This window comes from Flavobacterium johnsoniae (assembly GCF_030388325.1).
GTDB classification, from domain to species: Bacteria; Bacteroidota; Bacteroidia; order Flavobacteriales; family Flavobacteriaceae; genus Flavobacterium; species Flavobacterium johnsoniae_C.
The window spans coordinates 1,960,834-2,076,176 of record NZ_CP103794.1; the positions used below are offsets into that span (position 1 = coordinate 1,960,834).

At 32.5% G+C, this 115,343-nt stretch carries 93 protein-coding genes, 3 tRNA genes and 1 pseudogene (2 of these 97 only partly in view); 46 read left to right on the top strand and 51 right to left on the bottom strand.

What is annotated here, in order from left to right:
* Both NYQ10_RS08675 and NYQ10_RS08680 read left to right on the top strand, forming a co-directional pair.
* Positions 1 to 215 carry the end of a helix-turn-helix domain-containing protein gene (locus NYQ10_RS08675; protein WP_289880022.1) on the top strand. 694 nt of this gene lie to the left of the window's left edge, so 215 of the gene's 909 nt are visible here — the last part of the coding sequence; its start codon lies off the left edge, out of view; the stop codon is at positions 213 to 215.
* 92 nt (positions 216 to 307) lie between these two features.
* A complete protein-coding gene (locus NYQ10_RS08680; protein ID WP_289880025.1) occupies positions 308 to 1,147 on the top strand; it encodes an oxidoreductase in 840 nt (279 codons plus the stop codon).
* A 181-nt stretch (positions 1,148 to 1,328) separates the two neighbouring features.
* On the opposite strand, the gene NYQ10_RS08685 is transcribed toward NYQ10_RS08680, so the two are convergent.
* The 10 genes from NYQ10_RS08685 to miaB form a co-directional block, all read right to left on the bottom strand.
* A complete protein-coding gene (locus NYQ10_RS08685; protein WP_289880026.1) occupies positions 1,329 to 2,531 on the bottom strand; it encodes an ectonucleotide pyrophosphatase/phosphodiesterase in 1,203 nt (400 codons plus the stop codon).
* A gap of 121 nt (positions 2,532 to 2,652) precedes the next feature.
* The gene (gene groL / locus NYQ10_RS08690) at positions 2,653 to 4,284 is read right to left on the bottom strand and encodes a chaperonin GroEL (protein ID WP_177210785.1); all 1,632 of its coding nucleotides are present in this window, start codon (positions 4,282 to 4,284) and stop codon (positions 2,653 to 2,655) included.
* 73 nt (positions 4,285 to 4,357) lie between these two features.
* The gene (locus tag NYQ10_RS08695; RefSeq protein ID WP_289880029.1) at positions 4,358 to 4,714 is read right to left on the bottom strand and encodes a four helix bundle protein; all 357 of its coding nucleotides are present in this window, start codon (positions 4,712 to 4,714) and stop codon (positions 4,358 to 4,360) included.
* Positions 4,715 to 4,796: 82 nt separating this feature from the next.
* Positions 4,797 to 5,072 (bottom strand): co-chaperone GroES, encoded by a 276-nt coding sequence (locus NYQ10_RS08700; RefSeq protein WP_012023920.1) that lies wholly within the window; start codon positions 5,070 to 5,072, stop codon positions 4,797 to 4,799.
* Positions 5,073 to 5,217: 145 nt separating this feature from the next.
* Positions 5,218 to 5,559, bottom strand: coding sequence for a preprotein translocase subunit SecG (gene secG, locus NYQ10_RS08705; protein ID WP_229354331.1), 342 nt, complete (start codon positions 5,557 to 5,559; stop codon positions 5,218 to 5,220).
* Positions 5,560 to 5,562: 3 nt separating this feature from the next.
* On the bottom strand, positions 5,563 to 7,206 hold the full coding sequence (locus NYQ10_RS08710; protein WP_289880031.1) for a tetratricopeptide repeat protein: 1,644 nt from the start codon (positions 7,204 to 7,206) through the stop codon (positions 5,563 to 5,565).
* 94 nt (positions 7,207 to 7,300) lie between these two features.
* Positions 7,301 to 7,819: an LptE family protein gene (locus NYQ10_RS08715; RefSeq protein WP_276175058.1), complete on the bottom strand. Its 519-nt coding sequence runs from the start codon at positions 7,817 to 7,819 to the stop codon at positions 7,301 to 7,303.
* Positions 7,820 to 7,914: 95 nt separating this feature from the next.
* Positions 7,915 to 9,171 (bottom strand): sigma-54 interaction domain-containing protein, encoded by a 1,257-nt coding sequence (locus NYQ10_RS08720; protein ID WP_289880033.1) that lies wholly within the window; start codon positions 9,169 to 9,171, stop codon positions 7,915 to 7,917.
* Positions 9,172 to 9,363: 192 nt separating this feature from the next.
* The gene (locus NYQ10_RS08725; RefSeq protein ID WP_289880036.1) at positions 9,364 to 9,753 is read right to left on the bottom strand and encodes a GxxExxY protein; all 390 of its coding nucleotides are present in this window, start codon (positions 9,751 to 9,753) and stop codon (positions 9,364 to 9,366) included.
* A 43-nt stretch (positions 9,754 to 9,796) separates the two neighbouring features.
* A complete protein-coding gene (gene miaB / locus NYQ10_RS08730) occupies positions 9,797 to 11,242 on the bottom strand; it encodes a tRNA (N6-isopentenyl adenosine(37)-C2)-methylthiotransferase MiaB (RefSeq protein ID WP_289880039.1) in 1,446 nt (481 codons plus the stop codon).
* A 358-nt stretch (positions 11,243 to 11,600) separates the two neighbouring features.
* On the opposite strand from miaB, the pseudogene topA reads away from it, so the two are divergent.
* The 8 genes and pseudogenes from topA to NYQ10_RS08770 all read left to right on the top strand — a co-directional run bounded on the left by topA (position 11,601) and on the right by NYQ10_RS08770 (position 22,593).
* Positions 11,601 to 14,112 (top strand): annotated as a pseudogene (topA, locus tag NYQ10_RS08735) (type I DNA topoisomerase).
* A 5-nt stretch (positions 14,113 to 14,117) separates the two neighbouring features.
* Complete coding sequence (locus NYQ10_RS08740) at positions 14,118 to 15,269, top strand: formimidoylglutamase (RefSeq protein ID WP_289880041.1); 1,152 nt, start codon at positions 14,118 to 14,120, stop codon at positions 15,267 to 15,269.
* Between the two features lie 262 nt (positions 15,270 to 15,531).
* Positions 15,532 to 16,938 carry a gliding motility lipoprotein GldK gene (gldK, locus tag NYQ10_RS08745; RefSeq protein WP_289880042.1) on the top strand — a complete coding sequence of 469 codons (1,407 nt, stop codon included), beginning with the start codon at positions 15,532 to 15,534 and terminating at the stop codon, positions 16,936 to 16,938.
* A 55-nt stretch (positions 16,939 to 16,993) separates the two neighbouring features.
* Positions 16,994 to 17,641 (top strand): gliding motility protein GldL, encoded by a 648-nt coding sequence (gene gldL, locus NYQ10_RS08750; protein WP_289880046.1) that lies wholly within the window; start codon positions 16,994 to 16,996, stop codon positions 17,639 to 17,641.
* 51 nt (positions 17,642 to 17,692) lie between these two features.
* Positions 17,693 to 19,234 carry a gliding motility protein GldM gene (gene gldM, locus NYQ10_RS08755; protein WP_289880048.1) on the top strand — a complete coding sequence of 514 codons (1,542 nt, stop codon included), beginning with the start codon at positions 17,693 to 17,695 and terminating at the stop codon, positions 19,232 to 19,234.
* Positions 19,235 to 19,278: 44 nt separating this feature from the next.
* Entirely contained in the window at positions 19,279 to 20,268 is a 990-nt protein-coding gene (gene gldN, locus NYQ10_RS08760) for a gliding motility protein GldN (protein ID WP_276175049.1), read from the top strand.
* A 184-nt stretch (positions 20,269 to 20,452) separates the two neighbouring features.
* Positions 20,453 to 21,442, top strand: coding sequence for a gliding motility protein GldN (gldN, locus tag NYQ10_RS08765; protein ID WP_289881017.1), 990 nt, complete (start codon positions 20,453 to 20,455; stop codon positions 21,440 to 21,442).
* A gap of 77 nt (positions 21,443 to 21,519) precedes the next feature.
* Positions 21,520 to 22,593, top strand: coding sequence for an NAD(P)/FAD-dependent oxidoreductase (locus NYQ10_RS08770; RefSeq protein WP_289880049.1), 1,074 nt, complete (start codon positions 21,520 to 21,522; stop codon positions 22,591 to 22,593).
* Here the strand turns inward: NYQ10_RS08770 and NYQ10_RS08775 are convergent.
* Positions 22,574 to 22,957, bottom strand: a complete 384-nt coding sequence (locus NYQ10_RS08775) for a DUF983 domain-containing protein (protein WP_289880051.1) — start codon at positions 22,955 to 22,957, stop codon at positions 22,574 to 22,576. The genes NYQ10_RS08770 and NYQ10_RS08775 overlap by 20 nt on opposite strands.
* 64 nt (positions 22,958 to 23,021) lie before the next feature.
* On the opposite strand from NYQ10_RS08775, the gene NYQ10_RS08780 reads away from it, so the two are divergent.
* Positions 23,022 to 24,935, top strand: coding sequence for an ABC-F family ATP-binding cassette domain-containing protein (locus NYQ10_RS08780; RefSeq protein WP_289880054.1), 1,914 nt, complete (start codon positions 23,022 to 23,024; stop codon positions 24,933 to 24,935).
* Positions 24,936 to 25,180: 245 nt separating this feature from the next.
* Here NYQ10_RS08780 and NYQ10_RS08785 read toward each other — a convergent pair whose 3' ends face one another.
* Positions 25,181 to 26,143, bottom strand: a complete 963-nt coding sequence (locus NYQ10_RS08785) for an App1 family protein (RefSeq protein ID WP_289880056.1) — start codon at positions 26,141 to 26,143, stop codon at positions 25,181 to 25,183.
* A gap of 60 nt (positions 26,144 to 26,203) precedes the next feature.
* Here NYQ10_RS08785 and NYQ10_RS08790 point away from each other — a divergent pair, with 60 nt between their 5' ends.
* A complete protein-coding gene (locus tag NYQ10_RS08790; protein ID WP_289880058.1) occupies positions 26,204 to 27,073 on the top strand; it encodes a diacylglycerol/lipid kinase family protein in 870 nt (289 codons plus the stop codon).
* A 196-nt stretch (positions 27,074 to 27,269) separates the two neighbouring features.
* Here NYQ10_RS08790 and NYQ10_RS08795 read toward each other — a convergent pair whose 3' ends face one another.
* Together NYQ10_RS08795 and NYQ10_RS08800 are read right to left on the bottom strand one after the other, a co-directional pair.
* A complete protein-coding gene (locus tag NYQ10_RS08795; RefSeq protein ID WP_289880059.1) occupies positions 27,270 to 28,415 on the bottom strand; it encodes a GNAT family N-acetyltransferase in 1,146 nt (381 codons plus the stop codon).
* Positions 28,416 to 28,530: 115 nt separating this feature from the next.
* Positions 28,531 to 29,019: a DUF1761 domain-containing protein gene (locus tag NYQ10_RS08800; RefSeq protein ID WP_289880062.1), complete on the bottom strand. Its 489-nt coding sequence runs from the start codon at positions 29,017 to 29,019 to the stop codon at positions 28,531 to 28,533.
* A gap of 525 nt (positions 29,020 to 29,544) precedes the next feature.
* Between NYQ10_RS08800 and NYQ10_RS08805 the strand changes: the two genes are divergently transcribed.
* Positions 29,545 to 29,850 (top strand): hypothetical protein, encoded by a 306-nt coding sequence (locus NYQ10_RS08805; RefSeq protein ID WP_276175041.1) that lies wholly within the window; start codon positions 29,545 to 29,547, stop codon positions 29,848 to 29,850.
* Between the two features lie 106 nt (positions 29,851 to 29,956).
* Here NYQ10_RS08805 and NYQ10_RS08810 read toward each other — a convergent pair whose 3' ends face one another.
* Positions 29,957 to 31,144 (bottom strand): Ppx/GppA phosphatase family protein, encoded by a 1,188-nt coding sequence (locus NYQ10_RS08810; RefSeq protein ID WP_289880064.1) that lies wholly within the window; start codon positions 31,142 to 31,144, stop codon positions 29,957 to 29,959.
* Positions 31,145 to 31,372: 228 nt separating this feature from the next.
* Here NYQ10_RS08810 and NYQ10_RS08815 point away from each other — a divergent pair, with 228 nt between their 5' ends.
* Both NYQ10_RS08815 and NYQ10_RS08820 read left to right on the top strand, forming a co-directional pair.
* Positions 31,373 to 32,002, top strand: coding sequence for a hypothetical protein (locus NYQ10_RS08815; RefSeq protein ID WP_289880066.1), 630 nt, complete (start codon positions 31,373 to 31,375; stop codon positions 32,000 to 32,002).
* Positions 32,003 to 32,140: 138 nt separating this feature from the next.
* A complete protein-coding gene (locus tag NYQ10_RS08820; RefSeq protein WP_289880068.1) occupies positions 32,141 to 32,530 on the top strand; it encodes a hypothetical protein in 390 nt (129 codons plus the stop codon).
* Between the two features lie 409 nt (positions 32,531 to 32,939).
* On the opposite strand, the gene NYQ10_RS08825 is transcribed toward NYQ10_RS08820, so the two are convergent.
* From NYQ10_RS08825 to NYQ10_RS08840, 4 genes are all read right to left on the bottom strand, one after another.
* A tRNA-Met gene (locus tag NYQ10_RS08825) sits at positions 32,940 to 33,012 on the bottom strand.
* A gap of 91 nt (positions 33,013 to 33,103) precedes the next feature.
* Positions 33,104 to 33,628 (bottom strand): DUF4269 domain-containing protein, encoded by a 525-nt coding sequence (locus NYQ10_RS08830; RefSeq protein WP_289880069.1) that lies wholly within the window; start codon positions 33,626 to 33,628, stop codon positions 33,104 to 33,106.
* A gap of 3 nt (positions 33,629 to 33,631) precedes the next feature.
* Positions 33,632 to 35,158 carry a glycosyltransferase family 39 protein gene (locus NYQ10_RS08835; protein ID WP_289880071.1) on the bottom strand — a complete coding sequence of 509 codons (1,527 nt, stop codon included), beginning with the start codon at positions 35,156 to 35,158 and terminating at the stop codon, positions 33,632 to 33,634.
* A 143-nt stretch (positions 35,159 to 35,301) separates the two neighbouring features.
* Positions 35,302 to 35,850, bottom strand: a complete 549-nt coding sequence (locus NYQ10_RS08840; RefSeq protein WP_289880073.1) for a DUF4494 domain-containing protein — start codon at positions 35,848 to 35,850, stop codon at positions 35,302 to 35,304.
* Between the two features lie 405 nt (positions 35,851 to 36,255).
* Here NYQ10_RS08840 and NYQ10_RS08845 point away from each other — a divergent pair, with 405 nt between their 5' ends.
* Positions 36,256 to 36,501 (top strand): hypothetical protein, encoded by a 246-nt coding sequence (locus NYQ10_RS08845; protein ID WP_289880074.1) that lies wholly within the window; start codon positions 36,256 to 36,258, stop codon positions 36,499 to 36,501.
* 28 nt (positions 36,502 to 36,529) lie between these two features.
* On the opposite strand, the gene NYQ10_RS08850 is transcribed toward NYQ10_RS08845, so the two are convergent.
* Together NYQ10_RS08850 and NYQ10_RS08855 are read right to left on the bottom strand one after the other, a co-directional pair.
* Positions 36,530 to 37,468, bottom strand: a complete 939-nt coding sequence (locus NYQ10_RS08850; protein ID WP_289880076.1) for a hypothetical protein — start codon at positions 37,466 to 37,468, stop codon at positions 36,530 to 36,532.
* Between the two features lie 88 nt (positions 37,469 to 37,556).
* Positions 37,557 to 38,096: a helix-turn-helix domain-containing protein gene (locus NYQ10_RS08855; protein ID WP_289880078.1), complete on the bottom strand. Its 540-nt coding sequence runs from the start codon at positions 38,094 to 38,096 to the stop codon at positions 37,557 to 37,559.
* Positions 38,097 to 38,285: 189 nt separating this feature from the next.
* Between NYQ10_RS08855 and NYQ10_RS08860 the strand changes: the two genes are divergently transcribed.
* Positions 38,286 to 39,758, top strand: a complete 1,473-nt coding sequence (locus NYQ10_RS08860) for a glycoside hydrolase family 130 protein (protein WP_289880080.1) — start codon at positions 38,286 to 38,288, stop codon at positions 39,756 to 39,758.
* Between the two features lie 4 nt (positions 39,759 to 39,762).
* Here the strand turns inward: NYQ10_RS08860 and NYQ10_RS08865 are convergent, their stop codons facing one another.
* Both NYQ10_RS08865 and NYQ10_RS08870 read right to left on the bottom strand, forming a co-directional pair.
* Positions 39,763 to 40,539 (bottom strand): TIGR03915 family putative DNA repair protein, encoded by a 777-nt coding sequence (locus NYQ10_RS08865; protein ID WP_289880082.1) that lies wholly within the window; start codon positions 40,537 to 40,539, stop codon positions 39,763 to 39,765.
* The gene (locus tag NYQ10_RS08870; protein WP_289880085.1) at positions 40,539 to 41,804 is read right to left on the bottom strand and encodes a putative DNA modification/repair radical SAM protein; all 1,266 of its coding nucleotides are present in this window, start codon (positions 41,802 to 41,804) and stop codon (positions 40,539 to 40,541) included. Before NYQ10_RS08870 ends, NYQ10_RS08865 begins: the two co-directional genes overlap by 1 nt.
* A 295-nt stretch (positions 41,805 to 42,099) precedes the next feature.
* Here NYQ10_RS08870 and NYQ10_RS08875 point away from each other — a divergent pair, with 295 nt between their 5' ends.
* On the top strand, positions 42,100 to 42,345 hold the full coding sequence (locus tag NYQ10_RS08875) for a hypothetical protein (RefSeq protein ID WP_289880086.1): 246 nt from the start codon (positions 42,100 to 42,102) through the stop codon (positions 42,343 to 42,345).
* Positions 42,346 to 42,654: 309 nt separating this feature from the next.
* Here the strand turns inward: NYQ10_RS08875 and NYQ10_RS08880 are convergent, their stop codons facing one another.
* The 3 genes from NYQ10_RS08880 to NYQ10_RS08890 all read right to left on the bottom strand — a co-directional run bounded on the left by NYQ10_RS08880 (position 42,655) and on the right by NYQ10_RS08890 (position 45,841).
* Positions 42,655 to 43,854, bottom strand: a complete 1,200-nt coding sequence (locus NYQ10_RS08880; RefSeq protein ID WP_289880089.1) for a PQQ-binding-like beta-propeller repeat protein — start codon at positions 43,852 to 43,854, stop codon at positions 42,655 to 42,657.
* 115 nt (positions 43,855 to 43,969) lie between these two features.
* A tRNA-Glu gene (locus tag NYQ10_RS08885) sits at positions 43,970 to 44,041 on the bottom strand.
* 279 nt (positions 44,042 to 44,320) lie between these two features.
* On the bottom strand, positions 44,321 to 45,841 hold the full coding sequence (locus tag NYQ10_RS08890) for a hypothetical protein (protein ID WP_289880090.1): 1,521 nt from the start codon (positions 45,839 to 45,841) through the stop codon (positions 44,321 to 44,323).
* A 127-nt stretch (positions 45,842 to 45,968) separates the two neighbouring features.
* On the opposite strand from NYQ10_RS08890, the gene yiaA reads away from it, so the two are divergent.
* Positions 45,969 to 46,442 carry an inner membrane protein YiaA gene (gene yiaA, locus NYQ10_RS08895; protein ID WP_289880092.1) on the top strand — a complete coding sequence of 158 codons (474 nt, stop codon included), beginning with the start codon at positions 45,969 to 45,971 and terminating at the stop codon, positions 46,440 to 46,442.
* Between the two features lie 164 nt (positions 46,443 to 46,606).
* Entirely contained in the window at positions 46,607 to 47,065 is a 459-nt protein-coding gene (locus NYQ10_RS08900; protein ID WP_289880093.1) for an SRPBCC domain-containing protein, read from the top strand.
* Positions 47,066 to 47,125: 60 nt separating this feature from the next.
* Here NYQ10_RS08900 and NYQ10_RS08905 read toward each other — a convergent pair whose 3' ends face one another.
* Together NYQ10_RS08905 and NYQ10_RS08910 are read right to left on the bottom strand one after the other, a co-directional pair.
* Positions 47,126 to 47,662, bottom strand: a complete 537-nt coding sequence (locus NYQ10_RS08905) for a porin family protein (RefSeq protein WP_289880094.1) — start codon at positions 47,660 to 47,662, stop codon at positions 47,126 to 47,128.
* An 88-nt stretch (positions 47,663 to 47,750) separates the two neighbouring features.
* On the bottom strand, positions 47,751 to 48,887 hold the full coding sequence (locus NYQ10_RS08910; protein WP_289880096.1) for a helix-turn-helix domain-containing protein: 1,137 nt from the start codon (positions 48,885 to 48,887) through the stop codon (positions 47,751 to 47,753).
* 266 nt (positions 48,888 to 49,153) lie between these two features.
* Between NYQ10_RS08910 and NYQ10_RS08915 the strand changes: the two genes are divergently transcribed.
* On the top strand, positions 49,154 to 51,166 hold the full coding sequence (locus NYQ10_RS08915; protein WP_289880098.1) for a M13 family metallopeptidase: 2,013 nt from the start codon (positions 49,154 to 49,156) through the stop codon (positions 51,164 to 51,166).
* A gap of 116 nt (positions 51,167 to 51,282) precedes the next feature.
* Here the strand turns inward: NYQ10_RS08915 and NYQ10_RS08920 are convergent, their stop codons facing one another.
* Positions 51,283 to 52,578: a nucleoside hydrolase-like domain-containing protein gene (locus tag NYQ10_RS08920; RefSeq protein ID WP_289880100.1), complete on the bottom strand. Its 1,296-nt coding sequence runs from the start codon at positions 52,576 to 52,578 to the stop codon at positions 51,283 to 51,285.
* A 192-nt stretch (positions 52,579 to 52,770) separates the two neighbouring features.
* On the opposite strand from NYQ10_RS08920, the gene NYQ10_RS08925 reads away from it, so the two are divergent.
* Positions 52,771 to 53,322, top strand: a complete 552-nt coding sequence (locus NYQ10_RS08925; RefSeq protein ID WP_289880102.1) for a hypothetical protein — start codon at positions 52,771 to 52,773, stop codon at positions 53,320 to 53,322.
* 153 nt (positions 53,323 to 53,475) lie between these two features.
* Here NYQ10_RS08925 and NYQ10_RS08930 read toward each other — a convergent pair whose 3' ends face one another.
* Both NYQ10_RS08930 and NYQ10_RS08935 read right to left on the bottom strand, forming a co-directional pair.
* Positions 53,476 to 55,029 carry a S41 family peptidase gene (locus NYQ10_RS08930; protein WP_289880103.1) on the bottom strand — a complete coding sequence of 518 codons (1,554 nt, stop codon included), beginning with the start codon at positions 55,027 to 55,029 and terminating at the stop codon, positions 53,476 to 53,478.
* A gap of 453 nt (positions 55,030 to 55,482) precedes the next feature.
* Positions 55,483 to 55,555 (bottom strand) — tRNA-Met (locus NYQ10_RS08935).
* Positions 55,556 to 55,672: 117 nt separating this feature from the next.
* Between NYQ10_RS08935 and era the strand changes: the two genes are divergently transcribed.
* The 3 genes from era to NYQ10_RS08950 all read left to right on the top strand — a co-directional run bounded on the left by era (position 55,673) and on the right by NYQ10_RS08950 (position 61,023).
* A complete protein-coding gene (era, locus tag NYQ10_RS08940; protein WP_289880105.1) occupies positions 55,673 to 56,554 on the top strand; it encodes a GTPase Era in 882 nt (293 codons plus the stop codon).
* Between the two features lie 242 nt (positions 56,555 to 56,796).
* Complete coding sequence (gene der / locus NYQ10_RS08945) at positions 56,797 to 58,107, top strand: ribosome biogenesis GTPase Der (protein ID WP_289880107.1); 1,311 nt, start codon at positions 56,797 to 56,799, stop codon at positions 58,105 to 58,107.
* Positions 58,108 to 58,275: 168 nt separating this feature from the next.
* Positions 58,276 to 61,023 (top strand): outer membrane beta-barrel protein, encoded by a 2,748-nt coding sequence (locus NYQ10_RS08950; RefSeq protein WP_289880109.1) that lies wholly within the window; start codon positions 58,276 to 58,278, stop codon positions 61,021 to 61,023.
* Between the two features lie 119 nt (positions 61,024 to 61,142).
* On the opposite strand, the gene NYQ10_RS08955 is transcribed toward NYQ10_RS08950, so the two are convergent.
* From NYQ10_RS08955 to NYQ10_RS08990, 8 genes are all read right to left on the bottom strand, one after another.
* Positions 61,143 to 61,883, bottom strand: coding sequence for a DUF2490 domain-containing protein (locus NYQ10_RS08955; protein ID WP_289880111.1), 741 nt, complete (start codon positions 61,881 to 61,883; stop codon positions 61,143 to 61,145).
* Between the two features lie 149 nt (positions 61,884 to 62,032).
* Complete coding sequence (locus NYQ10_RS08960) at positions 62,033 to 64,579, bottom strand: TonB-dependent receptor (protein WP_289880113.1); 2,547 nt, start codon at positions 64,577 to 64,579, stop codon at positions 62,033 to 62,035.
* A 258-nt stretch (positions 64,580 to 64,837) separates the two neighbouring features.
* Complete coding sequence (locus NYQ10_RS08965; RefSeq protein ID WP_276174991.1) at positions 64,838 to 65,251, bottom strand: RrF2 family transcriptional regulator; 414 nt, start codon at positions 65,249 to 65,251, stop codon at positions 64,838 to 64,840.
* Between the two features lie 95 nt (positions 65,252 to 65,346).
* Positions 65,347 to 66,183, bottom strand: a complete 837-nt coding sequence (locus NYQ10_RS08970) for a TPM domain-containing protein (protein ID WP_289880115.1) — start codon at positions 66,181 to 66,183, stop codon at positions 65,347 to 65,349.
* 3 nt (positions 66,184 to 66,186) lie between these two features.
* Positions 66,187 to 66,624 carry a TPM domain-containing protein gene (locus NYQ10_RS08975; protein ID WP_289880116.1) on the bottom strand — a complete coding sequence of 146 codons (438 nt, stop codon included), beginning with the start codon at positions 66,622 to 66,624 and terminating at the stop codon, positions 66,187 to 66,189.
* 31 nt (positions 66,625 to 66,655) lie between these two features.
* Entirely contained in the window at positions 66,656 to 67,243 is a 588-nt protein-coding gene (locus NYQ10_RS08980; RefSeq protein ID WP_289880118.1) for a LemA family protein, read from the bottom strand.
* 32 nt (positions 67,244 to 67,275) lie between these two features.
* Positions 67,276 to 67,608 carry a MerR family transcriptional regulator gene (locus NYQ10_RS08985; RefSeq protein WP_125722513.1) on the bottom strand — a complete coding sequence of 111 codons (333 nt, stop codon included), beginning with the start codon at positions 67,606 to 67,608 and terminating at the stop codon, positions 67,276 to 67,278.
* 48 nt (positions 67,609 to 67,656) lie between these two features.
* Complete coding sequence (locus NYQ10_RS08990; protein WP_289880121.1) at positions 67,657 to 68,634, bottom strand: M23 family metallopeptidase; 978 nt, start codon at positions 68,632 to 68,634, stop codon at positions 67,657 to 67,659.
* Positions 68,635 to 68,910: 276 nt separating this feature from the next.
* On the opposite strand from NYQ10_RS08990, the gene alaS reads away from it, so the two are divergent.
* Positions 68,911 to 71,550 (top strand): alanine--tRNA ligase, encoded by a 2,640-nt coding sequence (gene alaS, locus NYQ10_RS08995; protein ID WP_289880122.1) that lies wholly within the window; start codon positions 68,911 to 68,913, stop codon positions 71,548 to 71,550.
* A 193-nt stretch (positions 71,551 to 71,743) separates the two neighbouring features.
* Entirely contained in the window at positions 71,744 to 72,121 is a 378-nt protein-coding gene (locus tag NYQ10_RS09000; protein ID WP_289880123.1) for a GxxExxY protein, read from the top strand.
* Between the two features lie 95 nt (positions 72,122 to 72,216).
* On the opposite strand, the gene NYQ10_RS09005 is transcribed toward NYQ10_RS09000, so the two are convergent.
* On the bottom strand, positions 72,217 to 73,962 hold the full coding sequence (locus tag NYQ10_RS09005) for an ABC transporter ATP-binding protein (RefSeq protein ID WP_289880125.1): 1,746 nt from the start codon (positions 73,960 to 73,962) through the stop codon (positions 72,217 to 72,219).
* Between the two features lie 218 nt (positions 73,963 to 74,180).
* Positions 74,181 to 75,311, bottom strand: coding sequence for a matrixin family metalloprotease (locus NYQ10_RS09010; protein WP_289880127.1), 1,131 nt, complete (start codon positions 75,309 to 75,311; stop codon positions 74,181 to 74,183).
* Between the two features lie 248 nt (positions 75,312 to 75,559).
* Between NYQ10_RS09010 and NYQ10_RS09015 the strand changes: the two genes are divergently transcribed.
* The 5 genes from NYQ10_RS09015 to NYQ10_RS09035 all read left to right on the top strand — a co-directional run bounded on the left by NYQ10_RS09015 (position 75,560) and on the right by NYQ10_RS09035 (position 85,842).
* Positions 75,560 to 76,339, top strand: a complete 780-nt coding sequence (locus NYQ10_RS09015; protein WP_289880129.1) for a hypothetical protein — start codon at positions 75,560 to 75,562, stop codon at positions 76,337 to 76,339.
* 87 nt (positions 76,340 to 76,426) lie between these two features.
* On the top strand, positions 76,427 to 77,386 hold the full coding sequence (locus NYQ10_RS09020; RefSeq protein ID WP_289880130.1) for a GSCFA domain-containing protein: 960 nt from the start codon (positions 76,427 to 76,429) through the stop codon (positions 77,384 to 77,386).
* Between the two features lie 264 nt (positions 77,387 to 77,650).
* Positions 77,651 to 82,762 (top strand): translocation/assembly module TamB domain-containing protein, encoded by a 5,112-nt coding sequence (locus tag NYQ10_RS09025; RefSeq protein WP_289880134.1) that lies wholly within the window; start codon positions 77,651 to 77,653, stop codon positions 82,760 to 82,762.
* A complete protein-coding gene (locus tag NYQ10_RS09030) occupies positions 82,746 to 85,064 on the top strand; it encodes a BamA/TamA family outer membrane protein (RefSeq protein ID WP_289880136.1) in 2,319 nt (772 codons plus the stop codon). The genes NYQ10_RS09025 and NYQ10_RS09030 overlap by 17 nt, the downstream gene beginning before the upstream one ends.
* Positions 85,065 to 85,212: 148 nt before the next feature.
* Positions 85,213 to 85,842, top strand: coding sequence for a DUF4230 domain-containing protein (locus NYQ10_RS09035; RefSeq protein ID WP_289880137.1), 630 nt, complete (start codon positions 85,213 to 85,215; stop codon positions 85,840 to 85,842).
* Between the two features lie 117 nt (positions 85,843 to 85,959).
* Here NYQ10_RS09035 and NYQ10_RS09040 read toward each other — a convergent pair whose 3' ends face one another.
* Together NYQ10_RS09040 and NYQ10_RS09045 are read right to left on the bottom strand one after the other, a co-directional pair.
* Positions 85,960 to 87,723, bottom strand: coding sequence for an aromatic amino acid hydroxylase (locus tag NYQ10_RS09040; RefSeq protein ID WP_289880140.1), 1,764 nt, complete (start codon positions 87,721 to 87,723; stop codon positions 85,960 to 85,962).
* 119 nt (positions 87,724 to 87,842) lie between these two features.
* Positions 87,843 to 88,253 (bottom strand): group III truncated hemoglobin, encoded by a 411-nt coding sequence (locus tag NYQ10_RS09045; RefSeq protein ID WP_289880142.1) that lies wholly within the window; start codon positions 88,251 to 88,253, stop codon positions 87,843 to 87,845.
* Positions 88,254 to 88,631: 378 nt separating this feature from the next.
* Between NYQ10_RS09045 and NYQ10_RS09050 the strand changes: the two genes are divergently transcribed.
* Entirely contained in the window at positions 88,632 to 91,049 is a 2,418-nt protein-coding gene (locus NYQ10_RS09050) for an RICIN domain-containing protein (RefSeq protein WP_289880144.1), read from the top strand.
* A gap of 87 nt (positions 91,050 to 91,136) precedes the next feature.
* On the opposite strand, the gene ilvA is transcribed toward NYQ10_RS09050, so the two are convergent.
* From ilvA to NYQ10_RS09075, 5 genes are all read right to left on the bottom strand, one after another.
* Positions 91,137 to 92,381: a threonine ammonia-lyase IlvA gene (gene ilvA / locus NYQ10_RS09055; protein ID WP_289880146.1), complete on the bottom strand. Its 1,245-nt coding sequence runs from the start codon at positions 92,379 to 92,381 to the stop codon at positions 91,137 to 91,139.
* Between the two features lie 334 nt (positions 92,382 to 92,715).
* A complete protein-coding gene (locus NYQ10_RS09060) occupies positions 92,716 to 93,255 on the bottom strand; it encodes a DUF4136 domain-containing protein (RefSeq protein WP_289880149.1) in 540 nt (179 codons plus the stop codon).
* A gap of 23 nt (positions 93,256 to 93,278) precedes the next feature.
* Entirely contained in the window at positions 93,279 to 95,258 is a 1,980-nt protein-coding gene (locus NYQ10_RS09065; protein ID WP_289880151.1) for a urocanate hydratase, read from the bottom strand.
* Between the two features lie 530 nt (positions 95,259 to 95,788).
* Positions 95,789 to 96,766, bottom strand: a complete 978-nt coding sequence (locus tag NYQ10_RS09070) for a 2-hydroxyacid dehydrogenase (RefSeq protein ID WP_289880153.1) — start codon at positions 96,764 to 96,766, stop codon at positions 95,789 to 95,791.
* Positions 96,767 to 96,776: 10 nt separating this feature from the next.
* Positions 96,777 to 96,956, bottom strand: a complete 180-nt coding sequence (locus tag NYQ10_RS09075) for a DUF5522 domain-containing protein (RefSeq protein WP_289880155.1) — start codon at positions 96,954 to 96,956, stop codon at positions 96,777 to 96,779.
* Positions 96,957 to 97,071: 115 nt separating this feature from the next.
* Between NYQ10_RS09075 and NYQ10_RS09080 the strand changes: the two genes are divergently transcribed.
* The 5 genes from NYQ10_RS09080 to NYQ10_RS09100 all read left to right on the top strand — a co-directional run bounded on the left by NYQ10_RS09080 (position 97,072) and on the right by NYQ10_RS09100 (position 103,176).
* A complete protein-coding gene (locus NYQ10_RS09080) occupies positions 97,072 to 97,407 on the top strand; it encodes a hypothetical protein (RefSeq protein WP_289880157.1) in 336 nt (111 codons plus the stop codon).
* Positions 97,404 to 98,312 carry a 1-aminocyclopropane-1-carboxylate deaminase/D-cysteine desulfhydrase gene (locus NYQ10_RS09085; RefSeq protein WP_289880159.1) on the top strand — a complete coding sequence of 303 codons (909 nt, stop codon included), beginning with the start codon at positions 97,404 to 97,406 and terminating at the stop codon, positions 98,310 to 98,312. The genes NYQ10_RS09080 and NYQ10_RS09085 overlap by 4 nt, the downstream gene beginning before the upstream one ends.
* Positions 98,305 to 99,204, top strand: a complete 900-nt coding sequence (locus NYQ10_RS09090; protein WP_289880161.1) for a glucosaminidase domain-containing protein — start codon at positions 98,305 to 98,307, stop codon at positions 99,202 to 99,204. The genes NYQ10_RS09085 and NYQ10_RS09090 overlap by 8 nt, the downstream gene beginning before the upstream one ends.
* A 52-nt stretch (positions 99,205 to 99,256) precedes the next feature.
* A complete protein-coding gene (gene hemL, locus NYQ10_RS09095; RefSeq protein ID WP_289880164.1) occupies positions 99,257 to 100,543 on the top strand; it encodes a glutamate-1-semialdehyde 2,1-aminomutase in 1,287 nt (428 codons plus the stop codon).
* Between the two features lie 161 nt (positions 100,544 to 100,704).
* Complete coding sequence (locus NYQ10_RS09100; protein WP_289880165.1) at positions 100,705 to 103,176, top strand: zinc-dependent metalloprotease; 2,472 nt, start codon at positions 100,705 to 100,707, stop codon at positions 103,174 to 103,176.
* A gap of 48 nt (positions 103,177 to 103,224) precedes the next feature.
* On the opposite strand, the gene NYQ10_RS09105 is transcribed toward NYQ10_RS09100, so the two are convergent.
* Positions 103,225 to 103,665, bottom strand: coding sequence for a hypothetical protein (locus NYQ10_RS09105; RefSeq protein ID WP_289880167.1), 441 nt, complete (start codon positions 103,663 to 103,665; stop codon positions 103,225 to 103,227).
* 228 nt (positions 103,666 to 103,893) lie between these two features.
* Between NYQ10_RS09105 and NYQ10_RS09110 the strand changes: the two genes are divergently transcribed.
* Entirely contained in the window at positions 103,894 to 104,907 is a 1,014-nt protein-coding gene (locus NYQ10_RS09110; protein ID WP_289880170.1) for a 2-hydroxyacid dehydrogenase, read from the top strand.
* Between the two features lie 31 nt (positions 104,908 to 104,938).
* Complete coding sequence (locus NYQ10_RS09115) at positions 104,939 to 105,529, top strand: hypothetical protein (RefSeq protein WP_289880172.1); 591 nt, start codon at positions 104,939 to 104,941, stop codon at positions 105,527 to 105,529.
* Positions 105,530 to 105,737: 208 nt separating this feature from the next.
* Here the strand turns inward: NYQ10_RS09115 and lysS are convergent, their stop codons facing one another.
* The gene (gene lysS, locus NYQ10_RS09120) at positions 105,738 to 107,441 is read right to left on the bottom strand and encodes a lysine--tRNA ligase (RefSeq protein WP_289880175.1); all 1,704 of its coding nucleotides are present in this window, start codon (positions 107,439 to 107,441) and stop codon (positions 105,738 to 105,740) included.
* A 273-nt stretch (positions 107,442 to 107,714) separates the two neighbouring features.
* Between lysS and NYQ10_RS09125 the strand changes: the two genes are divergently transcribed.
* The 5 genes from NYQ10_RS09125 (at position 107,715) to NYQ10_RS09145 (ending at position 111,978) form a co-directional block, all read left to right on the top strand.
* Positions 107,715 to 108,440 (top strand): hypothetical protein, encoded by a 726-nt coding sequence (locus NYQ10_RS09125; protein ID WP_289880176.1) that lies wholly within the window; start codon positions 107,715 to 107,717, stop codon positions 108,438 to 108,440.
* A gap of 57 nt (positions 108,441 to 108,497) precedes the next feature.
* Entirely contained in the window at positions 108,498 to 109,301 is an 804-nt protein-coding gene (locus NYQ10_RS09130; protein WP_289880177.1) for a hypothetical protein, read from the top strand.
* Positions 109,302 to 109,369: 68 nt separating this feature from the next.
* Positions 109,370 to 110,122 (top strand): hypothetical protein, encoded by a 753-nt coding sequence (locus tag NYQ10_RS09135; RefSeq protein ID WP_289880180.1) that lies wholly within the window; start codon positions 109,370 to 109,372, stop codon positions 110,120 to 110,122.
* Between the two features lie 5 nt (positions 110,123 to 110,127).
* Positions 110,128 to 110,826 carry a lipoyl(octanoyl) transferase LipB gene (gene lipB, locus NYQ10_RS09140; protein WP_289880182.1) on the top strand — a complete coding sequence of 233 codons (699 nt, stop codon included), beginning with the start codon at positions 110,128 to 110,130 and terminating at the stop codon, positions 110,824 to 110,826.
* A 300-nt stretch (positions 110,827 to 111,126) separates the two neighbouring features.
* Positions 111,127 to 111,978 (top strand): nuclear transport factor 2 family protein, encoded by an 852-nt coding sequence (locus NYQ10_RS09145; RefSeq protein WP_289880184.1) that lies wholly within the window; start codon positions 111,127 to 111,129, stop codon positions 111,976 to 111,978.
* A gap of 61 nt (positions 111,979 to 112,039) precedes the next feature.
* Here NYQ10_RS09145 and NYQ10_RS09150 read toward each other — a convergent pair whose 3' ends face one another.
* The gene (locus NYQ10_RS09150) at positions 112,040 to 112,705 is read right to left on the bottom strand and encodes a ribonuclease HII (protein ID WP_289880186.1); all 666 of its coding nucleotides are present in this window, start codon (positions 112,703 to 112,705) and stop codon (positions 112,040 to 112,042) included.
* Between the two features lie 574 nt (positions 112,706 to 113,279).
* On the opposite strand from NYQ10_RS09150, the gene NYQ10_RS09155 reads away from it, so the two are divergent.
* Positions 113,280 to 115,343: the 5' portion of a SusC/RagA family TonB-linked outer membrane protein gene (locus NYQ10_RS09155; protein WP_289880188.1), read on the top strand. It continues 1,074 nt past the right edge of the window; only the first 2,064 of its 3,138 coding nucleotides appear in the window; the start codon lies at positions 113,280 to 113,282; its stop codon lies off the right edge, out of view.

Sequence of the window (115,343 nt, forward strand, 5' to 3'; positions counted from 1 at the left end):
ATAAGGCTTTGAAAGAAACAACTGGAAAGACAACTTCTCAGATTATTTCAGAAAGAATTATTCAAGAAGCCATGATTCTGCTGAAACAAACCAATTGGAATATTAATGAAATTGCGTGGTGTTTAGGCTTCGAAGAATTATCTCATTTTATCAATTTCTTTAAAAAAAATGTTCAGGTTTCACCAAAAAACTATCGTTTAGCAGAAATTGTTTGATTTTTGTAACTTCTTGCTTGATTGCTTTAATATTTGAGAAGCACTTCACTAATACCTTTGTCCTGTAATTATAATGTAAAAAAATTAAAATCATGGACAATAAAAAAGTTTGGTTTATCACAGGTGCTTCAAAAGGACTTGGATTAGAATTGGCTAAAAAATTATTAGCAGAAGGGGTTAAAGTGGCTGCAACATCAAGAAGTGAAGAAGCATTAGTAAAAGTTTTAGGAAATTCCTCAGAAAGTTTTCTTCCTTTAGAAATGGATTTAGTTGATGAAAAAAGCGTTAAAAATGCAATCGACAAGACTATCAATCATTTTAAAACAATTGATGTTTTGGTAAATAATGCAGGTTACGGCTTATTAGGAGCATTAGAAGAATTAACCGATGCAGAATCTAGAAAAAACTACGAAGTAAATGTTTTCGGATTATTAAATGTAATCAGAAATACAATGCCAATTCTGCGCGCCAATAAAACGGGACATATTTTTAATATTTCTTCTGTTGGAGGATATTATGGAGAATTTCCGGGTTGGGGTATTTACTGTTCTACAAAATTTGCCGTAGCAGGTTTGACAGAATCTCTGGCAGCAGAAGTTAAAACGTTTGGAGTTCATGCAACAATCGTTTATCCAGGTTATTTCAGAACCGATTTCTTAAAAGACAGTTCGTTGTTATTGCCTGAAAATCCGATTGCAGATTATAAAGAGGTAAGACAATCTGAAAGCACTCACAAGGACGACATTAATGAAAATCAGCCAGGAGATCCTGTGAAATTAGCTGAAGCTTTAATTCAAGTTAGTGAAGATCAGAATCCGCCATTGCATTTGTTTTTAGGAGAAGATGCCTATAATATGGCAAATCAAAAAATAGCAAGTGTACAGAATGAATTAGGGCAATGGAAAGAAGTTTCTATTTCGACAGCATTTTAATTAGATAATGTTTGATTTGATTTTTCTAACTTGAATTGCCTCCAGATTTATCTGGAGGAGGTGATGATGAGATTAATGAGAAAAAGCTTTAGCCAAACTTTATAGTTCGGCTAAAGCCTTTTTAATGTTTTAATAAGAGATCTCCAGATTTATCTGGAAGCAATTCAAGTTCATAAACTTTCTAATTGTTCAGTATTGATTTTACATCGCACAATTTTCCATCAATTTCGCCTATTTGCAATCCTAAAATATTTGCAATTAAAGGATAAACCGAAATATTAGGGAAAGTTTTAACTTCTTTATTTACTTTAAAAGCTGGTCCTTTTGCATAAAAAATAGCATGCATATCTTTGTTTTCATTATCATAACCGTGAGTTCCGCCTTTTATGTGAGTACTTTCTTTACTTACTAAACTCCATCCTTTTTCTGCTTCAATCACAAAATCATGCGCACGAGGATTGGTTCCGTAATGAAGTCTTTCGGGAACTTCAGTAGCTTTCCAGAATTTGATATGTGGTACTTTTTTTAAAGCATTTGCAATAGAATCCTGAAAACCAGCTTTAGCTAGTAAACTCATAATTGGATTTACAACATCTTTGTATCCGAGCCATTCTGGTTTTAGGTAATCTAAAACGGCTACTTTTTTATCATTGCTGATATTAGCCATTCCATGATCGGAAACAATTATTAAATTGATTTGTTTTCCGATTGGTAATTGATCTAATTTTCGAGATATTTCTCCAATAATAGAATCCATTTTAGTTGCTGCTTTTTTAGTTTGCGGCGAAAGCGGACCAAAATTATGTCCTGAATGATCTGGCTCGTCAAAATACAAAGTCACCAAATGCGGGCGTTGTTTTTCTGGAAGCTGAAGCCATTTCATAACCGTGTCAATTCTAGCTTCGTAAGGAATTTTATTGTCGTAGTTTTTAAAATAAGTTGGATTTCTTTTGTCGATATCAGAACCTGGCCAGAAGAAAGAAGCGGTTTTTACACCTTGCTGTTCTGCTAGATTCCAAATCGGATTTCCGCCGTAAAATCTAGAGTCATTTTTTGCTTTCGATGATAATGAAAAAGATTCGTTTAAATCAGCATCATAAAAAACATTATTGATAATTCCGTGATGATCAGGATAAAGACCAGTTACAATAGTGTAATGATTTGGAAAAGTTTTTGTCGGATAAGAAGGTTTCATTGATTTGGCGTGAACACCTTCTTTCGAAATTTGTTTAAGATTAGGAAGATTGAATTGTTTTTGATAATCCCATCGAAATCCATCCATCGAAACTAAAACTACATAGTTGTCTTTAGTATTTTGGGCTTGTAAGACGAATGAAAGTGAAAGAAAAAATAAGGATAGAAGTGAGGTAAAATGCTTTTTCATTTTTTGAATTTATTATGACTGCAAATGTATTGATAACAGATTTTTTAAAGAAAAAGAGAATGTTAAATAAAAAAAGCGCCAGATAAAATCCGACGCTTTTAAGTTTTAAGAAGAGAATGAATTACATCATTCCTGGCATTCCGCCTCCCATTGGCATTCCGCCTCCAGCATTTTCTTCTTTAATATCAATTAATGCACATTCTGTAGTTAAAATCATTCCAGAAACAGATGCAGCATTTTCTAATGCAACACGAGTTACTTTTTTAGGATCGATAATTCCAGCAGTAAGCATATCTACATATTCGTCAGTTTTTGCATTGTATCCAAAATCACCTGAACCTTCAGAAACTTTCGCTACAACAACAGAACCTTCAAGACCAGCGTTTTCAACAATAGTTCTTAATGGAGATTCAACAGCGCGAGAAACAATTTGAATTCCAGTTGCTTCGTCAGCATTATCCGCTTTTAAGTCAGCTAAAGCAAGTTTAGCTCTTAATAAAGCAACTCCACCACCAGCAACAATTCCTTCTTCAACAGCTGCACGAGTTGCGTGTAAAGCATCGTCAACTCTGTCTTTTTTCTCTTTCATTTCAACTTCAGAAGCAGCACCAACATAAAGAACCGCAACACCACCAGCTAATTTAGCCAAGCGCTCTTGCAATTTTTCTTTATCGTAATCAGATGTAGTAGTTTCCATCTGACCTTTAATTTGGTTTACTCTGTTTTTGATGATATCAGCTTCACCAGCACCGCTTACGATAGTTGTATTGTCTTTATCGATAGAAACTCTTTTTGCGTTTCCTAACATTTCGATAGTTGTATTTTCTAGAGTATAACCTCTTTCTTCAGAAATTACAGTTCCGCCAGTTAAGATTGCGATATCTTCTAACATTGCCTTTCTTCTGTCTCCAAAACCTGGAGCTTTTACAGCAGCAATTTTAAGAGCACCTCTTAATTTGTTTACTACTAATGTAGAAAGAGCTTCACCGTCAACATCTTCAGCGATAATCAATAATGGTTTTCCTGATTGCGCAACTGGCTCTAAAACTGGAAGTAATTCTTTTAAAGAAGATACTTTTTTGTCGTATAATAAGATGTATGGAGAGTCTAATTCAACTTCCATTTTCTCTGGATTTGTTACGAAGTAAGGAGAAAGATATCCTCTGTCAAACTGCATTCCTTCAACAACATCCACGAAAGTGTCAGTTCCTTTAGCTTCTTCAACAGTGATAACACCTTCTTTTCCAACTTTAGCGAAAGCGGTAGCGATTAACTCACCAATAACTTCGTCATTGTTTGCAGAGATAGAAGCAATTTGTTTGATTTTGTCAGAATCACTTCCAACAACTTTAGCTTGTTTTGCTAAGTCAGCAACGATAGTTTCAACAGCTTTGTCGATACCACGTTTCAAATCCATTGGATTTGCACCCGCAGCAACGTTTTTTAATCCTTCTTTTACGATAGCTTGAGCTAAAACTGTAGCAGTTGTAGTTCCGTCTCCAGCTAAATCATTAGTTTTAGAAGCAACTTCTTTAACCATTTGCGCACCCATATTTTCTAGTGCGTCTTTTAATTCGATTTCTTTTGCAACAGAAACACCATCTTTAGTAACTGTTGGTCCACCAAATGATTTTCCGATAATTACGTTACGACCTTTTGGTCCAAGAGTTACTTTTACAGCATTTGCTAATGCATCAACACCACGTTTTAATCCGTCACGTGCTTCAATATCAAATTTTATATCTTTTGCCATTCTATTTTTGCTTTAGGCAGTAGGCTTTAAGCTTTAAGCTTTTTCTACTGCTGTTAATAATTTTTTTATTTGCTTACAGCTTTACAAGTACTTGTTTTAGTTTGTAAATTTTGCTTTTTATGCTATTGATTTTTTCTATCTGTTTTTCTGCAATTTCATTGTTTAAATATTGCAAATCTTTAGCTAAAATCAATAAATATTCTGTCTCATTTGCAGAACCCAAAGCAATGTTGAGAAATTGATTAAACTCTTTGTCACTACTTCTTCCGCATCCTTCACTAATATTGGTTGGAATTGAGGAAGATGCTCTTCTAATTTGACTTGTTAATCCATATAATTCTTCTTTTGGAAATAAAGAAGTCATTTTATAAATTTCTAAAGTTAAAGAGTGGCTAAGTTGCCAAATGTCATATTTTTTAAAATCTCTCATTTTTGTTCTTGCTTTAGGCTTTACGCAATATGCTTTAAGCCTTTAAAAAAGCCTATAGCTTACTGCTTAAAGCTTACAGCAATTAAATAATTGCTAAGATGTCATCTTCGCGCATGATTAGGTAATCAGTGCCTTCTAATTTTAATTCTGTTCCAGCATATTTACCGTACAAAACAGTATCACCAACTTTTACAGTCATTGTATGATCTTTAGATCCGTTTCCTACTGCAACTACAGTTCCTTTTTGTGGTTTTTCTTTGGCAGTATCTGGAATAAAAATACCTGAAGCAGTTTTAGTTTCAGCTGCAACAGGCTCAATTAGTACGCGGTCTGAAAGCGGTTTAATGTTTAAAGCCATGATTTTTATATTATTATAAGTTATACATTTTTTTATGTTCTATAAACTTTCAGAAATTGTGCCATGCTGGTAAAACTGACATTATTTCTTAAAAAAAATGCCAGCTTTGACAGGCTGGCATTAGAATTTTTATATTGAACTAAGATTATTTAGTTGCTGGTGCTGCTGGAGCAGGAGTAGTTCCTTGTGCTGGAGCTGCAGGTGTATTTACAGGAGCTTCTGTTTTGTCAATAAGTTTAGAATCTGTGTCGCTTAAAGCTCCAGAAAAACTTAAGCTTGAAAGTAAAATTAGCACAATTAAAACAGTAGCTAAAGTCCAAGTACTTTTATCTAAAAAGTCAGTTGTTTTTTGTACTCCACCTAACATTTGTGTTCCACTAATAGTAGAAGACAATCCGCCTCCTTTAGGGTTTTGTACCATGATAACGATGATCAATAGAAAACAAACTATTGTAATTAAAACTAAAAAAATTGAAAATGTGCTCATTACTTAATTATTGTTATTGTTATTTTGTTGTAAAATCTTTATATCCGATATGCGGTCTGCAAAGAAAGTAATTTTTTCTGGATATTTCAAAATTAATATTTCATAAGCTTGAATTGCTTTTGTATATTTCTTTTGTTCCAGATAAACTCTGGCCAAAGTCTCTGTCATCAGATAAGAATTGTCCTCAATATTGCTGTCAATTTGGACTACTGGAGCAATTGTTCCAGGTTTTATTGGAGAGATTTTTGGATTGGTTTCGATAAATTTATCTATAATTTCAGCCTTTTTTTGTCTTTCTTCTTCTTTTGCAGCTTCAATTTTAGCTTGTTCCTCTGGAGAAATTTCGTTCGAGCGGTCAATTGGTTCTGTTCGAGATAATTGAAGCCATTCTTGGAATGAATGTTTTTCGCTAAGAGAAAAATCTAATGGTTTTCCAATTTCTAAATGTTCTGCCGCTGTTTTTGCAGGTTCATTAGATTCTTCTTCCTCGATTATTTCTTCAATTAGGTCTTCATTTTCCTCCTTGATTTCTTCTTCATCCTTCTCTTCAGTTTTTACAACTTCTTGAATTACTTCTTTTGGTGCTTCAAGTGTTTTTGTTTCGGCTTCTTTAATTGAAGAAAGAATAGATCGCTCAACAGGATTCATTTTAAATTCTGGAATAATCATTTCCTCGATAACACTGCCATCGTCTTCGTCTTCATCCGAATTTTGAGAAGGTTCTTCTATAATAGGTTCAATTTTTACTTCTTCAATTTTTGCAGATTGTTCTGCATTTGCAGATTCTGCTTCTTTGATTGAGCTTAAAATCGAATTTTCAACACGATCAAATTTTTGTTCTTCTGTTGCAATTATAGCTTCAGATTCTTTTACAGAAGGTGTCTCAGAAACTTTAATCGAACTTAAAATAGAGTTTTCAATACGATCAATTGTAGGTTGTTCCGTTTTTGTTGTTTCTGTAAATGATGCATTTTCAGTTTCTTTTGTGGATTCTAAAATAGACTCTTCAGCAACAATTGTGTTATTTTTTTCTTCAACAACAGGTTTTTCATATGTTACCGATTGAGTCTGTTTAATTGTGTCAAAGATAGATTCGTCAATTACAGGAAGTATTTTTGGTTCTTCTGTTTTTATTGGTTTCTCAAAAGTTATAGATTGAGCTTCTTTAATGGCAAGAAAAATTGATGGATCTATTTCTGGAACCTTTTTAACTTCTTCCGTTTTAGCAGGATTTACAATATTAGGAGTTTCAGTTACTTTTATGGTTTCTGAAATAGGCTGTTCTTCAACTTCTGTTTTTACTTCAATTGCTTTTCTAATTTGTTCAGGTGAAATTATTTCACTTTCAAAAACAGTAATTTCAAGAAGATCTCTTAGTTTTTGTTCGTAAAAATCGTTCTGAATAGAAGTAAAAATTTCCGATGTAATAAAATCAAACAAAACGGAACGATCAGATGTATGAGCGGCCGTAACTTTTAAAGCATAATTATACTTAAAGCTATTTTGATTGAAAAGTCCTTTTAATCGTAAAGCACGAGCACTTTGAAAATACGGAAACTCATTCAAAACACTTCCTAATGCGTCCGCCTGCTTTTCTGTAATAGCATCGGGTTTGTTCATTAAGTAGGTATAATCGGTAACGTTCATTTTTTTTGTTTAATCGGTTATTTGTTTAATTGCTGGTTCTGTGTTTTCATTTTATCGATTTAACGAATAAAAAAATTAACACTTAAACCAAAAATTACCATTTTGCCAAAGATTCATTAAAGATGTCTTGGGTAATTCTTTCGAAAATAGTTTTTATAGCGTCGTTTAGAACTGTTCCTGTTGGAAGCTGCTGTCCTGAAAAGTCATAATAGAATTCGAAAGATTTTTCAAAATCATCTTTTTCTTTCTTTTTATTGGTAAAACGTACATTAACGCGAATAGTCAAACGGTTTTGTGCGGCACCAACCTCACCATTTGCCCCAACAGCTGTTGCGGTCATTGGAGTAGTTCTGTAATCGGTAATTTCTCCTTCGTAAACTAAGTCACCTCCATTTGGAACCAAGTTTAAGTTGGTTTGATTCATAATCAAGTCCTGCAAAGCCAATGTAAAAGTTCTATCAATTCCAGGCTCAATCAAATCTGCATTGTTATGGAAGAAATTAACTTGAAATGTTTTGCCATCAATTGTACCCGTTCCGGTAAAATTATAAACCGAACAGCCACTCAACATAAAAAGGCTCAAAAATGCAAAAAGAGAATATATTTTTTTCATAATGTTTATTGGGAGAATTCCAATGTTTTAAATTTCAATTGTGTTCAAATATAGATAATTGGAATTTGGAATTTGCTTTTTAGAATTTATTTGTATTATAAATCGAATTGTTTGATTTTGCGGTATAAAGTTCTTTCTGAAATACCTAATTCATCTGCGGCTGCTTTACGTTTTCCTTTGTTTTTTTCTAATGATTTTTTGATCATTTCGATTTCTTTCTGTTCCAAACGTAAAATTTCCTCTTCTTCTATTGTTTCAGCAAATAAATAGTTATCGTCTGGAATTTGATAGTTTTCTTCGCGAACAGTTGGTGTCATAACCGCAGTTCTTGGTTCTTCTTCAAAATCAATTTCGCTATCGTTTTGCTGATTACCGTATATTTTCTGAATTAAATTCGGATTAATGTCTTGAACTTTAGAAGCTCCATTTTTCATTAATTCCAGAGTCAGTTTTTTCAAGTCATTTAAGTCACTTTTCATGTCAAAAAGGACCTTATATAATATGTCTCTTTCTGTGCTGAAATCGCTTTCTTTCTTACTGTCGTTGATTACAGAAGGCAAGTTGCTTCCTTCAGCAGGCAAATAAGATTGTAAAGTTGCCAATGTAATATCGCGATTGGTTTCTAAAACAGAAATCTGTTCTGCCACATTTCGAAGCTGACGAATATTTCCGCTCCATCTAAATTTCTGTAAAAGCTGAACAGCGTCGTCGTCTAGTTTTAAAGGTGGCATTTTGTATTTGTGAGCAAAATCGGCTACAAATTTTCTGAACAATAAATGTATATCGTCGTTTCTTTCTCTTAAAGGAGGTAAGGTGATTTCGACTGTACTTAAACGATAATACAAATCTTCACGGAATTTTCCTTTTTCGATTGCATTAAATAAGTTCACGTTTGTTGCAGCAACAATTCTCACATTGGTTTTTTGAACCTGCGAAGAACCCACTTTTATAAACTCACCATTTTCTAAAACACGAAGTAATCTTACCTGAGTTGTTAAGGGTAATTCACCAACTTCATCTAAAAATATTGTTCCGCCGTCGGCAACTTCAAAATAGCCTTCACGTGTGCTTGTTGCGCCTGTAAAAGCACCTTTTTCGTGTCCAAAAAGTTCACTGTCAATAGTTCCTTCTGGAATTGCACCGCAGTTTACTGCAATATATTTTCCGTGCTTTCTGTGCGAAAGCGAATGTATAATTCTAGGAATATTTTCTTTACCAACACCACTTTCCCCAGTTACCATAACCGAAATATCAGTTGGAGCAACCTGAATGGCTTTTTCGATAGCACGATTTAATTTCGGATCATTTCCAATAATCTCAAATCGTTGTTTTATTGCTTGAACTGTTTCCATATAGTTTTGTTTCAAGTTTTTTGTTTGTTTCAGGTTTCAGGTTGTTACTCTGACCTTTAACTTTTAAACTTTTGGCTTATAATTTTTATCTTTTGCCACAGATTAAAATGATTAACCAGATTTTTTAAAAATCCGTTAGAAATGTTTATTATTACATTAACCACAAATTACACAAATTAGCGCAAATTCTGTTTATGAATTTATCAATCTTTTGTGTACTAATGATTTGTTTTGAAAGTTTGCAATTATTCCAACTGGAGTATCTGCAAGTTTCATGTAATTTAATGTTTGAGCAAGATGATCGTTACTGATTTCTCTCACTGATTTTACTTCTAATATTATATCTTCATGAACTATAAAATCTGCATAAAATTTATGAGGTAAAATAACTCCTTTATATTCTATTGAAAATTCTTTTTCTCTATGATAAGGAATGTTATTATTCTTAAATTCAATTTCTAACGCATCTTTGTACACAATTTCAAGTAATCCAGGTCCCAATAATCTGTGTACTTCCATACATAAGCCTACAATTTGATAATTTTGATCTTTCTTGTAGTAATATTCGTTTATGTCAATCATGAAAAATAATTTGTGAGAATTTGCGTAATTTGCGGTAAAAAAACTAATTCATCTCAGAATATCCAACCGCTTCACCTTTTAAAGTTCCAGAAGTACAACTTATAATTTTTACGTTTACGAAATCTCCAATTTTATAATTCTCTTTTGGAAAAACCACCGTTATACTTTGAGAATTTCTTCCCGAAAACTCTTCTTTTGATTTTTTAGAAACTTTTTCTACTAAAACTTCAACGGTCTTTCCAACAAATTCTTCACTTCTAAACCAAGCGTGTTTTTGCTGTAAATCAACAATTTCTTGTAATCTTCTGGCTTTCGTTTCTTCTTCAACGTCATCTTTCATTTTTCTTCCGGCCAAAGTTCCAGGACGTTCAGAATACGAATACATATAACCAAAATTATATTTCACATATTCCATTAAACTCATTGTATCTTGGTGATCTTGTTCCGTTTCAGTTGGGAAACCAGCAATCATATCTTGAGAAATCGATGCATCTGGAACAATTGCTCTAATCTTATCAATCAAAGCCATATATTCTTCACGAGAATGCAGACGATTCATTTCTTTTAGAATTCTATTACTTCCAGACTGAACCGGCAAGTGAATATGTTTACAGATATTCGGATATTTCGCAATAACATGTAAAATGCTTTCGTGCATATCCTGCGGATTTGAAGTCGAAAATCGAATACGCATTTTAGGAAAACCAACCGCAACCATTTCTAATAATTGATCAAAATCGACAGCAGTTGCTTTTTGCATTTCAGAAGCGTTTACAAAATCTTTTTTCAAACCGCCGCCGTACCAAAGGTAACTGTCAACGTTTTGACCAAGAAGTGTAATTTCTTTAAAACCTTTATTCCACAAATCCTGAATTTCAGCCATAATACTTTGAGGCTCACGGCTGCGCTCACGTCCGCGTGTAAAAGGCACAACGCAGAATGTACACATATTATCGCATCCACGAGTGATCGAAACCAAAGCAGTAATTCCGTTACTCATTAAACGAACAGGCGAAATATCTCCGTAAGTCTCTTCTTTTGATAAAATTACATTAATGGCGTCGCGTCCTTCTTCAACTTCAGCCAATAAATTTGGAAGATCTTTATAAGCATCAGGACCAACGACAAGATCTACTATTTTTTCTTCTTCCAAAAACTGACTTTTCAAACGTTCAGCCATACAGCCTAAAACGCCTACTTTCATTTTCGGATTCGTGCGTTTTACCGCATTATATTTTTCAAGACGTTTACGAATGGTTTGTTCAGCCTTGTCTCTAATAGAGCAAGTGTTTACTAAAACCAAATCGGCTTCTTCTAAAACAGAAGTTGTGTTATAACCTCCGTCAGACAAAATGGAAGCTACGACTTCACTGTCCGAAAAATTCATCGCACAGCCGTAACTTTCTATAAAGAGTTTTTTAGTATTCTCAGGTTTATTTTCTAAAACAAGACTTTCGCCCTGTTTGCTTTCTTCAATAATCTTTTCCATTGTAAAATTTCAAAGTGCAAAGATAGCGTAATTGAAATGAATATGACAAGATGTCAGATAAAGAATTAACAATGTTTTAAAAATTATAGATTTTAGATTTACGCCTTATGAAAACCTAAAACTTTTTTTCTTCGTAAGTAGTTAATCTAAAAAAGAGTTGGAAGTTTTAATATCAAAACTTAAAATAAAGTGATTTCTCCGTGATAAATCATTTAAAAGTTATACCTATATATATTATGGAGAATAATACAGATAAATCTGCAATTTTAAGTTTCATAATATCAAAATACTTCAAAAATTCATTCGTAAGGTTAATATTTAAAAAAAATAAATACTTTTGTTGCAGAAAAATAGAGCAATGGCAAAGAATTTAGTAATAGTGGAGTCACCTGCAAAGGCGAAAACGATCGAGAAATTTCTTGGGAGTGATTTTCAGGTGGAGTCAAGTTATGGTCACATAGCAGACTTACCATCAAAGGAAATAGGGGTAGATGTAGAGAATGGTTTTAAACCTAAATATGAAGTTTCTCCGGATAAAAAAGCTTTGGTAACGAAACTAAAATCACTTTCTAAGAATGCCGAAACGGTTTGGTTAGCATCCGATGAGGACCGCGAGGGAGAGGCTATTTCATGGCACTTGGCGGAAGAATTGAAACTGGATACAAAAAAAACGAAAAGAATTGTTTTTCATGAGATTACAAAATCTGCGATTCTTAAAGCAATTGATAATCCAAGAGAAATTGATTATAATTTAGTAAATGCACAACAAGCTAGACGTGTTTTAGACCGTTTAGTGGGGTATGAATTATCTCCAGTTTTATGGAGAAAAATCAAAGGCGGACTATCTGCAGGTCGTGTACAATCTGTTTCTGTACGTTTAATTGTAGAGAGAGAACGCGAAATTCAAGGTTTTAACGCAGTTGCAACTTATTCAATTGTTGCAGAATTTGTAAATGAAGCTGGGAAAGCTTTCAAAGCAAAACTGCCAAAAAACTTCAATACTAAAAAAGAAGCCGAAGATTTCTTAAATCAAAACATCGGTTCTAAATATAAGGTAGTAGATTTAGAAACTAAACCTACCAAAAAATCTCCAACAGCACCTTTTACAACTTCTACACTTCAACAAGAAGCTGCAAGAAAATTGTATTTGCCAGTTGGAATTACCATGCAATTAGCACAGCGTTTATACGAAGCGGGACTTATTACTTATATGAGAACGGATTCTGTGAATCTTTCTAAAGAGGCGATGGATGCTGCTGAAGCTGAAATTATCAAGTCTTACGGGAAAGAATTCTCTAAACCGAGAGTTTTTGCTAATAAAAATAAAGGAGCACAAGAAGCGCACGAAGCAATTCGTCCGACTGATATGTCACGTCACACAGTAAATATCGACCGTGACCAAGCTCGTTTGTACGATTTGATCTGGAAAAGAACTTTGGCTTCGCAAATGAGTGATGCACAATTGGAAAGAACAAACGTAAAAATCGAAGCGGATAATCATGATGAAATTTTTACTGCTTCTGGTGAAGTTTTGCTTTTTGAAGGTTTCTTAAAAGTTTATTTAGAAGGTCACGATGACGATGAAGAAGAACAAGAAGGAATGCTTCCAGCTTTAAAAGTAAATGAAAAACTAGCGAATAATTATATTACAGCTACAGAAAGATATTCAAGACCACCGGCACGTTATACTGAGGCATCTCTAGTTAAAAAATTAGAGGAACTTGGAATCGGACGTCCGTCAACTTATGCACCAACAATTTCAACAATTATCAATAGAAATTATGTTGAAAAAGGAACTCTCGAAGGTCAAGAACGTAATTATACTCAATTGACTTTGCAAAATAGTAAAGTAGGAGAGAAGTTATTAAAGGAAAATACAGGTTCTGATAAAGGGAAATTAGTTCCAACAGATATCGGAACAATTGTAACTGATTTCTTGGTGAAGAATTTCGGAAACATTTTAGATTACAATTTTACTGCGAAAGTAGAACAAGATTTTGACGAAATTGCAGAAGGAAATATCGACTGGGCAAAAATGATGCAAGATTTCTACAATCAGTTTCACCCAAATGTAAAAGAAGTTGAAGCAAATGCGGAACGCGAAAGTGGAGAAAGGATTTTAGGAAAAGATGCAGACGGAAGACAAGTTTCTGTTCGTTTAGGAAAATTTGGTCCAATGGCTCAAATTGGCGAGGCAGACGACGAGGATAAAAAGTTTGCTAGCTTAATGGCAGATCAGAATATTGGAAATATTACACTTGAAGAAGCTTTGAATTTATTCTTGCTTCCAAAAAGTTTAGGAGAATATAAAGGAGAAGAAGTAGAAGTGAATAACGGTCGTTACGGTCCTTATGTACGTCATGGAAGTGTATTTATTTCTTTGCCAAGAGGCGAAGATCCTTTAGGTGTTTCTAAAGAAAGAGCTCAAGAATTGATTGACGAAAAAGCACTTGCTGATGCGCCAATTGCTGTTTATAAAGGAGAAGCTGTTCAAAAGGGAGTGGGGCGTTTTGGTCCATTCATCAAATGGAATGGACTTTTTGTTAATGTGAGCAAGAAATATAATTTTGATAATTTATCGCAATCAGATGTAGAAGAGCTTATTGAAGACAAGCTTCAGAAAAACATCGATAAAGTTCTTCATAATTGGGAAGAAGAAGGAATTGTAGTAGAAAAAGCTCGTTGGGGACGTTCTGTCATTCTAAAAGGAAAAATCAAAATTGAACTAAGTAAAGATGTTGATGCTACGCAATTAACATTGGCTCAGGTTCAAGAAATGATTGCTAAAACACCAGCAAAGAAAACCGACTAAAAAAACAACAACGGCTAAAAAAGCTCCAGCTAAAAAAACAGTTGCTAAAAAGAAATAAAATAGATGGAATTTGATTTTCTAGAACCAGTTAATGATGCGATTGTAAAATTCGTTGGAGGACTGTCTTCGCAAGAGCTTGGAAGTAAAATTGTTTTTCATACACAAGAACAATTTCCAGATATAGAACAAATTAATATTGCTATAATTGGTGTTTTAGAAGATCGTACAAACATCAATATGGTTAATGAAGTTAATCTTACTGCTGTTCGTAAAAAATTATATAGTATGTTTCCAGGTAATTGGGATGCTTCAATTGCTGACTTAGGAGATATACTTGCTGGTGATTCTGTTGAGGATACTTACTTCGCATTGAAAAAAGTTACAGCCTCTTTGATCAAGAATAAAGTGATTCCTATAGTCCTGGGAGGTTCTCAGGATTTAACCTATGCTTTGTATCGTGCTTACGATGACTTAGAGCAAATGGTTAATTTAGTTGCGGTCGATAATAAATTTGATTTTGGAAAAGAAAATGAGTCGGTTTCAGCTAATTCGTATCTTACTAAAATAATTATTGATGAACCAAATAATCTTTTTAATTACTGTAATATAGGCTATCAGACTTATTATAATTCGCAAGAAGAAATCGACTTAATCCAAAAGTTGTTTTTTGATGCTTATCGATTGGGCGAAATCTCTAATAAAATCACTTTGGCTGAGCCTGTTTTTAGAGATGCAGATTTGGTGAGTATCGATTTAAATTCTGTAAAATCTTCAGCTTCAGGAAACACAGTAACATTTGAACCCAATGGTTTTAATGGCAAAGAAATTTGTGCTTTAGCAAGATACGCTGGTATTAGTGATAAAGTTACTTCTTTTGGTGTTTTTAATCATAATAGTACAATGGCAGAATCTGTAATTATTTCGCAGATTGTGTGGTATTTTATTGAAGGATATCACTACCGTTCAAAAGAATATCCTTTCGGAAGTCGCGCCAATTATTTGAAGTATATTGTCCCGCTTGAAGATGAAGAACTTATATTTTATAAAAGTGACAAAACGGATCGTTGGTGGATTGAAATTCCATTTGAATCAAATGGCAGCAATAAATTAAAAAGAAATACGTTATTACCCTGTTCTTATGATGAATACTTGGCCGCTTGCAATCAGGAATTGCCAGAAAGATGGTGGAAAGCGCAGCGTAAAAATGCTTTGTAATTTGAAAACTTAAGGTAAATCTTAATTTTTTAAAAAATAAGAAAAATAGTTAAATTGAATTAGTGAGAAAATGATTACATATGATAAAAATTAACGTTTTACATCGATTTTTTGACACAGTTTATCGATAAAATATTTTTTTTTTATTTTATTTAACATTATTTTTGAACGGTAAAATAAATTTCGCAAGTAGTATTGTTTTTTAGATAAATAATAAATACGTTTACGGACTTTTAATAATGAATAGATAATCCAAATTTATATGAAGAAGTTTATTGCATTTGCAGCAATGTTAACACTGGTAATTGGCTGTGGTAAGTCAGGTGACAAAGGTGAATTAGTTGGTGTTACAGGAGGGAAATGGCATCCTGAAAAACCTTATGGAATGACTTTGGTTCCGGGTGGATCTTTTATTATGGGTAAATCAGACGCGGATTTAGCTAATGTGGAAGATGCTCCAACTAAAACTGTAACTGTTCGTTCATTTTATATGGATGAAACTGAGATTACAAATAGTGAGTATCGTCAATTTGTAGAATGGGTAAAAGATTCTACAATGAGAGTTCGTTTAGCAATTTTAGCAGATGAAACTGGACAAAAAAGTACGGGAGATAAAGGTAAAAAAAGCGGAAGTATTGCTGATTATGCTTTTAATGATTCTGATCCAGAAAAAATGACAGCTTACGATAAATATATGTACGATAACTATTATAGTGTTGGTACAAAAGATGATCCATATGCTGGAAGAAAATTAAATAAAAAAGTAAAATTAATTAAAGATACTAAAGCATATCCAGATGAATATTATGCTGAGGTAATGGATTCTATGTACTTGCCAATTGAAGAATCTTACAACGGATTAAGAACAATTGACGTAAATAAATTGAAATTCCGTTATTCTTGGATGGATATTCAAGCTGCTGCAAAAGCTAAAGTTGGAAAAAGAAGTGACTTCGTTAAAACAGAACAGGTGAATGTATATCCTGATACTGCAGTTTGGATTAAAGATTTTGCTTATTCATATAATGAACCAATGCATAATGACTATTTCTGGCACAAAGCTTACGGAGAATATCCTGTAGTTGGTGTGACTTGGAAACAAGCAAAAGCTTTCTGTGCTTGGAGAACTTTAAACAAAAATAGCTACATCAAATCTAAGAAAAAAGGTCGTGATCTTGTAAATGCTTTCAGATTACCAACTGAGGCGGAATGGGAATACGCCGCTAGAGGTGGTCTAGAATCTGCAACTTACCCTTGGGGTGGTCCTTACACTAAAAGCGATAGAGGTTGTTTCTTAGCAAACTTCAAACCAAGTAGAGGTGATTATGCTGCTGATGAAGCTTTGTATACTGTTGAAGCAAAATCATACGAAGTAAACGGTTACGGATTGTACAACATGGCAGGAAACGTTTCAGAGTGGACAGATTCAGCTTACAATCCAAACGCTTACGAATATGTTTCTACAATGAATCCAAACGTAATTGATGGTAAAAACCAAAGAAAAGTTGTTCGTGGAGGTTCTTGGAAAGATGTTGCTTATTTCTTGCAAGTAAGTACTCGTGACCACGAATACGCTGATTCAGCTAGAAGTTATATCGGTTTCAGAACTGTACAAGATTACATGGGAACTCAAGTAACTGGTAACGGAAACGGAAGCAAAAGAAAGTAATTTTATAATTTTATCAATATCCAACAAATCTATTTAAAACCTAAAAAAAAGTATTATGGCATTATTAAGTAAAAAAGCAATGAATTTCGCTTATGGTATGGGAGCGGCAGTGGTAATTATTGGAGCTTTATTCAAAATTACTCACTTTGAACTTGGACCTTTAACAGGAACAGTTATGCTGTCAATTGGATTGGTTACTGAGGCATTAATTTTTGCTCTTTCTGCTTTCGAACCAGTTGAAGACGAATTAGATTGGACTTTAGTTTATCCAGAATTGGCTAACGGACAAGCTAGAAAAAAAGAAGCTAAAGCTGAAAACCCAACTGAGGCTCAAGGATTATTATCTCAAAAATTAGATACATTATTAAAAGAAGCTAAAATTGACGGTGAATTAATGTCAAGTTTAGGAAATAGTATCAAAAACTTCGAATCTGCTGCAAAAGGAATTGCTCCAACTGTAGATTCAATCGCAGGACAAAAGAAATATTCTGAAGAATTATCTGTTGCTGCTGCTCAAATGGAATCATTAAACAGTTTATATAAAGTACAGTTAGAAAGCGCTTCTAGAAACGCTGAGGCTAACAAAGAAATCGCTGAAAACGCTTCTAAATTAAAAGAACAAATGGCGTCTATGACTGCAAACATTGCTTCTTTAAATAGTGTTTATGGTGGTATGCTTTCTGCAATGAGTAACAAAGGATAATTAGTTTTTAACTAATATTAAATTTATTAATAAAGAACTAATTAGAAAAAAATGGCAGGAGGAAAATTAACCCCTAGACAGAAGATGATTAACCTGATGTATCTGGTTTTCATCGCGATGTTAGCAATGAACGTATCAAAAGAAGTTATTTCTGCTTTTGGTTTGATGAATGAGAAATTTGAAAGTGCAAATACTACTTCAACGGAAACAAACGCAGGTTTATTAACATCTTTAGATCAGAAAGCTGCTGAAGCAAAAGGAGAATTTGCTATTGCAGCAGTTACTGCTCACAAAGTAGAAACAATTACAAAAGATTTTTATGATTATATAGCTACTCTAAAAGCTCAGGCTGTTAAAGGTTTTGAAGTTGAAAAAGAAACTGGAAAAATGCCTTACGAGTCTATGGATAGAGGAGATAATATCGACGACTGGTTTACAGGAGACGGTTACACTAAAAAAGGTAACGAAATTATTTCTAAAATCGAAAAGTATAAAGCTGATATCAAAGCTGCTTTAGGAACGGATAAAAAATACGCAGCAATTATTGCTGAGGTTGAAAAGAAATTTGATGTTTCTGATGTAAAAAATAAAGAAGGAATCAAAGAAAAGTATTTAGCTTATCACTTTAAAGGATTCCCAGCAATTGCAACAGCTGCAAAATTATCAACTTGGCAAAATGATGTTAAAAAGACTGAGGCTGACGTTTATAACAGTGCTTTAGGAAAAGCTGCGGTTGCTGCTGCTTCTTACAGTAACTATCAAGCGATTGTTGTTTTAGATAAAAATGCATATTTCCAAGGAGAAAAAGTTACAGGTAAAGTTGTTTTAGGTCGTTATGATGAAAACACTAAACCTACTTCATTCCAAGGTCCAGGACAAATCGTTAATGGACAAGCTGTTATCTCATTAACTGCTGGTGGAGTTGGAGAGCAAAATATCAATGGACAATTTACATTCTTAGAGGATGGTAAAAATATTCCTTTGAAATTTGCAGGAAAATATGTTGTAGTTCCAAGACCAAATTCTGCTACAATTTCTGCTGATAAAATGAATGTAGTTTATAGAGGTGTTGTTAACCCAATCTCTGTATCATTCGCTGGTGTTGCTGATAATAAAGTGATAGCTAGTGCTCCAGGATTATCTTCAGCTGGAAAACCAGGAAAATATAACATGAGCCCAGGACAAGGTACTGAAGCTACAATTTCTGTAACTGGTACATTGCCAAATGGTGAAAAAGTATCAGACAAGAAAACATTCAGAATTAAAGGTATTCCTGGTCCAACAGGAACAATCAGAGGAGAAATGGGAGTTGTTAAAGGTCCTAAATCTAACTTAGAGATTGCTACTATTGGAGCTAAATTACTTGATTTTGATTTTGAAGTTGGTTTAGATGTTGTTGGATTCAATATGAAGATTGCTGGACAACCTACAGTTGTTGTTACAGGAAACAAAATGAATGCACAATGTAAACAAGTACTTTCAAGAGCAGGTAAAGGAGACCAAGTTACTATTTCTGAAATTAAAACTAAACTTGTTGGAGCTGGTAGTTATTTATTGCCAAGAACTGCTCCGGTAATTTACGAAATACAATAATAAAGTAGTGAAAACTACATTCAATATCTTATAATGATACCACGATGAAAGTAAGAAATTTTTTAATAGCTATTGTTTCTATCGCTGGAGGTTTTGCTTCTAATGCGCAATCTAATTTGCTTAATGCTAAGACGCCAGCTCAGATTGGACTTAAAACTCCTGCTCAATTGATATCTGATAATGATAAGCCTTTGGCTTATGGTTATGTAGATGATAGAGATATTTTGATGGGAAAAACTACATGGGAAATCATTGACTTAAATGAGAAAATCAATTTTCCATTATACTTTCCGGTAGATACAGCTAATATTGGTGCTAATAGACGTTCTCTATACGACGTTTTGACTAAAGCTATTAAAGGTGGAAAAATAACTGAAGTGTATACAGATAGTTATTTCAATACTAAAAAATCTATGAAAGACATCGAAGGATCTTTATCTCGTATTGATACAACAGATGCTGGTAGAGAGTTGATTAACCAATATCCAGATGACTACAAATCACGTGTTGTGAAGAAAAAAGTGGTTTCTGGTAAAGGAAAAAACAAAAGTGTGTCTTATGTTGAAGAAACAGTTGGACCAACAAGAACGGTTCCTGCTGAATACATTTTGAAACAAGATTTAACTGCTGCTGATGTTACTCAGTATAAAGTAAAAGGATACTGGTATTTTGACAAACGTCAAAGTGAATTGAAATATCGTTTACTAGGAATTTGTCCAGTTACTCCTGATGTTTATACTATGAATAGTGATGAAAAGGATTATATTGAATTGTTCTGGGTTTTCTTCCCAAATGCTAGGGAAGCATTGCACGAAGCAAAAGCTTTTAATGACAACAATTCAGCTCTTCCAATTTCATTTGATCAGATTTTAAATTCAAGACGTTTTAATGCTGTTGTTTACAAAGAAGAAAATCTTTATGGAGACCGCGCTATTAGCGATTACATGAAAGACAATGCACAGAATCAGTTGTTAGAATCTGAAAGAGTGAAAGAAAAAATTCGCAATTTCGAACAAGATATGTGGAACTACTAAGTTGATACATTGCATAATAATTATAAAAACTCTTGCTACCTTTGTAGTAAGAGTTTTTTTTTGTTTAAAAAGTAGCCCCAATTTTAATCATCTTTTTAATAATTTACTACATTTGTATTATGTAGGAAAAAGAACACAATATATTTTAAAAAGTTACGTTTAATTTCTTGTAATATAAATCATGATGAAAATAAAAGTTTTTTTAATAGCTATTGTTTCTGTTGTTGGGAGCTATACTTCTAAAGCACAGTCTAATTTACTTAATGCTAAAACTGCTGACCAAATTGGAATAAAAACAGCGGCGCAGTTAGTATCGGATAATGATAAGCCATTGGCGTACGGTTATGTAAATGATAGAGATATTTTGATGGGGAAAACTGTTTGGGAGATTATTGATTTAAACGAAAAGATCAATTTTCCTTTATATTTCCCTGTAGATACTGCGAATATCGGTCCAGATAGACGTTCACTTTATGATGTTTTAACTAAAGCAATAAAAGATGGTAAGATAACTGAAGTTTATACGGATAGTTATTTTAATACAAAAAAATCATTGAAGGATATTCAAGGAGCTTTATCTCGTGTAGATACAACTGATGCGGGTAGAGAATTAATTAATCAATATCCGGATGATTATAGATCTCGGGTGGTTAAGAAAAAAGTAGTTACAGGAAAGGGAAAAAATAAGAGTGTATCTTATGTTGAGGAAACGGTTGGGCCTACAAGAACAGTTCCGGCTGAATATATTTTGAAACAGGATTTAACTGCGGCAGATGTTAGCCAATATAAGATTAAAGGTTTTTGGTATTTTGACAAACGTCAAAGTGAGTTGAAATATCGTTTGCTTGGCATTTGTCCTGTTACTCCAGACGTTTATACGATGAATAGTGATGAGAAAGATTATATCGAACTTTTTTGGGTTTTCTTTCCGAATGCGCGAGATGTTCTGCATGAAGCAAAAGCTTTTAACGACCAAAATTCAGCGCTTCCTATTTCATTTGATCAGATTTTAAACTCAAGAAGATTTAATAGCGTTATATATAAAGAAGAGAACGTGTATGGAGATAGAGAAATTAAAGATTATATACGTGATGATGCTCAAAGTCAATTGCTGGAATCTGAAAGAGTAAAAGAGAAGATTCGTAATTTTGAAGAAGATATGTGGAATTACTAAGACAGTAACTAAATTATAACCAAAACTCTTGCTACCTTTGTAGTAAGAGTTTTTTTATTTTACTTATACACTTCAAAATGCTTGATTATTTAATTGTTGGATCTGGATTGGCTGGAATTTCTTTTGCCGAAGTTGCCCTTAAAAACAACAAAACTATTTTACTTATAGACGATAAATCGCAGAATTCTTCAAGAATTGCGGGTGGATTATATAATCCTGTTATTTTAAAGCGTTTTAGTGAAGTTTGGAATGCTAAAGAGCATTTGGTTTTAATGAATGAATTCTATGATCAAGTTGAAGATAAATTAAAGGAAAAATTCAATTATAAAATGCCTATTCTTCGAAAGTTTTTTTCAATTGAAGAACAGAATAATTGGTTTGCTGCTTCAGATAAAATAAATTTAGCACCTTTTTTATCAACGAAGTTAATTACAAAAAAATATCAAAGTATTGATTCTCCGCATGATTATGGAGAAGTTTTGCATACAGGTTATGTTAAGACCAGACAATTGTTAGAAAGCTACAACACTTATTTAAAAGAAAATAATTTACTTCTGGAAGAATCTTTTCATAGTTCTTTCTTAGAGATTCTTGATTCAGGAATTCAATATAAAAATATTAAAGCGCGTCATATCATATTTGCGGAAGGTTTTGGATTGCATAAAAATCCTTATTTTAATTATCTTCCTTTGGATGGAACAAAAGGCGAATTGTTTTTAATAAAAGCACCTGATTTGAAATTAGATCTGATTGTTAATACAAGTGTTTTTATTCTGCCAGTTGGAGGTAATTTATTTAAAGTTGGAGCGACTTATAATTGGCATGATAAAACAGGTCTTCCGACAGAAGAAGGAAAACAAGAACTTGTAGACCGCATTAAGGAAATCATCACTTGCGATTTTGAAATTGTAAAACATTTTGCAGGTGTAAGACCAACGGTAGCCGACAGAAGACCTTTAATAGGTACTCATGAAGCATATAATTCTATTCATGTTCTTAACGGATTAGGAACACGAGGGGTAATGTTGGGGCCAGCATTGGCAAAAATGTTATATGAAAATATTGAAAATGGAACTCCAATAGACCGTGAGGCAGATATTAAGAGATTCCATAAAAGATATTTAAAAAGTCTTACTCCTGACCGGCCTTAGGATCATAAGAAACAAACATATTAATGTATAAGTTTCTTGATAGGCGTAACACGAAAGGAAATAGAACCACAAGCGTTAAAATAATTGCTAAAAACGATTGTTCGATAGTTGCTCCGAAAAAAACAAAAGAAACAATAAATGCAGCAATTCCGACTGCGACATTCAATGCGTAACTAACATACATTGCACCGTAAAAAAATGAAGGTTCAATTTGATATTTGAATCCGCAATGGCTGCAATTTTCATTCATTTTTAGAACTTTAGTCAAATGAAGCGGATTTTTGTCTTCATACATGCTTTCTTTTTGGCATTTTGGACAACTTCCTGTTAAAATGCTATTTAGTTTCGATCCTTTTTTTAACATTTGCAAAAATTTTATCAAAGGTACATTTTTACGCCTTTATTTCTTGTAACAACAGTCACAAATTATGCTTAATATACACAATCTTTCGGTTTCTTTTGGAGGAACATATTTATTTGAAGAAGTTACTTTTCGTTTAGGAGCTGGAGACCGAGTTGGTCTTGTTGGTAAAAACGGAGCGGGTAAATCGACAATGCTAAAAATGTTGGCTGGAGATTTTAAACCAGACTCTGGAGTTATTTCTCAAGAGAAAGATATCAGAATGGGGTTTTTGCGTCAGGATATTGATTTTGAACAGGGAAGAACCGTTTTGGAAGAAGCATACGAGGCTTTTACAGAAATCAAAGTTGTAGAAAAAAAACTAGAAGAAATCAACCATCAATTGGTTACCAGAACGGATTATGAAAGTGAAGAATACGGCCAAATCATTGAAGATCTTTCTGATTACACACATCGTTTTGAACTTCTAGGCGGTTACAATTACGTAGGAGATACAGAAAAAATCCTTTTGGGTTTAGGTTTTAAAAGAGAAGTATTCAATAATCAAACTGAAACATTTTCTGGAGGTTGGAGAATGCGTATCGAGCTTGCAAAACTTTTATTGCAATCTAATGATGTTTTGCTTCTGGATGAGCCAACCAACCACTTAGATATTGAAAGTATTATTTGGTTAGAAAACTTTCTTAGAAATTATCCAGGAGTTGTGGTAATTGTATCGCATGATAAGATGTTTTTGGATAACGTTACCAACAGAACAATCGAAATTTCATTAGGGAAAGCATACGACTTCAATAAACCTTATTCTCAATATTTAGAATTGCGTCATGAAATTCGCGAGAAACAACTAGCAACTCAAAAAAATCAGCAGAAAAAGATTGAGGAAACTGAAAAATTAATCGAGAAATTCCGTGCAAAAGCTTCAAAGGCTTCAATGGCTCAATCGTTAATTAAAAAATTAGATAAAGTAGAAAGAATCGAAGTTGACGAGGATGACAATTCTGTAATGAATATCTCTTTTCCTGTTTCTAAAGAACCTGGAAAAGTAGTAATTGAAGCAGAAAATGTTACGAAAGCTTACGGAGACAAAACGATTTTAAAAGATATAAGTTTATTGGTTGAACGTGGAAGTAAAATTGCTTTTGTTGGACAAAATGGACAAGGAAAATCGACTTTCATTAAAGCTTTAGTAAATGAGTTTGAGTATACTGGAAATATCAAATTAGGACACAATGTGCAGTTAGGATATTTTGCTCAAAATCAAGCAGAATATTTAGATGGAGAAATTACTTTGCTTCAAACAATGGAAGATGCGGCAACCGACACAAACCGTATGAAAGTACGTGATATGTTAGGTTCTTTCTTGTTTCGCGGAGATGATGTAGAGAAAAAAGTAAAAGTACTTTCTGGAGGAGAACGAAACCGTTTGGCGCTTTGTAAACTTTTATTACAGCCAATTAACGTATTGCTGATGGATGAGCCTACGAACCACTTAGATATTAAATCTAAAAATGTTTTAAAAGCGGCGCTTCAAAAATTTGGAGGAACTTTATTATTGGTTTCTCACGACAGGGATTTTCTTCAGGGAATGTCAAATATCGTTTACGAGTTTAAAGATCAAAAAATCAAAGAATATCTGGGCGATATTAATTTCTTTTTAGAACAGCGTAATCTTGAAAATATGCGTGAAGTTGAAAAGAAAGATGTTGTAAAAACAAATGCTCCAAAAGAAAATACGAAGGTTTCTTACGAAGATCAGAAAAAAGGAAAAACACTTCAAAATAGATTAAGTAAAATTGAAAGTCAAATTCAGCAATTGGAAAAACAAATTCAGCACGACGATAAAATGCTGGAAACCAATTATGATAAACATATAGAAGATGCTTCATTTTTTACAGCTTACAACAAAAAGAAAGCCGATTTAGATCAATTATTAAGCGATTGGGAAATTGTGCAAGAAGAAATTGATAGCTTTAATGCATAGTTTTTTTTCAGGTTTCAAGTTTTGCTAGGATGAGTAATTTTTAACGCAAAGTTCGCTAAGACTATTTTTTACTAATTGATATACATTGAGAATATTTAAGTTCGCAAAGCTTTGTCGATAAGCTTTGCGAACTTTTCGTTTTTCATTAAGCCCTCAGATCAAAAATCTTAGCGAACTTTGCGTTAAAATATTCACTCAGTTCGAAACCTGAAACCTGAAACCTGAAACCTGAAACCTGAAACAAACTACTTTATAATTCCAATAGATCTAGAATGTTCAATCGCTTGACTGCTATCTTTAAAATAACAAACAGAAACATTTAAGCTTTCTAAATTCTTTAAAATTTTGGTCACTTCTTTTTTCTGAGATTTACCAGTTTGTCTAATATAAACCGCTATAACAGTTACTGGAAATATTTTGCAGATTCGCTCGTACAAAACTGGATCGTGTTGCGAATCGTCGCCCATTAAAACATATTTTAAAGTCGGATAAAATTCTACAACATGTTTTATTTTTTCATATTTATGATCGTGGTTTCCTCTGCCGCTCATAAAAAAATCGGTAATCCCTCTTTTGATATCTTTAAGTAAAAAAACTGCTTTTGGCAATTTGTTTATTTTAGTAAATTTTGCAATAAATCGGTACAAATTCCATTCACTACTTGAGATGTAGAAAAATGCATTTACTTCTTCAGTATTTTGACGTCCTGCAGAACTCAATGCTTGATAATGTGAAACAACATCTTTAAAAACTTTTCGGTCGTTTACATTTCTGAACAATAAAATATATAATTTTTTAAAGAAATTATTCGTGTGCGAAATCAAAAAAGTATCGTCAATATCAGATATGATTCCGAGTTTTCCTTTGTGAGGTCTAATAAAACTGCCTTTGCAGGTTATAGTTTCATTGTTGTATTTCAAACTCACTTCATAAGGCATCCATCCAAAATGAGTTTCTTTTTCTAGCGGAATACAAAAATTGAAATAACCGTCATCTAAAGTTTTAGTATGAATTGTTTGGTCATTATAATGAAGATAAACATCGAAGTTTTTAATGGTTTTTATTCTAAATAAATTGAGAATTGAGCGGGCATTTTTTAAGTTTCGCCTCTGAAAATCATAATTGTTTTCTCTTCTTAAAACGTGTCCCATTACAATTAATTCTTGTTCATTAGCATAACCTCGATATAATTGTAGAATTGGTTTCATTTACGTACATTTATGTATACTGTAATTTACTCAATTTAAATTATTTTTAAAAATAAAATTTTGAAAAAGAATATCCTATTTGTTGTCAATCCGATATCGGGTGACCTTGATAAAACCGATTTAGTTGGTGCTGTCGAAGAATTTGCAACCACAAATCATTTTGATCTGGAAGTTTATGAGACGACTGGAAAAAATGATATTAAAAATATTCAGACGCTTTATGATAAATTCCTGCCAGAACGCATTATTGTTGCAGGCGGCGACGGAACTATCAAAATGGTTGCTGAAGCTATGGAAGAACATGATGTTATAATTGGAATTTTGCCTGCAGGTTCGGCAAACGGACTTTCGGTAGATTTAAATTTACCAGATGGAATCGAAGAAAATCTAAAAGTTGCCTTTTTAAATCATTATATCGAAATGGATATGATTTGTATTAACGGCAAAAAAAGTATTCATTTAAGCGATCTTGGTCTTAATGCCAACTTGGTTAAAAACTATGAAGAAAGTGACGTTAGAGGTTTCTGGGGATATGCCTTGCAAGCTTTTACGACACTTAAAGAATCAGAAGAACCTTTTGTGGCAACTATATCTGCGAATAATAAAATTGTAGAACATACGGCAAGAATGATTGTTGTGGCTAATTCGCAAAAATACGGAACTGGTGTAATCATAAATCCAAACGGTTCTATGAATGACGGAAAGTTTGAATTGGTAATTTTAAAAAGCCTCGATTTATTATTAATCGGAAAAATTATTACCGGAAATATGCCAATTGATTCAGATGATATTATCATAATTTCAACCGACAAAGCAGAAATAAAAACCGATTATCCCGTGAATTTTCAAATTGATGGAGAATATTGCGGAGCGCAGAAATCTTTAGAAATTCATATTTTGCATAAGCAAATGAAAATTGCAGTTCCTTAGATTTTAGAATTAATTCTTTATTGAAAGATGTTATCAGTTATGAATTATGCCGCTCCGCTGGAGCTTCTTTATTCTAATCACTTATTTTCTATAAATATTACGCTCTTCCAGAGCTCAAAAAAGCTCCGGTAGGAGTGAAATATTTATAGAGATCTATCTACAAAAAAACTAAAAGCTCCAGCGGAGCGGCATATTATTACTTAAATGGATTTCTTTCCTGCCATTCTGTTTTAGGTTCTAAATAATTAAAAAACCTAGAAATGTTATGGTTAATTAATGCATTACTATGCGTAATTAAGCCATACATTTTTACTGGTTTTGCTCCAACAGAACTTTTGATTTCTAGCGCAGTTCTGGCAAAAACAATTTCTCGAAAGCCTTTTTTAATAGAATAGGCAATCATATCGTACAGCATATTCAAATACAGCATTTTTTCACGCTGAACACTTTCGTCATAACCTAAAAAATAAGTATCCATTACATTGCCGTTTTTTATTAAAGTATTGAAACCAATTAATTTTTCATCTAAAAAATAACCGTAAAGAAGAAAATCTTCGCCCATAATTTCTTTGAAAAAACTAAAGTGATTTCTAGCTAGAAAAAAAGTATTAAAAGGAGCATTTTTAGCCACATGAAAGTACAAATCGTAAATAATGTCTTCATATTGCTTAATGTCAGAAAGTGACATTTGCTTTTTTGCAATTCCTTCCGATTTTTTTCGCGCGCGTTTATATTGATCTCGGTATTTTTTAGATAAAGCATCAATATAATCTTGTTCGGTTTTCCAGTTTTCATTGATTTCGAAAATCATGTTGGGCTGAGTCGAAAACGTGTAGTTGTTTTTAAATTCAGCTTGCAAAGGTTCGATTTCTTTTGCAGTAAAATCTTTTATACTCGTTATATGAACTTTTTTTCCGCTTTCTTTTAAATTTTTCTTTAGTTGATTAATTGCTTTATGAAGAGTTTTAATCGCCTTTGATTGCTTGATTTTTGGATCAAAAACAAAAGCGTTTTGACCTGTGAGCATATTATTTCCAACAAATAAAACATGCGAAGCAAAATTCTTTAAAGCAAAATTACGAACAGAAGTTTTCAAACACTTATCGCGCTCTCCAAAAGATTCTAGTTTTTCTGCAAATAAAAATTGCGTTAAAACAATTCCGACTAGTTTTTTTTCTTCAAAAATTCCGATAAAATGGCAAGTCATATTTACTGGAGAAGAGTTTTCCAGAACTTCAAGATATTCTCTTGTCAAAAAGACATTATTTTCTGCAAGCGAATTCCATTCTGAAGGTAGCAGAGAAGCACTTTTGTAAATTTGGAAAGAAAAAGTTGTGTTCAAGAGAGTAGACTAATTTCGTCAAAATTAGATAATAATTGTAATAACTAACTTTCTTTAAGTTATTATTAAGAAAAACTCGTTTGATTCTTAAACCAAACGAGTTTCTATATTTAGTTTATGCGAAAGCACAGATAATTCCGCCCATTAATGTTAGTGAAACCATCCAATATCCAGCATGAATAAAAATATATTTCCAAGATTTTCTTTCGAATAATCCATTAATCCCGATAAGTGGAAAAGCAAAAAATAATCCAGACATAAATCCGTGTAAAGCTCCATGTTTGAATGTTCTGTAAGCAGTGCCGTAATCTGCCATAAAAGCAGCAAAAGAAGGTTTAGCGCTTGCTATTAATGGTGGTCCGCCAACCATTCCGACTGCTCCAGATTGATGAATTGTCAAAGACATTAAAGTCATCGAAATCATTAAAGCAAAAATGTAAGTAAACCCAAAAATCTTGAGCATATTTCCATTTCTAAGTTCTTCTTGGGTGAATTTGTTTTCTCTCATCCAGATCGTTCCAAACACTTTTGGGTTATACCAGATAAAACCAACAATAAGCGTTACAACAGCCGAAATCAGGAATGCGTAAAAGTTAATTTCCATAATGTGAGGTTTTTAGAATTAGTTAGTCAAATGTAGTTAAAAATAGGTTATAATGAGTATGTTTTAAAATTGAAAGATAAAACCTGTTAAATAATTATTTATTAACAGATTGTCGACATTATGAGTATTATATCTATGAAATCCATAATTTAGCCTACGAATTAAGAGACAAATCGATCTATAGAATATCTCATATTTTTCTTGGAGAAAAACAAAAGAAGAAATGTCTTTTAGCACAAACATAACCAAAAAAATAAATTACAATTGTTACCCAAAATTAATCGTGCTTATGAATGAATTTTACACTCGTTAAAAAAGTTGATTAAATATATTTAGTTAATTGCAAAACCGTAACTCGTTTACGGTTTTTTGTTTTTTTAGAACGGATGATATTTCAAAAAAAATAACATTTAATTTAGAAAGGTTTTTTTATGTTTGTCTAAAAATTTTATAACTTTAATATAAACATTTAAGAGAGAAAGCCGAGTGATCGGCTGTATTACTAACCAATTAAAAATAGAAATTATGACACTACAATATCAAGGTGAACAATACGGAAAATCTGCAATTTTTACGATTAGAATTATTGGTAATAATTTATCAAAAAGTAGTTCAAATTATCAGATTGATCTTTTGGTAAACGATAAAAAAGTACCAACTTTTACAACTGAAATTCACCAAAGTCTTTCAAATTGCTTAAAAGAAATTTATTTGTTTAGAAAGCACAACGGAATCAAATTTGACGAATCATCAGAAAAGATTGTTTCACTTTATGTTCCTTACGATAGAGTCTTGTTCAACCACAATAAATATGCTTTATTCAGAGCATAATTTTTCTCAAAATAAGATTTAAAGACCATCTAAAAAATGGTCTTTTTTTATATAAAAAAAGCTTCAGAGAAATCTGAAGCTTTTTAATTTATGATAAGACAAATACTTAAAAATTAGTATTTACTTTTTTAGAACGATCTGCGATATAAGAAATCAGCCAAGTAACTTGTCCGTCTTTTACAAAATAAACTTTTTTAGAATTTAAATTTGGAATACCTTCTAGACAAGTTGTTAAGATATTATTTGCCGAAATAAGATACGCCTGATCATACGTTTTTAAAACTCTTTCTGCTTCTTTATTGGTTTTAGCAAGGTTTGTAAACTTATTGAAGTTGTTTTTTAAGATAGCATCGTAATTGATAATGTCTTCCATTGTCAAAGTAACATAATGCTCTTTTACGTTTTCATTATAATAAAGTGTTGAAAAAGCCCAAACAGCGCCTCCAGATAAATAAACTTTATCTTTTTTAGCCAAAAGCGGATTTGCATCAATCATTTCTTTTACTTTTTTACGAAGAATCGGATTGTAATCAAAAGATTTTTCTTGATATGTTGACATATCATTTGCCTGATTTGGATTTGCTACCGTTTTCTTTACAGCATCTGTAAGTGTCATTGTTCCGAAATCTAATTCTAACGGAATGAACTCTAATTTGTTATCGTCAAGTTCGTCAATATATCCACCTTTTGTAGTTTGAGCGCCGATGTCTAAAAGGAAAGCGTTTGCATAATCAACAGGAGGCATAGCGCCTTTAACCAAAGTTTTAGCTTCTTCGTTAACATTAAGAACGTCAAGATTTTTGTCTGTTAACATTTTGATTTTGTTTTTCAAAACATCAACATTGCTTGCAGATGCAAAAACTGGAGCGGCAACGATGAAAATATTTTCATCAAGAATTTTATAATCGGTTCTGATTTTCTTCAACTGATCTACAACAATTACACTTGTTTTATTAATGTCTTCTTGAGTCAACTGACCGTTAGCGCCAATATGATCAGCGAATGGAATTCTATCTGTCCAGAAAGAAAGAATTTTGTAATCAGCTTTTCTGATATTATTCACATCAAGAACAGAAACTTTAATCGCTCTACGTCCGATTTCAATTCCAGCATAAATGCTTTTTTGAGAGAATGAATTGATAGAAAAAAATAAACTGACTAGAATAAAAAATAAAATTTGGGGATTGTTTTTTTTAAGCATTGTGTTGTAATAAAATTTAAAATAAAGAATGTTCAATAATTGGTTTTTCTCCCATTCAAAATAGGGGGCATTTGCGAGCGCAAAGATACTCATCCCAAATCATTTTTTAAATGCTCAATTTTTAAAATAATGCAAAAAGTTTACGATTTATTTAAAACTTAACATTGAAGAATGAAAAACCGAAAAATTCAGTTTCAATTATGGAAGTTTTTTTATCAAATTTGTGATGTGAGTTTAAAAGATTCAGAAGTTAATTATTATTGTAAATTACTTGAAACAAATAATGTATTACTTAATAAATAAATGGAGGGTATAAAAATTATGCAAACAATCAAGAAATATTCGGTTTTAGTGTGTATGGTCGTTTCTGTGATTTTGATAGTAATAGCGGCGTCACTTTATCCGGGCGGATCGTTACTTGATAAAAATTCTATTGGATTTGGCTGGTCAAAAAATTATGTAAGCAATTTGTTTGCGGCAAAAGCCATAAATGGTTTAGAAAATCCTGGTAGAATTTGGGCAGTTATCGGAATGGCTTTTCAGTCAGTTGGCTATGGTGTTTTTTTTATTCATATGTCAAAAAAAATAACTTCAAGCTGGGCTAACATTTTAAAATATATAGGAATTGCCAATATCTTATTTATTTTTTTAATTGCAACACCTTTGCATGACGTAGGAACAATATCGATTGTTTTAACTTTGATAGGCTTATTTGTAATTACTGTACTTATGCTAAAGTCAAAACTTCATTTTCTTAAAGTTTGTTGTATTATTTGCTTATTGACTTTTTACTGTTTCTTTATCTTATTTGGATTTGGTTATTTGGCTTGGGCTATCATAATGCAGAAAGTATATAATGCAAGTGCAATACTTTTAGTTTTAGGATTAGAGTATTTTACTAAATCTGAAGACTTTATACAAATAAAAGCGACAGCACAAAAATTGAAGTGACAAAGCATGCGCTAGCGCGAGCGTCCCGCTCGTGAACGTAAAGTATTTTTTAATATAAATTTACAATAATTGATTTTCTGTGTGCACACGAGCGGGACGCTCGCGCCAGCAGGGGTATTATAAACAATTTTACAAACAATGAGAAAATTTTTAATCTTTATACCTATAATAATTTTAGGTTGCGTAAATAAATTGCAGGAAGATCGCTTGTATTTGAAAGAAATAAAAACAAAAAATAAGGTTATAGAATGGTTTTATTATTCAAATGTTGGTTCAACTAGTGCCGACTATGTTTTACTCTCTGATACAATAAAAAATGGTAAAAGTGACACAATTGTTAATTCAACAAATTTAAAAGATGTTCGTCTTTCAAACGATACAATTGTTTTATATTTTTATGGTAAGCCGCAAAAATATGACGATTATTTAACGCTTAAAAAAACTATCGAACACTTTAAAATTAAAATTGATACAAGTTCAGTATCTGAAGGGCCAATGCCAATAAGGGAGTCGTATTTAAAAAAATAGTTATTTTATTTTATTAACTTAATATACTTTCAAAAAAGAAAACTAAATTAAGCGTGCATTTTGCATCCTTAATCATTTTTATAGCCCTCTCAAAAACCTCTTTTTCTTTTTTTTGTTTAAATTGTTTCGAAACATATTCATTTATTGTTTCTCCGCGAAGCAGAATATCTGTCAGATTTTCTTTCACATAGTTTTTTGATTCAAGATTTTGAAAGTTTTCAAAATTTGTTGAAATAGAGTTTTGATGTTTTCTTTCAAACACAAGAATATCCATCGCGCAGCTTTCTTGAATTCTCGATCGCTCCGATATGTAGACAACGATAGCGCAGATTTGCAATCTGTGCCCGCAAAAAGAATCGGAAAGATAGAAACAAAAAAAGCTCCAGATTTCTCTGAAGCTTTTACTTTGTAGCGGGAACAGGACTCGAACCTGTGACCTTCGGGTTATGAGCCCGACGAGCTGCCTACTGCTCTATCCCGCGATGTTTCGGGTGCAAAGATACACACTAAATGTGGTTTTGCAAGTTATTTTTGTAATTTATTTTTTTGAACAGCTGAAAAACGTGATTTCTCTTAGACTTTATAATCTAATAATTCCTCGTAAACATTTCCTTTTAAGCCTAATAACAAGCCAAAAGCAGGTTCCGTTTTTATACCTTTTTCTTTTAATTTAATGATTTCTAATCGGAAGTTTTCGTCTTTACAATGGAGAATTTGAGCTTCAACAAGCATATGTCTGTAGCCATTTTGTTGTTGAGTTGGAATATTCTGTCCGAAAATTTCAATTTCAAAATCACCAATATGGAAATTTGCAATAACAGATTCTTGATTATTTATTACATTTTCGCGAATGGTAAAATGGTTTTCTTTTGAAAATAAGCTTTTAATTTTTTCTATGAATTCTGATTTGTTTTTCCAGCAACAGATAATATCCAAATCGCTATTTTTTACGTCTATATTTATCGGAATTGTGCCAACTAAAATAGGATCAAAAGTTGAGAGATTTTCTAAAACTTTGTGTTTCGTTAAAACCTCAAATGCCAATTGCTGTTTCTGATTTCCTGTTTTTAAATAAGAAATGTCCGTGAAATCAATCATTTATTATTTTTTATAATTTTTCTCTTCTTTAATTTCTTGTTCCAATCGTTTGTTTATGTCGATTTTAGCATTAGTAAAAACAAAAATTGTTGTTCTGTATTCTCTCGAATATTTATTAGTAATCTGACCGCCAATTGTTGCAGTTTCAAAATAAGGAGAAGTTTCTTTAAGTTCTTCATTTTCTTCGTCAAATTCTTTTACACGAATCAAGTTTTTGTATTGAATTTTAAGATTAAACCAATTTACATAATCGGCGTTAAAAGAAACGGCTTTAATTCCTTTCTCAGAATAATAATTAATTGCTCCGGCTTGTCCGTAATTATCGCAAATCACGATAGTTTCTTTTTGATTTGGAATCAAAGCGAACAAAGAATCTGTTTTTCTTGCCAATTCTTTCCAACCTAACATATCGGCAAAATCTTGCGGCAATTGATGATCTTTTCCGTCTTCCCAACGAAGCATTCCTAGTTTTTGGTATTTCTCTGAATGTGAAACTATATACTCGGGACTTTTATTTGGAAAAACAATATCGTACATCGGAATAAAGAATAAAATCGGAAGTGCAATAAAAACCGGTTTTAAATATCGTTTCCATCCTTCGTTCAAAACTTCAGATAAAAAAACAGCACCAAAAGCAATATAAATCGGATACAAACCAATTACATAATACGCTTTTGCTTTGAAGTAAATAAAAATGAAAAGAGTAAAAACAAACGAAGCAAAAAAGACTTGAAATTTTTTAAGAGGCTTATAAAAAATAACGGCATAAAGTCCAGCTAAAATCACGAACAAACCGCCAATAAAAAAGAGAATCTGTTCTTTTATAAAACTTGCTAAATCAACATTGACCAATTGCGTTTCTGCCAATTCTCTCATATGATGCACAATAGGAAACTGATTTCTGTATTGCCAAACGAGATTGGGTAGAATGAGCATTAAACCGAAAATTAAAGCAAAATAAAACTGCTTTTTTATCAGCATTTTTCGTTGGCTAGAAAGTATAATGGCAGGAAATAATCCGAATAGTAAAAAGACGATGTTGTATTTATTTAAAAACCCGAAAGCAAAAATAATAGCTCCAAAATAAATCCATTTTGTGTCTTCAGAAATAATGTATCGAATTAGAACATAATAAACCGCAGTCCAACACAAAACATCTAAAGAATTGGGCTGATATAATGTATTAAGTCGCAATAAACACGAAAATAAAACACATAAAGCGCCTAAAATTAAAGCGTAAAGATTTCCTTTTAAAAGCTCGATTGTTTTCCAGACAAGCAAAAGAGTCAATGCGCCAAATAGGGCAGGGAAGAACTTAACCCAGAAAACAGAATTTCCAAGCAACAAAATAATACAAGAAAACCAAGAAGTTACAGGCGGAACCGACAGAAATCCCCAAGCGGTGTGATGGGCTTGATCTAAATGCAGATATTCATCGCGCTGTAAATCGTATTCGGGACTAATTAAAATATATTGCAGAATAAATTTTAAAAGAATAAACCCGATTAAAATCAGTGTTTTTTTGGTCATGAAGTGTTTGGTTTTGAGGTAAGTCGTTTCAAGTCAGTTTAATGGTATTACGAATATAAGATTTATTTTGATGTGAAAAACGTTGGCAACGTTGTTGAAACAAATAAAAAAGCTCCAGATTTCTCTGAAGCTTTTGTGAATTTTTATTCTTCTGTTGCCGTTTCAAATTCCATGTGATCGACAATTTCTTCGTCTGGTCTTTCTGGTTTAGAAGCTTTTAAAGCATTAAATCTTTCTAGCATTTCTGTTTCGCCTTCTTCACCACTGAAATAAGGAAAAACATCCATAATTGGTGATTCTGAAATTGCAGGAATCGAATATTCGCCCATTGTATTTTTCATTACATGAATCGTATTGTCAAATGCTTCGCGAACATCATTTGCTTGAACTAGCATATACATGCTTGTTTTACGCTCTTTACCACTTTCTTCATCGTAAGCAATTAAAGAAACTTTAGACTTAAACCATCTGTCTGCATTTTCAAACGGATGAATTTCGGCGTAATTCGCCACTTTTATATTCGTGATTTTAAATTCTTCACTAATATAAGCCGCCATTTCTTCGTTGATTCTTTTTTCAGCTTCTGTATAAGACAAAGCATCAACCAAATACGGTTCTGTTAATACTTTTTGTCCGCCAGTTTCGTCTGTTTTTCTATATTTTACTTTGCATTCGTACCAAACTACACTCATCTTCTTATAAATTTTAAGGATGCCAAAGATAATTTTTACAGGAAAATAAATAGTTAAATCTTCAAATAGATATTCACAATTTTGACTGCTTTTTGGTAATGTTTTGAGATTGTGAAAGTTGTGTTTTTTATTCGAAATGTTTTGTAATCGTATTCATTCCTTTTTAATTATAAAAAAATAAAACTATTTTTTGCTTGTAAATAATTGTTTTTCAATGTTTTATTTTTTGTGAATTTAAAACTTTTAAAAAAATGAATTTTCCTCAAAACCAAACTTTCAAAATGAACGTAAGTGTGGGAATACAGTGGTTGGGAATGAGGCAAATTCAAAAGATAGTAGTTTTTGGCAGAACAGAATCTTACCGCATTCCTAGCCATTGTTTTTATAATTTGACCACAGTAATTTATGACAGGAAAATTAAACGTTCAAAAGTTAAAAGAGACTTTAAATTATCTGGAAAGCAAACAGCGCGAATTAAAAAGACAATCTAATGCCGATACGCGCAGTTTGGAATCGATGATAAAATATTTGAAAAAAGATATGATTGATCAATATAATTTAGCCGATCATCATTTGACGATAAAACAAGAAATGAAAAATACTGAAGCTTTTATCGAGCACGTAAACAGCATTATCGAAATCAATTTTTAAAACCGCTTTTTATAGTCGAATTTTACTTTTATTCTAGCTTAAATTTTTCGTTTTTGCAGTCCAGAATTAGTTTGTGATTGAGAAAAAGTTTGTTTCCAATCATTCCCTGCATTCCGGAACGCTTCATTAAGAATTTTTGCAATTCTGATGTGCTTTCAATATGCGTTACTTCTGAAAGGTTTAATTTTAAATTTCCGAACTGAATTTGCTTTTTCGCAGAAGCGGTAAAAACAGACAGCGTATTTCCCCACGAATTTCCTTTTTCTGTTTTTATTTGACTATTCTCGATTTTGTATTTTTTCCAAACTTCTTTTGTGGTAATAAATTCGTAGCCGCTAGTTCCCGAATCGTAAAGCAGTTTTAAATTTTCATTTTCTACTTTTGCGGAAATTAAAATTTTACGTTTTTTGAATTCAAAATCTGTGAAATCTTTCTCGTCAATTTGTTCAATAAATGAAAATTGTTGATTCTTAAAATCTAAAACAGTAATTCGTTTTTCTAATAAATCTGTTCCGATGGTCCCGATTATATTTTCGGCATTCGGATCTTCAAAATCTACTTTATTTCCATAATTTAAAACTTCAAAATTTTTCGAAATTATATTCATTTTGCCAATTTTAAAACGTGTTGCAATCTGATTTTTTTCAGAATTGAATTGCATATGATTTTGATGTTTTTCGGAAATTGATTGTAATGAATTTTTATAGAAAACCGTAATTGGCGAACCCGAATCAAATTGCATGTAAAATGTTTGATTGATTCCGTCGAGTTTTATTGGGAAAAGCAAAGCTGAATGTGAGTTTTCATCTGAAGAAATCCATTTCATCGGAATATTTTCTGCAGTTTCTGAAACGGTTAAATAATTTTCTGGTGGAGTAAATTTCTTTTGAAAATAAAAGTATCCTCCCAACAAAAATAAAATGATAATAACTAAACTAACGGTTGCAATTTTCTTTACTAATTTCATGTCTAAATTTTTCTGCAAGATTCGGATTTCAATTTCGATTTTCTTGCAAAAACAGTACGACAGTTTTACGACAATTTTGTGGCGATAGTTATAAGAAGTTGTTTTTCAGTTTTATAGCTAATTCTTGTTTTTGGTTTAAACAGATTCCGTTTGCAACAACTATTATCAATTTTAAAAAAAGGAAACCAATTAAAGGAACAAGGAAAAGTGGGAATTTCAAAGAAAAAAACTTTTGAATAAACGGACTTAAAATAAGCAAAACGGCAATTGCAAGACTCAAAATAATTTGAACGGCCACAATTTGTTTGCCCATTTCTTTAGTTTTAGAATCTTCAGTTTTGTTAGTTAAAATTAACGGAACGAAAACACTTCCAAATGGAATTATAAGCCCTAACATAACAGAAAAATTAATGATTTTGGTTCTTTCAACATTGAAAATTTCTGTTTTATCAAAAAGATTTTCTGGGTCAGTTTGTAAAGTTTGTGCAATACTTTTTAAAGTGAATCCCTTCAAGATATTTCCTGCTTCAATTCGCTGAATTGTTCTTAGTGAAAGTCCAGATTTTTCTGCAAGTTCATTTTGAGTCATATTTTTTTCTTCCCTCAAAATTTTGACTTTATTTTTCATTGCTTTTTGGATGTAGATTCAGGACGAAATTATAAAAGTTTTAATCAAATTGATGCATTAAAAAATGTTTGTTTTATGTGATGATTTCGAAGTTTTAATAAAAAATTAAGTTTTTTTCTTTAACAAAAATTAGTAACTTGTTGTAGAATAAATCATTCACTTAATATTATTTTCTTAAAAAATGCCACTATGCGAGTATCAGTAGTTCGAAAAAGTATAAAATTTACACCAGATTCCAGAAGAGTTGTTGCCAGATATTTTATGAATGGCATCGAACGAACCCAACAAATGGTACTTCGGATAATGACACTCGAAGAAAAAGAAGTTTTGCAGACTTTAGAACAAACGCTTCGCGAATTTGCAAGACGCCACAGAAATATTTCGGCAGTTTTTTTCAGACATTGTGAAAGAATCAGATCTATTATAGAAGAAATGCAAATTGATTTTGATTCGCTTTCTTTAGATAGAAAAATGCTGATTGGTTCTTATTGCACAATGGAATACGCGATTGAATCTGCGGCTATTTTTAATCCGTCAATTGTGGAAGATTTTGATCAAACTGGTTTAGAATTTGGAGAAAAACGTGTCATTATTTCTTTTCGTGCTACGGGCGAAGGTCATATTTCTTCGATTGTTTTTAGAAGAGGAATTTTAGACCGAGACAATAATCTTCAAATAATGAAAATTGGTAATCATATCGATAAAGCCGAAATTGAACATAAAACGCTATTTAATAAGGAACGATTTCTAACAAAATTGTCTGAAATGCATACTACGGATAAATATATTGTCCAGATTATGCAGGATCTTCCAGAAGAATTTGAATTCGCGATTTTAAAAAATATGCTTAACAGCGCTTTGAGCGATCCGACGAATAGAGAAGAACGCAAAACAGCATTGCAGGAAATTTTATGGCTAGCAAATTCATTTTATGATTTACAATTTAAACACGATTCGGATATTACCGAACGTGTTATTTTTCCAATTTCCGATTCAGAAAGCCGTGGAATTGAAGATGCGCGTTTTGTTCGTTTTGTAGACGATGACGATTCTGTTCGTGTAATGGCAACGTATACGGCGTACAACGGACACACGATTTTGCCTAAATTAATTTCTACCGAAGATTTCTACAGTTTTAGAGTAATGCCGCTTCATGGCGAAGGCGCTCAAAATAAAAACCTCGCTTTATTTCCACGAAAAATAAAAGGCAAATACGCCATGTTGGCAAGAATCGACGGCGTTAATAATTACATTATGTATTCGGATAGAGCCACGCAATGGAATACGCCAATTCTGTTGCAGCAACCTCGTTTTACTTGGGAATTAACTCAAATTGGAAATTGCGGTTCGCCACTTTGGACAGATGAAGGTTGGCTTGTAATTACGCACGGAGTTGGTACCATGCGTCGTTATTGCATTGGTGCTTCGTTATTTGATTTGGATGATCCGTCTAAAGAAATTGGAAGACTTTCTGAACCTTTGCTTTCTCCGTTAGAAGATGAACGCGAAGGTTATGTGCCAAACGTGGTATATTCTTGCGGTGCAATTATTCACAACAATAGTTTGATTTTACCTTATGCGGTTTCCGATTATTCTTCGACTTATGGCGTTGTAGATATGAAGGAATTATTAAATGCTTTGAAAAGAAGTAATAATAAATAGAATTTTATTTTTTTAGATTCGGAATTTTCTCTGTCAAATTTTTCCAATAGCGTTTTGGCATGTGCTGAACATGAAGTTTGGTGTTTTTTCTGGATTCGATATTTACACTTTTAAAATAATTTCGCCATAAATTCTGGAAAAATTCTTCGTCTTCATCTGAAATTTCGGCTAGAAATTTTGAAGACGAAGGATTAGAATCGAAAGTTAATTCGACAGTTGAAACATTTTCAAGATCGTAATAAATGCCATATTTGCGTTTGGTATCATAAATAAGCCATTTTTGGTCTGCGTAACGATTCTTGAAATGTTTTTGAATAAGCGGTAAAACATTGCAATCGGGCTCAACAATAGCGTAATATAGGTTGTCTTTTGTTAGTTTAAAACGAACAAAAGCTTTCATTCTGTGGCTTTCTTTTCCTGTTAAATGAGCAGCTTTTTGAATATTTAAAACAGCATTATTGCTTAAATCTCCTTCAATGTTTTTTGAACTTGAAAAAACATAGGTTGCAAAGCGAAATAAACTTTCTTCGATTTGAGGCAATTCAGAAAAAAAAGCATGATACATATTGGTAATTCCGCTTGGTGAAAGATTTTTTTTTAAACCTTTTAAAACGCGATTTGCTTTTGCATTATCCGTTTCTACAAAATGAGTTTTTAAAAAAAATAAGGCATTAGAATTTTCATCTTTAGCAAAAATGACATCTTCGAATTTGTATTCGTAAATCTCAAAAACAGCTGTAAGCCAGCCTTCAAAAGTTCCGTCGTAGATTAAGAGTGTCATTATTGAAATAAAGAAAGCTGATTAGAAAAATTGTTTTGGTACTTGCTGTTTTGGATATTCAAAATCTGCTCTTTTATTTGAATCGAAGTCAAATCTTTCTGCAAATAAAAAGGCGAAGAAAACGCCAGAAAAAATTTCGAACGATTGTAAGCAATTCCTAATTTTTTCAAATCTTCTGGCTGTAATCTTTTGAATTTTCTCGCGCTGACAATTTTTTTGGCGCTCGTAACTCCAATTCCTGGAATACGAAGAATTAATTCTAAATCTGCAGAATTTATATCGACAGGAAACTGATGTAAATTTCGCAAAGCCCATCCTAATTTCGGATCGATATCAAGATCTAAATTAGGCTGATCAAAACCGACAATTTCATTTACATTAAAGCCATAAAAACGAATTAGCCAATCAGCTTGATACAAACGGTTTTCGCGAATCATCGGAACTGGAGTTCCAATTGCAGGAAGTCTATTGTCGTAACTAATTGGTACATAGCCCGAATAATAAACGCGGCGCATATTCATTTGTTCGTAAAAATAATTAGCCATTCCGAGAATTTCGAGATCATTTTCTTGAGTTGCGCCAATTATCATTTGCGTGCTTTGTCCAGCTGGAGCAAAAAGGGGCGCTTTAAAGTTTAATTTTTTTTCTTCTTTATGGCCAACAATTTCGTTTTTCAGATATTCCATTGGCTTAATTACATCGGCGTGATTTTTTTCTGGCGCTAATAATTTCAAGCTTTTTTCTGTTGGCATTTCAACATTTACGCTTAAACGATCGGCATACATTCCGGCTTCCTTTATAAGTTCGTCGCTTGCTCCTGGGATTGCTTTTAGATGAATATATCCATTAAAATTTTCTTCTAATCTTAATTTTTTTGCAATTCTAACCAAACGTTCCATTGTGTAATCTGGATTATCAAAAATTCCTGAACTAAGAAATAATCCTTCAATATAATTTCTTCTATAAAAGCCAATAGTAAGATCAACAACTTCTTGTACGGTAAAAGCTGCGCGTTTAATATCATTGCTTTTCCTGCTGACACAATAAGCACAATCAAAAATGCAATGATTGGTCAGTAGAATTTTTAGCAGCGAAACACAGCGTCCATCTTCGGTGTAAGCATGGCAAATTCCGTTTCCTGTGTCGCCCAATCCTTTGTTTTGATTCTTCCGCTTGTTCTGACCAGCAGACGAAGAACAAGAAACGTCATATTTGGCCGCATCTGCTAAAATTGCTAGTTTTTCCATCACTCTTTCATGTACCATTTTGCTTGAATTTTAGTTGTTTATGAAAAGAAATCTCTTTCTTCAAAATTACTTATTCAGGCTAAAAAGTGATTCAAAACGACTGTTCTAAATTGTATCAAATTTTCTATAAGCAAAAAAAATGGACTTCCAAAATTTTAACTTTTCAAAATGTAAAAACAGGTATAAATACGGGGTACCGAATTTTTCAATATTTCTATATTGCACCTCTAAAGAAAAAATTGATTAATCCCCCTTAAGATCGATTTTGTCTTATTAGCATTTACATACATTATTTAACTGAAAAGCTAAAACGATGAAATTTTTAAAAGGACAAAATGTAACCTACATTGCATTGAGCGGGAGATCCTATACTGCCACGGTGGTAGAAAGAAAAATGGATTTTAAAAAGGGATTAATAATAAAATCTACTACTAAAGAAAGAGATTTTCATTATTTAATCGAAATTCAAAAAAATGGTGCAAAAGAGCATCTTCTTTGTGCCGAAAATCAGCTTAGAATTTTAGAGTGTAAAAAAAGAATGGCGAAAAAGGCTGCTTAAAAGCTTTGGTTTTTCTATCGCAAATTTGGGCGCTTCTTTATGAAACGTATTTCCAGTATCTGGAAGGATATGTTTTTGAGGTTTTGCAAAAAGCAATTGAGTTATATTGCTAAATAAAAAAGTGTAAGCAAAACCCCTGCGGGGTGAAATATTTGTAGAATCTAACAAGGCAAATAAAAAAGCTCCGACGGAGGGACATATTTTGTTGGTTAAAAATATGTCGCTCCGCCGGAGCTTTAAATTGTGAATTTCTATATTTGGCTATAATTATTTTGCTTCTCCGAAGCTTTGAAAAAAGATTTAAGAAAATTATCTAATTATTTTTAAATAAGCGCTATACGGATTATCTGCAAGAGAAGTTCTCATATAATACATGTTTTCATCTTTCTCATTCAAATCAAATTGAATTAATCCAGCATCACAATAATAGTATAATAAATTGTCTTCTTTTGGAAATTCAAAATTTGAAATAGGAAGCGTTGTTAATTTAGCTTCAAATGCAATTTCGCCATTGGTTAAATCCAATTCGAAAAGCTTTTTTTTGCGAGTATAACCCCAAATATTCTCATTCTCTTTAACAATGTATTCGATATTATCGTCTTTAAAATCGGTTTTCCAAAGCTGAGTTCCGGTTTTTGAATCTATAGCATACAAAGAAGAAACTTGAGATCCTTGCGCTCCAACATATATTTTATTGTCTTTGCAAATTATGCGCTCTTTTATATTGTATTGATTTTCATCTAATTTAAATTGCCAAACCGTTTCTAGATTATTCGGATTTAAAGCAAAAAGATTATTTTTTTCACTTGCAATAAATACATTTTGACCATCTGTTGCAAAGTTTCCTGTCATTTGTTCCTCAAAGGTTTTTTGGCTGATTGCTTTTCCTGTGTTAGCCTCAAAAACATAAACATTTGATCCGCTTTGTGTGAAGATTTTATTGTCAAAAACAAGCGGTGTAGTGTCATTAATTGCAGTGTCAAATTTGTAGTTCCAAGCGAAACTTCCATCTTTTAAATCAAGCGCATATAAATTACTGCTCTGATTTTGATTTTGAGCAATGATGAACAATTTTCCATTACTTACAATTGGAGTTTGATCTTTTAAAACAATTTGATCTGTAATAGAACCTAATCTTGATTTCCAGAAAATCGCGCCAGTTTGATTGTCTATTGCGAAAATTTCACCATTAATAAACGGAACATAAACCACGCCATCGTGCAATGTTATTTTATTGGCGCACATTTCAGAACTAGCATCGGTTGCTTTTACAGTCCAAACAATAGTTTCTGCTTCTAAATCCCATGAAAAAAGAGAACCGTCGTAATCATAAATCAAGATTGATGCATCGTCTAAAGGTATTTTTTTAAGCGGTTTTAAGGCTTTATTAGTTACCATATCTGTTGCAGTCAAAGATTTGTTTGAATAATTAGTTTTGCTCGCAGGCGTTTGGGCGAAGATATTTATAACGGTAAATAAAAATAAAAGGGCAGTAAGTTTTTGTTTCATCACTAGATTTGGTTTCAGTGTTGTTTTATACTATGATTTTTTTCTCAAACATTTAAGCGGAGTAAATATAAACAAAAAAAGCTCCAGATTTCTCTGAAGCTTTTGTCTTTGGAAGTAGTCCGTGGGGGAATCGAACCCCCCTTACCAGGATGAAAACCTGGCGTCCTAACCGATAGACGAACGGACCTGCTTTTCTAATGCGGGTGCAAAATTATAATTAATTTTGAATTATACAAGAGGCTTTTAAGAAAAACTTTCTTTGAATATTTTTAAAATATCATTTTTGAACAAAATTAGCAACAAAGAAATGAAGTCGCATAAAATGTATTTGTTTGATTGATAATTAATTTGTTTTAGATTTCTGAAAAATAATCAAGAAAAATTTCGCGTTTTTTATTGGGAAAAAAGTTTTAATAAAATTGATATTTTTTGGTTTTTAAAGAAAATTCTTTCTTGTGTTTTTGCGTTATTTAAAATCCGAAGAAAGAAAATAGGTTTTTAAAATCCCCAAAGTTGTTTCGTAAACCGGTTTTCGTCTCACTTTTGCAAGCAACCAAGATAAAAAACTCATTATGAAAATATCTTTTGGACCGTTTTCTGCCGAAACAATAAAAGCTTCAAGTGTGTTTTGAAATTTTTGTGTCTGAATAATTTCGGGTTTCATTACATATTGTTCTATAAAAAGAAGATAATGTATAACACGTTCTTCGTCTACAGTTAAAAGATATTTTTTATATCGTCTTTTAAAACTCTTTATTCTAGACAAGGCGATTTCTGCGTTTTCTTGCTGTGTGTGAAGAAGGATTTCGACAAGAGATTTTTTTATAGTCCAATCCATTCCCATTTTCTTTTCGTACCAGCTATCTGTATGGTTTAATTTTGCCATTTCTTTTACGGCATTTCGTCCCGCATTTTGCTGTATGTATAAAACAATAAGCATTAGGCGAATGTCATTACTATCGTTTGGATCTGCTTTTTTATTTGTAGAAAGAGCTTTTTCGGCAATTTCTATTGCTTTTTGAGAATTACCGATATAATTTTCATTAAATGCTAATAATAAAAAATACCTAAGGCAGAAACGCTGATAATATTTGCCAGCCTGTTTCTGAAGCTCCATAAACATCAAATCTAGATAGTTTAAAGACTCTTTAAATTGTCCGTTTCGGAAATAATAATTAGCGATAAAATACAAGATGTAAATATGATAATATAAATGTCTATCTGTCTGATTGGTTTTTTTGCTGATAAATCGATAACTTTTTATGACAAAAGGTTGTACAAGTGCATAATTGTTATTTATAGAAGCATATTCATTGGCGATAAATAATATTTGATACAGAGATTTAAAGGTTAATCCTTGTTTTAAAGATATTCCGTGTGTTTCAATCGTATTTTTTATAATAGACTGAAAATCTACAATTCTGCCTTCGTGATAAATAGCGGCAAGTTCGCGGCGCAAAACGGCATAACCTAAATTAAGCTGCTGTTCATATTCGAGCCGTTTTTTATTTGCTTTAAACTTGTCTATTATTTTTTCAATTGGTTCTGAAAGATTAAAATGAGCAAATTGTATTTGAGTTAGATAAATTTCGTTCAGAAGGCTAAAATGCTCAATAGCCAGTGCTATTTCTTCGGCTTTTGCCAAACATTTAAAAGCAGTTTTGATAAGCTTATGTTCAAAAAACAAACGACTTACAACAAGAAGACGAAGTACTGTGTTTTCTTGAGAAGTATCATTTTCAAAACTTCTGTTCGCCATGAAATCAATCATGTTGTCATAAAGTCTTTTTCTCAAAGCGTGATAAGCATTAGTGCTTTTTTTATCTTTTAAAAACTTTTTTTTATTATTTATATCGTCAGTTATTAGTGATTCGAATAAATCTATATTGCTAACGTCTTTACGCTTATTTTTTTTTGATAAATATTGTATGAATGCTTTTTTATCAGTTTCATTCATTATATCTGCTATTTCTTGAAGTGCGTTCATAAACATTATTTTATAACGATAAAAGTACTAAAATGTATTTTTAAATCGTCAGTTTTTAAAGTGAATTGATTTTTAGAATTTCTTATTCCTGCTGACATTTGCCTCATAATTATAAAACATAAAAATTATGGAACCGCTAAAATCAAATGAATTAAACAACAATTCAGAATCAAAAAATGCAAAATTAAATAATGGGAGTAGTCCTTTAAAACCAAGTGCTGCTTTTGTCGGTGCATCTTGGATGACGTTACTTATAGGTATGACCTCATATTGTATCGGACTTTATAATTCTGATATGGCTTACAATGAAAAAGGATATTATTTTACTATTCTTCTTTTTGGACTTTTCTCTGTAATATCAGTACAAAAAAGTGTTAGAGACAGGCTAGAAGGTATACCCGTAACCGATTTATATTATAGTATAAGCTGGTTTAGTACCATAGCTTCGATCGTATTGCTGATAATTGGGCTTTGGAATGCCGATTTATTGCTCAGTGAAAAAGGATTTTTCGGAATGTCGTTTGTACTCGGACTTTTTTCTGCTCTTGCAGTACAAAAAAATACCAGAGATTTGAAGCAATTTGAATCGGCTAACATATAGTTTTTAGCGGGCCTCATTACTGTCACAAATTGTGCAGTTTTGAGGTTTTCTATGTTTCTTAAAAATGTAATTAAAAACGCATGATGTCAGGATATTATATGTAATTTTATTGAATGCGAAAATATATTGCTATTGGAGTGAATAAAAACTAAATAAAGAAAGCAATGCAAAAATTACAATTTAAAAAAGAAATTAACGCATCGGCTCAAAAGGTATATGAAACGATGCTCGGTTTAAAAGACAAAGCAACTTATGAATATTGGGTTGCCACTTTTAATCCGACTTCAACATATGAAGGAAGTTGGGACAAAGGAAGCAAAATACTTTTTGTTGGAGTAGACGAAAATGGTAAAAAAGGAGGAATGATTTCGGAAATTGTAGAACATAAACCTGCCAATTTTGTTTCCATTCGTCATTACGGATTTTTGATTGGAGATACTGAAGTAACGACAGGCGAAGAGGTAGAGAAATGGGCGGGAGGACACGAAAATTATACTTTTCAGGAAAATAACGGCATTACAACCGTAATTGTGGATATGGATACAATTGATGAATATCTGGATTACTTTCAAAACACATATCCAAAAGCTTTGGAAAAATTAAAAGAAATTTCAGAAAAATAAGAAAACTGCGCAAATGTCTCCGATTTTGCGCAGTTTTTTATATGAAGTTGAATTTTAGTTTTAGAAAAAGAAGTAGCCAACAGATACTTGAAATACTCCGTTTCTATTGTCAGTATCAACCCTAGTTATTCCCAAATTATATCTTGCACTAAAATTAAGTCCATTTTCCAGTTTATAACCTAAGCCAAAATTAGCGCCAAAATCAAAAGTGGTGAATGAGTTTGTTACCTTCATTCCTTCATTTTTAGCAGAAAGTAAAAAGCCTATTTGCGGCCCAGCTTCAAGACTTAATCCTTTTGCTACATAATATTTTCCCATTAAAGGAATGTTCAGATAATTCATAGCAACTATGTCATTATTGAAGGTATAACCCTGGCGAGAATACATTATTTCGGGTTGAAAAGAAAATTTTTCAGAAATTGGAATTTCCGATACAACACCAACATGATAGGATGTTACATAATCAATGTTGTTGGTGTTACTTCCGTTTACCGTTGAAAAGTTTAAACCCGCTTTAGCTCCAAATTTAATTTCTTGAGCATTAACATTCGCAAATCCTAAAACTGTAAAAACAGCTAGCAATAAAATTTTTTTCATAAAGATTGATTTGAATTATTTGAAGCCAAAATTGGCATATGAAAAATTAGAAAAGGTTTCAAAACCTTTAAATTGTATAAATCGGTACTTATTTTTTTGAATTTCTATACTCATTTGGAGTCTGTCCCGTGGCTTTTTTAAAAGCTTTGTAAAAAGTGGTTTTTGAAGTAAAACCAGATTCCAATCCCATGGTAAGCAAATTATAATTTTCATATTCAGAATTCGAAATCATTTCTTTTACTGCTTCAATACGGTATTGATTAATGTAATTAGCAAAATTATCTCCCGTAATCGTATTTACAATTTGAGAAACATAACCGGCGCTTATGCCTAATTTTTCTGCAACTTTTTCTCTGTTTAAAGTACTGTCGGTATAAATGTGCTCTTCCTTGCAGAGAAGTTCTAGTTTTTGAAAGTAAAGATTATCAGATGTGATAGATTCGATAGATTCTTGTGGAGTATCATTTTCTACAATTTGAAAATCGGAAGGCGAAATAGCTAAATCTCCATTTAAAAAATTATAAACAGCATTTGTGTCTTTTGCCAATTTGTATTTGTAAATACCTATATAAGCTGTCCAATGAATTATAAATGTTGCGAATAAAGCCACCACGCTCATCGGAAAAGAAATATCTGATTTGAAAAATAGACCAACCATATAAGTATTTAGCCATACTAATAATACCAAATACATAAAAGTTAATAAAGTAAGAACCCATTTTTTTTCTTGTGGGTTTTTTAAATACCTTATCATAAAATAAGAGTAAAGAGGTAAACACACAATAATGATAACGACCAATAAAAGTTGAATCAGTCTAAAAATATTGATTAGGAATGCATAGGACTTAGGAATTTTATAAAGTCCGAGTACAATTTCAAAATAGGCTGAAAGATTAAGAATAGTGGCGTAGACAAATGGGATATAAAACAAATAAGTTTTTTGTCTGTTTTTTACCGAATCATCAATGCGGTTTATAATAAACATAAATGTGAAAACAGGTAATAGAAATATCCAATCGATCTCGTCTATAAAACGCAATAAAGGATAGGATATAAAAACTTCTTCAAGTTCAAAAACGTAATTCAGTAAAATAATGGAAAGTGCAAATAATAAGTACGCGAGATATTTATTAGAATTACTATTGAATAAGGAAGATTTTAGAATAATAAAGCCTAAAACTGTTCCCTGAAAAACCGCAATATTTAAAAGTGTGGTATAAATCAATTTTTTAAGATAAAAGTTGGTTTAAAATTTGTTTTTGGGATATTATGGTATTTTAAAAACGTAGCGTATTTCATATGAAATGGCTTGGCGAATTTATAGTAATACGAATGAATTTTTTTACAGATTAAGAAATGATTAACTAAAACAGTAATGATTTTATTAAGTGATTCTTTTAAGAAAAACTTTATAAATTAAAACTGAATTGTTATCTTGTTCTACTAAATTAATTATCCGAAACATATTCATTTTAATAGAACCATCTGATTATGAAAAAATCATTATTGCTCTTTATTGTATTTTTAGCTTTAACAGCGTGTTCAAAACATGAAAGAAAAAAAAATATTGCCATTACAGGAATAGATTCTACTTTACGTCCTGGCGATGATTTTTTTAGATATGTAAATGGCAAATGGTATGATTCGATATCAATACCTGCGTCTCAAACAGGAGTGGGGGCTTATATGTTTATGAATTTCCCACAGCGAATTCGTATGCAAGGAATATTAGACAGTATTTCGAAAAGCGAGAATCCAGAAGGGAGCATAGCGCAAAAGGTCGGAGATTTTTATGCATCGGGTATGGATACTTTAACCATAGAGAAACGCGGTTTTGAACCGATCAAACCTTTGCTTGCTAAAATTGAAGCAATTAACGATTTGCCTTCTCTAATGAATTTTGTAGTTAATGAAGTAAAAGCGGACAATTCTTCTATTATAGCTTTTGGAGTATCAACTGATGATAAAAACAGTAGTATGAATATTGCCCAAATCTATCAAACAGGTTTAGGCTTGCCAGACAGAGATTATTATTTCAAATCAGATTCATCGACTGTTGCTATACAGAAAGCCTACAAGAAATACCTTGATGCATTATTTCAGCAAACAGGTAGTAATGCAGATGAGGCTAGAAAGAATGCTGATTTGGTTTATGGTATTGATAAACAACTTGCTGTTTCGCATAAAACAAAAGTAGAGCTTCGAGATGTGCAGGCAAATTATAATAAAATAGCTGTAGCAGATCTTGCAAAAAGACATCCGAACATAAACTGGACAACTTTTTTAAATAATTTAGGAGCAAAGACTGATTCTATTAATGTGTCTCAGCCAGCTTATTATGATGCGCTTAATAAACTTTTAAAAACCATTCCATTAAATAATTGGAAAATCTATTTGAAAGCAAATTCCATAGAAAGATATGCAGATTATTTGAGTAAACCTTTTGTAGATGCTTCATTTGAATATACAAAAGTGCTTTCTGGACAAGCCGTTCAAAAATCACGCGGCGAAAAGATGGCAAATGTTATTGATAATTACTTAGGTGAAGCATTGGGAGAATTGTATGTAAAGAAATATTTTTCTGAAGATGCCAAAAAGCGTATGCTGGTTCTTGTGAATAATTTGCAAAAAGCTTACGCTAAAAGAATCGATAATTTGGAATGGATGAGTCCTGTTACGAAGCAAAAAGCTAAAGAAAAACTATTTGCCATTACAAAGAAAATTGGGTATCCAGATAAATGGAGAGACTATAGTAATGTACGTGTAGCTAGAGGCACCTATTTTGAGAATGTGGTTTCGGCTGCTACGGCGGGATATCAATTTCAATTAGCAAAATTGGGAAAACCAGTTGATAGATCACAATGGTATACAACACCGCCAACCGTTACGGCTTATAACAATCCTACAGCAAATGAAATTGTTTTTCCTGCAGGTATTTTACAGTCTCCGTATTTTGATAATGATGCAGATGACGCGCTTAATTATGGTGGAATCGGAATGGTTATAGGTCACGAAATAACTCATACTTTTGATGATCAAGGCGCTCAATATGACAAAGATGGTAATTTGAAAAATTGGTGCACAAAAGAAGATTATGCACAGTTTAAATCTAGAATACAACAAGTTATCAATTTGTATAGTACATATACCGTTTTAGATAATTTACATATTAATGGCGCAATGACAGTTGGTGAAAATACAGCAGACATTGCTGGAATAGCCGTTGCTTATGATGCTTTTAAAATGACTGAACAAGGAAAAGGAAACGAAAAAATTGATGGTTTTACCCCAGATCAACGCTTCTTTATTTCTATAGCCAGAATATGGAGAGTAAAAATGAAAGAAGAGTTTTTACGTTTATGGATTAACAATAATCCGCATTCACCACCAAATTGGCGTGTTAATGGTCCGCTGATGAATACGACACCTTTTTACGATGCATTTAATGTAAAAGCAGGAGATAAAATGTTTTTGCCGAAGAAAGATAGAATAACGATTTGGTAGTATATTGCATAAACTTCTTGTTCATGAATATCTAATAAAAAAGCTTCAGATTTCTCTGAAGCTTTTTTTAATTGTAAAAACTCTTTAAGTATTTTATTAGTTAAGGAATTCGAGATTTATTCATTTAGCCATTCCCATCTTTTGCTCCAGTCTAATAAAATTTCATCTCTCCATTTTGAAATTGTTTTTCCTCCTTGAATTTTACCAAAATAAAGATCTGAATCGTGTTTATCAGTAAACCAATTATTGCCTAATTGATAATCTTTTTGACTCTTTTTTCCAGGCCATAAGTTTGTTGCAACTAATGCGCCAGTTTTTCCGTTAATTTCTGGAATATCAGAAGACAATTTATAATTTAAGACTTCTGCTTTTTTAGGAATATATCTTATAGCGTAAACATCATTTCCGATATAATAACCTGGCCATTTCTGAATTGTTTTTCCATAAGGAACTTCCATCCAAAAACCTATAGATTCTTTTTTTGCCTTTGATTTCGGTACATTAAATCTTAGTTCCATTATAGAGCAGAAAGCTATTGTGTCTTTAATAGTTGTTGTTCTGTCAAGTACCGTTCGAGGACTATAATTGAATTTTTCAAAACTACATCCCCAACTTTCGCGTGTTGGATTGTTTGGATCTCCATCCATCATGTAGAGCAGGGAAGGTGTATCTCCCATTTTGACCTCTCCTTTATAATAGTTGATGAAATCTTTTCCTAAAAAACTTTTGTCTTTAATATGTTTCGAATAATAATTTGAAATAAGCACATTGTCAGGTTCATCACTTGGAGAAAATAACCCATAATAAGAAGAATTGTTTTCGATAAACCATAAATTAGGAAAATTGGCAACAATGTAAGCGTAACTATTAGCGCTCCATTTTTTATTTGGACCACCTATCCAATACACTTTAATTTTATTTTGAATACTAGGTGCATCGTGTAGAGCTTGTGCTAAATCTTCTAAACCTCCCCAGCATAATATCCATAAAGGTTGAGAACTTTTTTTCTGAGCACATTTTACTATCCAATTAGATCCTTCTGTGGCTTTCGAATAACCAATAAAAGAAACATTTCCGTGATAGCCTTGTTTTGTTATATAACGCAGGTAATCAGGAGATGCAAATCCAGAATGGTGTTTTTGAAGTTTTGGAAGATCTCTTTCATACAAATCAATCATTCTAATTATTTCCTGTTTGCTTCCGTTTCCATAAGATGGAGACGAAATTAAACCTTCAATTTCAAATTTATCACTATACATTAGTAAGTGCGTCATAGATTGATTGTCATCTGGATCTGTTCCGCCAATATCTGTACTAATTAGTATTCTGGGTTTTATAGGAACTGGTTTTTGTCCATAAATAGAAGTAATGTAAAGGCTTAATAGAAAAATTGTATAATATTTTATTTTCATGATTTGATTAATTTTTAAATTAATGTAATCGATTACAATTGCTAATGTAAGGCCTTTAGAGTTAATTTAAAAATATTTATAGAGCCTACGTTTTTTAGAATAAAAAAAACCATTTGATGATTTATGAAGTAAAAATCCTATTTTTGGGAAACAAATAAACATTGACGTTTGTTAACATTAAAAAACAAATCGATGAAAAAAAATTACATAACAATCATTTTTTTCTTTTTTTTAAATTGTTCTTTAGCCCAAAAAGCAACTATCGAAGAAAAATGTCCTAAGATTTACGAAAATAAGTTTACAGAAATTTTGAATGAAAAATATGTAACTGTAAATGGTAAAGACACGACCAAAATAAATGAAATTAGGTATGAATGTGTATATTCAGCTTTCTACACGCACAAAGTAATGTATGATAAATATGGTAAATGGGACAAAGAAATCTTTCCTAGTAACAGAAATCATCCAATACTAGTATGGAAAAACATTGACCTTTTTTCAAATGGAAAAAGATATACAATTCTAACTAATGGTCTTGAGGAATGGGGACATATCTACGCATCTGTAATGATATTAGATGAAAATGAGAGGGACATTTTAACAGAACAAACTGAAGAAAAAATTGCTTTAACAAACTTTTTTGGTGAACTATTAAAAAAACATAATACAAGAAAGAAAGCTTTTTATGAAGTTTATTGGAAAATAGTTAATCCAAAAACTGGGGAGCCAATGAGAGACTTATAAAAAAAGGAGTATTACACATTAGATTTTTTATGATGTATTCCGATTGCGCATATTTGTAATTTGTGTACACAAAGAGAATTAGAAAAAGGTAAAAACAAAAAAGCTCCAGATTTCTCTGAAGCTTTCTATTAGTTAAAAGTATGAAAATCCAAATTATTTCATTTGTATAAGTTTAAGAGTATAGTCCATTTGCGTATCCTTTTGTTTGAAAAAATCATCCAAAGATGGCCACACTTCATGATCCGGCATAATACCGTGACCTTCTGGCTGATTTTCCTTTTTTGGAGCGTCCTGAACCAGATTTACAATTGAAAATTGAGTTTTTATCTTTGAATTGGGAAGTTCATAGACCAATGGTGTATGTCCATTATGGCGATAGTAACCGCCAACGGTTTCTACACCAACTATAGTAACATTTTGAACATATGCTTTTACTAAGGAAGCAAAATGTGAAGCAGCTGATGCCACATTTTCATTAATCAAAAGATAAAGATTGCCTTTAAACTTTGGTAATTTGGGATGATAAACCGGATTATATTTTGGATTTTGTACACTTATATTGTTTTTAAAAACTGGATACACATCTTTTAGGTATTTTTTTCCCATTTTTTTAGAAATACTATCCATTCGTTCTGATGTTGAAACGCCCCAGAAATAGTTCTCGAAAGGCAACAAGTTAGGGTCGAAGATTATGGTAGCTTTTACATTTTCTTTGAATGGTTGATCTGTGAGGTACATTACAGGCTGTTCAAAGTTAGGATCGCTTCCGCCAGGATTATTTCTAACATCAATGATCAGGTTAGAAACCTTGTTTTTGTCTAGTCCTTTAAAAACACTATCCAAAAATTGAACATATGTTTCAAACTTAGGATCGTCTGATCCGTATGCCATTCCAAACCATCTTAGATTTAATAAACCTGTTGTTGGATTAAGCATTTGAAAACTATAAGGAGGTTGCTTTTTATAATCTATCAAATCGGTAACAGGAGCGCTAAATCTATTTTTAATGTTCGCTTCTCTTTGCTTTAGTGTTACTGCAGGAAGTATCTTTTTTTCAAGAGATTCAGATTTTGGTGAATTGTATTCTATAATGAATTCATTAGAAAGACCATATTCAAACAAATAGTTTATTCCAAACGATTTATTTACGCTAGCCGATAATTTTTCTGTCATGTTAAAGCCATCTGCTGTATAGTATTTATAAAAAGATTGCATCAATTTTGTGTCACTTATCCCGTTTATACTTCTTATTCTTGAACCTGCTGGTATATCTGATGATTGACCATCGAAAATAATTTGTCCATCAATGTAAAGAAGAGGATAAGGGAAAAAAGATTTTTGCCTGTTCAGAAATTTTATTAATTCGAGATCAGGAATAGTATAATTGTGTACACTTCCTTCAAAATCTGCCAGATGGAGCATTATTTTGTAAAACTCCGTAACGCTTATAGGCTTTTTTATACTTTTAATAGTTGTATTGTAAATACTGTCTATTTGTTTTTTAGAACGGTATTGGTACAAGCCAGAATTTGCTTTTTCGTTTATAGCAAGGAGTATTTTAAGATCCTGCTGTATTTGCTTTATTGAAAGTATTTTATTGTACAGCATTATACTATCCTTCGCGTTTTTATCAGATCCTTGTGCCTGAATTTTAAAGGACAAGAAAAACAATAATATAAAAATTGGTATTAGATTTTTATTATTCATGTACTACATTAGTTTTGGGTTAGGGGTTAGAGATTTAATTTTTAGAGTTTAATATACGTCACTGATAATCATTTTTATTTCATTTTTCAACTAAATTCTTGTGGTAAAAATAAGATAAAATTGCATTGCAATAAAAGAAAAAAAGTGCAAAGTAATTAATGAAATTAATAGGGTTTAGTTATAGTGTTTTGATTATTAAGTGTTTATTTCTTGTTTGTGAAAAAGAGTCAGTGACATTTGCGTAACGTTTGCAAGATGATCCAATAGTGCAGATTTGTAATTGTACCCGCAAAGAGAATCAGAAATAAGGTAAAAAACAAAAAAGCTCCAGATTTCCCGCTCTTCGAAGAGTTCAATGGAGGCGCTGTGCGAATGTCTCTGACTTCGCACCCACAATCAAAATCAAATTTTTTAAAACAAAAAAAGCTCCAGATTTCTCTGAAGCTTTATTTGTAGCGGGAACAGGACTCGAACCTGTGACCTTCGGGTTATGAGCCCGACGAGCTGCCTACTGCTCTATCCCGCGATGTTTCGGGTGCAAAGATACGTCGATTTTTTAGATTTCCAACGAAAACTTAAAAAAATGTTTTATTTTCTGTATTAACTTGATATGACTACCTTTGCAAAATAAATAAAACAAAAAATGTCACATAAAGCAGGTTTCGTAAACATTATCGGAAATCCAAATGTTGGAAAATCAACATTGATGAACGCTTTCGTAGGAGAGCGATTGTCTATTATTACATCAAAAGCACAAACTACACGTCATAGAATTTTAGGAATTGTAAACGGAGAAGACTTTCAATTGGTTTTGTCTGATACTCCTGGAATTATTAAACCTGCTTACGAAATGCAGGAATCGATGATGAACTTTGTAAAATCGGCTTTTGAAGATGCTGATATTTTAGTTTATATGGTCGAAATAGGAGAACAGAATCTTAAAGACGAAGATTTCTTTAAGAAAATCATTCATGCTAAAATACCTGTTTTATTACTTCTAAATAAAATCGATAATTCTAATCAAGAACAATTAGAAGAGCAGGTTTCTTTTTGGAAAGAGAAAGTTCCTAATGCAGAGATTTTCCCGATTTCGGCTTTGCAAAACTTCAACGTTCCAGAAGTTTTTGGAAGAATTATAGAATTACTACCAGAATCTCCGGCATATTATCCAAAAGATCAATTAACAGACAAGCCAGAGCGTTTCTTTGTTAACGAAACGATCCGTGAGAAAATCTTATTGAATTACGCTAAAGAAATTCCATACGCAGTAGAAATCGTAACAGAAGAGTTTATTGAAACAGATCAAATTATCAGAATTCGTTCGGTAATTATGGTAGAGCGCGATACGCAAAAAGGAATTATTATCGGACATAAAGGTGCAGCTTTAAAGAAAGTCGGAACCGATGCCCGCGCCGATTTAGAGAAATTCTTCGGAAAACAAATTCACATAGAACTTTATGTAAAAGTGAACAAAAACTGGAGAAGCAACGCTAATATGTTGAAAAGATTTGGGTATAATCAATAAAGGTTTAATTGTTTCAAGTTTCAGGTTTCAAGTTAAACGTCAGGTATAAACCTGAAATCTGAAACCTGAAACTTGAAACAAAAAATAATAAAATCTTAGGTACTTAGAAACTTAGCGTCTCAGCAACTTTTTTTAACTACCTTTGCAAAAAATTTAAATAAAGCATTTTGGATTACAAGTGATTAGATTTTTAGGAAGCTAAGAATCTGAAATCTAAAGTCTAAAATCAAAAAATCAATAAAATGAGTAATAACATTGTTGCGATAGTAGGAAGACCTAATGTAGGGAAATCAACCCTGTTTAATAGGCTGATACAAAGAAGAGAAGCTATTGTAGATTCAGTATCTGGGGTTACCCGTGATAGAAACTATGGTAAAAGCGAGTGGAACGGAAAAGAGTTTTCTGTCATTGATACAGGTGGATACGTGCGCGGAAGCGATGACGTATTTGAAGGTGAAATCCGTAAACAAGTAGAACTTGCTATCGACGAAGCCGATGTTATTATTTTTGTGGTTGATGTTGAAGAAGGAATTACACCAATGGATGAAACCGTTGCAAAATTACTTCGTAAAGTAACAAAACCAGTTTTATTGGCTGTAAATAAGGTTGATAATGCAATGCGTGAGAAAGATGCAATTGAGTTTTATAATCTTGGTTTAGGAGATTATTACACTTTTGCAAGTATTTCTGGAAGTGGAACTGGAGATTTATTAGATGCTTTAATTGATGCTTTCCCAGAAAAACCAGAAGTTGAGGTTAAAGAAGATTTACCTCGTTTTGCTGTGGTAGGTCGTCCGAATGCTGGAAAATCAAGCTTTATCAATGCTTTAATTGGTAAAGAACGTTATATAGTTACCGATATTGCTGGAACAACGCGTGACGCAATTGATACTAAATTTGATCGTTTTGGTTTCGAATTTAACTTGGTAGATACGGCTGGAATTCGTCGTAAGGCTAAAGTAAAAGAAGATTTAGAATTTTATTCTGTAATGCGCTCTGTACGTGCAATTGAGCATGCCGATATTTGTATTTTGGTTATCGATGCAACTCGTGGATTTGAAGGTCAAGATCAGAGTATTTTCTGGTTGGCTGAGAAAAACCGCAAAGGTGTTGTAATCTTAGTAAACAAATGGGATTTGGTAGAAAAAGATACCATGTCTACACGCGATTACGAAGAGAAAATCAAAAAAGAATTGATGCCTTTTACCGATGTGCCAATTTTGTTCGTTTCTGCTTTGACAAAACAACGTTTATTAAAAGCATTGGAAGCTACAGTTCAAGTTTTCGAAAACAGAAAACAAAGAATCGCAACTTCAAAATTTAACGAATATATGTTGAAAGTTATTGAAGCTTATCCGCCGCCAGCAACAAAAGGAAAATACGTAAAGATTAAATATTGTATGCAATTACCAACTCAAACGCCTCAGTTTGTGTTTTTTGCTAACTTGCCTCAATACGTAAAAGAACCTTACAAAAGATATTTAGAAAATAAAATTAGAGAAAATTGGGATTTTGCAGGAGTTCCAATTGATATTTATATCAGAGAAAAATAAAATAAAAATAGCAGAAAAAGTCCCCATAAATAGGGGACTTTTTTGTTTTTTGTGTCTATGTAATTATGAGATCAATTTTTTATTGGCATTATATTTGAATAAATGTAAAAAATACAATTAAACCTTTTGCAATTATTTAAGTCTTACTGATCTAACTAACCTAATTTTATGACCAAAATTTATTCATTTTTATTGTTTTTAGCTTTTGCGTACTCGGCAAATGCCCAGAATAATATCGTTATTAAAGGAACAGTGGTTGACATCAACACACAGCTTCCTCTTGAACTTGCCACCGTTTATTTTACAACCGTAAAAGATTCAACAATGATTGAATATGCTACAACGGATAAAAACGGGAATTTTATTATCAATACTAAAAAGTATGAAAAACCAGTCTTCTTAAAAGTCAATTACACAGGATATCAGGCTTATTTTGAAGAACAAAAAGGACTTACAGAAAGTAAAGACTTCGGGAAAATATATATGATTGAAAATGCAAATGTTCTAAATGAAGTTATAGTAAAATCGGAAGCTCCGCCAATTACAATCAAAAAAGATACTTTAGAATTTAATGCACCTTCATATAAAGTTCGCCCAGATGCGAATGTTGAAACTTTATTAAAGCAACTACCAGGATTTGATGTTGATAATTCTGGAAAAATCACAGTAAATGGTCGAGAAGTCAATCAAGTTTTGGTTAACGGAAAAGCATTTTTTGATAAAGATGGAGCAATTGCGATTAAAAATCTTCCGGCTGATATTATAAAGAAAGTTCAGGTTTCTGATTTTAAAACAAAAAAAGAAGAGCTAGCAAAACAAGAATCGACTTCAGATTATTCGAGTATAAATATCACAATTGACGAAAAGAAAAATAAAGGATATTTTGGAAAAGTGCTCGGCGGATATGGTTCAGACGAACATTATGAAAGCAGTTTGATGATGAACTTTTTTAAAAATAAACAAAAAATCAGCGTTTTAGCTTCTTCAAATAATATCAACTCGACAGGTTTTTCTATGGATGAGGTTTTTGATAATATGGGAGGCGGAAGAAATTCAAAAGGAGGTCAAGGCGCAGGAAATGGCGGAAAAGGAATTACGCAATCGACTTTGGCTGGAATTAATTATTCTGACGACTGGACGAAAGATTTGGAGTTTATGAGCAGTTATAATTTTACAAATGCCGTAACTAAAAATGATAGTAAATCGAATCAAGTTAGTTTTTTGCCAACAGGAAATATTGTAACAGAAGCTGATTCTAAAACTAAAAATGAAAATACGGGAAACAATGCCAATTTTCAGTTAGAATACAAAATAGATCCTACTATGCGTCTTGTTGTGGCTCCAAATTTAAATCAGTCTAATTCGACAAATAATAATTCTTCGTTTACTTCTTCAGTAGATGAAAATGGTGAAGCGCTAAACGAAAGTACATCAACTTCTCATACAAAAGGATCTAATACCAATTTTTCGAACAGTATTAATTTCAATAAAGTATTCGAAAAAAAGTCACGAAATCTGAGCATTGTTTTTAATAACAATAACTCTAAAAATGACTCGAACGGGATTAATATTTCTGAAACTATCTTTCACCAAGATGGAAAACCGAATGATGAAAGAAATCAGAACGCAAAAAACAATTCAAAAAGTGATTCTTACGCAATTGATTTAGAATATACAGAGCCAATTACAGATTCGCTTCGTGTTCGTTTTGGAACTGATTTTAACTGGCAAAATTCTGTAAATGATCAAAAAACATTTGATTATGATGAAACTACAGATCAATATTCTGATTTGAATTTATCATTGACAAATTATACTTCATCAAAACAAAATTCGATTACGCCTAAGGTTGGAGTTACTTTGCAGAAAAATAAATTTACGCTTAATTTAAATTCTAGAACTTCAATTGTAGAATTTGATAATCATTCTTTTTATCTAAATCAAGTGACAGATTTGAATAAAAGATATATGCTTCCGTATGGAAATGCTCAATTAAGATATAAATTTAATCGTTCGAAAAATTTGACTTTTAAATATGACTATTCTAATGCGCTTCCGTCAGCAACGCAATTAATGCCAGTTGCCAATTTAAACAATCCATTAAATAGTGTAATTGGAAACCCAGATTTAAATCCGATCGAGAAAAATAGTGCGAGTGTAGATTTTAAAAATTTTGATTTTAGATCTCGTTCTGGTTACAGCGTTTATTTGAGAGGAGATTATTATAATAATGATGTGGTTTCGACTTCAATTTATGATGATAGCGGAAAACGAAATACAACTTACGTGAATATTTCTGGAACTTATTCTGCTTCGATTGGAGGAAACTGGAATCAGCAAATTAAAAAAGATGCTCATACATTAAGATATGGTTTGCGTTTGAGCGGTAATTATAATTTTGATAAAGGATTTACAAATGCCGTTTTATACAATGCAAAATCTATCGTAGTTACGCCAAGTGTATATGCTTCTTATGATTATGGAGAAGTGCTTTCGATTGCGCCATCGTATAGTTTGTCTTACAATGAAACAAAATATGAAAACTCTTCGCGAGATGCAACTTCCAATGTAATTCATAGGATTAATTTACAAACAACTTCGTATTGGCCAGCTAATTTGATTTTTGGAAATGATTTTGGATATACTTATAATTCAAATATTTCAGATGATTTTAAAAAGGACTTTTTCCTTTGGAATACTAGTTTGTCTTATGGTTTTATGGATAAAAAATTATATGCTAAAGTGAAAGTGTATGATGTTTTAAACCAAAATCAAAGTGCTACAAGAACTATTTCGTCAACTTCTATTCGTGACGAAGAAAATACGGTTTTAAAGCGTTACGTAATGTTTTCTTTAGCTTACAAAATCGGAAACTTTTCTGAAGGGAAAAAGGCAAGAAGACAGAGAGGATCGTGATTTTTGAGGTTCTGAGGTTTTGAGGTTCAAAGGAACAAAGTTAAAAAAAACGGCAAATCAATTTTGATTTGCCGTTTTTTTATAGAGAAATCTAAAATTTAAAATCTAAAATTTAAAATCTAAAATTTCCGATTAATTCTATGATAAACAGTAAATCTAATAATATCACGATCATAGAAATCTACACCGCTGGAACGCCTTTGGAAATTCTTTAAATATCCCAATTCTAAACCAATATTTGGATTAAAATGATAACGCAAAGCAACATAAAAGCGATTTTGGTCGAAAGTATTGTTGCGGTTATCTTTTCCTTGATTAAATAAAATTTCATCAGAAATAGTTCCTTTTACACTTCGTTTTTCTTTTTCCCAAATCGTAAACATAGATTGCAAGCGATATCTAAATCGAAAAGCAAAAGAAAATTCATTTAAAAGTCCAGTTTTATCTGCTTTTTGAATAAAACGTTCTTCTACTTGAAAACGGTTATGGAAAGTAATCTTTGCAATATCATTAATAAAAGTTAGATCTTGCTGTGCTCGATATTCGGGAACAGAGAAATCAGGATCTACTTTTTCGCTCTGAGTATTGACATGAAAATAAGCAAAACCAGCGCCAAAATCCATTATTTGGTTGGCACGATAGCGCGCTTGCGATCTTATTACAAAAAGATTCTCATGAACAGGATTTACAAAACTTCGATTGTCAAATTCAGAATGAATAGCCCATTTTTCAGATAATGGAAAAATATTATAGTATCGAATCCAAGTTAAAGTTTGTTGGTCGATATTCTTTTGATTTTGCCCATTAATAAATTGGCAAGAAAGAATTATAATAAAAAGTAGCCTACAAGAAATTTTCAATTGCGATAAATTCAAGCTGCGAATTTATGTAAATGATCTTATTTCTGTTCATCTAAAAATTTGTTTTGAAATCTTTTTTGTGATTTGAACAAAAAAAACGAGATGCATTTTAAAAATGCATCTCGTTTAATACTAAACTAATTAACCGCTTACAATGAATACTTAAGCGTAACACCGTAAGTTCTTTGATCACCTAATACACCAGCATATTGTCCTGTATTTCCTCCTGCAGGCAATAATTGCTCATAGTAATCTTTATTTAAAAGGTTGCGTCCCCAGAAGTGAATAGATAAACCTTGTGATGCACGGAAACCTAAACGAGCATTGAAAATCGCGTAACCTTGAACAACTAAGTATTTAGAAGCTGAAGGGCTTGAAGAAAATTCAGAACGAGCGTAAGAATCAAGAGCTAAGAAAATTTTCCCTGCATTTCCAAAGAATTTAGCACGATCAGAAAGTTCTCCTCCTAAAGATCCTGCCCATCTTGAAGCGCCTGGCAAAGCAGATCCAGAAACATCTTTAAAAGATACTGGCGCTCCAGTTTCTTCTAATGGAAGCGGTGCATTTGTAAATTTCACATACTTGCCATCTGTGTAAGTTGCTGCTCCATTTATTGTTAAGTGCTCGCTGAACACAAAACTTGCATCTAATTCTACACCTCTTACACGAACTTTATCTGCATTTGCAAGATAACCTCTATTTACTCCTAATTCAGCTGCCTGAACATTTGTTTGGAAATCTTTAATATCTGTGTTGAAGAAAGCTATATTCAAAATTGAATTTTTGAACGGAGAAGTTTTTACTCCAAATTCATAATGATACACTTTTTCTGGTTTGATAACCGCAAGATCTAATAACGGTTGTCCAGCAGAATTTGTTGGAAGACCAGCAACGTTTACACCAACTGGTTTGTAACTTTTTGCAAAAGTTCCGTAAGCATTGATTTTATCTGAAGCCTTAAATGTAACTGTAATATTTCCAGAAAAATCCGTGTTATCAATTGCTGAATCAAACGCTTGATCAGAGTAAACTGATTTTTTCAAAGCCAATAATGCAGGATCGGTTGTCTGTAAACCTCCATACGTTGTACGAGCATAATGGGCATCTTTTTTATCAAAGTTATATCTTAAACCTGGTAAAACGTGAAGACGGTCTGTAACAGCCCAATCAATTTGTCCAAATACTGCAGCACTAGAAGCTCTAATTCTCGCATCTGTTTTGATTCCGTAACCTTCAAAAAGTCCTGGAGTTTTCCATAAAGCACTTGTAGAACTTTGAGCAAATCTCCACTGTGCGTTTCCAGACTCTTCTGTACCGTCAGTTTGAGAAGTTTGATCGATAAAGAATACACCAGCCACACCGCTAATTTTTGATGTTAATTGTCCAGCGTAACGAATCTCTTGAGTAATTTGAGTTTGTCTTGTTGGGTTTTGAGATTTAGCCAAAACCTGTAATCCTGTAAAATCTCTATCATTTGATGGATCCCAGTTCCAGAATCTCCATGCAGTTGTAGAAGTCAATGTTCCTCCACCAATTTTAGTGTCAACATTTAAAGAGAAACCTCCCATATCTTGATTAGAGCGCCAAGGCGTGTCATGATCTATTTTACGATCAAAAGCATTTAAGCTTGGCAATTGATAATTTAAATCAGCAATAATAGCATTAAATTGACGGTACGCCGCTCTTTGTGTTGGAGCTACACCCGCAACAACTTGCGCGTATCCATCAGGGCGCTGTGTTGTAATATCTGCCGCAAAAATAACATTTGTATTTACGGTTGGAGTCCAAAGTAATTGACCTCTAATTCCCTGATTGTTTAAAGTATTTGTAGGTCTTCCTGTTGCAACATTATCAACTAAACCATCTCTTGAAGTTCCAGAAAAAGAAATTCTTCCGGCAACTTTATTCCCTAAAGCGCCAGTTAAAGAAGCTTTAGCTTGCAAGAAAGAATAATTTCCGTAGCTCACTTCAAAGTCTGCGCCTGAAGTAAAACTTGGTTTACGAGTTGTAATATTAAATGCCCCAGAAGTTGTGTTTTTTCCGAATAAAGAACCTTGCGGACCACGTAGAACCTCAATTTGTTCTACATCAATAAAATCTAGTGTTGTAGCAGCCGGACGTGCGTAGTAAACTCCGTCAACATAGAATCCAACACCTGGATCAATTCCATCATTTGTTAATCCGAAAGGAGAACCTAAACTACGAATATTGATTCCAGTATTTCTTGGGTTAGATGAATATAATTGTACAGAAGGAACTAATTCTTTAATACGGTTAACGTTAAAAGCTCCAGTTTGTTCTGCTTGTTTTCCTGTAATAACAGAAATCGCAATTGGCACATCTTGTACTTTTTCGATACGACGTCTAGAAGAAACTACCACTTCAACAAGTTCATTTTCTTCTTTAAGCGCAACCTGAATTGGATTTACTGGTATCGAAGTTAAATCTAGTTCAACTGTTTTGTATCCAACATACTGAATTAAAAGAGTTAATGGCAATCTTCCTTTAGAGTCGATAACAAATTTACCGCTATTGTCTGTAATTGCGCTGTTGGTTGTTCCTTTAATTACTACGTTTACAGCTTCTAGAGGTGTGTTTTCTGTTGTTGTTACTACACCTTCAATGCTTTGTGCAAATGAGATAGAAAAGGTTAAAAAGAATAATATTGTAAGTATATTTTGTATTGATGCTTTCATTTTTATATTAAGTATATGTGATTAGTAGAGTTTAAAAGAAAAAAAAATATTTTTTTAAATCAGCACATACACATCATAGATGAATTTCGTATTACAGAAGCGGAGAGTCTTCTTTGTTTGTTTTGCAAAATTTTTGATACACTTGATCGACTAAAATGTACTTTCATGTTAAAACTTTTGTAAATGGTTAGTTAATTATTTTTCTGCAAATATATATAATTAATTCTATCGATTTACTAGGGATTAGAAAATATTTTTTTATTTATTCACAAGTGAAGCTATTGTGATGCCTTCCATTGCCTTCAAAGTTTTGTCTCTAATTAGCATCAAACCGTGACGTAGACTGCATTCAGACTCGGTTTTGCAATCGGAGCAAGGCTCATAAAAATTTAAAGAAGCACACGGCAAAAGTGCAATTGCACCGTCAAATAATCGGTGAATTTCTGCCAAAGTAATGTCATTTTTGGATTTTATCAGATAATAACCGCCAAATTTTCCTTGTTTGCTGCTCACAAAACGACCGCGTTTTAGATCTAATAAAATTTGCTCTAAAAACTTTTTAGGAATATTAGCTCCTTCAGCAATTTCCACCGTTCTGGAAATGTGATTTTCGTCTTGTTCTGCTAAATAAAGTAAGGCCTTAAGGGCGTATTTTGCTTTATGTGATAACATCTATATTAAATTGTAAAATGTAAATGTATGATATTTTAGTCTTGAAACCTAAAACTTGAAACGTGAAACAGAGAAAACTTTAAACAAAAGAATGTTTACCAGCTTCCGCTAGATCCACCGCCAGAGAATCCTCCGCCGCCAAAACCACCGCCGAAGCCTCCGCCTCCGCCAAAACCTCCTCCAGATGATCCGCCACCGAAACCTCCAAATCCGCCTCCGCCGCTTCTTCCCAGATTACTCAGAATAATAACATCAAGAAGACTTGGGCCGCCGCCTCCGTTGTTGCCAGAATTGCCACCTCCGCCTCTTTTATTTCGAGAAAGTAGTATTAAAACAATTACGACAATCACTATGAAAGGAAGTATAGGGAAATCTTTTTGTTTGGTTTGTTTGCGTTCGCCTTTAAATTTTCCTTTAAAAACATCAATTATTGCGTCAGTTCCTTTGTCAAGACCATTATAGTAACTTCCAGCTTTGAATTCTGGTATAATAATATTTCGGATAATTGTTCCGCCAATTCCAGCTGTCAAACGATCTTCAACCCCATATCCTGGATTGATCGCGATTTTTCTTTCGTTTTTAGCCAATAAAATGATTACACCATTATCGTCTTCTTTGGTTCCGCCAATTCCCCATGTTTGTCCCCATTTTGTAGCCAACTGACTTACATCTTCGCCTTTTAAGCTTTCTATAGTAATGACTACAATTTGCGTTGTGGTAGAATCAGAATAACGAATTAGTTTTTCTTCGAGTTGTGTTTTTTCAGATGCGCTTAAAACATTGGCATAATCATAAACTGAAGTTTGTTTGCTGGGAACTTTCGGAATCTCAAATTGTGCAAAAATAGTATTGCAGATAAAAAATGCGATAAATAAGAAAGCAAACTGAAAAATTCTATTAGAGTTTAGAATTTTATTTTTGGAATTTTTCATCATTTATCCTTTTGAGATTTCGTTAGATAGTTCGTTAGTATCATCTTCCAGAGATGGAAAATATTTTTTGAGTTGTTGTCCAGCATTTAGAATGCCATCAACAATTCCTTGTTTAAAATTTCCAGATTTAAAATGGTTGGTCATAACATCTTTGGTACAATCCCAAAAGTCATCAGACACCAAATCGTTAATTCCTTTATCGCCACAAATCACGAAGTTTTTATCTTCAACTGCAAAATAGAGTAGAACGCCATTTTGTAATTTGGTTTCATCCATTCGTAATTCATGAAAAACTTCTAAAGCTCTATCATAATGAGCTTTAGAAGATGATTTTTCTATATGAACTCTAATTTCGCCAGAAGTATTATTTTCGGCCATACGAATAGCTTCAACAATTTCTTGCTCTTCTTCTTTGGTTAAAAAATCTTCTACTTTTGACATTTGAATGATTTTAGAGTTTAGATTGTAGATTTTAGAATTTTACTTCAACAGGTTTGTCAGCTCCTTCAACTGCATTGAAATACGCTTTTTCTTTAAAGCCAAACATACCTGCAAACATACTATTTGGGAATGTTTTAATGTGGTTGTTGTAAGGCGCTACAGCTTCGTTAAAACGAGTTCTTGCAGTCAAAATTTGATTTTCTGTGCTAGCCAATTCGTCTTGTAATTTTAAGAAGTTTTCGTTAGCTTTTAATGTAGGATATTGTTCTACAGAAACCAATAGTCTTGATAAAGAAGAAGATACACCGCTTTGGGCTTTGTTGAATTCAGCTAATTGTTCTGGTGTAATGTTAGATGGATCTACAGTTACGCTTGTTGCTTTTGCACGAGCTTCGATAACAGCCGTTAAAGTTGATTTTTCGAAATCAGCAGCACCTTTTACAGTGTTTACTAAATTTCCGATAAGGTCATTACGTCTTTGGTAAGCTGTTTGAACATTTCCCCAAGATTGTTCTACAGTTTGATTTAATGTTACTGCAGTGTTGTTAATTCCTTTAACCCAGCTGTAAATTCCAATAATAACAACTACGGCGATAATCCAAGGTAAGAATTTTTTCATGATTATTGATTTTAGTTTATTTCTAGTTTTAATTACAATTCGTTTTTAATGTCATTCAATTGCGTTTTTATCGACTCTAATTTACGTATTATTTCGAATTTATCTAACGTTTTCTTCTGACCTTCTTTTAAGTGTATTTTAGCGCCATCAAGCGTAAAACCTCTCTCTTTTACCAGATGATAAATCAATTGCAAATTGGTAATATCTTCTGGTGTGAACATTCTGTTTCCTTTTGCATTTTTTTTGGGTTTTAGAATGTCAAATTCGCTGTCCCAAAATCGTATCAAAGAGGCATTGACATTAAAAGCTTTGGCTACTTCGCCAATGCTGTAATATCTTTTGTCTTTAGAAAGTTCAATATGCATGATTTGTTTTTTACTATTTTATTTCAAAAATACTATTTTTTTGGAATATTAATCTAATGATTGATTTTCTTGGTTAGCCATTTGCGAAATCGCTACATATTCTACAGCCGAAATATTTCCGTAGTAAAAATTCAACGGATTAACCACTTTTCCATCTTTATGAACTTCATAATGACAATGCGGACCTTCAGATCTTCCGGTGCTTCCGACAAAACCAATCACATCGCCACGTTTTACGTGCTGTCCCGGGCGACAGTTGTATTTGCTCAAATGCGCGTACAGACTTTCATATCCAAAACCATGCCTGATCACAATATGATTTCCGTAACCAGAAGCCGTATTATCAGCTCTTTCTACCACTCCATCTCCAGTCGCATAAATTGGAGCGCCCGTATTAGCGGTGAAATCCATACCGTTATGCATTTTTCTCACTTTCGTGAAAGGATCGATTCTATATCCAAAACCTGACGCAACACGTTTCAAATTTTCATTTTGAACTGGCTGAATGGCAGGAATTGCCAACAATAAATTTTCTTTTGCTCCAGCTAATTTCAAAATTTCATCTAAAGATTGAGATTGAATTGCCAATTGTTTAGCCAATTTATCTACTCTTTTAGTCGTATTCAAAACCAATTGCGAATTATTGTAACCTTCTAATGCTTTATATTTTTCAGAATTTCTAAAACCTGCTTTTCTGATAGAATCCGGAATTTCGGCTTTATTAAAATAAACACGATATATATTATTGTCACGTTCTTCTAATGCATCGGCTGCTTCATCAATTTCATCCAGTTTTTTATTCAAAATGGCATATTGGATTTTTAGATTTTCAATTTCACGAGCTTGCAAACGATCTTTTGGTGTTTCAAAATAAGGCGTATTTATTAATAGAACGAAAACTAAAAAGCCAAACAGTGCCGAAGCCATTAAAAACAATAATGCGTAACCAATTTTTATTCTTTTTCTGGTTTTTATTTTTGTATAAGCCAGATTTTCTGAGTCGTAATAATATTTTACTTTCGCCATATTTTAAAATACGCTATTTTTGCAGCTTGTAAAATCAATTAGTCGAACAAAGCAGTAAAATGTTTCAGCAGTTCGACGATTTTTTTACAAGAATTAATGATTAGATATTGGGGCTATTTTATCATTAGATAATGCGCAAAATAGGCAATTTATTGTTTATAATATAAGTTTTTTGATTTCATTATAAAAAACTTAACGCATCATCAAATGAATAAATTATCTAATGGTCTAATTTTCAAATTGACACAATAAACAGACACATTTTCTAATTTAAATATGAAATCACAAGACGTACGTAAACAATTTTTAGATTTTTTTGAGAGTAAAGGACATACAATTGTTCCTTCAGCTCCTATTGTACTTAAAGACGATCCGACCCTAATGTTCAATAACTCGGGAATGGCCCAGTTTAAAGAATTTTTCTTAGGTAACGGAACTCCAAAAAGTCCAAGAATAGCCGATACGCAAAAATGTCTTCGTGTTTCAGGAAAACATAATGATCTTGAAGAGGTTGGTATTGATACGTACCACCATACTATGTTTGAGATGTTAGGAAACTGGTCTTTTGGCGATTATTTCAAAAAAGAAGCAATTAACTGGGCTTGGGAATTATTGACAGAAGTGTATAAAATCCCTAAAGAAAATCTTTATGTTTCTGTTTTTGAAGGAAGTAAAGAAGATAATGTTCCGTTTGACCAAGAAGCTTGGGATATCTGGAAAACATTAATCGACGAAGACAGAATTATTTTAGGAAATAAAAAAGATAATTTCTGGGAAATGGGAGATCAAGGACCATGTGGACCTTGTTCTGAAATTCACGTTGATTTACGTTCTGAAGAAGAAAAAGCATTAGTTTCTGGAAAAAGCTTAGTAAATAATGATCACCCGCAGGTAGTTGAAATCTGGAATAACGTATTCATGGAATTCAACCGTAAAGCAGATGGTTCTCTAGAAAAACTTCCTGCGCAGCACGTAGATACCGGAATGGGATTTGAGCGTTTGTGTATGGCATTGCAAGGAAAAACATCAAATTATGATACTGATGTTTTTATGCCATTAATTAGAGAAATCGAAACCATTACTGGAGCAAAATATACAACTAATGACGTAACAGGCATTAGTGAAGAACAAAGTAAAATGAATATTGCTATTCGTGTAGTTGCAGATCACGTTCGTGCGGTAGCATTTGCTATTGCTGATGGACAATTGCCTTCTAATACGGGTGCAGGATATGTAATTCGTAGAATTTTACGTCGTGCTATTCGATACGGATTTACTTTCTTAGGAACAAAAGAGCCATTTATTTTTAAATTGGTTGAAACTTTAAGCGAACAAATGGGAGATTCTTTCCCAGAAATCAGAACGCAGAAAGCGCTTTGTTCAAATGTTATTCGCGAAGAAGAAAATTCATTCTTAAAAACATTAGATCAAGGTTTAGTCCTTTTAGATGCTGTAATTTTAAACAATACAGGAGATACTGTTGATGGTAAAAAGGCATTTGAATTGTATGATACTTATGGTTTTCCAATCGATTTAACAGCTTTAATTCTTTCAGAAAAAGGATTGAAACTTGATGAAGCTGGATTCCAAGAACAATTGCAATTGCAAAAAGAAAGATCTCGTGCAGCATCAAAAGTAACGGCTGGAGACTGGAATGTAATTGTGGAAGATGATATTCAGGAATTTGTTGGATACGACAGATTATCTCACCAAGTAAAAATCACGAAATACAGAAGAGTAGAAAGTGCAAAAGATGGTGAAATTTTCCAATTGGTTTTCAATGCAACTCCTTTCTACGGAGAAAGCGGAGGACAAACAGGAGATAAAGGATATTTAGAAGCTCAAAACGGTGATATTGTTTATATTATCGATACGAAAAAAGAAAATAACCAAACGATACATTTGGCAAAATCGTTACCAGAAAATCTTACCGGAACTTTTAATGCTGTTGTTGATGCTTTACAAAGAGCTAAAACTTCTTCAAACCACTCGGCTACACACTTGTTACACCAAGGTTTGCGTAAAATTTTAGGAACTCACATTGAACAAAAAGGTTCGATGGTAAGAAATGCTTCTTTACGTTTTGACTTTTCTCATTTTGCTAAAGTTTCTGATGAAGAATTACTAGAAGTTGAAAACTTTGTAAATGCAAGAATTCGTGAGAGTTTGCCATTAATTGAAAAAAGAGCTATTCCAAAAGAACAAGCTCTTGAAGATGGAGCAATTGCTTTATTTGGAGAGAAATATGGAGATTTGGTCCGTACCATTAAATTCGGTGATTCTGTCGAATTATGCGGAGGAACTCACGTTGCCAATACATCTGATATCTGGCATTTTAAAATTGTTTCTGAAGGCGCAGTTGCGGCTGGAATTAGAAGGATCGAAGCTATTACAAGTGAAGCTGCAAAAGAATATTTTGAGTCTCAAGCAGTTTCTTTAACTGAAATTAAAGAAGCGCTTAAAAATGCTCAAGATCCAGTAAAATCGATTTTAGCTTTACAAGACGAAAACGCTCAGTTGAAAAAACAATTGGAAGCTTTATTGAAAGATAAAGCTAAAAATATGAAAGCTGATTTAGCGAAAGAATTACAAGAAATCAATGGAGTTCAATTTTTAGCAAAACAAGTAGATTTAAATCAGGAAGGAGCAAAAGATTTGGCTTACGAATTGGGTAATTCATACAACAATCTTTTTGTAGTTTTCGCTACAGCTCATGAAGGTAAACCAATGTTAACGTGCTATATCTCTAAAGAAATTGTAGCAGAGAAAAACCTAAACGCTGGACAAGTTGTTCGCGAATTAGGAAAATATATCCAAGGTGGAGGAGGAGGTCAACCTTTCTTCGCAACTGCAGGAGGTAAAAATGTTGACGGAATTGCTGAGGCTTTGGCTAAAGCAGTGGATTTTGTGAAGTAAGCTTTTTTTAATCTCGCAAAGACGCAGAGTCGCAAAGTTTATTTTTTTAAGCTTTGCGACTTTTTTTTTGCTTTAATTTAATTGCTAAGATTTTGTTTTTGATTTTGAAAATGTTTTTAATCTCGCAAAGACGCAGAGTCGAAAAGTTTTTTAAGTTTTATTTTTTGTAAGTTTATACTTTAAATTTTAAAAAATGACTGAGAATGAAATTTCAGCTGTTGTGGTCGATGTTTGTTATAAAATACATGTAAAATTAGGGCCTGGTTTATTAGAATCTGTTTATGAAGCGATTCTACATCATGAATTAACTAAAAGAGGATTGAGCGTAGAAAGACAAAAGACGTTTCCTGTAATTTGGGATCAAATAAATCTGGACATTGGATTTAGAGCAGATTTAATTGTTGAAAATAAGGTGATTTTGGAAATTAAGTCTATCGAACAATTGACAGATGTTCATGCAAAACAAGTTCTGACGTATCTTAAAATCACAAAGATGAAATTAGGATTACTGATAAATTTCAATGTACCAATTATCAAATTTGGAATAAAAAGGGTAGTTTCAAATCTTTAGTAAAATACTTAAAAACTTAAACAAAAAACAGAGTCGCAAAGCTTAAAAAAATAAACTTTGCGACTCTGCGACTTTGCGAGATTCTTTACCCGCAACTATTTTCTTTCCCCAATCTGCTGGCGCCACATTGCGTAATAAAGCCCTTTTTCAACAATCAAATCTTCATGTTTACCTTGCTCAATGATTTTACCTTGTTCTAAAACAAAAATTCTATCGGCGTGCATTACAGTTGATAAACGGTGCGCAATTAAAACTGTAATTCTGTTTTTATCAGATATATTTCTGATAGTTGCATTAATTTCTTCTTCAGTAATTGAATCCAAAGCAGAAGTTGCTTCATCAAAAATCAATAAATTCGGATTTCTCAAGATTGCTCTTGCAATAGATAAACGTTGTTTTTCTCCACCAGAAACTTTAATTCCTCCTTCACCAATTGTTGTGTTTAAACCATCTTCGGCACGTCTCAGGAGTTTATCGCAACTTGCACGTTTTAGAGCATCGTATAAATCTTCGTCGGTTGCGTTTGGTTTTACGAATAATAAGTTTTCTCGAATCGTTCCAGAAAATAATTGAGCGTCTTGCGTTACAAATCCTAATTGTTTTCTTAAATCTAATAAATCAATATCTGTAGAATCTATATCATTGTAGAAAACTTGTCCTTCTTGTGGAGAATATAATCCGACTAATAATTTTACTAAAGTGGTTTTTCCAGATCCAGACGGACCAACAAATGCAACGGTTTGTCCTTGTTTAATTTCGAAATTGATATTTTCGACTGCTTTAAATTTAGCCGTTTTATGTTGAAAACTAACATTTTCAAAAAATAATTTCTGAATTGCACCAACATGTTTTGGCGTTTTTGGACGAAATTCTTTTGGAGCGTTTAATAAGTTTTTAAAGTTTTCCATAGAAACTTTTGTTTCATTCAAAGCAATGATAAAGTTTCCTAATTCTTGTAAAGGTCCAAAAATGAAGAAAGTAAAAAATACCATTGTCAATAAATCTCCCACAATGATTTTTCCTCCAAAAAGGAAATAATACAAAGCAAAAACAACACAAGTTCTTAAAAAGTGAACTGTTGTTCCTTGAATAAAACTCAAACTTCTGATAAAACGAATTTTCTCCAATTCTAATTGAAGAATTTTAAACGTATTTAAGTTCAAACGTTTTTCTTCTTGATACGTTAAACCAAGACTTTTTACTAATTCGATGTTTCTTAAACTTTCAGTTGTAGAACCCGCAAGCGCATTGGTTTGATTGACAATTTTTCTAGAAACGATTTTAATCTTTTTACCTAAATACAAACTCACTAAAGCAATAATTGGTGCTGTAATTAAAAAGATAATCGAGATTCTCAAATCAATTCTGGCAACGTAAACGATTACGAATATAAAACCGATAATGGTTTGAAAAATTAACGAAATAGAAAGTGTGATTAATTTTTCAGAATCAATTCTAACTTTTGTCAGTTTGCTTAAAGTTTCACCGCTTCTCTGATCTTCAAATTCTGCAAAAGGAAGATCAAGTGATTTTTTTATTCCGTCAGTATACATTTGAGCGCCAGTTCTCTGAATGACAACGTTGGTAAAATAATCCTGAAAGTTTTTTGTAATTCTCGAAACCATTGCAGCAGCAAGAGAAAGTCCAAGCCAGAAAGACAATGATTTAATAAAACCCATTTCGTTTCCTTTATATTTTGCAAGACCAACTCCGCAATCCTGCATCAATTTTCCGGTAATTACTGAGTCTGATAAGCTGAAACAAATGTTGATTGAAGCCATAATCAAAGCAAAAAACAAAAGCATTTTATGTTTGATGATGTAAGTATATAATAATTTCATAGGTAATTTAAAAAAATGGAAGATGCAAAAGTAAGGAATTGTTTTAGTTTCTGAAGTTCATTTTTGTTATTAAAAATGTAATTTTTATAAGCGTGGAAAATAATGGTTTTGAATTGGATTAATTTCAATTCAAAATTTGTTAGTCATATTCAAAAAATTACATATTTGAGTATTAGAAACATCGAAAAAACAATTAGAAAAACCTCTATAGCTTTTTACTAATTTCCTAATTTAGAAGACCATTTCACAATTCCATTATAAATTAATTGAAGATCTCCATCGTCTTTTAAATGTAAGGTTGCGCCTGGATAACCGGTTGTATTAGAAGTCCAAATTATTTGTTCGGGAGCGTTAAAACCAGAAGCATGTCCTTTAATAACCAAATTTCCGTCAGATAGTAAAAAACATGAAGGGCGATAATAGTATTTTGGATTTCCTGCCTGCCAAGTTATTGTATCATTTTCAAGATTTTTAATGCTTAATATTCCAGAATCGAATTGTAAAACAAATAAACCATTTGAAGATTTGATGGCTTTTGTCCAAGGAATAAAATCTATTCTTTCTCCAGATTCTACAACAGACCGAATCGGAAAAGGATACCATTCATTAATCGATTTTATATCAATAATTGATAAATCAGTCATTTCGTTTACAGCAATTCCATTAGTTGTAAGCGCTGCAGGAACATAATAATGCATGATAGAAAGCGGATCATATTGACTGTAATTAGTTGATTCAGGACTTTTTATTACAAACTCATCAACTTCTTCTTTAGACCAGCCATTTAAATCATTATAATATTTGTAAACTTTTGGTAAGTCCCAACTTATGGTTGCCGCTGGACTTGAATTTTCATGAATAAGGCCTAACGCATGTCCGAATTCGTGTAAAATTGTTCTTCTTATCGAAGCTTCGTTTGCGGCTGTAAGAGGTCCTAATCGCATAGATTGTTCGTTGGTATTGCCATAAGCAGATTTCATTCCTAAAACAGACCACGCTCCATAATTTCCTACATTAAAACCTATTCTAATATCGGCATATTCATTTTGGGCAACATACTCAAATTTTAGATTTGCATATTTTGTCCATTCACCAGCAATTCTTTTTACTTTTCCTTGAGCATCAGCGTCTCCGTCTAAAAATTTAATTTTAATGGTTTGTCCAGGTTGCCATCTTGGCCAATTTATAATTGCTGCATTTGGTTTGGTAACAGGATCAGATTTAAATTCAATAAAATTAAAACTGCAAAATGATATTTCATCATCATTAGAAATTTGGCTTTCTTCATTATTACATGAAAGAATTAGAAAAAATGAAGAAAAAATACACCATTTAATAACTTTTTGCATATTTATTTTTTTAGAAATGCAAAGTTAAAATAAGGACAAATATTTTTTTTGATTGCATTCTAATTGTGTCTTATAATGTTGTAAATATGTCTTTTAGAGGAAAACGAAACTTAGAATAGTTTGATGTTTTTGCTTTGAAAAGCCTTTAAAAGTTTTTTTTATATTAAAATAAGGTAAGATTTTATTGCTTTTTTAGATAGGTTTGATTTATTTTGAAATAACAAATCAAATCTTAACTTCATTTAAAATTGAAAAAAATACTAGCCATTTTTACTGTATTGTCTTTAATTGCAAGTTCTTGTACTAGCGAAGAAAATAGTAATTCTGAAGACAAATCGATATTGCCAAAAACAATTTCTTATGTATATCCTAATATATATTTAGGTACAAATACGAAAAGCACATTGAGCTATGATGGAAATAGAATTGTTAGCAGTATTGACGAAAATTCAAAAACTATTTTTACCTATACCGGAGATGTTATAACCAAACAAGAAGTGTTTGATGTTGATCTGCAAGGCAAAGAAACGAAAACAGATGAAGCAATTTATACCTACGAAAACGGAAAATTAAAAACTAGAATTTTCAAAGAAGGTATTTCTTCTCAATATGCAGATGGAGAATATATCCAAAAGGCGGTTTATACTCATTCTTCTAACGGAACAATTTCATATATTAATTATCGAGTAGATAAGATTACGAAAGTAGAAACTAAAGATAGTGAAGGTGTTTTAACATATGAAAATGGTAATCTTGTGAAACATAAAATAGGAAACACAACTTATGTTTATGAATATGATGCAAAAAATAATCCGCTTAAAAATGTTTTGGGCTTCAATTTGCTTCTAAATGAAATTAGCGAAATCGGTAAAAATAATGCGGTAAAAACTACTTTCAGCTCATCTCAGAATTCTAATACGGCTACTTATTTGACAAGCTATATTTATAACGATAAAGATTATCCAACAAAACAGACTTCTTACAGCAGCGGAACATCAATAGAATACGAAATTGAATATACATATTGATTTGAGAATTCATAAAAACCAAATACTTTCTGTATTTGGTTTTTTTATTGGTTAAAATTGATGAAATTCGTGTTTAAATTATAAAACATGCAATTCAGAACTCAAATACCAATTTCAAAAAGTAATAATCCGATTGATTATAATTCGAAAATACTTTCTGTTGGTTCTTGTTTTGCAGAAAATATGGCGGAGAAATTCGATTATTTTAAATTTCAAAACGAAACCAATCCGTTTGGAATTATTTTTAATCCAGTTTCTATCGAAAAATTATTTAGCAGAGTTTGCAAACTAGAAATGTTTGAAGAAAAAGACGTTTTTTTTCATAGCGAGCGTTGGCATAGTTTTGAAGTTCATTCTGATTTAAGTAATTCAGATAGACAAGAATTGCTAGAAACATTAAATAAAGCAGTTTCAGAAACCTACAAACAATTAAAAGAAGCAACTCACATAATTATCACTTTGGGAACTTCTTGGATTTACAGAAATACAGAAAGCGAAGAAATTGTTGCGAATTGCCATAAAGTACCTCAAAAACAATTTTCAAAAGAATTATTATCGGTCGAAACGATTCAAAAAAGCATTCAAAATACAGTTGATTTAATTCAAAATTTAAATCCGAATGCCAATTTTATTTTCACGATTTCGCCAGTTCGTCATATAAAAGATGGTTTCGTAGAAAATCAATTAAGCAAATCTCATTTATTTACGGCGCTGCATCAAGTTTTAAAAATTAATAATTCACAATCTACAATTCACAATTATTTTCCGTCATACGAAATAATGATGGATGAACTTCGCGATTATCGTTTTTACGGAGGAGATATGCTGCACCCAAATCAAATTGCAATAGATTATATATGGAAACTTTTCAGTGAAAATTATATTTCTCAAGAAAGTTTTTCAATCATGCAGGAAGTTGATGAAATCCAGAAAAGTCTTCGTCATAGAAGTTTCAATCCAGAATCAGAACAGCATCAAAAATTCTTGACAAAACTCCAGCAGAAAATTAATCTTTTAGGAGATAAATTACCGAATATAAAATTCTGAGAAAAGTAATTATTTTTCTTTGCGCCTTTGTGTCTTTGCGAGAGCTAAAAAAGTTTGCTTAATAGAAACTTAAAAAAATCTCGCAAAGACGCAAAGGCGCAAAGTTTTTTAAATTAAACAGTAAGAATTTTGACTGTTTTACAGTTGAATTTTAGAATAATTCCTCATAATTATGTAAATTGTTAAGGTTTAAATTTTACATTTTTGTAAAATGACCAATTTATGCTTTTCCCAAGCATTTAAACTTAACGATTTTACTTAGGTATGAATAAGAAATCCATTCATTATTTAAAAAAAACACTTCGTATACTGCTTTGGTGTGTGGGTTCTTTGATTACACTTTTGTTACTTCTCATTATTTTAATTCAAGTTCCGTCGGTTCAAAATTTCGTTAAAGATAAAGCGATTACTTACCTTCAAGGCAAAATTAAAACCAAAGTTTCTTTAGACCATATTTCTATAAAATTTCCAAAAGATGTAGTTCTTGAAGGTTTCTATTTTGAAGATCAAAAAAAAGATACTTTGCTGGCTGGTAATCGTTTAGAAGTCGATGTTGATCTTTTTAAATTGGTTAGCAGCGAACTAGAAATCAATTCGGTTTCTCTTGAAAATGTAAAAGCGAATATTTCAAGAAATAAAGAAGGCGTTTTCAATTTCGACTACATTATAAAAGCGTTTGAATCTAAAGAGCCAAAAGTTGAAGATCCAAATGCTAAACCTTTCAAAATTTCGGTTGTGAAAGTAAATCTCGATCAAGTTAAATTCAATTTTAAAGATGATTTTTCTAAAAATGATATTCGTGTAAATCTGACACATTTTGATACTAAATTCAAAGAATTTGATTTGGATAAAATGAATTTTAATATTCCAAACATCAATTTGAATGGATTGAAAGTCGTTTTAGATCAAGATGTTGTGGAGAAAATTGCTGAAGTTTCGGTAAAAACTGTCGATACAATTTCGAAACGCCCAGATTTCAATTTAAATCTTGGAAAAGTTGCACTTTCTAAAATTGATATTTTATACGATAATAAAGATTCAAAACTTAATTCGGGCATTCGTTTAGGAAATTTGAATTTAGCGGTCAATAAAATTGATTTAAACAATCAGCTTTTAGATTTCGATACTTTCGAAGTAAAAAACCTAAGCGGAAATCTAAGATTAGGAGCAAAAGACAAACAGATTGATGCGCCAAATTTAGATACAACTTCTATAAAACAAGCGGGTTGGAAAGTAAAATTGAAAGATACAAATCTAGAAAATATAGCTTTCAAATTTGATGATATGCAATCGAAACCAAAAACAAAAGGTTTAGATTACGCGCATTTAGATTTGAGTAAATTCAATTTCAAAGCCGAAAAATTATATTATGGAAATGATACTATCTCTGGAAATATCAAAACATTAACCGTAAACGAAAAAAGCGGTTTACAAATTCAAGCTTTAAAAACAGATTTCTTTTACGGACCAAAAAATGCTTCGTTGGATAATTTGTATTTGAAAACGCCGCAAACGCTTGTACAAGATAAAGTTAAAGCAGAATATAAATCACTTGAATCACTTCAAAAAGATTTAGGAAATCTGGCGATTGATGCCAATTTAAAGCAATCCAAAATCGGTTTTAAAGACGTTCTATTGTTTGTTCCCGATCTTCAAAATACAAATCCGTTTAAGAGTAATCCAAATGCGATTCTTTACGTTGATAGCCGTGTAAGCGGAAAAGTAAAAGATTTGAATATTTCGAAATTTGAAATGAGCGGAATTGGCTCTACAAAAGTTTCGATTTCGGGGAAAATCGCTGGCTTGCCCGATGCACAAAAAGCCTATTACGATTTGAATATTAAAAAGATTTCGAGCACTGCAAAAGACATTAATATGTTTGTGCCGGCGGGAACAATTCCGAAGAATATTCAAATTCCGTCGCAATTAAGTTTGCAAGGAAAATTCAAAGGTTCTGTTCAGAATTTCAAAACGAATCTGGCTTTAAACAGCAGTTTCGGAAATGCAAAAGTTGATGCTTTATTTGATCAGCGCATTAAAAAAAGAGAAAAATACGATGCAACGGTTTATTTTCTTGATTTCGATTTAGGACGATTAATTAAAAATGATTCGATTGGAAAAATTACGCTTAAAGCGAAAGTAAAAGGAACCGGTTTAGACCCAAAAACGGCAAATGCAGCAATCGACGGTTTGGTGCAAAAAGCGGTTTTTAATCGATACACTTACAAAGATTTGGCTTTAAAAGGAAATATCGAAAATGGTTCTTTTGCAGTAAAATCTGGAATGAAAGATCCGAATCTAAATTTTGATTTAACGGCTTCGGGCGATACAAAAGATAAATATCCGACTGTAAAATTGAAACTAAACTTGGATATTGCCGATTTAGAAAAACTCAATCTGCATGCCGGTCCGATGAAACTTCGCGGAAATGTCGATGCGGATATTACAAATAGTAATCCTGATTATTTGAACGGAAAAGTTTTTCTTTCGAATGTTCAAATTTTGCAAGACAAAGAACCAATTGTTCTGGATTCGGTTCGTGTAATTGCTTTTTCAGATGATTCTCGAAATAATATTAAAGTTTCTTCTCAGTTTTTAAAAGCAGAAGTTGACGGAAAATACAAATTGACAACACTTGCTGCAGCGATGAAAAAATCGTTGTCAAAATATATCGATTTGAAAAATCCTAAAGCAAAAGGCGAATCTGATGAGCAAAGATTGGCTTTTACGCTTACCGTAGACAATGATCCGATTTTGTTTAAATTGGTTCCGAAACTAACAGGTTTAGAGCCAATTAAAATTACTGGAAAATACAATAATGTAACAGATTCTTTGGAAGTTAGAGGAACAATTCCGAGAATTACTTACGGCGATAACACGATTTCTGACGGAAAAATAAATATTGAAGCTAAAGAAAATGCCCTAGAATATTCTATTTCTATTGCAACAATTGAAAGCGGTTCTTTAAAAATTCCGTTTACGAGTTTAAAAGGGCAAGTTCAGAATAATATTTTAGATTACGCACTTGAAGTTCAGGATGCTAAACAAAAACAACAATATTTTATTGCGGGTGAATTTAAAGCGGAAGATTCTAAAAACATCTTAAAATTAGATGCCGAAAATTTTGTTTTAAATTATGATAAATGGAATGTTGATCCAGAAAATGCAATCGAATTTGGAGAAAAACGACTTTACGTCAACAAGTTTAATCTGAATAATAACGGAAATGAATTAAAAGTTCAATCGCAAGGAACTCAAGATAATGCGCCTTTGCAAGTCGATTTTGTAAACTTCAAAATTGAGACCATTATGAATATGGTTAAAAAAGACGAATTGTTAATGCAAGGTTTGATTAATGGAAATGCGTTGGTAGAAAATGTAATGACGAATCCGACTTTTACATCCGATTTAAAAATTGATGATTTTACTTTTAAGGGAGATAAAGTTGGCGATTTAGAGATAAAGGTTGACAATAAAACCGCGAACACACTTGCCGCAAATGTAAGTTTGAGCGATGAAGGAAACGACTTGAAATTAACTGGCGATTATAAATTGGACGCTGGAACTTTTGATTTTGATGTCGATATTAATAAGTTGAATATCAAAAGTATTCAAGGTTTTAGTATGGACAATATTACCGAAGGATCGGGATATTTATCTGGAAATTTTAATATTACAGGAAATACAGAAACGCCAAGAATTAACGGAGAATTGAATTTTAATGACGCTGCTTTCAGAGTAACTCAATTGAATTCTTATTTTAAAATTGGGAAAGAAAAAATCACGTTTAATAACGAAACCATTTCATTTGATAAATTCTCTCTTTTTGATGAAAATGATAACGAATTGTACGTAAACGGAAATATAAAATCGGCTGATTTTAGAAAATACAATTTCGATTTACTGGTTGAAGCTGATAATTTTAGAGCAATTAATTCGAAAGCAAAAGACAACGATTTATTCTACGGAGATTTATTTTTAGATACAAAACTAAATATAAAAGGCGATTTGGATAGTCCGGTTGTCGACGGATCAATCAAAATCAATAAAGAAACCAAATTTACGGTTGTAATGCCACAATCAGATCCTTCTATAGCAGATCGTGAAGGAATTGTAGAATTTGTAGATGAAGACAATGTGTATCTCAAACAAACTGTAGATATGCAGAATAAATTGAATCAGTCTGAAATAAAAGGAATGGATGTTAATGTCGCGATTTCGATTGATAAAGAAGCAGAATTAACTTTGCTGATTGATAAATCAAATGGCGATTATTTGAATTTGAAAGGAGAAGCAGAATTAGTTGGCGGAATCGATCAATCTGGAAAAACAACTTTGACTGGAAAATATGAGTTTTCGGATGGTTCATATCAGATGAATTTCAACGGAATAAAAAGAAAATTCGATATCCAAAAAGGAAGTTTTATTACCTGGAATGGCGAACCGACAATGGCGACTTTAAATATAACTGCAATTTACAAAGTCAATACAGCTCCAATTGATTTGTTAGGAAATCAATTGAAAGGAGAATCTCAGACGGTTCAAAATACATACAAACAAAAACTTCCTTTTCAGACTTTACTGAAAATGAATGGAGAATTATTGAAACCAGAAATTTCATTCGGAATTGTACTTCCTGAAGGAAATTATAATGTTTCTTCGGATGTTGTAGAACTTACTCAAGCCAAATTAAAACAGTTGGAACAAGATCCAGCAGAACTTAATAAGCAGGTTTTCGCACTTTTATTATTGAACAGATTTGTGGGCGAAAATCCGTTTTCTAGTGAAAGCGGCGGTACAAATGCAGAATCTTTTGCTAGACAAAGTGTGAGCAAGATTCTTTCTCAGCAATTAAATAATCTTGCAGGAGATTTAATTACAGGATTTGAAGTCAATTTCGATTTAGAATCGACAGAAGATTACACAACAGGAACGATGCAAAACAGAACAGATCTAAATGTTGAAGTTTCTAAAAAATTACTCGACGATCGATTGAAGGTTACCGTTGGAAGCAGTTTTGGTGTGGAAGGACAAGAACGTGCCAACGAAGAAAGCACCAACATTGCGGGCGATGTGGCGTTAGATTATCAATTAACAAAAGACGGACGTTATATGGTTCGTGCGTATCGTAAAAACCAATATCAAGTTGCGGTTGAAGGTCAGGTTATAGAAACTGGAGTTGCTTTTGTAATTACTATGAGTTACAATAAATTCAGAGAACTTTTCCATCGTACAGAAGAAGAAAAACAATTGATAAAAGAAGAAAAAATCCGCAAAGAGAAAGAAAAGCAAAAGAAGAAAGCGGATAAAGAAAAAGAAAAACTGCAGGAAAACGAAGATGAAAATCAAATTAAAGGAAATGAGCAAAAAACATAATCATATAAAAGCCTATTTTATAAAGTGTACAGCACTCCTTGCTTTATTTTTTGTTTTAGGATGCAGTAATACAAAATACCTTCCTGAAGGCGATTTGCTTTATACAGGCGGTTCGGTTACAATTAAAGATTCGATTATGAAAAAGAAAGATCGAAAAGCTTTAGAAACAGAACTAGAAGGTTTGTTGCGTCCAAAACCTAACAAACAAATTTTTGGTTTACGACCAAAATTATTGATTTACAATCTTGCTGGAGAACCCAAAAAAGACAAAGGAACGAGATATTGGCTGCGCAATAAAGTAGGAGAAGCGCCAGTACTTTTCAGTCAAGTAGATTTAGATTATAACGCTTCTGTTTTGCGAAACTTTGCCGAAAATAGAGGTTATTTTAAAGTTAGAGTTAGTGCCGATTCGACTGTTCGAAATAAAAGAGTTACAGCGGAATATACCGTTACACCTAAAAAACAATACATTATAAAAAGCGTTATTTTTCCCGACGACTCTTTAAAAATGTCTAAAATCATTGCAAAAAGCCATAGAAGAAGTTTATTAAAAGTTGGAAATCCATACGATCTGGATGTTATTAAAGCGGAAAGAGAAAGAATCGACGCACGATTAAAGGAGAAAGGATATTTCTATTTTAATCCAGATTATATTTTGGCAAAGGTTGACAGCAGTAAAGGAGATCACGAAGTAAAAATCAGATTGGTTATAAAAGATGATACGCCTGCAAAAGCAATGACGGCTTATAAAATTGATAAAATCTTCGTTTATCCAAATTATTCTCTAACCAATGACAGCGCAGTTTATAGAAAAAGAAATATTACCCAATACAAAGATTTTACGATAATTGATACCACAGATACTTTTAAACCAAGAATTTACGACCGAACAATTTACTTTAAAAAAGGCGATGTTTACAACCGAAAAGACCATAATTTGACTTTAAATCGATTTGTAAATCTTGGAACTTTCAGTTTTGTTAAGAACGAATTTAAGCCGTCAGATTCAATTCCGAATACTTTAGATTCTTATTACTATCTTACACTATTGCCTAAAAAGTTTATTCGTGTTGAGGTAATCGGAAAAACCAATTCGGCGAGTTATACGGGTACAGAATTAAACGTAAACTGGAACAATCGAAACTTTTTTAAAGGAGCAGAATTGTTTACGGCTTCGGTTTTTGGAGGAGCAGATTTTCAGTTAGGAGGAGCAAACAAAGGTAAAAATATTTACAAACTTGGAGGAGAAGTTAGCTTGACTTGGCCACGATTTATTACGCCATTTAATATTGAAGGAAACAGCGAATTTGTTCCAAGAACCAAAGCGACAATACGTTACGAATATCAAAAAAGAACACAGTTGTATGCCTTGAATTCATTTAATACTTCATTTGGTTATTTGTGGAAGGAAAATATTCGTAAAGAACACCAGTTAAATGTGATTGATGTAACATATGTAAGTCCTAATCATGTTACGGCAGAATATATGGCAGATATTGATCAAGATGAAGCGCTAAGAAGGGTAATCGAAAAGCAGTTAATTTTTGGTCCAACCTATAATTATACGTACACCAATACGATGCAAAAACGCCGAAAAAACACCATCTATTTTAATGGTGAATTAGATTTGGCAGGAAATTTAACTGGTATGATAACGGGGGCAAATATCAAAAAAAATGATACGATTAAAATATTCGATGTTCCTTTCAGCCAGTATGTGAAAATTAAAACTGATTTTAGACATTATCTAAAACTAGGAAAAGAAAGTGAGCTAGCTAGCAGATTAATAGTTGGAGCTGGATTTGCCTACGGAAATTCGAATGCGTTACCAACATCTAAGCAATTTGTTGTTGGAGGAACAAATAGTATTCGAGCTTTTAGAGCGCGAACTTTAGGTCCAGGAAGTTATGTTATTCCGCCGCCGACAAATAATAATTTTACTCCAGATCAATCTGCCGATTTAAAATTAGAGTTTAATACAGAATATCGAGCAAAGCTTTTTAGTATTGTTCGAGGTGCAGTTTTTTTAGATGCCGGAAATATTTGGCTTTTGCATGCCGATCCGAATAAACCAGGAGCTGAAATTTCTAAAGATTTTATGAAAGAACTTGCAGTTGGAGCAGGAGCAGGTTTACGTTTCGATTTATCATTTTTGATTTTAAGAACCGATTTAGCCATTCCGCTTAGAAATCCAGCTTTACCAGACGGACAAAGATGGGTTATTGATGATATTAATTTTGGAAGCAGTTCTTGGCGAAAAGACAATCTTATTTTGAATATTGCGATTGGATATCCATTCTAAGATTTTCGTTTTTTATTTTGCCACGAATTTCACAAATTTCCACTAATTCTAAATTGATTCGCTTTTGAAAAAAATTACTGTAATTCGTGAAATTCGTGGCAGAAAAAACTAAAAAAAGAAGTAAATTGCTCTTAAATATTTTAGTAGAATGCAAAACTTGATCAAAAGAATTATTGGAGTTAGTGTCATCGTTTTATTAATTGTTTTGGCTTTTAAATATTGCCAGTTCAAAAAAAAAGACGATTCAGATATTGAATATAATACCAATTTAATTCAGCAGCAGATTCTTAATGTTGGTAAATTGGTTGTCACCGAAGGTCATTTTTCTGAGGTTATTACCTATAAAAATCAGCAGAAATATTTAATGGATATGGTTTCTTTTGAAAAGAAAGCCTTAGTTGTTGTAAATGCAAATGTTACCGTTGCCTACGATTTGCATCAAATTAAATATGATATTGATGAAAAGAATAAAACGATTACGATTTTAAATATTCCAAAAGAAGAAATCACAATAAATCCTGATATTAAGTTTTATGATGTCGAACAAAGCAAGCTGAATCCGTTTACTGGAGACGATTATAATAAAATCAATAAATCGGTAAAAGCAAATCTGGCTAAAAAAATCGAAAAATCTACATTAAAAACAAACGCTCAAAATAGATTAATTAGCGAATTGTCTAAGATTTTAATTCTAACCAATTCAATGGGCTGGAAACTGCAATACAACGGTAAAACTATCGAATCTGAAACGGAGTTAACTCAGGATTTGAAATTGTAGTTTTAAAAGAATCTCGCAAAGACGCGAAGTCGCAAAGCAAACTTATTAAGTAAAAAACTTTGCGACTTCGCGTCTTTGCGAGATAAAAATAAGTTTTATCAAAAATAACTTCGCGCCTTAGTGCCTTTGTGGCAAATTATCAAAAATCAAATCCAATCCGCCAGAAATTAAATGCGCAATTTCAGGGCGTTTTATTTTCAATTGATCTAAATGAACCAATATTTCTTGAAGTAATTGTTTTTCATCAGAATCTTTTAAAAGTTCAGCAATTTCAATACTTAAAAGCCAGTCATTAGAATGGTTGATTTTTAGTTTCTCAAAAACAGGCTGCAGTTCAGTTTTAGATTCTTTATTGTTTCTGATATTTCGAACAGATGCATATAAAATCTCTAATTCATCACGCTCTTCAGTATGTTTTGCTTTTATCGTTTTTGTTGACGGAACAATATTAATCAAGTCAAAACTATTTACATCGGCTGGTCCAGAGAAAGCAGAAATTACTTTTTTACCAATTGCCATATCATAATTACCCCATTCAGGTTGAAACAAAACAGTTTCTCCATGAGTTACAGTACAGTTTTTAAAACTGATTAAAATGATTTCTCCATGAAGATTTCTAGAACCTGTAATTATTTCGCCTTCAACAATAATGTTGCCTTCAAATTCAAGTTTTATCTTTTCGCCTTCTACTATACTGTAAGCCTGTAAATCCATCGGACTCATATCTTCAATGGCAAGATTGAAACCTTTCAATTTCCCAATCGGGCTTCCAAATCCATGCGGATGTGTTAAAGTTCCGTGACCAACTAATTCTTTTTCACGATTAGAAAGTGCTGTTTTTCCTGTAGTTTGAATATAAACAGGTTTTCCTTCTTCTTCAATTACATTAGTAAAAACTCCAGAAATTTGTAAGCCTGTACTCAACTCAATTGTTCCTAAAGCATTCGACTGAATTAGTTTTTTAATTCCAGAAAGCCCTCCAGTTCGTAAAGCCATTTTATTGGCAAATTCTTCCAGAATTAGACTTAAATGAGAAAAAGTTGGAGTAACATAAAGTTGAGGTTGCAATTGCGTAATGTCAAAATTTTGATTGGCAGCCGAAATATCATAAGGAATTTTCTTTACGTTATCCGTCATACAGTGTGCACTTTCACCAATAGAAGAAAGCAATCCAGCACCATAAATTTTCGGATTTTCAACAGTTCCAATCAAACCGTATTCAACTGTCCACCAATGTAAGTTTCTAATTTGCGCCATTTCAGACAATTCGGCCATATCATTTTGTAAATCGGAAACTGCTTTTTCAGCTTCGTCAATTTTTTCTTGTGGAGTATCTTCGGCTTCTTTCAAAATAGAAAGCAAACGAATCGCCTCGTACATTTGATAATCTTTATGAGAAGAGATCGCTTTACAGCCAATTTCTCCAAAACGTCTTAAATATTCTGCATATTCAGGATTGGCAATAATAGGAGCGTGGCCGGCACCTTCGTGAATGATGTCTGGAGCGGGAGTATATTCAATATGTTCTAATTGTCTGATATCAGAAGCGATAACCAAAACATTATAAGCTTGAAATTCCATAAAGGCATTTGGAGGAATAAACCCGTCAACGGCAACCGCTGCCCAACCAATTTCGCTCAGAATTCGGTTCATGCCGTACATGCTCGGAATAGAATCAACTTCGATTCCTGTTTTGCGTAAACCTTCCAAATAAGAATGATGCGCCACTTTAGAAAGATAATCTACATTTTTACGCATCACATATCGCCAAACCGCTTGATTGATAGGAGTATAATCGCTATAATCTTGAGGTTTAATAAATTGCTGTAAATGTTTAGGCAATTTTTCTAATAACGGATTGGTTTCAATATTTGGATTCATTTCGAAAACTTTCAAGGTTAAAATGTAAAATTACGAATTTAAACCGCCTTTTTTGTGATAATAATCACAAAAGTTTTGTTCAAAAGAATGTTTATTGCGTTTTTGTGAGTTTTTGGCGTTTAAGATTTCTTAATAGAATTTCTCATTTCGTTTTCAGCATTCCTAAAATATTCAATTTTATGACTGAACATGAAAGCCATATTGGTAGCGCGCATTTTAGCTTCTTCAGTAATTGGTCCAGCAAATTGTGAATCAATTGTCGAATTAAAAATGGCAATCCATCGGTCAAAATGTGTTTTGTCTACTGGTAATTGCTTGTGCGGTGGAAACGGTGTTCCTGAATAAGCTCGAACATCAAATAAAATGGTTTGCCAAAAGCCGTACATTTTCTGTAAATGTGGTTCCCAGCGATCTTGCAGTTTGTCATTAAAAATAGGACCGATTAAATCGTCTTTTCTAACATTGCCATAAAAGCTGTCAACCATTTGCTTAATGTCTTCTATTGTGGAAATATCTTTAAGAGTTGCCATTTTTTCTGTATTTAAAGTAGGTGCAAAAATACAATTTATCTTTCTTTTACTTTCCTGATATTTATCATTAACCCCTTTAATTACTCATAAAAAAAGCATTTTGTAAGGATTTGTATAGATTGATAGTTTTTTGATGAGTTATTTTGATTTTAATAGGTAAGTTTTTTATGATTTTTAATTTTTTAAAATATTGATTATTAATATTTTAAAAAATAATTAGATGAGTTTTTGTTATATCAAAATTTTGAATTTGATGTGTATTTGTAAAGTATTATAAATGAGAATATTGTAAAAATACTCATAATATTGTGGTGTTTTAGTAAAATAAAACCGAATAAATGAGAAAAAACTAATTATCAAACCACAAAACCACAAAAAATGCACAAAACTACTCAAACACCTACCAATCGGGTAAGTAAAGCGTTGCAGCTATTAGTTTGCAGTTCGCTTTTATTTTTAAACAGCTTAAATGCTCAGACCGTAACTCCGTGGATGACCACTGGAGATCAAACTAAATTATTGCAACAGCAAGCTTCCGTAAGTTTCGGAACTAATTCGGGAACAAATCCTTCTACAATCACAGTAAATGCAGGAACAACGTATCAAACGATGGATGGATTTGGTTATACGCTAACCGAAGGGAGTTGCGAAGTAATCAGCGCGATGGCTGCGACGCAACAAAATCAGTTATTAAATGATTTGTACAATCCAACAACTGGACTAAATGCGAGCGTTGTTCGTATCAGTATTGCGGCTTCTGACTTAAGTAGTTCTTCTTACAGTTACAACGAAACTTCGGGCGATACGAATATGAACAATTTTAGTTTGAATGGACCGGATTTGACGTATTTAATTCCGATTATCAAAAAGATTCAGCAAATTAATCCGAACATTAAAATTTTGGCGACACCTTGGTCTGCTCCAAGATGGATGAAAACAAATGGCTCTTGGATTGGAGGTTCTTTGCAAACGCAATATTATGCTGCGTATGCGAGATATTTCGTGAAATATTTTGATGCTATGAAAGCACAAGGTATTAATATTTGGGCAATTACACCACAAAACGAACCAGAAAATCCACATAATGAACCAAGTATGTTAATGAATTCTACCGAACAAAAGAATTTTATCAATCAACAACTTGGACCTCAAATGGCTGCAGCGGGTTATGGAAATGTAAAAATCATTGCTTTTGATCATAATTGCGACAATCCAGATTATCCAATCGATGTTTTAAATAACAGCAGTTATGTCGATGGAGCGGCATTTCATTTGTACTTAGGAAATATTGCGAATATGTCGACTGTAAAAACTCAAACGGGAAAAAACGTTTATTTTACAGAACAATATACTGGCGCGGGCGGAAGTTTTAGCGGAGATTTTGGCTGGCATATGCAAAACGTTGTTATTGGAAGTACAACCAATTGGTCTAAAACAGTTTTGGAGTGGAATGCTGCTAATAATCCAAGTTTTGGTCCGAGAACTCCGGGAGGATGTACAAGTTGTTTAGGCGCAATTACAGTTAATAATAGTACAAGTTATACTAGAAATGTTGCTTATTATATCATTGGGCAGATTTCGAAATTTGTAAAATCAGGAGCAGTAAGAATTGCTTCTTCTAGTACAAACGGAAGCATTGCTTCAGTTGCATTTAAAAACCCCGATGGATCAACGGCGCTTGTTGTTTATAACTCTGGCGGATCGTCAAATACAATAAAAGTTGTTTCAGGCTCGTCAGCATTCAATTATGCAGTTCCTGCTTCATCGGCGGTTACGTTCAATTGGGGAACGGCAAATCCAATTGCGGTTACAGGAGTAAGTGTAAGTCCAACTTCTGCAACAATTACGGCTGGACAAACACAGCAATTATCAGCTACGGTTTCTCCAAATAATGCAACAAATACTGCCGTAAATTGGAGTTCAAGTAATACTTCAGTTGCAACTGTAAATTCAAACGGACTAGTTTCTGCCGTTTCTGCTGGAAATGCTACCATTACTGTAACGACTGTTGATGGTGCAAAAACAGCAACAAGCGCAATAACGGTAACAGCTGCAACAACTGGTTTTCCAGGATATTATAATATCATTTCAAGAAATAGCAATAAAGGTTTAGATGTTGCCGATAATTCTACCACGAGCGGAGGACGTATTCAGCAATACGATATAACAAATGGAGGAGGAAATAACCAGCGCTGGAAATTTGTTTCGGCGGGAAGCGGAAATTATTACATTATTGTAAAATCAACAGGTATGTATTTAGCTGTTGAAAATAATGGAACAGCAAATGGACTAAAAGTACAGCAAAAATCGTTTTCAAGTTCTAATGAATTTAAATGGACAGTCGCTAGTCTTGGCGGAGGTTACTATAAAATTACCAATGTAAATACAGGCAAATCTCTAGATGTTGAAAACGTTTCTACAGCAAACGGAGCAAATATTCAAGTTTGGGATTATTCTGGAGGATTAAATCAGCAATGGCAACTTGTTCAGGTTGAATCTTCAGCGGCAAAAAAATCTTTGGCTGCTCAAGAAATTCCAGTCGAAGAGAACAACTCAAATGATATGACGATTTTTGTTGATAAGAACAATAATCATTTAAAAATCGATACTAATCATGAAGGAATTGCTGATGTTGAGATTTTCAATGTAACAGGACAGCCCGTTTTGAAAAAGACTATAAATTTTATAAAAGGAAATCAAAACGCGATTGAGATTTCAAGACTTCCAAAAGGAGTTTACATTGTAAAAGTAAACGATGGTCAAGGATCTTATTCTAAAAAAGTATTAAAGCAATAAGTAGAGTCCAAGATTCAATTAGTAATTTTTTATTGGATTTTTAAAAGGCTGTCGTCCCATCTGACAGCCTTTTTATATTTTAATGAATTATCCAATTAGCTGAGTAAACAAATCCTGATTGTCATTCAAATATTGAAATTCAAAACCATTTTCAGTCATTTTTAATTTAATTGGCATAATGTCATTTTTGTTTTTTAATTCTAAACCAACTACTACAGAACCTTTTTCACGACTATTTTTCTTAGCAAACTGAAAATAAGTAATGTCATCGTCTGGTCCTAAAATATTATTTACAAATTCTTTCAAAGCGCCAGGACGCTGTGGAAACTGAATCATAAAATAATGCATTAAACCTTCGTAAAGTAAAGAACGTTCTTTTATTTCAGCAGTTCTTTCAATATCATTATTGCTTCCGCTAACGATGCAAACTACATTTTTTCCTTTAATTTTTTCTTTATAAAAATCCAAAGCTGCAATTGTTAAAGCTCCAGCTGGTTCTACAACCATTGCTTCTTCATTATACAAACGCAAAATTGTCGTACAGACTTTTCCTTCGGGAACCAAAATTATATCTTCTAAATTGTAACGACAGATTTCAAAAGTTTTGTCTCCAACTTGTTTTACAGCAGCTCCATCAACAAATTTGTCGATAGTTTTTAAAACTGTATTTTGATTTTCTTCAATTGAGGTTTTCATTGAAGGCGCGCCTTTTGGTTCAACTCCAATAATTTTAGTATGCGGACTTAAATGCCTGAAAACTTCTGAAAGTCCCGAAGCCAGTCCGCCGCCGCCAATAGGTACAAAAACATAATCGATTGGTTCTTTATAACTTTCTAAAATTTCTAAACCAACTGTACCTTGTCCTGCAATTACTTTTTCATCATCAAAAGGATGAATAAAAGTTTTATGATTTTTGATTGCATCTGCGGTTGCTGAAGCGTAAGCATCATCAAAAGTATCTCCTGTTAAAACAATTTCTACAAACGATTTTCCAAACAATTGTACTTGTTTTACCTTTTGTTTTGGAGTGGTTTTCGGCATATAAATTTTCCCTTGAATCTTTAGGAGATTACAAGAATAGGCAACGCCTTGAGCATGATTTCCAGCACTGGCGCAAACAATTCCGCTTATTTTTTCTTTTTCATTTAAAGAAGAAATCTTATTGTAAGCGCCTCTAATTTTGTACGACCTTACAATTTGTAAATCTTCTCTTTTTAATAAAATAGTAGATTCAAATTCGTCTGAAAGATTTAAATTCTGGGTTAAAGGAGTTGCAGCCACTACATCTTCAAGTTGCTTTTTTGCATTAAGTACTTCGTTAAATAAACTCATAATTTGTTTTTGTTTTTTGCCACAGATTATAATGATTATAATGATTATAATGATTTTTTTAATCTGTGAAAATCCTTTAATCTGTGGCAAATAGATTATTTTCTAAAATAAAAAACCTCCCGATGTGGGAGGTTTTTATAAATTATATTTTACAAACTTATATAACACCTCGCCATTATTGCTGAATTGCAATAATGCTAATAATAGCGATAATAATGTTGTTAAAGTTTTTCATTTTTTTAGCTGATTGAATAGCAAAAGTATTATTTTTTTTGAAAGTTTACAACTATTTAAAGTTTTGCAAAAGCTGAAAACTAACAACTGCGACTGAAAACTATTTTTTAACCGGCGGATATTGAGCCAAAATTTTGTTTACAAACTCAGCAATTTTTTGATCTTTTTTATCGATGTTTCTAGTTAAAGTTCCCTGACCTTCACCTTGCCAAATCATTTCTTTCTTTTTGGCATCAATTAAATCGATGTATAAAGTTCCTTCTGTTGAGGTTGAAACAGTAGTTTGGTTTCCTCCGTACATCATCCACGGATTCCAACCCCAACCCCAACCGTAACCCCAGCCAGCGCTAAATTGGTTTACATTTACTTGTTCTCTAGATTTTGTAAAAATATTTACTAATAAATCAGGATTTTCACTTTTTGTAAGTCCTTTAGCTTGCATTTCGGCATCGATTGCTTTTAGGATACGTCTTTTATCCAAATCAGAAATCTCTACTTTATCAATTCCGGGCTTAAAGAAAGCAAAAGTCTTGTAAGGCGCAAAATCGACAGTTTTGTCGTAATCAGAATATACTGTAACACTGCTGCATGAAGAAAGGATCAAAAGCAAAAAAAGCGGAATTAATTTAAGTGTTTTCATGTTTTAAGGATTTAAATGTTCTATCAATTTAGTAAATTTTCATCAACTATATTAGGTAAAGTTACTTTTAATAAAGGTTCGACTTCCATGGCTCTTTTTATGGCAAAAACGGCACCTTCATTTCGAGCCCAGCTTCGTCTTGAAATTCCGTTATTAACATCCCAGAAAAGCATTGAAGCTAAACGTTTTGAAGCTTCTTTAGAACCATCAAGAACCATACCAAATCCGCCGTTTATAACCTCTCCCCAGCCAACTCCGCCGCCATTATGAATTGAAACCCAAGTAGCTCCTCTAAAACTATCTCCAATTACGTTATGAATCGCCATATCTGCCGTAAAACGAGAACCGTCGTAAATGTTAGAAGTTTCTCTATAAGGAGAATCTGTTCCCGAAACATCGTGATGATCACGTCCTAAAACTACTGCGCCAATTTCACCTTTTGCAATTGCTTGGTTAAAAGCTTCTGCAATTTTGATTCTTCCTTCGGCATCGGCATAAAGAATTCGAGCTTGCGAACCTACAACCAGTTTATTTTCTTGCGCGCCTTTAATCCATTTGATATTATCCTGCATTTGCTGCTGAATTTCATTTGGAGCCGTTTTAGCCATTTCTTCTAAAACTTCGCAAGCAATTGCATCTGTCTTTAATAAATCTTCAGGTTTTCCAGAAGTACAAACCCAACGGAAAGGCCCAAATCCATAATCAAAACACATTGGTCCCATAATATCCTGAACGTAACTTGGATATTTAAAATCGATATTATTTTCTGCCATTACATCGGCTCCAGCGCGTGAAGCTTCAAGTAAAAAGGCATTTCCGTAATCAAAAAAGTAAGTTCCTTTTGCAGTGTGTTTGTTAATAGCATCCGCATGACGACGTAACGTTTCCTGAACTTTTTCTTTGAATAATTCTGGATTGTTTGCCATCAAATCATTTGCTTCTTCAAAAGAAATTCCAACCGGATAATAACCACCAGCCCACGGATTATGAAGTGAAGTTTGATCAGAACCTAAATCAATTTTAATATTTTCTTGATCAAAGCGTTCCCAAACATCAACCACATTTCCTAAATAAGCAATTGAAACAGTTTCTTTTTTGGCTTTCGCCGAATTTACTCTAGCGACCAATTCGTCTGTAGAAGTTACAACTTCATTAATCCAGCCTTGTTCGTGACGAATTTTAGTAATTTTCGGATTTACTTCGGCGCAGACCGTAATACAACCTGCAATATTTCCTGCTTTTGGCTGAGCTCCCGACATTCCGCCTAGCCCAGAAGTTACGAATAAACTTCCTTCTGGATTTTGTTTTATTTTTCTAAAGCCGTTTAAAACTGTAATCGTGGTTCCATGCACAATTCCTTGCGGACCAATATACATATAACTTCCCGCCGTCATTTGTCCGTATTGTGAAACTCCCAATGCATTCATTTTTTCCCAATCATCTGGTTTTGAATAATTCGGGATTACCATTCCGTTTGTTACAACAACTCTCGGTGCTTCTTTATGAGAAGGAAATAATCCCATTGGATGTCCAGAATACATGGTTAAAGTCTGTTCATCTGTCATTTCAGACAAATATTGCATCGTCAATAAATATTGTGCCCAGTTTTGAAAAACAGCTCCATTTCCGCCATACGTAATTAATTCATGTGGATGTTGCGCCACAGCATAATCCAAGTTGTTCTGAATCATGTGCATAATCGCTTTTGCCTGCAATGATTTTCCTGGATATTCGTCAATTGGACGAGCATACATTTTATAATTTGGACGAAGACGATACATATAAATACGCCCGTATTTTTCTAATTCTTCTGAAAATTCAGGAATCAGTTCCGCATGATGTTTTGGATCGAAATAACGTAAGGCATTTTTTAAAGCCAGTTTTTTTTCTTCTGCCGAAAGAATTTCTTTTCGTTTCGGAGCATGATTAATTGCTGGATCGTATGCTTGCTTTGGAGGCAATATAGAAGGAATTCCTTGTTGTATTTGTTCTTTAAAAGTCATTTTTTTAGAGATGCTAAGTTGCTATCCCGAGGCTTCGGGACTAAAATGCTAAGGTATTTTAGCTAGATTAACAACAGATTAATTTTTTGTTTTTTAAAATTATGTCGCCCCGCTGGGGCTTTAATGTGACAAACGGTAAAATGGTTTCTATAAATATTCCGCTCCTCTTGAGCTGAAAAATAAAGCCTTGGAAAGGCGAAATATTTATAGAAAAACAATAACCCCCAATACAAAAGCTCCAGCGGAGCGAAATATTACCCAATAAAATTGCAATTTAAAATCTGAAATTTATTTAAATTATCTCATTTTCAAATTGACTCATTGACAAATTGCCACATTTTCTAATTACAAAAACTAGGGATAACGGATATCCGACCTGTGATACGATTTGTAAATCGTAATCCTAAATTTTCTCGAACGAATATCCATATATGATATTTTAGATTGTTGATTTTAGATTTTAGATTGATATTTTAAAAATTTTAGATTTTTTTTAAATTATCTAATTTTCAAATTGCCACATTATCTCATTAAGAATAAACTTCTTCATTAACACAAAACGGCATTTTTTTGCCTTCAATAACCGCAATTACATTTTGTGCAGCGCAAACAGCCATTCCGTTTCGGGCTTCGTATGTTGCTGAACCAATATGTGGTAAAACACAGCAATTAGAAAGCGATAATAACGGATTGTCAGGTTTCATAGGTTCTGGATTCGTTACATCGAGTCCTGCGCCCCAGATTGTATTATTTGATAAAGCTTCAAACAAGTCATTTTCATTATGAAATTTTCCTCTTGCTGTATTGATGAAAATTGAATTCGGTTTCATTTTAGCAAAAGTGTTTTTATTGAAAAGTTCGTTGTTGTCTGATGTATAATTCGCATGAACACTTAAAACATCACTTTCTGAAAGTAAAGTTTCAAAATCAACGTATTTAGCATCAAGTTCTTTTTCTGCACCTTCTTTGCGAGAACGATTATGATAAATAATTTTCATTCCAAATGCAGCTTTGCATTTTTGAGCCATTTCAAAACCAATTCTGCCTAAACCGAAAATTCCTAGCGTTTTACCATAAAGTTCTTGTCCTAGATTAGCCAACGGATCAAAACTTCCCCAATCGTTGTTTAGAATTCTTTTATGATTGAAAAATGATTTTCTAGCAACGCTTTGCATCAATAAAAAAGCAACGTCTGAAGTTGCTCTGCTTAAAACATCAGGTGTGTTTCCAACAGGAATTTTTCTGCTGTTTGCAGACGGAATATTAACCGAATCAAATCCGACAGAAAATAACGCGATTCCTTTTAAATTCGGGCATTGCTGAAAAAAATCTTCATCTAAATGAGTATTGGTTCCAACACTCAAAAGAATATCATTTTCCTGACAGATTTTTATAAACTCTTCTCGCGATAAAATATTTTCGGTAGGATTTATAGTTAGCTTAATTCCTTTTTCCTGAAGTAGCGAAATGCCAGCTTCTGGTATATTTTTATTGATAAAAACCTTCATTTGCGGTATTCTAATTTTTATTTATTCGTCCTGTTTTTTTATCATATCCGTACGGACAGTGGCGACAGCCGCTTTTGCAACAATAACCTCTTTTTAAATGATGTTTTTTAGTAAAGCATTTATAACCTTCAGGCGTATAGTAAAAATCTTCACCTTCGATTAATTTATTTTCATTACTTTGCTCTTTCATAAATCTGCTTCGCGTTCTTTTTAATAAACTTTAAAATCAAAAATATAAATATTTGATTGTGATTTTATTGAAATCGAACAATTTTATAGCTACAAATTTATAAATTTTACAGCCAATGTTTCTGATTGTTGCCAAATATTTAATTCCGAAAGGATATCGTGGAATGGCATTATTTCCGTTTGTGTTGGTAAAATATGATTTTGATAAATCAAATGGAGTTTTCGTTAATCATGAAAAAATACATTTGAGACAGCAAATCGAATTGCTAATTCTTCCGTTTTTTATTTGGTATGTTTTGGAGTTTTTTATTCGTTTAATTCAATACAAAAACAAAGATTTGGCATATCGAAATATTAGCTTTGAAAGAGAAGCATACGCAAAAGAATCCGAAATAAATTATTTGAAAAACCGATATTTTTTTCAGTTTCTACATTATATTAAAATAAAATGAACCCAGTTTTCAATCAAAATATAAATATTCAATTTCTGAACAATATTTCTTTGACAATAAAGCGTGAAGATCTTATTCATCCTTTTGTTTCTGGAAATAAATTCAGAAAATTAAAGTACAATTTACTTCAAGCGAAAGCTGAAAACAAAGAAACTTTATTGACTTTTGGAGGCGCATTTTCCAATCATATTGCGGCCGTAGCTTTTGCAGGAAAAGAACAAGGTTTTAAAACTATTGGAATAATTCGCGGAGACGAACTTCAAGATAAAATTGAAGAAAATCCAACCTTGAAATTTGCTCAAGAAAACGGAATGCAGTTTGAATTTGTTTCTCGCGAAGATTATCGTTCTAAAAATGAAAAATCTTTTATAGAAAAGTTAAAAGCTAAATTTGGCGATTTTTATTTAGTTCCCGAAGGCGGAACAAATGAGCTTGCGGTAAAAGGCTGCGAAGAAATTTTGACAGATGAAGATTCTGCTTTTAATTACGTTTGTTGTGCAGTTGGAACTGGCGGAACTATTTCTGGATTAATAAATAGTGCGCGACCAAATCAGAAGATTTTAGGTTTTCCAGCGTTAAAAGGTGACTTTTTAAACGATGAAATTCGTATTTTTGCCAAAAAAGATAACTGGAATTTAATTTCTGACTATCATTTTGGAGGTTATGGCAAGATAAATTTAGAATTAATCGAATTTATTAATGCTTTTTTTGAAGAAAATAAAGTGCCTTTAGATCCAATTTATACAGGAAAGATGGTTTTTGGCGTTATAGATTTAATCAGCAAAAATTATTTTCCTGCACATTCAAAAATATTGCTCATTCACACCGGTGGATTACAAGGAATTGAAGGAATGAATATAAAATTGAAGCAGAAAAAATTACCAATACTCAAAACCAATGATTAAAAAAATTGTATTACTTCTCGTAATATTAGCTTTAGCAAGCTGCTCGTCTAGTAAGCCTGCCATCGCGACGACTAAAAAAGCGGCAGCAGTTCAAACTCGAACGGCGGCGGCAAAAAAAACAACTCCCGTAAAACCAATCGGTAAAAATTATCCTTCTACAAATAATACAACTGAGGTTATTCAATCTACTTCTAAAACTGTTGTTACCAGTGATTTAATAAATAATTATGTCTTGCAATACAAAGATATTGCAATGGGAAACATGAAAACTTACGGCATTCCTGCGAGTATTATTTTGGCTCAGGGAATTTTAGAATCGGGTGCAGGAAGAGGAGATTTAGCGCTTGAAGCGAATAATCATTTCGGAATTAAATGTCACAAAGATTGGTTGGGAGAAAGTGTTCGACATGATGACGATTCGGCTCAGGAATGCTTTAGAAAATATCCTCACGCTTCAGAATCGTATAGAGATCATGCCTTATTTTTGGTTGGAAAAAAACGTTATGAAACCTTATTTACTTACGAAAAAGACGATTACAAATCTTGGGCAAAAGGTTTGAGAGCAGCAGGTTATGCTACAGATCCAAAATATCCAGATAAATTGATCAGTTATATTGAACGTTACAATCTTCATCAATATGATTGTCAGGTTACAGGAAAAAATTACACTCCAATAAATACATCGGCTCCAACAAGAAGTTCGACTTCAGTTGCAAATTCTGATCCAAAAATCAATATGAATTCATACGATCCGAATTCTTACGAGGTTCAAAAAGGAGACACTTTGTATTCGATTTCGAAAAAATTCAATTTATTGGTTGAAGATTTAAAGAAAAAAAATAATCTAACGGATAATGCCATTTCGATAGGGCAGAGATTGAAGGTTAAATAATTATCAATTGATAATTGACAATTAACAATTATCAAGAAATCTAAAATAAAAAATGTTATATAAAAGAAGTAGTCAGCTTTTTGCTGAAGCAGAAAAAGTAATTCCGGGAGGAGTAAATTCACCAGTAAGAGCGTTTAAAGCAGTTGGCGGAACTCCGATTTTTGTAAAAAGTGCTAAAGGCGCATATTTATACGATGAAGACGGAAACAAATTAATAGATTACATCAATTCTTGGGGCCCAATGGTTTTAGGTCACGCTTATCAGCCAGTTGTTGATGCGGTAATCGAAAAAGCCAAATTGGGAACTTCATTTGGAATGCCTACTGAATTGGAAACAGAAATTGCTGCTTTGGCCGTTTCTATGGTTCCGAATATTGATAAAATTCGTTTTGTAAATTCAGGTACAGAAGCTTGTATGAGCGCGATTCGTCTGGCTCGCGGATTTACAAAAAGAGATAAAATTGTAAAATTTGCAGGTTGTTATCACGGACATTCTGATTCTTTTTTGATTCAGGCAGGAAGTGGAGCTGTAACTTTTGGTTCGCCAAATAGTCCAGGAGTTACAGAAGGAACTGCAAAGGATACTTTATTAGCAAAATACAATGATTTAGAAAATGTAAAAACTTTAATCGAAGCTAACAAAGGAGAAATTGCTGCCATTATTATCGAAGCAGTTGCAGGAAATATGGGCTGTATTCCACCTGCAAAAGGTTTTCTTGAAGGTTTAAGAGAATTATGTACAGCAAACGGAATTTTACTGATTTTTGATGAGGTAATGACAGGTTTCCGTTTAGCTCGCGGAGGAGTTCAGGAATTGTATGGAATTAATGCTGATATCGTGACTTTCGGAAAAGTTATCGGTGGCGGACTTCCTGTTGGGGCTTTTGCTGCACGCGAAGAAATTATGAATTATTTAGCGCCTCTTGGTCCGGTTTATCAAGCAGGAACTTTATCGGGAAATCCATTAGCAATGGCGGCTGGATTAGCGATGTTGAAAGCTTTAGATAATGATTCTGAAATCTTTACTCGTTTAGAAGAAAAAACAGCTTATTTAGAAGCAGGAATCGATAGAGTTTTAAAAGCTAATAATATAGTTTTTACAATCAATAGAGTTGGTTCTATGATTTCAGTTCACTTTGATGCAAATCCAGTTACAGATTTTCAAACTGCTGCAAAAGGAGATAACGAAACGTTTAAGAAATTCTTCCACGGATTATTGCAAGAGGGTGTTTACATTGCTCCATCTGCATACGAAACTTGGTTTATTACAGATGCGCTAACGTATGAAGATTTAGATTTTACAATTAATGCAATTGATAAAGTTTCGAAGACTTTCTAAAATATAGAAAAGAAAATATATCAAGCTCACTTTATAATTAAAGTGAGCTTTTTTTTGTTCAAAATGAAAAAGTTAATAAAAAGTTAATAGAAAGGAAATTTAGCGTATTGTTACAAGAAAAATTATTTTTGTTTGATGAATAACCATAAAATCTACCATAAATGAAGAAATTTTTCATTTTATCTGCAATAGTATTTGCATTATTACCCTCTCAACAATTTGCTCAGAGTAAAAAGAAAAAAGACCAAAAAGAAGTTCCAGCAGCTACACCAGAAAAGAAGCCAGAATCTTCTATTAAAGATTATAACAAAGTAATAACCAAAGATGCCGTTTCAGACGAAGGACTTTTTACGGTTCATAAAGTGGATAAGAAATATTACTTCGAAATTCCGAATAAGTATTTAAATAAAGACATGCTTTTGGTAAGCCGATTGGCAAAACTTCCTTCTAATTTAGGTGGAGGTTATGTAAATGCGGGTTCAGAAACCAACGAACAATTAATTGTTTGGCAACGTTTTCAGGATAAGATTTTAATCAAATCAAAATCTTATAATTCGGTTGCAAATGATTCTTTGCCAATTAGTATTTCGGTGAAAGCCAATAATTATGAACCGACTTTATATGCTTTTGATATTGTTGCTTTTAGTAAAGATTCGGCAAATACAGTTATTGATGTTACAAAATTTTATAGTACAGATGTAAAGGCAATTAGCGGAATTTCCGCAGAAATGCGTGAAAAGTATAAAGTAAAAGGTTTAGACGACTCGAGAAGTTTCATCAATGCGATGAAAAGCTTTCCGATGAATATCGAAGTCATTCAGGATTTGACTTATAATGCTTCTAAACCATCAATGTTGGAAGAATCAGAATCTATCAGCATTCAAATGAATCAATCGATGATTTTACTGCCAGAAGTTCCGATGAAGCCAAGATTAGCCGATCCGCGTGTTGGTTGGTTTACAGTTAGTCAATACGATTATGGAAGCAATGAATTGAAATCTGATTTGAAAACATATATAAGACGCTGGAGATTAGAACCAAAAGATCCAGAAGCTTATAACAGAGGCGAATTGGTAGAACCGATTAAGCCAATTGTATATTATTTAGATCCTGCAACTCCGGAAAAATTAAAAAAATATATCAAACAAGGAATTGAAGAATGGCAAAAACCTTTCGAAACAGCTGGTTTTAAAAATGCCATAATTGCGAAAGATGCACCGACAAAAGAAGAAGATCCAGATTTTAGTCCAGAAGACGTTCGTTATTCTGTAATTAGATATGTTGCAAGTACAACTCGAAATGCAGTTGGGCCAAGTGTTTCAGATCCAAGAACTGGCGAAATTATAGAAAGTGATGTCATTTGGTATCACAACCATTTACGTTCTTATAGAAATCGCTATTTGTTAGAAACTGGAGCTGCAAATCCGTCGGCTAGAACTTTACAGACTAGCGACGAAGAAATGGGCGAAATGATGCGAATGGTTATTGCTCACGAAGTTGGACATGCATTAGGATTTCCTCATAATATGGGAGCAAGTTGTTCTTTTGATGTAGAAAGTTATAGAAATGGAGCTTTTACACAAGAAAACGGAATCTCAGCAAGTATAATGGATTACGCTCGTTTCAATTATATCGCACAACCTGGCGATCAAAATATTCGTTTTATTCGTAAAATGGGAGCTTATGATCATTATGCATTAAATTGGGGCTACAGAGTAATTCCTAACGCAAAATCACCAGAATCAGAAACTCCAACTTTGGATAAATGGATTTTAGAAAAAGCTGGAAATCCGATTTATAAATTCGGAAAACAAAGCAGTGCTTTTGACCCGAGTTCACAAACAGAAGATATTGGAAACAATTCGATGAAAGCAAGTTCGTACGGACTTAAAAATCTAGAATATGTTGCAGGTCATTTGAGTGAATGGACAAGCACAGCGACTAATAATTACGAAGATTTAGATGAATTATACAAAGAGCTTTTAGATTGCTGGAGCCGCTATGTTGGTCATGTTGTAACCAATGTTGGTGGGGTTTATGAAAACACTAAAAAACCAAATCAAAAGGGAAGCGTGTACGAAGTTGTTCCAAAAGCTAAGCAAATTGAAGCAATGAACTGGCTTCAGAAAAATGCTTTCGAATCGCCAACTTGGATTGTAAATACTAAAACATTACAAAATACTGAATTTGCAGGTTACACAGAAAAGTTTAGAAACTTACAAGTAAGACAGCTAAACAATTTGATGACCTTAGGAAGAATCGGCAGATTAATGGATAATGAAATTTTAAGCGGTGATAACTACAAAGCGCTAGATTTCTTTAAAGACATTCGAAAAGGAATTTGGAAAGAAACAAGTGCAGCTGCGAATGTAACAGTTTATAGAAGAAATCTTCAAAGAGCTTATATTGATCGAATGGGATATTTAATGACCGAAGAAATTAAGCCAAACGACCGTTCAACCATTTTTTATAATGTTTCTCAATCCGATTTAAGAGCTTTGGTTCGTGGAGAATTAAGCGCATTGAGGAAATCACTTGTTGCAGGAAAAGCTGGAGCAGTAAATACCGAAACAAAATACCATTACGAAGATTGTATCAAAAGAATCGATTTGATACTGAATCCGATTAAATAACAAAAACAAAAAAGAGGCTTTTTAAAGCCTCTTTTTTTATGCATCAAATTAGATTTTATCTTCTCTGCGCTCTTTCATTTTGTCACGCATTTTGTCTTTTTTCTCTTCTTGCAGCGTTTTCCATTTAGTGTATTGATCTGCTTTTAAGATCGATTTCATTTTAGCATCGTTTGCAGCAACTTCATCTTCCATTTGTTTTTTGAAAGCCGCTTTTTCTGCCGCAGTTGGTTTTGTGTTGCTGTCTTTTTGATCTTTTCTTGCTTCTCTAAATTTTTCAGCTTTAGCACTTCTGTCTGCTAAAAGTTGTTTTACTTGAGCTTGCTGATTAGCATCTAAACTCAATTCAGAAGTTAATTTTTGAAGTTGTTTTTCGTTACGTTGTTCCGGTGTCATTCTTTCTTTGTGATCTCGCGCCGGTTTTTGATCTGCGTCTTGTGCAAAACTTGCTATTCCTACCAATAGCATAACAGCAATTAATAATTTTTTCATCGTTAAGTTTTTTTAATTGTTTATAGTAATTAGACTTTTTTAAATTAATTAGGTTTAAATTGATTTTCAGAATTATAGTTTATTTAACAAAACGAAAATTAGTTGCCTGAAATTGTTTAGGTTAGTAAAACTTTATATCGCAAACGAAAAGTTAAGTTTGATTAGTATTTCATCCTAAAGGTTTAAATAATTTTCTTAATTTTAAGGAACTATTCAAAATCAAACTCTATGAATCCAGCAAACAATAAAATCGCTTTTTTCTCTACACAACCTTACGATAAAACGTTTTTTAATAAATATAATGAAGAATTTGGCTTTAGATTAGATTTTTTCGAAACACAATTAAATCCGCAGACTGTAGCTTTAATTGAAGAATGTGAAATTGTTTGTGTTTTTGTTAATGATATTGTAAACGAAACAGTTATCAAACAATTAGCAGAAAAAAAAGTAAAAATAATTGCTTTGCGTTGCGCTGGTTTTAATAACGTTGATTTAGAAGCGGCTAAAAAAAATAATATAAAAGTTTGTCGCGTTCCTGCATATTCTCCACAAGCTGTTGCAGAACATGCGATGGCGATGATTTTGACTTTAAACAGAAAAACGCATAAAGCGTATAATAGAGTTCGCGAACAAAATTTTTCTCTAAACGGATTATTAGGTTTTGATTTATTCGGAAAAACAATCGGAATTATTGGAACAGGAAATATCGGAAAAGCATTTTCTAAAATAGCATTAGGTTTTGGCTGTAAGGTATTGGCTTATGATATTGTAGAAAGTGACGAAATGAAAAAAGACGGCGTTTCTTTTGTTGGTTTAGAAGAGATTTTCAAATCTAGTGATATTATTTCTTTGCATTGTCCGCTAAATGATCAGACGAAACATATAATCAATAAAACTTCGCTTTCTTTTATGAAAGAAAGCGTTATGATTATTAATACAAGTCGCGGCGGATTAATTGAAACAGCATCGGTTATTGAAGGTTTAAAAGAAGGTAAAATCGGTTATTTAGGAATTGATGTTTACGAACAGGAAGAGAAATTATTTTTTAGAGATTTATCGGCAGATATTATTCAAGACGATGCCATTCAGCGTTTAATGAGTTTTCCGAATGTTTTAGTAACGGCGCATCAAGCGTTTTTTACAAATGAAGCCTTGACTCAGATCGCTTTGGTAACTTTTAATAATATAAAGTCTTTGTTGGCTAAAAATGATATTGAAAATAAAGCGGCTTTGTTGGTTTAAAACTAGAATTATTTAATCTAAAATATCGATTATGAAAAATAAAATTTTATTACTAATCGGAATCTTGGCATTGCATTCTTGCCAAAATAAAAATGATTCAAAAAATATTGTAAAAACAATTATTCAAGATACTTTATCTAAAACAATTGGCGGAACGGCAGATTTAAGTGATGCGCCACAAAAAGATGACAAAGCAGTTGAACTAATCAGAAAGCAGTTAAATGTTTTATTAAAAAGTGATCTTCCTGCATTGACAAAAGACGATCGTTACTTTTATTATGAAGAATTTGATTTAAATAACGATAAGAAAAACGAATATTTTGTTGGATTTTCAAATTCCTATTTCTGTGGAAGCGGAGGTTGTTCTGGCTACATTTTAAATAATGACGGAAGTGTAATTAACAAATTTACCGTAACCGATTTTCCTATTTGCGTAACGACTTCATCAACAGAAAAATTTTATGATTTAATCTTTGAAAGCGGAGGGAAGTTTCATCTTTTAAAAATGAAAGGCGGAAAATATCCGTCCAATCCATCTGTTCAAGAAGTTGTAAAAGTTCAAAAAGAAAGTAGAAAGGTTTTGGATGTTAATTCTAAGAAATTGGAGAAGTATTCGTTTTAAATTCCAATTTTAATTTATTTAAACTGGACTGAAGTCCAGCTCTACAATATGAATTGTTCCTTCGGAACTAGAAAAGAGCTTCAGCTCGATTTATATTGTAGGGCCGGACTTCAGTCCGGTTGATGGTCGGGAATATAAATTCTAAATAAAAACCCGATAGGTTTTATAGCCTATCGGGTTTGAAATATTATAAAATTCAATTTAAAATTTACCCCACCAATTCCACAAATTTAAACTCGCCGTCAACGACAACTTTAGTCAAACCGTGTTTAGATAAGTTTTTCATAGAAGCATCCCATTTTTTACCGCTTAAATTAGCAGAAACTTTAAGTTGAGATAAATCCATTTTATTTTCGTTTCCTTTCAATAAAGTAATGATAACTTTTTCTTCATCAGAAAGTTCAATTTGAGCTTGTTTTTTCTCAGGACGCATTTGCGGAAACAATAAAACTTCTTGAATAGAAGCGTTATTCGTTAAATACATAATCAAACGATCCATTCCAATTCCCATTCCAGAAGTTGGAGGCATACCGTACTCAAGAGCTCTTAAGAAATCTTCGTCGATAATTCCGTTTGCTTCGTCATCACCTTTTTCAGAAAGACGCATTTGATCTTCAAAACGCTCTCTTTGATCAATTGGATCGTTTAATTCAGAATACGCATTTGCAATTTCTTTACCGCAAACCATTAATTCAAAACGCTCAGTCAAATCTGGATTATCTCTGTGCTCTTTACAAAGCGGAGACATTTCTTTAGGATAATCAGTAATGAAAGTTGGCTGAATATAATTTCCTTCACATTTAGCTCCAAAAATCTCATCAATTAATTTTCCTTTACCCATCGTTTCGTCAACCTCGATTCCCATTCCGCGCGCAGCTTCAAACAATTCTTGCTCAGTTTTTCCAGAAATGTCAAAACCAGTAAAATGTTTGATAGAATCTGTCATCGTAACGCGTGCATAAGGCGCTTTAAAGTTGATTGTATGCTCGCCAAAAGTAACTTCACTAGTTCCGTTTACAGCTATTGCACAATGTTCCAATAAACCTTCAGCAAATTCCATCATCCAGTTGTAGTCTTTGTAGGCTACATATATTTCCATTGCAGTAAATTCAGGATTATGCGTTCTGTCCATTCCTTCGTTACGGAAATTTCTAGAGAACTCATAAACACCTTCAAATCCACCAACAATTAATCTTTTCAAATATAATTCGTTTGCAATACGCATATAAAGCGGAATATCAAGCGAGTTATGGTGCGTAATAAATGGTCTCGCCGAAGCTCCGCCAGGAATTGACTGCAAAACAGGAGTGTCAACTTCCAAATATCCAGCGTCGTTAAAATAACCACGCATCGCAGTAAATAACTTTGTACGTTTAATAAAAGTTTCTTTAACCTGCGGATTTACAGTTAAATCTACATAACGCATTCTGTAACGCAATTCAGCGTCGTTAAAAGCATCGTGTACGTTTCCTTCTTCGTCAACTTTTGGTAACGGAAGCGGACGTAGCGTTTTACTCAAGAAAGTAAAACCACTTACGCGAATACATTTTGCTCCAACTTGCGTAGTAAACAATTCTCCTTCAATACCAATAAAATCACCTAAATCGGTTAATTTTTTGAAAACTTGGTTGTATAAAGTTTTATCGTCACCTTCACATAAAACATCGCGATTCACGTACAATTGAATACGTCCTTCGCTGTCTTGTAATTCAGCAAAACAAGCTTTACCTTGATCACGAACACTCATCAAACGTCCTGCAACGATAACCTTCTTTCCTTCCTCAAAAGTTTCCTTTATCTGCTTCGAAGTATGATTTACAGGAAAAAGATTTGCTGGATAAGGATTGATTCCCAGATTGCGTAAGTTTTGAAGTTTTTCTCTTCTGATGATTTCTTGTTCTGATAATGCCATTTTGTGCTCTTTTTTTAAGTGTGCAAAGATAAAGAAAAGAATGCAAATTTTAGAATGCAGTTTTTAGATTTTTTGAAGCATTAATTTATTGTATTTCAATCACCTTTTGTCCCGCTATCCGCTTGTATCTTTTCCTTCCGCCACGGCGGAAGAAAAAGGATACCGCTTCTATCGGGGCTAGATTAGGCCATTTTGTTTTTTTTAGACCTCTATATTGTAAGAAATTAAATAAAAAACTGATTATCTTAGCAACTCATAATCTTCTCAAAAAAAATGAAATACCTATCCAACTTATTATTTCTAATTTTATTTACAAGTTGTCAAATTACCGAAACTATTAGCATCAATTCGGACGGAAGCGGCGATATAAAAGTCGAACAAATTAGAGACGAAAATAGTTATATGCAATTGGCTGGCGAAGAATATTCTAAAGAAAATATTTTTCAGGATACAACTTATGTTTTTAAAGAATATATCAATAAATACCAAGAAAATTTTTCAAGATATACCGCTGAAGAACAGCAGTTATTTAGAAAATATGAAAATGTAAAAGTGCGTCTTAAGAAAAGTTCTTTTGAGAAAGAATATAAAAATGAGCTCTCGCTTCACTTTAATAAAGTTTCTGAAATTCCAGATTTGTTTAAAACAGAAAATTATGCTTCAGATATTCAACACAATTATGCTTTGACCGCCGAAAATCATTATTATAAAATAGAATATAATTTTGATGGAAAAACTTTTAAACGGTCTGTTTCAATCACAAATAGAGCTGAATTAGAAAAAGCAAAAGAGGAATCGGAGAAATTCTTAACTAAATACGGTTCTTCAAAATTGGTTCAAAATTATATTTTAAAGTATCATTTTCCTTTTAAAATAAAATCAGTTTCAAATTCAAAAGCAGTCATCAGTTCAGACAAAAAATCTTTAACATTAGAATTTTTGCTTTCCGATTTTTCACGAAATCCTGAAATGACAGATTTGGAAGTAATTTTAGAATAAAACTTCAAATAATTTTTAAAAGAAGGTATCTTCGCCATATAACCTAAATCTATTTTTATGAAAAGAATTCTACTTAGTTTTTTTATTATTTTTTGTGTTGCAAGCTGTACGCTTAAAGAAAAGGTCGTGATGAACGAAGACGGATCTGGAACGTTTTCTTATGGATTTGATATGTCTCCGATGTATAAAATGGGGATGAAAAAAACAGATTCTACCAAAGTCAATAAAGTCGTAGACACTACTTTTACCTTCAAAGATATGCTTAACAAGTTAAGTGACAGTATTTCTAAATTGCCAAATGCAGATAAAGAGAAAATCGAGATGCTGGAGAAAGAAAAAGAAAAACTTAAAATTTTGGAGAATTTTAAAGTTAGCATGAAAGTAAACGACGAGAAAAAGCAATTCGAATATACTATGTCAATTGATTTTCCTAAAGGAACAGATTTTAAAACTATTGCAACACCAGCCGAAAGTTTAGAAGCGCTGGCGGCGACAGACAAAAAAAGATTAGGAGCTTTAAGTGCCGCGCCAAAACCTGAAGAAAAGTCTAATACGACCATTTTTTATGATGGAAAAGTTTTTATTAAATCGGTAACACCTTCTAAAGACGATAAAAAAGCTAAAAAGAAAAAAGAAGCTAAGAAAGAAAAGAGTGATGATCCGTTCTCAAAACAAATGGATGAAATGCTGAAAGAATGTAAATATATAGCAGAATATCATTTTCCTAAAAAGATTAAAACTATTTCGATCAAAAATGCAGTGATAGCATCAGATAGAAAAAGTTTTATTGTTGAAATTCCGCTAGAGAATATGCAGGAAAGCAGTGTAGATTTTGGTTTCAAAGTGGAGTTTGAACAATAATTGGAGGTTTTCAATAAGATGTATTTTTAAAAATAGTCTTTGTATCTTTGATAAAAAATTATACTACGATGAAATTATATAAATTACTTAGTTTTTCTTTTTTAATAGCAACATTAACGAGCTGTACTTTTACCGAAAACATTTACATCAACGATAACGGAACCGGAAAATTTTCTGTAGATATGGATGGTTCTTCTTTAATGGAAATGGCAGGCGATCAGATTGCTGGTCAAATGGGAGAAGATGCCAAAAAAGATATCGATTCAACTTTTACTTTCAAGCAATTATTTGAACAGAAAAAAGACAGTATTTCAAAATTGTCTCCAGAAACTCAAAAAGAACTTAAAAAACTAGAAAACTTTGTCGTTACGACTAAAATGAGTTCTACTAAAAAGCAGTTCTTAATGACTTTAGGAACCGATTTTAAAAATGTAAATGAATTACAAGATATCCTTCAAACTTTAAGCACATTTCAAAAATTAGAAGGCGGAGCTGGCGCGAGTCCGCTTGGAAGTGGTTTTGGAGATAATAATAGTAAATTAAGTTATACATATGACGGAAAGAAATTTACTAGAAAAGCCGTAATCGATCAGCAAAAATTGGCAGCAAAACCTAAAGATTCTGCTGGAGATATGTCTAAAATGATGTTTGCATCTTCTAATTATATTGTAAAATATCACTTTCCAAAAAAGATAAAGAAAGTCTCTAATCCAAATGCTTTGTTTAGCGACGATCGAAAATCACTTACAATTCAATACTCTTTTACGGATTATATGGAGAATCCCGACAAACTTAACTTTGATGTTGAGTTTGAAAAATAATTAAAATGAACAAAAAAATCCAACTTCAGGATCTGGGAAAAAAAGATTATAAATCGACTTGGGAATATCAAGAAGAAATTTTCAAAGACATAGTCGATTTAAAAATCAAAAACAGAAGAGAAGAACTTGATCTGCCGACACCAAATTATTTATTGTTTGTTGAGCATCCGCACGTTTATACTTTGGGTAAAAGCGGCGATTTAGAAAATTTATTATTAAACGAAAAACAGCTAGAAGCCAAAGGAGCGACTTTCTACAAAATCAATCGCGGCGGTGATATTACGTATCACGGACCCGGACAAATTGTGGGTTATCCTATTTTAGATTTAGAAAACTTCTTTACCGATATTCATAAATATTTGCGTTTTCTAGAAGAATCGATTATTCTGACATTGACAGAATACGGTTTAGAATCGGGTAGAAGCGATGGAGAAACTGGAGTTTGGCTCGGTGTAGGAACTCCGTTTGCACGTAAAATATGCGCAATGGGCGTTCGAGCTTCACGTTGGGTAACGATGCACGGATTTGCATTAAATGTAAATGTAGATTTAGGTTATTTTGATAATATTATTCCGTGCGGAATTCGCGGAAAAGGTGTTACTTCTTTACATGTCGAACTTGGTGTTGAAAAAGTTGAAGAAGAAGAAGTGAAAGCCAAAATTATTAAACATTTAAAAGATTTATTTGAAGCAGAATTTATTTAAAATAAGCCTCTAAATATTATAAACCGCTTCTAGTTTTTGGAGCGGTTTTTTTGTTTTTTCTCTTAAAAAAGGCAATGTTTTCAGTCTAAAAGCTCTTTTTTGAATTTGAAATAGAGTTCGAATAATTAAATAGAAATCGTTTTTTATAAAAATATATTTCAAAAAAATGAAAAAACAATTGGCAAAAGTTAAGATTTTGAAAGGATGGTAAATTATATAACTTATGTAATTGTCTAGTCTATTTGTGCTAAATTTGAAAACATCGCAAGTAAAGTTTAATCAAATCTAACCAAATACCTTATGAGAAAAATCTACTTATTATGTTTTCTATTTATTCTTAATGGTCTTTTTGCTCAGAAGAAAGATAAATTGTATCCAATTACTGCTTACGAAAAAGCATGGCAGGAGAAAAATAGTGATACTCGATTAAAAATGATTAAATCGATTTGGCTCGAAGATAGTACTTTTGAAGATCCTTCGGCATCGATAAAAGGAACGGCAGCTTTTAATAATGTGATAAACGAATTTTACAAAAAATTTCCAGATGCTATTTTATCATCAGGACCAAAGATTATAAAAGACAATTATGTGACTTGGGAATGGAAAATTGTTGACTCGAAAAATAAGCTTATAATGGGCGGTCGAGATTTTGCAAGATTAAACGGAAAAGGGCAAGTCAGTAAAATTATTGGTTTTTGGGATAAAGATGCTGCTTTGTCTGAAGCTGATCTTCTGAAAAATCTAGAAGCAGACAACCAAAAAATAGTTACAAAGTATTATGAATGCCTTTTTAAAACAAGAGATTTTGATGCAATGGCAACTTTGATTGAAGATGGAGCGACTTACTATCAAGCGACAGGTTTGCCTTACGGAGGAACTTTTGTTGGTTTTAGCGAATGGACTAAAATGTTTGCCAAATCAACAGAATTTTTTGAATTGCAAATAGAAAAAGAACCAACTTATTTTAGTTATGCTTCTAAAAATGAAGTGATTATTTATTTCACGATAAGTTGTAAATCTAAAAAATCAGGAAAAAGTATGTCGATGCCAATTTCTGAGCATTTTGATTTAAAAAATGGAAAAATAACGGCAGTTAGACCTTTTTATTACGACACAAAACAGTTTGCAGAATTTTTGAAAAGTAAGAAGTAATTAGTAAAAAGTGAATACTAATTAGTTAAAATAAAAGCGACCTAATTTTAGGTCGCTTTTTTTATTCGAAAAAATTTAATTCGAGTTGTTCCGGTAAAAGCCTAAAACTCATTCTATGGTATTTTGTAGTACCATATTTTTTAATTGCTTCTCGATGTTCTTTAGTCGGATAGCCTTTGTTTTTTTTCCAATTGTACATTGGGAATTCTTCATGAATTTGATCCATATATTCATCACGATAGGTTTTGGCTAATACAGAGGCTGCAGCAATACTCAAATATTTGCCATCTCCTTTTATAATGCTCTTATTTGGGATAGATTTTAGCAAAGTAATTTCTTCAGCAGTAAATTGTCTTCCAAATGTATTTTTAAGTCCTAATTTGGCATTTATAGCACGATTTCCGTCTACAATAATATATTCTGGAATGTGCTTGAGTTTTAAGATGCATTCTTGCATTCCTTTCATAGAAGCATTTAAGATATTTATTTCATCAATTTCATCTGGAAATAAATGAGTAACCGCAAAACATAAAGCTTCTTTTTCTATAATTGGTCTTAAAAGTGCTCTAGTTTTTTCAGACAGCTGTTTACTGTCGTTTAATATTTGATTCTCAAAATGTTCTGGTAAAATTATAGCTGCGGCTGTAACTGGTCCGGCAAGACATCCGCGGCCGGCTTCGTCGGTTCCAGTTTCTAAAATAAACCCTGAGAAATTTTTTTCGAGCATTTTTTTTGTTTTGAAACGCAAATATTATGATTTTTTGAAAATTGACCTAAAATATGAAGTTCAAAAAAATATCAAGAAGTTTTTTAATGATTTAAAAACAAGTATTGCAACGGGTAATTTTTGCTTTTTTTTCTAAAATTAGAAATTGTTTTTAGTTTTTAAGTTCTGTAAATCAGATAAAAGCTACATTTTTTTTTGGTTTTTAATGATGATGTATTGTTGTTTTTCATGAAGAAAAAAAGAAAACGCTAGAAAAAAAGCAAAAAAGGAGTTGAAAACAGTTCTAAAATTAAGTTTTTGTTAAGATATTATTTATTAATAAAGGCTGGAGCAACTCGAAAAAGCTGATATTGTTATGCTTAAAATGTTAATTTTGTGTTAAAATTAAGAGTTAACAAAAAAACATTTTTAACCATTTTGTTACATATAACTAGGTGTAAGCGTGAAACTGTTGTATTATTAATTGCTTTTGTTAAGGAAACATTAAAAAGATATTAAAAGCTACCTATAAACTGTTTGTTATTTTAAGAAAAATTTATGATGTTTGCGAAATACTAATTCAAAATAACTTAAAATGAAATTAAACTTAAAATGGATTTTTTTCTTTTTAACAACATTATCAATGCAGTTGATGATGGCGCAAGAAAGAAACATCAAAGGAGTTGTAACGGATGCTAGTGGTCCTGCTCCAGGAGTAAATGTAACTGTTCAAGGTACAAAACAAGGTGTTCAGACTGATTTTGATGGAACATATTCAGTAAAAGCACAAACAGGAGACGTTATCATTTTTTCATTTATAGGAATGGAAGAAAAAAGGGTTACTGTTGGGACTTCAAATCAGATTGATGTAAGTATGATCTCAGCCTCTAAGACTCTTGAGGAAGTTGTGATTGTAGCTTATGGTAGACAAAAAGCAAAGTCTATCGTAGGATCAGTTGCAACTTTAGGTTCTGATGTCCTTCTAAAGCAACAAGCAACAAACGTTATGACTGCATTACAAGGTAGTGTTGCAGGGGTGAATATTATTGCTGCTGGTGGTATGCCAGGTGAAAATCCAACGATTCGTATTAGAGGTGTGAATTCTATTAATGCTTCGGCAGAACCATTAATTGTTTTGGATGGAGCTCCTTTTAGTGGAAATATTAACTCTATTAGTGCTGATCAAGTAGAATCAATGACTGTTTTGAAAGATGCGTCTTCTACTGCATTGTATGGTTCAAGAGGAGCTAATGGTGTAATCTTAATTACTACTAAGAGAGGTAAATTTGATTCAGCTCCAAAAGTGAACTTTACAACAACTGTTGGTTTTGCAGATAATGCAGTGCCTTTGCATAAGCGTGTTAGCACTGATGATTATATGAAATTAAATTGGGAAGCAATTAGAAATTCAAACCAATACGTTAGTGGGCAAACTGCAGCAACAGCGGGTGTGAATGCGTCTAATAGTTTAATATCTTCTATAGGTTATAATCCATATGGAGTTGCTAATCCTGTTGATGCTAACGGTAATTTAGTTACGACTAATAAATTGTGGGATACTGATTGGGAAGGTCTAATGTTGAATAATGCAGCAGTAAGATCAGAACATACTTTATCTTTTTCTGGAGGTAGTTCAAATACAAGATATAATTTTACTTCAAACTATTTGTCTCAAGAAGGAAATGTTGTTACATCAAAATTTGAAAGAATAAACTCTAGATTAACTGTTGATACTAAGATCAATAACTGGATGAAGGCTGGTGTTACAATGTTTTACTCTACATCAAAACAAAATTTCCCTTCACAAAGTGGTTCTAGTTTTCAAAGTTCTATTCAGTGGATTTATAATGTTCCGTCTGTTTATCCAGTATACAGACATGATGCAAGTGGTAACTTAGTTTATGATGGAAATGGAAACAAAATCTTCGATTATGGAGGAGGTGTAGTTGGACAAAGTGTAAACGCGACAAGACCAACTTTTAATAATGAAAATGCATATGGTTCGCTATATATGTATAAAGTAGGATATGATAGAGATAATTATACTGCTAACGGTTATTTAGAGTTTGATATCACAAAAGATTTAACTTTTAAGACTAACTTAGCTTATGATAAGTATCTATATGATTCTTATAATTATGCAAGTAATGAAGTTGGTTATGCTTCAAGTGTTGGAGGACGTGTAACTCAGAACAGAAATATAACAACAGGAGTGAATTTTATTAATAGTTTAAACTACAAGAAAACTTTCGGGAAGCATGGTTTCAATGCAGATTTAATCCAAGAGGCATACCAGTTTAAAATAGATGCAATGGGAGCTCAAGGAGAAGGTTTTTTACCAGGAGTTTATGTTTTAGGAGGTAGTACAAATCCAACATCAGTTTCTGGATATGTTTCAGAAGAGCGTATTTCTAGTTATTTAGGCCGTTTAGCTTATAATTATGATGAGAAATATTTCATTGAAGGTTCTTTCAGAAGAGATGGTTCTTCTAGATTTAATAGTGATGTTAGATGGGGTAGCTTTTATGCTATTGGAGGATCTTGGTTGATTTCTCAGGAAAATTTCCTTAAAAATAGTAAAGTAATTAGTGATTTGAAATTAAGAGGATCTTATGGTGAATTAGGTAACCGTAGTACTCTTAATAGTGATGGTACAGAT

Bases quoted from the DNA above. Each gene is read 5' to 3' on its own strand.
- NYQ10_RS08805 (WP_276175041.1), top strand. From the start codon at position 29,545: ATGACACTACAATATCAAGGTGAACAATACGGAAAATCTGCAATTTTT.
- NYQ10_RS08920 (WP_289880100.1), bottom strand. From the start codon at position 52,578: ATGAAAATAAAATATTATACAATTTTTCTATTAAGCCTTTACATTACT.
- NYQ10_RS09065 (WP_289880151.1), bottom strand. From the start codon at position 95,258: ATGACTTTTAAAGAACAAATACAACAAGGAATTCCTTCTATATTGCCT.
- NYQ10_RS08715 (WP_276175058.1), bottom strand. From the start codon at position 7,819: ATGAAAAAAATATATTCTCTTTTTGCATTTTTGAGCCTTTTTATGTTG.
- NYQ10_RS08865 (WP_289880082.1), bottom strand. From the start codon at position 40,539: ATGACACTCTTAATCTACGACGGAACTTTTGAAGGCTGGCTTACAGCT.
- gldK (WP_289880042.1), top strand. From the start codon at position 15,532: ATGAAGAAGTTTATTGCATTTGCAGCAATGTTAACACTGGTAATTGGC.
- NYQ10_RS08970 (WP_289880115.1), bottom strand. From the start codon at position 66,183: ATGAAAAATTCCAAAAATAAAATTCTAAACTCTAATAGAATTTTTCAG.
- NYQ10_RS08835 (WP_289880071.1), bottom strand. From the start codon at position 35,158: ATGACCAAAAAAACACTGATTTTAATCGGGTTTATTCTTTTAAAATTT.
- NYQ10_RS08870 (WP_289880085.1), bottom strand. From the start codon at position 41,804: ATGGTACATGAAAGAGTGATGGAAAAACTAGCAATTTTAGCAGATGCG.
- NYQ10_RS09050 (WP_289880144.1), top strand. From the start codon at position 88,632: ATGCACAAAACTACTCAAACACCTACCAATCGGGTAAGTAAAGCGTTG.
- NYQ10_RS09130 (WP_289880177.1), top strand. From the start codon at position 108,498: ATGAAAAGAATTCTACTTAGTTTTTTTATTATTTTTTGTGTTGCAAGC.
- NYQ10_RS08740 (WP_289880041.1), top strand. From the start codon at position 14,118: ATGGAATTTGATTTTCTAGAACCAGTTAATGATGCGATTGTAAAATTC.
- ilvA (WP_289880146.1), bottom strand. From the start codon at position 92,381: ATGAGTTTATTTAACGAAGTACTTAATGCAAAAAAGCAACTTGAAGAT.
- NYQ10_RS08905 (WP_289880094.1), bottom strand. From the start codon at position 47,662: ATGAAAAAAATTTTATTGCTAGCTGTTTTTACAGTTTTAGGATTTGCG.
- NYQ10_RS08915 (WP_289880098.1), top strand. From the start codon at position 49,154: ATGAAAAAATCATTATTGCTCTTTATTGTATTTTTAGCTTTAACAGCG.
- gldN (WP_276175049.1), top strand. From the start codon at position 19,279: ATGAAAGTAAGAAATTTTTTAATAGCTATTGTTTCTATCGCTGGAGGT.
- NYQ10_RS09135 (WP_289880180.1), top strand. From the start codon at position 109,370: ATGAAATTATATAAATTACTTAGTTTTTCTTTTTTAATAGCAACATTA.
- lysS (WP_289880175.1), bottom strand. From the start codon at position 107,441: ATGGCATTATCAGAACAAGAAATCATCAGAAGAGAAAAACTTCAAAAC.
- NYQ10_RS09125 (WP_289880176.1), top strand. From the start codon at position 107,715: ATGAAATACCTATCCAACTTATTATTTCTAATTTTATTTACAAGTTGT.
- NYQ10_RS08775 (WP_289880051.1), bottom strand. From the start codon at position 22,957: ATGTTAAAAAAAGGATCGAAACTAAATAGCATTTTAACAGGAAGTTGT.
- NYQ10_RS09000 (WP_289880123.1), top strand. From the start codon at position 71,744: ATGACTGAGAATGAAATTTCAGCTGTTGTGGTCGATGTTTGTTATAAA.
- NYQ10_RS08965 (WP_276174991.1), bottom strand. From the start codon at position 65,251: ATGTTATCACATAAAGCAAAATACGCCCTTAAGGCCTTACTTTATTTA.
- NYQ10_RS08710 (WP_289880031.1), bottom strand. From the start codon at position 7,206: ATGAACGTTACCGATTATACCTACTTAATGAACAAACCCGATGCTATT.
- lipB (WP_289880182.1), top strand. From the start codon at position 110,128: ATGAACAAAAAAATCCAACTTCAGGATCTGGGAAAAAAAGATTATAAA.
- NYQ10_RS09005 (WP_289880125.1), bottom strand. From the start codon at position 73,962: ATGAAATTATTATATACTTACATCATCAAACATAAAATGCTTTTGTTT.
- NYQ10_RS09100 (WP_289880165.1), top strand. From the start codon at position 100,705: ATGAAGAAATTTTTCATTTTATCTGCAATAGTATTTGCATTATTACCC.
- NYQ10_RS08830 (WP_289880069.1), bottom strand. From the start codon at position 33,628: ATGATTGATTTCACGGACATTTCTTATTTAAAAACAGGAAATCAGAAA.
- gldN (WP_289881017.1), top strand. From the start codon at position 20,453: ATGAAAATAAAAGTTTTTTTAATAGCTATTGTTTCTGTTGTTGGGAGC.
- NYQ10_RS08815 (WP_289880066.1), top strand. From the start codon at position 31,373: ATGCAAACAATCAAGAAATATTCGGTTTTAGTGTGTATGGTCGTTTCT.
- NYQ10_RS08720 (WP_289880033.1), bottom strand. From the start codon at position 9,171: ATGGAAACAGTTCAAGCAATAAAACAACGATTTGAGATTATTGGAAAT.
- groL (WP_177210785.1), bottom strand. From the start codon at position 4,284: ATGGCAAAAGATATAAAATTTGATATTGAAGCACGTGACGGATTAAAA.
- NYQ10_RS09080 (WP_289880157.1), top strand. From the start codon at position 97,072: ATGTTTCTGATTGTTGCCAAATATTTAATTCCGAAAGGATATCGTGGA.
- NYQ10_RS08845 (WP_289880074.1), top strand. From the start codon at position 36,256: ATGACAGGAAAATTAAACGTTCAAAAGTTAAAAGAGACTTTAAATTAT.
- NYQ10_RS08780 (WP_289880054.1), top strand. From the start codon at position 23,022: ATGCTTAATATACACAATCTTTCGGTTTCTTTTGGAGGAACATATTTA.
- NYQ10_RS09070 (WP_289880153.1), bottom strand. From the start codon at position 96,766: ATGAAGGTTTTTATCAATAAAAATATACCAGAAGCTGGCATTTCGCTA.
- NYQ10_RS08725 (WP_289880036.1), bottom strand. From the start codon at position 9,753: ATGATTGACATAAACGAATATTACTACAAGAAAGATCAAAATTATCAA.
- NYQ10_RS09150 (WP_289880186.1), bottom strand. From the start codon at position 112,705: ATGCTCGAAAAAAATTTCTCAGGGTTTATTTTAGAAACTGGAACCGAC.
- NYQ10_RS08985 (WP_125722513.1), bottom strand. From the start codon at position 67,608: ATGCATATTGAACTTTCTAAAGACAAAAGATATTACAGCATTGGCGAA.
- NYQ10_RS08990 (WP_289880121.1), bottom strand. From the start codon at position 68,634: ATGGCGAAAGTAAAATATTATTACGACTCAGAAAATCTGGCTTATACA.
- hemL (WP_289880164.1), top strand. From the start codon at position 99,257: ATGTTATATAAAAGAAGTAGTCAGCTTTTTGCTGAAGCAGAAAAAGTA.
- era (WP_289880105.1), top strand. From the start codon at position 55,673: ATGTCACATAAAGCAGGTTTCGTAAACATTATCGGAAATCCAAATGTT.
- NYQ10_RS08680 (WP_289880025.1), top strand. From the start codon at position 308: ATGGACAATAAAAAAGTTTGGTTTATCACAGGTGCTTCAAAAGGACTT.
- NYQ10_RS08960 (WP_289880113.1), bottom strand. From the start codon at position 64,579: ATGAAAGCATCAATACAAAATATACTTACAATATTATTCTTTTTAACC.
- NYQ10_RS09030 (WP_289880136.1), top strand. From the start codon at position 82,746: ATGAGCAAAAAACATAATCATATAAAAGCCTATTTTATAAAGTGTACA.
- NYQ10_RS09145 (WP_289880184.1), top strand. From the start codon at position 111,127: ATGAGAAAAATCTACTTATTATGTTTTCTATTTATTCTTAATGGTCTT.
- NYQ10_RS09110 (WP_289880170.1), top strand. From the start codon at position 103,894: ATGAATCCAGCAAACAATAAAATCGCTTTTTTCTCTACACAACCTTAC.
- NYQ10_RS08695 (WP_289880029.1), bottom strand. From the start codon at position 4,714: ATGAGAGATTTTAAAAAATATGACATTTGGCAACTTAGCCACTCTTTA.
- NYQ10_RS08930 (WP_289880103.1), bottom strand. From the start codon at position 55,029: ATGAATAATAAAAATCTAATACCAATTTTTATATTATTGTTTTTCTTG.
- gldL (WP_289880046.1), top strand. From the start codon at position 16,994: ATGGCATTATTAAGTAAAAAAGCAATGAATTTCGCTTATGGTATGGGA.
- NYQ10_RS08855 (WP_289880078.1), bottom strand. From the start codon at position 38,096: ATGAAAAATAAAGTCAAAATTTTGAGGGAAGAAAAAAATATGACTCAA.
- NYQ10_RS08850 (WP_289880076.1), bottom strand. From the start codon at position 37,468: ATGAAATTAGTAAAGAAAATTGCAACCGTTAGTTTAGTTATTATCATT.
- NYQ10_RS09105 (WP_289880167.1), bottom strand. From the start codon at position 103,665: ATGAAAAAATTATTAATTGCTGTTATGCTATTGGTAGGAATAGCAAGT.
- NYQ10_RS08800 (WP_289880062.1), bottom strand. From the start codon at position 29,019: ATGGAAATTAACTTTTACGCATTCCTGATTTCGGCTGTTGTAACGCTT.
- NYQ10_RS08820 (WP_289880068.1), top strand. From the start codon at position 32,141: ATGAGAAAATTTTTAATCTTTATACCTATAATAATTTTAGGTTGCGTA.
- NYQ10_RS08875 (WP_289880086.1), top strand. From the start codon at position 42,100: ATGAAATTTTTAAAAGGACAAAATGTAACCTACATTGCATTGAGCGGG.
- NYQ10_RS09075 (WP_289880155.1), bottom strand. From the start codon at position 96,956: ATGAAAGAGCAAAGTAATGAAAATAAATTAATCGAAGGTGAAGATTTT.
- NYQ10_RS08770 (WP_289880049.1), top strand. From the start codon at position 21,520: ATGCTTGATTATTTAATTGTTGGATCTGGATTGGCTGGAATTTCTTTT.
- secG (WP_229354331.1), bottom strand. From the start codon at position 5,559: ATGAGCACATTTTCAATTTTTTTAGTTTTAATTACAATAGTTTGTTTT.
- NYQ10_RS09025 (WP_289880134.1), top strand. From the start codon at position 77,651: ATGAATAAGAAATCCATTCATTATTTAAAAAAAACACTTCGTATACTG.
- NYQ10_RS09010 (WP_289880127.1), bottom strand. From the start codon at position 75,311: ATGCAAAAAGTTATTAAATGGTGTATTTTTTCTTCATTTTTTCTAATT.
- NYQ10_RS09035 (WP_289880137.1), top strand. From the start codon at position 85,213: ATGCAAAACTTGATCAAAAGAATTATTGGAGTTAGTGTCATCGTTTTA.
- NYQ10_RS09060 (WP_289880149.1), bottom strand. From the start codon at position 93,255: ATGAAAACACTTAAATTAATTCCGCTTTTTTTGCTTTTGATCCTTTCT.
- NYQ10_RS09115 (WP_289880172.1), top strand. From the start codon at position 104,939: ATGAAAAATAAAATTTTATTACTAATCGGAATCTTGGCATTGCATTCT.
- NYQ10_RS08900 (WP_289880093.1), top strand. From the start codon at position 46,607: ATGCAAAAATTACAATTTAAAAAAGAAATTAACGCATCGGCTCAAAAG.
- alaS (WP_289880122.1), top strand. From the start codon at position 68,911: ATGAAATCACAAGACGTACGTAAACAATTTTTAGATTTTTTTGAGAGT.
- der (WP_289880107.1), top strand. From the start codon at position 56,797: ATGAGTAATAACATTGTTGCGATAGTAGGAAGACCTAATGTAGGGAAA.
- yiaA (WP_289880092.1), top strand. From the start codon at position 45,969: ATGGAACCGCTAAAATCAAATGAATTAAACAACAATTCAGAATCAAAA.
- NYQ10_RS08785 (WP_289880056.1), bottom strand. From the start codon at position 26,143: ATGAAACCAATTCTACAATTATATCGAGGTTATGCTAATGAACAAGAA.
- NYQ10_RS08925 (WP_289880102.1), top strand. From the start codon at position 52,771: ATGAAAAAAAATTACATAACAATCATTTTTTTCTTTTTTTTAAATTGT.
- NYQ10_RS08950 (WP_289880109.1), top strand. From the start codon at position 58,276: ATGACCAAAATTTATTCATTTTTATTGTTTTTAGCTTTTGCGTACTCG.
- NYQ10_RS08880 (WP_289880089.1), bottom strand. From the start codon at position 43,854: ATGAAACAAAAACTTACTGCCCTTTTATTTTTATTTACCGTTATAAAT.
- NYQ10_RS08980 (WP_289880118.1), bottom strand. From the start codon at position 67,243: ATGAAAAAATTCTTACCTTGGATTATCGCCGTAGTTGTTATTATTGGA.
- NYQ10_RS08890 (WP_289880090.1), bottom strand. From the start codon at position 45,841: ATGAACGCACTTCAAGAAATAGCAGATATAATGAATGAAACTGATAAA.
- NYQ10_RS09040 (WP_289880140.1), bottom strand. From the start codon at position 87,723: ATGAATCCAAATATTGAAACCAATCCGTTATTAGAAAAATTGCCTAAA.
- NYQ10_RS08840 (WP_289880073.1), bottom strand. From the start codon at position 35,850: ATGAGTGTAGTTTGGTACGAATGCAAAGTAAAATATAGAAAAACAGAC.
- NYQ10_RS09020 (WP_289880130.1), top strand. From the start codon at position 76,427: ATGCAATTCAGAACTCAAATACCAATTTCAAAAAGTAATAATCCGATT.
- gldM (WP_289880048.1), top strand. From the start codon at position 17,693: ATGGCAGGAGGAAAATTAACCCCTAGACAGAAGATGATTAACCTGATG.
- NYQ10_RS08685 (WP_289880026.1), bottom strand. From the start codon at position 2,531: ATGAAAAAGCATTTTACCTCACTTCTATCCTTATTTTTTCTTTCACTT.
- NYQ10_RS08700 (WP_012023920.1), bottom strand. From the start codon at position 5,072: ATGGCTTTAAACATTAAACCGCTTTCAGACCGCGTACTAATTGAGCCT.
- NYQ10_RS09085 (WP_289880159.1), top strand. From the start codon at position 97,404: ATGAACCCAGTTTTCAATCAAAATATAAATATTCAATTTCTGAACAAT.
- NYQ10_RS09045 (WP_289880142.1), bottom strand. From the start codon at position 88,253: ATGGCAACTCTTAAAGATATTTCCACAATAGAAGACATTAAGCAAATG.
- miaB (WP_289880039.1), bottom strand. From the start codon at position 11,242: ATGGAAAAGATTATTGAAGAAAGCAAACAGGGCGAAAGTCTTGTTTTA.
- NYQ10_RS08975 (WP_289880116.1), bottom strand. From the start codon at position 66,624: ATGTCAAAAGTAGAAGATTTTTTAACCAAAGAAGAAGAGCAAGAAATT.
- NYQ10_RS08810 (WP_289880064.1), bottom strand. From the start codon at position 31,144: ATGAGTATCTTTGCGCTCGCAAATGCCCCCTATTTTGAATGGGAGAAA.
- NYQ10_RS08860 (WP_289880080.1), top strand. From the start codon at position 38,286: ATGCGAGTATCAGTAGTTCGAAAAAGTATAAAATTTACACCAGATTCC.
- NYQ10_RS09090 (WP_289880161.1), top strand. From the start codon at position 98,305: ATGATTAAAAAAATTGTATTACTTCTCGTAATATTAGCTTTAGCAAGC.